The sequence below is a fragment of the Helicobacter ganmani genome, assembly GCF_003364315.1.
Classification (GTDB): Bacteria; Campylobacterota; Campylobacteria; order Campylobacterales; family Helicobacteraceae; genus Helicobacter_D; species Helicobacter_D ganmani.
On record NZ_NXLS01000003.1, the window covers coordinates 114,845 to 219,928 of the forward strand.

Here is a 105,084-nt window from a genome sequence, read left to right on the forward strand (position 1 = left end):
GGCGTGGCTGCCATCTTGCGCTTGCTACCAAAGAGGACGCTAGAATCTTACCCAAAGCAAAAGAATATGGTTTTACCACCTTTACCCTACCCTTTAGGCGCAAAACCGACATAGAGAGCATCTACAAACTCCATAAAATCGCAAGAAACTTTGATATTATCAACACGCATAGTGGCATAGATACTTGGTTGGGTGGATTAGCTAGTATCGGGAGTGGAGCGAAGTTTATCCGCACAAGACATTTATCTAACAAAATTCACCCCTCGCGCTTAAACTTTATTAACTCCCTAGCAGATTTCATCATTACCACAGGAGAAAGTATTCGTGAAGCAATGATACGAGAAAATCGTATCAAACCAGAGAGGATTCTCTCTATACCCACAGGCATTGATACAGAAACTTTTTACAAAGAAAAATATAACAAAGAAGCAATGAAAACAAAATACAATCTCCCACAAAATAAATTGATTATAGGCAATTTAGGCGTTTTGCGCGCAATGAAAAGACAAGATGTTTTTATTGAAGTCGCACGTGGAATTTGCCAAAAATATCCCGATGTATTTTTTGTGATTGCAGGTAGCGGAGATGGACAAGTGTGTTTAGAAAATCTTGCAAAGGAAGTCAATCAGGCGGCAAATCAAGAAATCGTGCGCTTGCTTGGACACATTGAAAATCCTGCGGAATTTTTGGCAACTTTGGATATATTTATGCTTACTAGCGATAGAAATGAGGGTGTGCCACAAAGCCTAATGCAAGCTCTCGCTATGGAAATTCCAAGTATTGCAGGCAATATAGGGTCTATCACGGATTTGCACTTTTATTCTCAAGGTAAGCCAAATTTCATTCTCACGCAAAATCCAAACTTAGAGGAGTTTATAGAAGCATTAGAATTGCTAATTAGAAAAGAGAGAAGAATCCTACCATCTCGTGATTTTATTTGTAAAAATTTCTCTCTCGTCGCAATGGGAGAGAAAACTATGCAAGTATATCAAAATCTGCTATCCTAACTCCTTGCAAGATTCCACTTGACGGGGGAGGAAATTGTTATCACAAGAATTACAACACAATTTGTAGCAATCTATAATATAAAACCTTGCTTTTAACACTTAGTTTAAAAGATTATGGGGGATTACTTCGTCCGCTTGCTTCCTTATACAAGAAAAAATCGCAAGAATGAAGTTACGCTTTTGTGCTTAGAATCAAGCTTTCGCTAGAACCCATTTGCTCCACAAAATCGCGGATTTTACTATCCAAATGCTGATTTATCATATCAGCATCTTGGCTTTGCTGCTTGATTTGCTCCACCTCTCCTGCAAAATACTGCCTCACCAATGCCTGCTCCTCCGGTGAAAGCGCATTGAGATTGCCACTCTGCTTGATTTTTGCAAGAAGTCTCATCGCCTCTTCCATTGCAGAGACATCTAACTCCTCTTTGTTTGGGGTTGTGAGACTTGCTTCTTGGGATTGTGCAACCATTTCTGCTAAAGGATTTTCTTGCGATTCCAAAATCCCCTTCAACGCGCTATATAAGCTGCCACGCGTTACTTCAAAATGTTCTTGAACGCTGATTTTGCCATTTAAATCTTTGTCTTGAGAGATGAAATTATCTAGTAAATCCTCTATGGTGCGCACTTCTGTATCATCACTTTTAGTATTGCCCTCTACCAAAAGTACAGAAATTGGATTGCCAAACGATTGGCTTTGGCTCAACTCAAAACTATAACCATCTCTCAGAAGCTCTCTTTCTTTTTCTGAAAACTTCCCATCTTGATTCAAATCCGCTTTTGCTCCCCCCACATTGCCCATTATCTCCGCATACCAGCCACTAACATACGCTTCTGCCTTGCCACTTAAGCGCATATTGCCATCTTCTCTAGCAAAAAAGTCTTTTTTGTTGAACTTTTCTTGCAATCGTTCCATATTTTCTTTAGAGATTAAAGCACTCACGCGCTCTCCACTTGTAGGGTCATCAAAAAGCACGAGTTGGTAGTTAGAATCCCCAACTAACTTTGATTTTATGGATTCTTTGATTTCTCTTTCTTGTGGTTTTAGTTGCAAATCTTGGCTTTCTTCATTCATTAATGTCGCCTGTGTGCGAGCATTTGCTGCTAGATAAACCTTAGAAGAAACAATGCTTCCTGCGCCATTTACAAACATTATTACTCCTTATTTTATACCGCTACAATAAAACAATGGTAGTTTCCATATCTATCAGGAACGCATTTTCTGATAAGTTTTGCCATTATATCTTTAGAATCATCAGATTTTAATGCAACTTTTTTTTCAAACACATCTGCCTCATTGTTTATCTTTGGACTCGCATACGCACACAATCCAAAAACCAATACCACACCCAAAACTATTTTACGCACAAAAAACCCTTTGTTAAAAAATATTTAATCATTATAGAAATTTATTCTTAAAAATATCGGTTAATTTTAGAAAAAACTTTATATGTTTTGCTATTTTGTTACAAATCGTTGCATAAGCTCTATTGTCTCTGCGTCCCGCTTCTCTTTGCGATTCTTTAAATCCTGCATAATTTGCTCCCATTCCGCACTTTTAAGATTCTGACCAAATTTTGCTTTCGCACTTAAAGATTCCACTAAAATTTTTCCTACAAAAGTGCCTTTTTCCTTACCGACAAACTGCCCACTCTCCATACTCATTTGAGAATTTTTAGGCTCATATTTGCGCACAAGACGCGTTAAAATATGCTTTTTCTCCTCCAAATCCTCCACGACACAAAACTGCCCCTCTAAAAAGACAGAAAAGAAAAATTGTGTCGGAATCATCGTTCCTTTCAAAAAACTTGAGGGAATATAAGCATAAGGTTTTGCCACACTAAAGGAGACTTTTGGATTATGTTTTAGAAGCTCATATTTGCGCCCCGCCTTTGCGCCGTGTAGATAAATCTTAGAATCCTCATAGCAAAAGCTAAGTGGCACAGCATAGGGAATGCTATCAGGAATCACGAGCGTACCAAATTCTATTTTGTTTAAAAACTCTTGTATGAATCCCAAATCTTTGCAATCAAAATCACTGCGCCGCATTTTCCCTCCATTATCGCAGAATCTGCACTTCATTTTCTAGTGCGATTCCACGTTCCTTTTGCACTTTTTCTTTTGCAATCTCTATCAGTTCTAACGCTTCCTCAAAGGTAGAATCCCCAAGATTAACAAGAAAATTCGCGTGTTTCTCGCTAAAACATAGGCTTTTGTTTTTACCAAATCGCACACCCTTTAGCCCCACTGCTTCAATCAATCTCCCTGCAAAATCCCCTTTAGGATTCTTAAAACAACTCCCAAAACTAGGCTCTGTGGGCTGATTTTGGCGCATTTTTATACATTCCTCCACCAAATCAGCTCTAAAACCACTTTGTTTTTTAAAAATCCCAGCAAAAATTAGCCCCTCAATCTGACTGCTACGATAGCTTAACCCTAAGTTCTCTACACCCTTAAAATCAAGCTTACCCAAAGAGTCTAATTGCAAGATTCCGAGTGTTACTTTTTGAATCTCATAGCTTTTTAGTCCCGCATTCATCTTGAGGATTCCGCCCATACTTCCGGGCAATCCACAAAGAATCTCAAACCCTCCCAAATTCTTGCGTTTAGCATAGGAAAATAGCTTGCCGCTAGGTGTAGCCGCACCAACTTCCAAACTATCTCCTAAGTCCTTAATATAATCAAATGCTTTGCTTAAAACGCAGAGATTCTTAGCATTTGGAGCAATCAATAGATTGTTTGCCTTGCCGATGATTTGCGGGGAAGCCTGCTCCAAGAGAGCAATATAATCTTGGGGCGATTCTATATAATTTAATGCAAGCCGTGTGCCAATCCGCACGCTCGTATAACACGAAAAATCTACAATTTTTTGAAACATTGGAATCTAAAAAAGAAAGCTTGGCATTAGATTAAAGATTCTTGTCGTAAAGTCCATTAGCATATTCAACATCCAAGGCATTGTAAAGATAATCACAACAATCACCGCTAGAATCTTTGGCACAAAAGTAAGCGTCATCTCATTAATTTGCGTCGTGGCTTGAAAAATACTAATCATCAAGCCCACTACCAACCCGACAAGCAACATCGGGAGAGAAAGGGTAAGCGTAATTTTATAAGTCTCAATCGCCAAAGCCATTAATTGCGATTCCACAATTCTCTCCTAAAAATAATCCAATTAAAAATTGCCAAAGGGAACTCACACCCTCAAACACCAACGCAAAAAACTTCGCAAGATGGACGCCAATAACTTCAAACACTATTTTTGTTGCATTGTAAATTTGCAAAATCTCTTCTTTGGCAAAAATGCCATATAGTTTTTCGTTTTTAAAATACATCGGGCAGAGATAAAAGAATAAACACAGCGCAAAATATCCACAAAGGGATTTTACTAATAATAAATTACGATGGCGAGGGCAAAAAACTAGAATCCAAGAATGAAATATTTTACCGCCGATAAACTTCCAATAAAGCTTATTACAGCCTATGCCTATGCCAACGATACATATAAAGATAAAAATAATGGCAACAAAGGGCATAAAAGTGATTAAATCCCAAAAATTACCAAAGTCAAACAAACCCTTTGCATTGTAAATAGATGGATTCAAATAAAGAATATTGCCATCTTTAAAAGTAAAAGATTTTTGACTTGAATAAAAGATTCCAACCCTATTAAGAATAACCATAAAAACAGAAACAAAAAATGCTAAAACAAACCAATTTACTTGCGAGATACGATTAATGCGAGAAATAGCCTTTGGCAATGTTTGTAATGTAGTTTGAATATAGTCTTTGCTAAATGTGCGACCCAACAGCTCATAAGCTTTATTAACGCGATTATCCACCGTATCGTGAGAATTATTTGATGGTTCTAGGTTATCTAATGCCTCTTGCAATGTTTTGCCTTGATGCAACGCATCGTTTGCGATAAGTTCTATATTTTTTTCTGATTTTAAAAATATTCTTAGAGGAATCGCAAATACAAAAGGTGCAAAAGGATTTGCAAAAGTAAATTGCGCACTTTTTACAAGTTTATTCAAATCTGCTTGCAAAATCTTATCTAAGATTCCGCCCGCATCAAATATTTCTGCATCTCTACCATAAAGGATAAAATTATTCTCGCTATCATTTAAGCGAATACTAAAGGTTGCAAATGGCACAGCGGATTCATAGACTTCTTTAATTTGTTTTGTTCTTTCATCGCTTGTTAGTGTAAGTCGCTTGATTGAGCCAAATGAATCCATATTATAAATAAGCGTTTTCTGCAGAGCTTCTTTAATGAAATCTTGCGTGTTTTCTTGCAAGATTAGAGTATAATCCGGCTTTGCATAAAGAAAAATCGTATAAACATCAGTAAGATGACCTTCCCCATCGCAAATCTCGCAAATTACATCACCGCTTCCACGACAAACATTACAAATGTTTTTTCCGCTACCTTGGCAGTCAGAACATCTATTTTTACCACTGCCGCCACAAGCATTACAAGATACTATGCGAGATTCCCCATTAAAGACAAATCGTGTTCGACCGCTTCCATTACAAGAATTACAAGTTTTTTTACCGCTTCCACTGCAACTATGACAACTAACCTTGCCAGCTCCCCCGCAATGATGACAAACTACTTCGCCATCTCCATCGCATTCTTTACAAATATGACTATAATAAAACTTCGGCTCAATTTCTCTAATGTTTTTATCTTTTTTAAAGGTGGCAAATCCGCCATCTTGTATAAGGCTCTTTAGCAAATCAAGGTTTTTACTATCGTTAATTTCAGCCTTTAAATAAATACTCATTTTATTTCTTAAAGACTCTTCGTCTGTAAAGAAAAAATCTCCACTATTACCTTTATGCAAACCTGTGAGTATTTTATATTTAGACTCTATGTCTAATTCATTAATAACTTTAATTTTAAAAAAATACAAAAACTCATTATAGTCCAAAATTTCGTATTCGCTAAAGTCAAATCTAGTTGCGTTTTTTAAAAATTCATCTACAACGCTCTTACAACTTTGTTTATAATCTTGCGTCATTTATAAGAATCCCAAACCATAGTAGCCTTGCCGTCCTTTTCCTCCACAGCTGCCATTCCCATAATATTATAACCGCAATCCACATAATGAATCTCGCCTGTAACCGCGCTTGCAAGAGGGGATAGGAGATACATTGCAGAGTTGCCTACTTCCTCTATTGTTACATTTCTATGCAATGGTGAATTTGCCTCATTCCATTTTAAGATGAAGCGAAAATCTCCGATTCCACTTGCGGCAAGCGTGCGAATTGGTCCCGCTGAAATCGCATTGACACGGATTCCTTCTTTCCCTAAATCGTGCGCTAGATAACGCACACTAGATTCCAAAGCAGCCTTAGCAACGCCCATTACATTATAATGCGCAACATGCTTGACACTTCCTAGATAGCTTAGTGTAAGAATTGAAGCATTGGGGCTTAGTACAGGTTTAAGTTCGCGGCAAAGCTCAATAAGCGAATAAACTGAAACTTCCATTGCAACATTAAAGGCTTCTTTGCTTGTATCCAAAAAGCTCCCATCTAACGCTTCTTTAGGAGCAAAAGCAACGCTATGCACCAAGAAGTCCAATGTTCCAAAATCTCGCTTGATACTTTCACGCAAAAGCGCAAAATGCTCCTTTTTGCTTACATCTAGCTCATAAACAAACTTGGAATTCCCGATTTCTTCCGCAATGGGAAACACGCGTTTTTGAATTTGTTCATTCATATAGGTTAAGCCGATTGTCGCACCTTGCTCTTTGAGTGCCTTTGTGATTCCATACGCAATAGATTTATTGTTTGCCACACCGACAATCAAGCCCTTTTTTCCTTGCATAATCATTCTTTACTCCTTAAATCAATGGAATTATCTAAAATTTGACAAAAGCTTGAAATCTCCCAACTCGCACTTCCAATAAGCACACCATCTACACCATTTAGGGAGAGAATTTCACGCACATTTTGGGGTTTCACGCTTCCGCCGTACAAAAGCGGAATTTTACCTAATTTTTGCTTTAAGCGTGTGTGAATTTGTGTGATTTCCTCCAAACTTGCACTTACCCCACTGCCAATCGCCCAAATCGGCTCATAGGCAACAATTAAATCAGGTGAATTTAAATTAATCCCTTCAAATTCGGATTCCAAAAACTCCAAAACCGCTTCAATACCTTGTTGTTTGATTTCTTGCGACTCCCCAATACAATAACAAATTCTAAATCCCAACTGACTAAAAAACCTAAATTTCTCTGCGCAAAATTCTTGCGATTCCTTTAATATCTCACGCCTCTCACTATGCCCAATCAAAAGTGTTTGAATCCCAAACTCCTCTAATTGCTCCAAACCAATTTCTCCTGTGTAAGAGCCGTTTTTTGTAGGGTAGGCGTTTTGCGCTCCAACCTGAAAACTCTTAAAGCGATTTTCTAAGAGTGCGCTTTGTGGGGGAAAAATCATAATTTGATGTGGAAAGGATTGATTTTGTGTTTGATTTTTTGCAATAAACTTTTCTAAATTCTCGCAAAATTGTAAAGTGCTTTTGCGTGTGTGGTTTGTCTTAAAATTACTTGCAATAATTTTCATAAGATTCCTTTAGTTTTTGGTATTATAGCAAATCTTAAAAACTTTACAATTCTTGTTGAATGCTATAATTTTAACGACAACTTTAAGGAGTTTGAATGAATTTTTTACAAAAAATTCAAGAGAATATTAAGCTCATTTTCACTTGGAATCCTAGCGATAGATTATGGCAAATGCCATTTTTTGCAGGATTAAGTGTTGCAATCGTGCTTTTTATTGCAGCTTTTTTTAATCGTCCTGATTTGGGACTTGTGGCAATCATCGGCACCAATATTTTTCTTTATGTTCCTGACACTCCAATTCACCATAAAATGATTTTATGTATGGCGAGTGCTTTTGGAATTGTTGCTTCCTTTACGCTTGGACTGATTGGACAAGCCTTTCCTGCGCTAATTCCATTCATCGTTTTTCTTGTTACGATGATAGGCGCGCAAGTCGTGCGCTATTTTAGCATTGGCGCGCCAGGATTCTTTTTCTTTACCTTTGCGATGATTCTTGGCACTTATATTCCTTTTGAAGTCAAAGACTATCCTTTTGCTATTGGGCTTGTCGCACTTGGAACAATGGTAGCCAATGTGATGGTTTTGCTGTATTCTTTAAGTGTAATTTACCTCTTCAAACATCCTCCAAAACCAACTCCAAAAATCGGAGAATTTGGCTTTGGCGTGATTATTATTGACCCTATTATCATTGCGTTTTTTGTCAGTGCCTCTATGATTTTCCAAAACTTTTTGGAATTAGAAAGAGGCTATTGGGTGGGGGTAAGTTGTGCTGCTATCTTAACAGCAGTTACTTTTAAACAGATTTGGATTAAACAGACACAAAGAATCTTGGGCACGATTCTAGGCGTAAGCTTCGCTTATTTCTTATTGCACTTTAGTTTCAGCCCAATTCAATTTGCGCTTTTGATGATGACATTAATGTTTTTTGCGGAATTAACAACAGTTAGGAATTATGCTTTAGCAATGGTATTTTTAACCCCTTATTCCACTTATTTGGCAGAAGTTGCAAGCTTTATGAATTATGACCCAGATTTGATTATCAAGGCAAGAATCCTAGATATTACAATTGGTAGTTTATTTGGGCTTTTGGGCGGTGCAGTAATGCATTGGAGACCTTTGCGAAAAATGCTAGAAAGAATCTTACGCAAAATCGTTTTTCGGTGGGCAGGAGAAGATTAAAAACATAAAGCAATTTGCACTTCAAACCAATTGCTACGAATCCTTAAGGATTCCATCAAAAGCAATCATTAACATTAGGGAATTGCGTGAAGCTGCTGATAAACTTCCGCGCTTTTAGCTTCAAATTTTTGACAATATGTTTGTAATTGTTCTTGATTCTCTGTAAAATTACCGAGTTTAATAAACTCTAAAAACTCTTGGATACTTTCATCAAAATCAAAGATTTTTTGGCAAATGCTCTTATCTATCAAAGATTTTTCTCCAATATCACATTGTGAAGCCATCTGTGGAATCTCATTTGTAATCACAGCGGAATAGGAGGCAAATTTTTTCAAAATACAATCCAACTCTAGCAATGCAATATAAGAAGTCTTATTGGTATGTGAAATAGAATCTAGTAAAGAAGCCGCTTGTTTATCCATTGCGCCAAAAGTCTCATTGAATGAAATCATCAATTCATTGGAATCATTTGTAATGGTATCAATCTCTTTAACATAGCCTGAAATCTCGTCCATTTCTTGGTTGATTACCTGTGTGGTAGAGGAGATTTCTGACGCGGTTTTCGTGGCGCGCTCTGCTAGTTTTCGGACTTCATCAGCAACGACTGCAAATCCTCTTCCGTGTTCTCCTGCTCTTGCTGCTTCAATTGCGGCATTAAGGGCGAGTAAATTAGTTTGGTCAGTAATCTCCTTAATCAAAGAAACAAATGCATCAATTTCTTTAATTCGTTTTGTGAAACACTCAAAGGATTGTGAAGTTTGCGACATCATAGAGGAGAGGTTGGAAAAATTATTCACAATCACTTGGACATTCTGCATTCCTTGATTGGAAGATTGAGAAATCGTTTTCGCCTCTTCAGAAGTTTCATTCATTACCGAAATTACAACATTTAGATTTGTAGAAATTGAATTTAAATCTTTCTTCAAACTCACTGCGCTTTGTTTAGAAATCTGATTCACGATTAAACCTCTTGCGCCCAATTTATCTGCTTCTTCAACCGCATAAGAGGCTTTATTAATCAGCTGTCCCACATAAGAAAAAGCTCCTTTTAGGCTTGCAGAATTTAATTTTCTGTAATATTGTTTTTTGCTTGCGGCAGTAATAACGGAAGACCCCCCTCTAACAAAGGCTTCCACTTGGTCAGCCAAATCATTAAATGCCCACGACAGATTGCCCAAAGCACCATTATCTTGAATATTTGTAATTCTTGCTTCTAGGTTTCCATTGGCAAGCTGTGAAACACAATGGGTAATTTCTTGAATATACTTATCTCGTCTATTTCCAGCTATTAGCGTCAATGAGCAAGTCAAAATACCTAGACAAAAAGCTCCAAATTCTAGCAAAATATGAATATCTAAAATTTCAATAATAAATAAACAAACAAAAATGGCAATAAAACAATAATTAAAAACCCTAGAATATCTATAAAGTTGATACGAATTCTTCATAATTGACTCCTTTTTGTGCTAGAATCTGCTCCAATCTCTCTTGGCTTTTTTCAATCCCTTCTCTTTGTTCAACTTCCAATAATTCCTTATAGAGTGCATTAATGGTTTTTTTTGCCTGTTCTGTTGGCTTTAGCCGAATAGAATGATAACCGACAATCTCTCCTTTGCCATTAAAAGAGGGAGTTACATAAGCTTTCACCCAATAATATGAACCATCTTTAGAAAGATTCTTTACATAAGCTATGATTTCTTTTCTTTGTTGTATAAAACTCCATAGAAATTTAAAAATAACTTTTGGCATATCGGGGTGGCGCACGATATTATGTGGTTTGCCCAAAAGCTCTTTCTCTGCATAACCTGAAAGTTCAATAAAGATTCTATTGCCATAAAGGATTCGTCCCTTTAAATCTGTTTTGGAAACAATAATTTCATTCTCATTGAACTGTCTCTCTTTCTGAATGGGTTTTGGTTTGCTCATTGCTTATCCTTAAAAATAAGAAAAATAATTAAAACTTTCACTCTATGTCATAAATTTATCTTTTCCTAATCGTCCTAGCCACATAAGACTCTTGAGATAATGTTAAGAATAGTATTATATATTTAGTTAATGAATGGTTAATAAAGCGTTAAGATGAGTAGCAAACCCTAAAAATAGGTTTTTAACACTTTAATATTAGAAATGTTGAATAATTCTTGATAAGAATAAAAAGGGAAGAGAAAATAAAATAATCTCTCCCTCACAATAGATAGAATCCCAAAAAGGGAAAAATCAAAAACTATTTTCTAATTTCTTTGATTCTTGCAGATTTACCACTTCTTGCGCGAAGATAATAAAGTTTTGCGCGTCTAACACGACCAATTTTAAGCACTTTAATGCTTTCAATACTTTCAGAATAGATAGGAAAGATTCTTTCTACTCCTACACCATTTGCACCGATTTTGCGAATCGTAAAAGTCTTGCCTGTCCCTGTGCCACGAAGTGAGATACAAACTCCTTCAAAATTTTGGATTCTTGTTTTATCTCCTTCAGAAATTTTAATCCCAACTCTTAATGTATCGCCTGCCTTAAATTGCGGAATCTCTTTTCCTGCAATTTGCGCGTCTTCAAAATGCTGAATATATTTATTTCTCATCTTTTAGCCTTTGTTTGTAGCGAATATAGAGGTCTAACCTATGGAATCTAGTTTTTGCCTCTGACGCTTTTAATTTTAAGCTGTGGATTCTAGCGTGATTTCCCTTTGAATACTCTGAAGGAATCAATAAATTTTTAAAATTATGTGGTTTGGTAAAATTTGGGGATTCTAACAAAAACTCCTCATAGCTTTCTCCTTGCAAGGAATCGCTATTGCCAAGCACTCCCTCTACCTGTCTTGAAATGCTATCGCACAAACAAAGTGCGGCAATCTCTCCACCGGTTAAAATAAAATCTCCAATACTAAAAACCTCATCGGCATACAATTCAATCAAGCGTTCATCAAAACCCTCATATCGCCCACAAACTAAGGTAATATGAGACTTTTTGCTCAAACATTTTGCGTCATTTTGTGAAAAGAGTTTCGCACAAGGTGTAAGAAAAATAATGTGCGTTTTGGGATTCTTTTTTTTTACAAAATCTAGCGCATTACTTAAAGCCAATGGCTCTAGTACAAGCCCAGCACCACCACCTACTTGATAATCGTCGGTCTTTGCAAAACGATGAGGGCTGAAATCTCTAGGATTAACAAAATCTACGCCAATTAACCCTTGCTCTATCGCCCGATGAAGAATAGAATCACTAAAATAGGATTCTATCAAATGGGGAAATAAAGTAACGATAGAGAATCGCATTAACTATTTTCTAATATTTCTTTGCAAAATTGTGTGCAAATGATTTTTGGGTCAGTGCTGGTGCTTTTCTTGTATTCCTTTTTGGAATGGATTGTGGAATCTTTTTTGGATTCCACTCCCAAAATATAGCGCGCATTATAAGGAATCAAAAAATTCTTAGGAAAATTCTGTGCAATAAGTGCAAAATCAGTTTTCACAAACAAATAATCCTGCCCACAAAAGCGTTCAATCTCACTTACTATACCCAAAATCTCGCCATTTTCTACAATTTCACCCCCTACAAGCTCAAACCAAAAAAATTCGTTTTCTTTGAGTTTGCACTGCTGCTTGCATTGCTCTTGCGTAGTATAAAGCACAAGATTGACAATTTGCTTCGCCGCTTCTTTAGAATCAATTTCAGTAAATTTTGCTATGGAACGTTTTGCTTGATAAGATTCAAGCGTTAAATTGCCAAATTGCGATAAATAGACATTGCCACTCTGTAGGGATTCGGGAAAATCACTTAGCAAATGCAAAAACACCTCACCTTTGAATCCTATGGAGCGACCGATTTTCGCGACACTTACCCAATCTTTTTGGACGCTCTTACCAAACATTCCTAAGCTTCAGTAGTTTGTGGTTTCACGATAATGCGATAAGAATTGCCATCTTTTGCTTTAATGCCAGAAACAAAAGTTTTAATTGCGCCAATCATTTTACCATCTTTGCCAATCAAGCGTCCTGCATCTTGTGAGGAAGAGAGAATTTCAATTTCATAAAAATTCGTATCAAGCTCTGTTTTGATAATACGAATTTTGTTGGGTTCTGTAACAATTTTTTTTACATAGGCTTCTATAAAATCTTCTACCATATGCTGCCTGCGTTTGATTATTTGGTAATCGCTTTTACTCTTTCGCTCATTTTTGCGCCAACGCCTGTCCAATATTTCAATCTTTCTGCATCATATTTCACCACAGAAGGCTCCGCAAGAGGATTATAATATCCGATAGATTCAATCCAACCTCCATCGCGTCTTTTTCTGCTATCAGTTACAATGATTCTATAAAAAGGCTTTTTCTTTCGTCCCATTTTTGTTAAGCGGATAACGGTTGCCAAAATATGCTCCTTAAATAATCTTAAATTCAACAGACAAATCTGCATAAAGGCGGAATTTTATCTAAAAGCAAGTAATGTTTTCCTTAAAGTGCTATGTATTCTCGCAAGGACGATGTGGCACACTCTATTTTTGTTGTTGCAAGAGGTTCACTAGAATCTCGTGGCAATCTATTCATCTTAACATAAGCCTACCACTAGACAAAGTTCAAACGCCGACAAAATGCAGATTATCTCCTAAGTTGCCCCATTTTTGCGTCTTTCATTAGGCTCATCAAATCTCCCATTCCACCTTTATTAGAAAATTTCTTTGCCATTTTTGCTGCATTTTCAAACTGCTTCAAAAAGCGATTCACATCACTAACATCAATCCCTGCGCCCATTGCAATGCGCTTCTTGCGACTGCCATTGAGCAAATCCGGATTCTCGCGCTCTTTTGGCGTCATTGAAAAAACCATTGCGCGGATTTGTTTCATCTCTTTAGAATTGTCTAAATCCACATCTTTAAGCGCACTTGCCATATTACCTAAACCGGGCAACATTGAGAGAATCGACTGCATAGAACCAATTTTTTTGATATTATCCAACTGCGCAATGAAGTCATTAAAATTAAATTTGCCCTTTTTAATTTTCTTAGAAATGTCTTTTGCCTCTTTCTCGCTAATTACGGCAGCAGTTTTTTCAGCCAAAGAGTGAATATCCCCTGCCCCCATTAACCGCCCTACAATGCGTTCAGGAATAAAAACCTCTAAATCCGCAACTTTCTCACCCACACCAATAAAGCGCAATGGAATCCCAAGCTGATGCGCAATAGAAAGTGCAATTCCACCTTTGCTATCTCCATCAAATTTGCTTAAAACTACTCCGCTTAAGTTCATTTTCTGATGAAAGATTCCAGCACTCTTGACACCATCTTGCCCGCTTAAACTATCCACCACATAAAAGACTTCATTAGGATTAATCGCAGCTTTAATACCTTGCAACTCCTGCATTAAGGCTTCATCAACCGCCAATCGCCCGGCAGTATCCACAAGCAACACATCATAAAGCCCCTCAACTGCCTTTTGCTTAGCTTGTATTGCAATTTCTATGGGGGTTTTCCCCTCCAAATGAAAAAAATCCACTTCCACTTGCAAGGCTAATTGTCGCAACTGCTCCACCGCGGCTAGTCTCTGCAAATCACAAGCTGCAAGCAAAACTTTCTTTTGTTTGCCCTTGAGATAATTAGCAAGTTTTGCGGTTGTTGTTGTTTTCCCGCTTCCTTGTAAGCCCGCCATTAATACGATTGTTGGGGGCTTGGGCGCAAAAATAAACCCATAATTACCCGGTGCAGTAAGAATCGTATTTAGTGATTCTTTTAATGCGCTTAAAAAATTCTCTTTTCCTATTCCTGCAAGCTTTGTTTTCTTCTCAATTTCACCCAAAAGTTCTTTTAAAACCTTATAATGCACATCGGATTTTAACAAAGACTTTTTGAGCTCATCTAATGCGCGCTTTAACGCCTTTTCATCATCTTGGAATCGGATTTTATTAATTGCACTTTGGAAACTTTCTGTAATAACACCAAACAACTTAATAGCCTTGTATTTGTAATTTTAAAGATAAAAAGCGTGATTCTACATTAGATTTGCTTAAAATATTCATATCTTTAAACATTGTCAAATCAAGCGGATTTGCCTAAAATCTAAAACTTCTTTCGCTCCATATCTTGAGTGATTTCATTTGCGATTTCATCTATGTATTGTGCAACCATTTCTGTTTTATTCGCTATTTCTTGATTATTCTCTGCTATGCTATTGAGATGTGAAATTGTCTCATTGATTTGCTCTACGCCCTTTGTCTGCTCCTTTACCGATTCGCCCATATCGTTAATGCCCTGCACTAGCACATTGACATTTGCGCCAATCTCTCCTAAGCTCTTTTGCGTCCGTTCGGCTAGTTTGCGCACCTCATCAGCCACGACCGCAAAACCTCTTCCGTGTTCTCCTGCTCTTGCTGCTTCAATCGCGGCATTGAGTGCTAAGAGATTCGTCTGCTCGGCTATCTCATTAATGATGCTTACGACATTTTTTATATCCTCTACTTGTCGCGTAATTTCTGAAGTCTTATCATTAATAGACTGCATAGAAATTGTGATATTCTCGGTATTTTCTGAAGAGCGACTTAGACTATTTACTTGATTTTCATTCGCACTCATTAGATGCTGGACACAATCATTTAGAGATTGACTCTGTTCCTTTAAAGAAAGGGACAATTTAGAGGAAACTTCTAGCATATTTTTAACCTCCTCTCCAATGGCATTTAAAGAAACTTCCATATCTCCTTTAGGATTCTCCACATTTGCAGTGAAGTTTAAATTCCTATAATCACTAAAGACTGCTTGTAGCTGATTTAAACTAGAGCCTACTTTGACTTGCAAGACTTGTAGCATTTCATTTAAAGTTTCTTGCAACTCTAACAGCTTTGGATTATTAGGAATCGCATTTAATTTTAGATTCAAATTTCCCTCTTTCATCTCTTTTACCGCAGCAATGACTTGTTGCACCATTGATTCATCTTTTTGCAAGCTTTCATTTGTGCTTTGTATGTTTTTATTAATTAAATTTCCCATACTACCAATCTCATCTTTTGCTAAGATTTTTGCAAAATGTGGAGCCTTGTCTGTCTTGTGGTTTATAAAATCAAAGAAATCCGATAAAAGCTCGCTGAGATTCGCCATTCTATTTGTGATATATTGCTTTGTATAAAGCCAAATCGTTAGAGAAATCACTAGCAACGCTACAATCGCAGAGAAAACAATAATCGTCTCAATCTTGTTTAATGGCTCATAGATAACTTCCTTAGGTGCAACCGTAACAAGTGTCCAAGTCGTGTCAATATCCTCCCAAAGTTGAAAATGCGAGACTCCTGCGTAATTTTCTGTCGCATTTGGTCCAACATATTCTATTGCGGTAGTTCTGCCAGAGTTTAGGAGATTTAGGAGCATATCCACACTACTATGATTGTTTTTCTCTATGAGTTTTTTCCCTACCAGCGAGGAATCAGGGTGGATTAGGATAATGCCATTTTGAGAGAGTAGAAACTTCCTATCTCCCTTAAAAGCTGAACGTTTAGGGTCTAGGACGACTTTAGAGATTTGTTGCAAGTCCATTATGATTCCAATTACACCAATAACCTTATTATTTTTATCAAAAATAGGCGCGGAGATATTAGAACCAAACACAACCAGATTATCAATGTCAAACTTTCTAGGATCATCAAAAGAGATTTTTTTTGTCTCTAGCGCGTTTTTAACCGAAGGCAAATGGATAATGTCCTCATCGGCTGAAAGTATATTTACCCCATCGTTGCGCTCTCTATCAATATCCATTAATATCATAAATTCACCATTTGGCAACAAAAAGTCTGTCGTGGATTCCGCAACCGACTTCTTACTATAAATAGACTGCCCGGGAATATAAAGATAAGCAAAAGATGCCCATTCATTATCTAAAATCATATGCATAACGACATCTTTTAGCAAATCCCGACTTACGATTCCATCACTATCGTTTGCAATGATAGATGAGGTAATACCCTCTGCGGTCTCTAATGCCATAAAAGATTGTTGAATCGCACCCTCTAAGCGATTGATTGCCCTTGAGTTTGCGCTCACTAGTAGCTTGTGGGCTTCGCTTTGCAAAACTTTAGCAGATTCATAACTAATAACAAAAGTCAATGTCCCCATAACAAGCAAAACAATAAAACTCGTAATCAATGTGATTTTCGTCCCTAGTCTTAGACTCTTAAACATAAGAATATCCTTTTAAAAATTTAGTTATGCAAATTTTACTCGTGCTTTATTAAGTTTATTTCAAAAATATGTGAAGTTTTTGTTAAGATAATTTTAACTTTTTCTTAAAGTTAAGTTTAATTTTAGAATTTTATATTTTATAAAATATTTGTCATTATTTACCATTGATTATTTTTTATGGACTATAATTTCAGAGTTTAAATTTTAATTTCAAAAGGATTTTCAATGAAAAAATTTCTCTGTTCTCTTAGTTTAGCAGCGGCTCTTAGTCTCCCAGCACTTGCAGCTCCCTATGCACTTGATTCTGCAAACTCAAAAATAGATTTTCAAGTCTCCCACCTTAAACTAACACAAGTAGATGGTAAATTCAACAAATTTAGTGCAACAATTGATTACGACCAAGCTTCTAGCACTTTAAAAATCTTAGAGGGTGTTGTAGATATAACTTCAGTGGATACTGCAAACCCCAAAAGAGACGCGCATTTGCAAGCAGAGGATATGTTTGATGCCAAAAAATATCCTAATATGACTTTCAAAATGACAAAATTTGAAGCAGGCAAGATTTATGGCGATTTAACCATTCGCTCCACAACAAAACCCATTGTGCTTGATGCAACAATCCAGCCCAATGGCAAAGAGCTAACAATCAATGCCACAACCAAGATTCTAAGAAGTGATTTTGATGTCTCTTGGCACAATATTTTCAAAGATAATGCTGTGGGTGATGAAGTAAAAATTACTTTAAACCTTAAAGCAAACGCAAAATAACCACACAACTACCCTAATAAAACACAATGACAAAACCTCTTGTCATTGTGAGATTCTACAAGAATCAACAATCCCCACAAATACTTAATGTGTCTTTAAAAAAAATATTGTAAGATTAGCTTTTATCTTTGAATATAAGGATTTTCAATGAAAAAGACTTTTGTAACCCTCTATTTGGCGTGCGGAATCTTTGCTAGCAATCTTTTAGCAGGAGAAGTAAAAATCGGTGTCGTTTTGCCTGCAAGTGGTGCAGTAGGTGGATTTGGAGAGCTTGGAAAACGCGGAATTGACTTAGCTTACAAGGCACAAAGCAAAACTAAAAATGGTGAAGAGATTAAAATTATTTTTATTGACAATAAGAGCGATAAAATAGAATCCGCAAATGCAATGCAAAAACTCGTTTCAAGCGACAAAGTCAGCGTTGTTATTGGTCCTATGATTTCCACCAATGCACTTGCAATGACAAAAATTGCAGACGATAGCAAAACGCCTTTAATTGCTCCTGTGGCGACTAATGACCGCGTAACTAAGGGCAAAAACTTCGTTTCTCGCGTCTCTTTTGCAGATAGCTTTCAAGGGTTAATTGCAGCAAACTTGGCTTTCAAAGATTTAGGTGCAAAAAAGGCAGCTATTTTGTTTGATAATAGCAGTGATTACTCTATCGGACTTACACGTGCTTTTAGAAATCAATTTAAAACTTTAGGCGGCGAAATCATCATTGAAGCCAACGCTCAAGCAGGGACTAAAGACTTCAAAGCGCAAATTTCAAGCATTAAGGCAAAGAATCCCGATGTTCTTTATTTGCCAATCTATTATAACGAGGGCGCACTGATTGCGGTTCAAGCCAAGCAATTAGGATTAAATGTCCCGACTATTGGGGGAGATGGCTTAGTTTCAAACAAAATTTTCTTTGATGTTGCCAAAGAAGCAGGGGAAGGCTATATGGTAACGGATTATTATTCTACAAACTCCAAACAAACCCCCAAAGGCGAGAAATTCATCAAGGATTACAAAAAAACCTACAATGAACCTGTAAGCTCTTTTAGTATTATGCTTGCGGATGCTTATGGGATTGCTGTAGCTGCGATTGAACAATGCGGTGCGGAGAATCGCGAATGTATTAATGATAAAATCCGCAATGTCGAAGATTATGATGGCATAAGTGGTAAATTCTCTTTGAAAAATGGCGAATCTATCCGCAGTGCGGTGATTAATCAAGTGCAAGGTGGTAACTTAGTTTATAAAACCACGATTGAACCATAAAAACTTTTAAGATTCTGTAAATTTTAAGGTTTAGAGTTTGGACTTTTTGACTTTTTTTCAGCAATGTATTAATGGCTTAAGCTTGGGCAGTATGTATGCACTCATCGCGATTGGCTATACAATGGTTTATGGCTGTTTGCGCCTCATTAACTTCGCCCACGCAGATATTATGATGGTGGGAGCATTTCTCGTTTTTTTTGCCATTAGCTCCTTTGATTTACCTTTTTATGCTGCTGCGATTCTATCTATTGCCTTGTGTGGAATCCTAGGTGTAATGATTGACAAGATTGCCTACACACCTTTACGCAATGCGCCTAGAATCTCTATGCTGATTACCGCCATTGGCGTGAGTTTTTTTTTGGAAAATCTTTTTAATGTCCTCTTTGGCTCTACACCTAGATTCTTTAATGCTCCAGCATTTTTCTCGCAATCTTTGGATATTTTTGGTATCAGTTTAACCATTATTACATTAATAATTCCATTGGTTACGCTTTTACTTTTGGGAGGACTTTTGCGTTTTCTCTATCACACAAAGCAAGGAATGGCGATTCGCGCAAGTGCATTTGATATTAACACCGTGCGCTTAATGGGAATCAATGTAAATCACATCATCGCCATTGTTTTTGCGATTGGTAGCACTTTAGCAGGAATCGGGGGGATTTTTTATGCAATTTCTTATCCCACGATTGACCCGCTTATGGGCGTGTTAATTGGCTTAAAAGCCTTTGCTGCTGCGGTTTTAGGTGGAATCGGAAGTGTAGGCGGCGCAGTGCTTGGAGGCTTTATCTTGGGCTTTACAGAAGTTATGGCGGTAGCACTTTTCCCAGACCTTGGAGGATACAAGGACGCTTTCGCATTTCTTTTCCTCATTCTTGTATTGCTATTTCGTCCCGTCGGCATTATGGGCGATTGGCGTTTAGAAAAAAGTCGTTTTTAGGTTGCAAAATGTTTAAGAAACTTTACACAAATAGCCCAACAACTGCGACTTTGGGATTCCATTGCAGCATTTATGTGTTAGTTATTTGCGTGCTTTTTGCTTCACAAAGCTTGTTGGGAGATTATGCCTTAAGAATCTTTAACAATATTCTTATTTTTATAATTCTAGCGGTGAGTTACAATCTGATTAATGGCGTAACAGGGCAGCTTTCTTTAGAGCCAAATGGGTTTGTTGCGATTGGTGCATATATCACCGCATTAATGTTGTTAGATTCGGATTTAAAATGGGAAATGTTTCAGTTAGCAGACCCTCACCCTTTTATCTTGAGTATGTATAGTGAGTTATTGCCCGCTCTGTTTTGCAGTGGAATCGTAGCAGCTATCCTTGCGGTTCTGCTTTCTTTTCCTGTATTTCGTGTGCGTGGGGATTATTTAGCGATTGTAACACTTGGCTTTGGTTTTATTATCAAAATCCTAGCAATCAATAATCCAGAATGGACAAACGGCGCAATTGGCTTAAATGAGATTCCAAACAATCACGATTCCATTGTCGGTGCGATAGAAAAACTACTTTTAAGCCTTAGCACAAACGATTCACCCTTGCAGGAATTCTTTAATTTCCTTTATATCCACGCCTTTGGTAATGGAGCAAACATCACAGTCTTTTTTTGGAGTGGAATCTTTGCCACCGCTTCAGTAATTTTAATCCTGCAAATCGTCTATTCTAAATATGGACGCGCAATGAAAGCAGTCCGAGACGATGAAGATGCTGCAATTGCAATGGGAATTAACACTTTCAAAATCAAAACTTTTGCTTTCTCCACAAGTGCATTTCTAGAAGGCATTGGAGGCGGATTAATGGCGGTTTGGCTCACTACGATTGACCCAAAAATCTTTGGGTTTGAGCTTACATTTCAGCTTTTAATCATCATTGTGCTTGGGGGTTTAGGAAGCACGAGTGGAGCGATTTTGGGAGCGATTTTGGTTATCGGTGGGGGAGAATGGCTTAGATTTCTAGACCAGCCTTTAGTCTTTTTTGGAAATGATTTTGGTTCTTATCCGGGACTTAGAATGGTGTTTTTCTCACTCATCTTGCTTGTGATTATGCTTTTTGCTAGAGAGGGCATTATGGGCAAACGCGAAGTTTGGGATTTGAATCCTACCAAACTAAGATTGTTTAAAAAGGCGCAATAATGGCAATTTTGGAACTAGAAAATGTCAGTATTGCCTTTGGGGGATTAAAGGCGATTGATAATGTAAGCTTTAGTGTGCAACAAGGACAAATTTTTGGATTAATTGGTCCAAATGGAGCAGGCAAAACAACAATGTTTAACATTATTACTGCAAATTATAAGCCAAATAGCGGAAAAGTTCATTTTTTGGGCAAAAATATCTCTAAATATAAGCCAAATACAATTGTGCATTTAGGAATTGCGCGCACTTTTCAAAACATTCGGCTCTTTAATTCTATGAGTGTGTTAGATAATGTCCTCATTGGTTTGCACAATGAAGCAAAATATAGCTTTCTTGAAGCTGCTTTTCGCATAGGAAGATATTTTAAAGAGGAAAAACGCATTAAGGAAAAAGCTCGGTGGATTTTGGATTATATTGGATTAGGCAACCAATGGAATACCAATGCAAACGCGTTGAGCTATGGAAATAGTCGTAAAGTAGAAATCGCAAGAGCTTTAGCAACCAATCCAAAACTTTTGTTATTAGATGAACCAGCCGCGGGAATGAATCCCAAAGAGACGCAAGAGCTTTGCGAATTGATTTTAAAAATGCAAAAAGACTTTGATTTAAGCATTTTGTTAATTGAGCACGATATGCCCTTTGTCAATCAACTTTGTGAGCAAGTTTTGGTGCTAGACTATGGCAAAAAACTCTTCAGCGGCACGCCCAACGAAGCCATTAACAACCCCGAAGTGATTGCAGCTTATCTAGGAGACTTCTATGCTTCAAATTGAGAATCTACAAGTGCATTATGGCTTGATTTCGGGCTTAAAGGGCATTAACTTCCATATTGAAGAACACGAGATTATTACTTTAATCGGAAGTAATGGCGCAGGTAAAACCTCAACCCTTAATGGAATCGTGCATAGTGTCAAAACAAAAGGCAAAGTCCGATTCTTTGGCGCAAATATCTCCAAGATTCCAACACACAAAATTATCCAACGCGGAATCGCGCTTGTGCCAGAGGGAAGGCGCGTTTTTACCAATCTTAGCGTAGATGAAAATTTGCGTATGGGAGCGTATCATAATGATGAAAACTTTGAAGTAATGCGCGAAAAAATGTATCGGCTTTTCCCTCGCCTAAAGGAGCGTTACAAACAAATGGCAGGCACAATGAGCGGGGGTGAGCAACAAATGCTCGCCATTGCAAGAGCTTTAATGAGTGAGCCAAAGTTACTTATGCTTGATGAACCAAGTCTCGGGCTTGCACCCAAAGTCGTAGGAGAGCTTTTTGAGATTCTTTTAAACTTGCGCGAAAATGGCATTACGATTCTGCTTGTAGAACAAAATGCCTTTGCTGCACTCAAAGTCGCCAATCGTGCGTATGTGCTAGAAAATGGCAAAATTGTAATGGAGGATTTTGCAAAGAATCTTTTAGAAAATCAAGAGATTAAAAAACGATATTTAGGCGGATAATAAGGAATTACAATCAAAAATCTTGCGATTCCACTAGACTAGAATTAAACCTTGAGATTTTGCAACATTGCGCTTAAAGATTCTGCCGCTTGTGTTTTGCGCTTTTCAAAATGCGCTGGGCTTTCTGTCTCTCCCATATATAAGCCTCTTTGAATAGCAGTTTCAGATTCCAAAACTCCTAGCACATTTTCTAACATTTCTTTTTGTTCAGTCCTAGAAGCATTTGCAAAATTTTGATTCCAACTTACATTTGCCCTCTGCCAATTCACTTTAAGCGGGTCTGTGTTATGCTCTTTTGCATATTGTTGAATCGCAGAGACAATCTGCGCTGTGCGTACCATTCGCCCCTCCTCACTATCCCAACTCACACCAAATTCACTTAAAAAATCATCAAAATTCGTAAGGCTAGATTTTTGCGATTCTTGATTTTTCTCTGTGCTTTGATTGCTTTGCATAGATAAAAGCACTTCAAAGGAAGTTGCGCTCTCTTGTTGGTTTTGTGTTGTTTGGTAGAAAAGAGGATTTTCTCGCACATAAGAATTTGTATTAACTTGCATAGGAATCCTTATTTAATGTAAATAGAAGTAGATTTAGATACTGCTGCGTAATTTTCTCTTTACCCTCTGTGGTATATTAGAGTTTGTGGGGTTTGCAGTAGAATCTAACTTTACCGCAAACTTTCTATCCGCTCCTTATAATCTCCACCAAAAATATAGCTACCGGCTACAACAATATCTGCCCCAGCTTTTTTAAGAGATTCTATATTTCTATCACATACCCCGCCATCTACTTCAATGAGGCAATTCGGATTGCGCAACTCTATTTTGTCTTTTAAATTTTTAATTTTATCCAACACATTGGGTATAAACTTCTGTCCGCCAAAGCCGGGATTCACACTCATCAACAAAACCATATCTACAAATTCCAACAAATATTCTATGGAATCCAAATTGGTATGAGGATTCAAAACAATTGCAGGTTTAATGCCATATTCGCGGATTTTCTGTGCCAAGCGATTCGCGTGCTTTTCCTCCTCAATATGAAAGGATAGAAATTCGGGCTTAAAGGGTGCAAAAAGTTCTACAAAAAAACTATTATTTTGCACCATTAAATGAATGTCTAGCGGCTTGCTTGCTGCTTTTGCGACAGAATGCACCACTACAGGACCAAGCGTCAGATTTGGCACAAAATGCCCATCCATTACATCAATATGTATAAAATCACAACCTGCTTCACAGATAGCTTTGATTTCGGATTCTAATTTTCCAAAATCTGCAGAAAGGATACTTGGCGCAACAAGCATTAAATCTCCTTAAATCAAAATAAGCTAAAATTGTAGCAAAAAACTATAAATATTGCCCTAAAATAGCCACCAACATAATAAAATTAGGCTATAATATACAAATTTGTTATTTCGGAGATACAAATGAGGACAAACGCAGAATTAATGCGTGATTTAGAATTGATTTTTGCACGAATTCAAAGTGCGAGTTTGCCGATTTATGAAACCCTCAAACAAAGTTTAGGGGAATATGCACAAAGCACCAATGCAACAGGAGATACACAGCTAAAAGCAGACATTCAAGCCGACACGATTCTGCAAAATACTTTCAAAGACTTAAGAATTGTGCATCAGGTTTGCAGTGAAGAGCAAGAACAAGCAATCAAGCTTCACGATAAAGGCATTTATAGTATTGCCTATGACCCTTTAGATGGCTCTTCCTTAATGGGAGCAAATTTGAGCGTGGGAAGTATTTTTGGAATCTACCATGGAGATTTCCTGCCCCAAAATCTCGTTGCAAGTGCATATATTCTCTATGGTATGGTAGTTGGAATCGGATTTGCCTCTATCCTCAAAGAAGGCGTAGATTACTTTGTCTATAATGGAAAAACATTTGATTTACAAAAATGCTTCAAACTTTCACACAAAGGCAAATTAAATGCAACAGGTGGCACACAGAAAAATTGGAGTCTTTCACATAAGGCAAAGATAGAATCTCTCTTTAACGCTGGTTATCGTTTGCGGTATAGTGGCGGAATGGTTCCTGATTTGCATCATATTTTGGTTAAAGGTGGCGGGATTTTCTCTTATCCTAGCACGAGTGATGCACCACAAGGCAAACTTAGAATGCTTTTTGAAGTTTTTCCCTTCGCCTTTATCTTTGAAAGAGCGGGTGGTGGAGCGGTTTGCATAAGTGAAAATGCGCACAACATAACAGAGGTAAAACGACTTTTGGAATTAACACCAAAACATTTACACGATACAACACCTTGCTTTTTTGGTAGCTTGGAGGAAATAGAATTTGTCAGCAAATGAAATAGAATCTGCACTCAAAGAAATAAAAGACTGCCAAGCAAGCCACAATACGGCAAGCTGTATGTTTTGCAAAAGTGTGGCAGATTGTGCTAAAAAAAATAATTTTGACCAAAAAATGCAAAATAATCTCACGCAACAACTTACTGCGCTTCAATCCTGCCAAGAAAACAAGGGATTCTCTAGTTGTTTAAATTGCGCAGAATTATTAGAATGCTCCGTGCGAAATGGATATGTAGCTGCAGTTTATTTGAGTATGAATAAAGGAAATGGAGGCAGTTTTGAGTTCTAAATTTTATATCACATCGCCAATTTATTATGTCAATGATATTCCCCACATTGGACACGCTTATACAACCATCATTGTGGATACACTTGCGCGTTTTGCTAGACTTAAAGGCAAAGAAGTTTATTGCCTCACAGGCACAGATGAACACGGACAAAAGATTGAACAATCTGCTCAAAAAAAAGGGAAAAGTCCGAAAGAATATGTAGATGAGATTTCGCGAAACTTCAAAAATCTTTGGGACGAATTTGGAATCAGTTACGACCATTTTATCCGTACAACAGATGATTACCACATCAAAACTGCCCAAATGGCTTTTTTAAAAATGTTTGAAAAAGGGGATATTTATAAAGGCAAATATGAGGGACATTATTGCATTTCTTGTGAATCCTTTTTTACAAAATTTCAGCTTATAGGCGAAAATTACTGCCCAGATTGTGGTAAAGAAACGACTTTGTTGCAAGAGGAAAGCTATTTCTTCAGGCTTAGTGCGTATCAAGAGAGACTTTTAAAGTTTTATGAACACAATCCAAACTTTATCTTGCCAAAATTTCGTCGCAATGAGGTAATTAACTTTGTAAAAGATGGACTAGAGGATTTGTCCATTACGCGCACAACTTTTGATTGGGGCATTAAACTCCCTCAAAACCTCATTCATCAAGACCACAACAATGCAAAACATGTGATGTATGTATGGCTAGATGCACTGATAAACTATCTAAGCGCACTCGGATTCTATAATGATTTGGAGGATAGAAGAGATTTCTGGGCGGCAAATTATCACATCGTAGGAAAAGACATTTTGCGATTCCACGCAATTTATTGGATTGCGTTTTTAATGAGCCTAGATTTACCTCTACCACACCATATCGCAGCACATGGCTGGTGGACTAAAGAGGGTGCAAAGATGAGCAAAAGTGTCGGCAATGTTGTCAATCCAAAAGAAGTGGTAGAGGCTTATGGATTGGATTGTTTCCGATATTTTGTCTTGCGCGAAGTGCCTTTTGGACAAGATGGGGATTTTTCGCAAAAATCTCTAATGGAGCGAATCAACTCGGATTTAAGCAATGATTTAGGCAATCTACTCAATCGCCTTTTGGGAATGAGTGCAAAATACTTTAATAATGCTTTACAAGTAGATTTGGAAAATCTCAAAAAGCATTATAGCACAGAGTTTTCTCAAATCAATAAAGTCTTAAAAAGCCTAGAAACCTATATGGAAGAAGTGCAGACCAATCGTTACCTAGAAGAAATCTGGACACTCTTTAGTTTAGGAAATGGAATCATCGCAAAAAAAGAGCCATGGAATCTCATTAAAGAGGGCAAAAACGAGGAAGTAGCGGAGTTGCTCATATTCCTTGCTAATCTGTTAATCAAATCCGCACTTTGTCTTTCTCCTTTTATACCAAAGAGTGCCGAATCTATCCTTAGTGTCTTTGGGCTAAAAGCAGAATCACGAAATTATAAGAAGTTTGTCCTTGAGAATGGATTGTTACCACAAATCCAACTTTGTGCGATTCCTGCATTATTCCCAAAAGTAGAAAATATCTTACTAGAAGAAAAAGAAACTAAAAACTCGCAGAATCCCACTACAAATACTCCATTAGAAATCACCAATCCGATTTTAAAAGAGGATTTTTTCAAAATAGAAATCAAAGTAGGCACAATTTTGAGCGCAGAGGAGCTGCCCAAAAGCGAAAAACTTTTAAAACTTCAAGTGGATTTAGGCGAAGCAAGAGCGCGTCAGATTCTAGCAGGCATCAAAGCCCATTATACACCACAAAGCCTCATAGGCAAACAAGTATGCGTGCTTGCCAATCTTAAACCTGCAAAATTAATGGGTGAATTAAGTGAGGGAATGATTCTTGCTGCCAAAGATGAGAAAGGATTAACACTGATTACTCCGCAAAATCTTAAGAAAAATGGGAGTTCAATCAGCTAATAGGAGTGCGCAATGAAAAGAAAGGAAATGCAAATTAGTGTCAATGAAATAGTAGAAATTGCCTTTGGAACTTTATTGAATCAACCAAGCATTTCTTTTTTTAATCAAATCTGTGATGAAGTCAATGAAATCAAACAAGGAGATTTATTCGTAGCAAATCATCTTAAAAAATCTCCTCAAGAAGTCCAAAAAGAGATTGAAGAAGCTGTGCAAAGAGGTGCATTTGGGATTCTCTTTAGTGGTAATATTGCAATGAGCGACCCTGAGGTTGCTTGGATTAGTGTGGAAGATTTAGAACAATCCCTAATCCGAATTGCACGCCATTATTTGATTGTTGGAAACAAGATTTTATTTCTACTCAATCCTGATGAATATCAAATCGCCTCACAAATCATTATGCCTAAGAAAAATTTAGATTGTTATTGTGGCTCACTTGTCCAACTTGTGCGTTATATTCTGACAAGTGAAGTAGCCTACATTCTGTATTGCAATGCACGCTTAAATTTGGATTCTCTACCCAAAAACCAACAAGAAATCAAACTCCTATCCCAAGACAAAATGGAAGATTCCAATTTACCTTTTGCGATTAACTCCTACTCCCTTTTTGGCATTAAAATCTTTTATAAAACTTTAGATTATGAGATTCCTTTACCAAAACTTTTTATCCAGCCTCTTGCACGTGTAGCGCGATTCTGCGAGGAATATTCCTTAGAAGTACAAATGGGCAATCTAAATGGAATCACAAGCTTCAAACCTTTATATTTAGACGAGCGTGGATTTATTTCCAAACCCGGAGCTACCAATAAAGTCTTACTTGCTTGTATGGACATCAATCTTTACGAACAATATTTAGCATACTTTACTATGTATGCCAAATGGGCGCATTTAATGCTTTTTGTCCCACAAATTTATCAAGAAATTTATGCTCCTTATGCAGAAGTGCGTTGCTTTGAAAATCATCAAGAATTGTTTGAGCAATTAATGCACGAAAAATATAATTTTGCGCTTACTTTGGGTGTCCCAACAGAAAAGTTTGAGGAGCGATTCTCCTATCGCCCCAACGAACAAAACCTCTTTGAATACGCTCATTTGGAGGATATAAAATCGCAAAATCTTGAGGATAAAGGAAACCAATGAGAATTGCTGTACCCGTCTATGATGAAAGCTTAAAAATCTTTGGCAACACAGGACATACCCCCTTTTTTGCTATCTTTGAGCAAAAAGGCGCAGGAATGTTCAAAAAAATTGATTTATTAGAGTTGCGTGAAAATCCACGTGGTAACAAAGAGGCAAGTGAGGGTTGCTCACATAAAGATGAGGAAATGAGCGCAGAGGAACAAATGGCGCACAAACAAGAACACAATATACTCGGTGAAATCATCAAAGATTGTGCAGTGGTGCTTGTCAAAAAAGCTTGTCCCAATACTGCGCGCGTTTTCAACGAAAGAGGAATCAAAGTCTGCAAAGTAGATTCGAATTGCCAAAGTGCGCAAGATTCCTTTAAATTTATCAAACTCTAGCTGCAATAAAAAAGGATATGGAATCTCGCTACTTCGGGATTCCATATAATTGAACTTAATAAAATCTTGCGAACATCACACCACTAAGCTAAAACTTACACGAAAAGTGGTTTGTTGGGATTCTATCTCCACAGGAATTTGAGAGGCTTCCGCTTGTGCGCTCTTTTTGCTTTCTTCTTCCGTGTTTTCCTCTTCACTCTCTGCAAGTTTTTCTTGCATTTCAAGCAGAGGTTTAGTTTGATATTCTAAGGTAATGTCTATTACCCTACCGCACGCGTCAGAATAGATTGTCATTTAATTTTTCCAACTGCAAATACCAAGATATTTACAAGCAGCATTTTGATAAATAGATTGATGATTTGTCTGACAACTATTTGTCCAAGAACAATTTGCAAATAAACTTATAGCTCCCAAACTCACAACAAATAAACTTCCTAAAACAATTTTTTTCATATTCTACTCCTTATTTATGATTCTAGGATTCTTCAATTATAAAAAAAGTAAAATTAATTTTAACTTAATAGATAAAGAGAATCTTAAATGAATACTATTTAAGCTTATCTTTAGCCTATTCGTAACACCTCTCTTGTTTGGATTGCTGCAAGGATTTTCTCACTAGGCTTAGAATAATCCTGACAATAATCACAGGACTTATAAAAGTCTTGCGCATAAAATTCCAAAAATCTATCCGTTTCGTCCATTAAATCAATATAATCCCCCTCAAATTCCTCTAAACCTTTCAAGACAGAGAGGGAGCTTGCTGCTGCACAGACAAATATTGCCCCTTTAGGAGCTAATTCCCCCCCCCCGCCGCCGATGAGAGAAACACAAGAAGCCCTACAAGATAAATAATTTGCAATGATTTGTTCCTTGCTTCTACCCCTTTTGTGGATTCTTTCTAATCTATGCCAAGTGCCTCCTTTTAAAAAAGAAAAAGGAATGCGATATTTTTTAAGATTTTTAAAAATACTTTCTTGTTTAAGGCGAATGTTTGGAACATGCGAATAATCTGAAATAGAAACCTTGCGAATCTTTTTTGATTTTTTCATTCTTTGCAAGATAGGTTCTTTTATATCAATGCTTCCATTGCTTAAGATATCGTAAGTCAAAATTTTCTTTTGGGATTCTATATAATCTAATAATTGCGGCAAATCTTTAAACAAAAAAGGCTCTCCCCCGATTAATCTTAAGCGATTAATGCTAGAAACTTTGGAACACAACTGCTCTAAACTTTCAATAATATTTTCCAAAGTGCCTACATATTGCGCCTTTGGAGTAAAATACTGCATTAAATTACAGCAATGCTCACAACGCAAAGTGCATTTGGTTGTCAAAACAATCTCCACATAAGGAATATCCACGATTCCACGCAACACGCGCTTTTGAAAGTAACTTCTTAAGAAAAACTTACGCATTAAACTTGCATAGGGATAGCTAAACAACCTCTTAATTCCCCTTTTGCCATTTAGATAAGAATGTCTCCAATTAATATTTGGTTCAATATAGCGCGAGACAAACAAGGGATTTTCTAGTAGCTTTTGATAATTTAATGTTTTCATATTTTCTCCTAAATCAAAATATTAATTATACGATATTTTAAGAAAGCGCATTTTTTGCTTCTTTGATAATTCCCTCATCTTTACCCAAATCCACCCAAGCAAACTGCCTACCGCTTTGCATTTCTCCGCTTAACAAATCTCCACTATTGCGATATTCTAAATCCATTTGTGCGATTTCAAAGCCATTTTGCGTTTGGGAGAATCTTGCTAGTCGCTCAGTTTGCTGTTGTTTGGTAAATAAAAAACAATACCCTTTTAAGCCGTTACGACTCACTCTCCCACGCAATTGGTGCAAAGTTGCCAATCCTAACCGCTCCGCCCCTACAATCACAATCGTGCTTAAACTCGGCAAAGAGATTCCAACCTCGACCACCGTCGTAGCAAGCAGAATCTTTCCCCTTTCACGAAACTCCTCCAAAACCTGCTCTTTATTTTTGTCCTTGCCATATGTGCTATAAACACCCTCAAAATTCTTTTTCCAAAACTCTTCACCCTCTTTTAATGCCGTATAATTGGAATTTTTGCTCTCCTCTACCAAAGGATAAACAATAATAATTTGATGTTTTTGCGCAATTTCTTGTCTGATATGCTCCAACAAATCTTTAAAATCGTTTTTATAGATAATACGCGTCGTAATGTCTTTTTTGAAAGGCAAATCTTTGATAAAACTAAAATCCACAAAATTAGATTCTATCATCGCTTGCGTGCGCGGAATCGGCGTCGCAGAAAACTGCAAAATATGTGCGCGTTTGGAATCGCATTCAAACATTCTTTCTAGTGTATTCCTTTGTGCCGTGCCAAAACGATGTTGCTCATCTATCATCACAAGCGCACAATTGCTCAAATCTTGATAAAGCAAGGCGTGTGTCCCGATGATAAAATCGCTTTGCGATAAATCACCCTTTTTGTCGCTTTGCGTTAAGAGCGCAATTTTTAAATGATTTGGCAAAAATTTTTGTGCTTCATCAAAAAGTTGCTTTGCCAAAATGGAAGTGGGTGCCATCAATACGCTGCGATGAGGATAAGCCATCATCACACTTGCTAGAATAACGATTGTTTTACCACAGCCCACATCACCAACAATCACGCGTCTTGCAGATTGATTACTTTGGAGTGAAGCTTGAATCTCACAAATCGCATTTTCTTGTCCTTTGGTAAGCTCAAAAGGCAAAGATTCAATCCAAGATTGTATAGGATTATTTAGCGAAATAAGGCTTAGAAAATGACGTTTTTTTGAGCGCAAAAGACGCATATATTCGTAAATTTCAACAAACTTGATTGCCTCCAAAAATTTACCAAAAAAACTATGGTTTTTTGCAAAATCTTGCACAAATTTTTCGTTCGGGTGATAAATTTTTACAAGAGATTCCAAAACCCACAAAGGCACTTTAGGATAAAATTCTTGTAAGAATCCTAAAGTAATCCCATTTGCAAAATCCCTTGCGCTCTTTTCTTTCATACCTTTAAAGCCAAAATTCAATACGATTTCACCTGTATTTTTTAATACTTTGGGTTGCAATAAGGTATAAAATCCCGCGTTTTTTTGGAGTTTTCCACTGACAATTAACACAGAATCAGGTTTAAAAATGCTCTTATGATAAGGTTTTGGGTGAAAGATTAACAGCTCTATCTCACATTCAAATTTTGGAGCAAAACACAAAATATGCGCTACTTTGAGATTCTTATAATTTCGGACTTCCACTTCCAAAACTATATTTTGATTCACTTCCAAAGATTCGCTCAAAAAAGTGTTTGTATAACCCTTTGGTAAAGAATATAAAACTGCTTCAAAAGGCGTCTTACCAAACTTACTAAAGCCCAAACCTAAGCCCAATCTTAACTATAGCTAATTTTCTGCACTAACAATGGCAAAACTAAGATTCTTAATCTCTTGATGTGATTGAATGTAATCATTGACTTCTTTTAAAGTGAGCTTGGAAATCTCCTCTAACACTTGCTTATTAAAATCCAATGGCAAACCATTATAATAATAAGTAAATGCTGTGCCTAATCTTTGGGAAAGCGTCTCGTTGCGTAAAGGCTCACTTCCTAGTAAATAATCCTTTGCTTCTTGTAATTCTTTGCTTGTGATTCCTTTTTCAACAAATTCCTCTACTACCTGCTGCACGAGACTTTGAGCTTCTTTTTCATTTTTGAGGCTTGTTTGCAAATATCCTTGTGCCGATGCTTGCGTATGTGTTGCGTTTAGTCGCATAACCGCAGAGTAAGCAAGCCCTCTTTTCACGCGCACTTCCTCCAACATACGACTGCCAAACCCACTGCCTCCAAGCACAAATGAAGCAACTTTAATCAATGCAGATTCCTTTTGCAAATTATCAACATTCAAAGGTGCGCCAAAATAAATATAAGCCTGCTGCGTGTCTTTAAGCAGACGTTTGGTTTGCCTTAAATCATTCGCAAAGATAGGCTTAAGTGCCACTGCCTTACCTTGTGGTAATGATTCAAGCGCATTTTCTAATTCTTTTGCAACACTTTCAAATTCCAATTCCCCACCCACAATAAGAATCAGAGAATTTAAATTGATATGCTGCCGATAAAAATTTTCTATTTCCCTTAGAGTAATCTTAGCAATAGAATCCTGCGTACCACTTAGAGGAAACTCCAATGCGCTTCCTTTGAAAAGCATAGATTTCAATATTTTACTTGCCTGATAATCATAATCACTCTCCCGCTCTAAAATTGCTACTAAGGAGTTTTCTTTGACTTTATCCAATGCTTTTTGTGTAAAATTTGGGCTTTGGAGCAGTTCTTTTAAAAGTGCGATTCCATCTTTTTGCATTGCAGTCATTCCACTTAATGTAAAACTCAATGTTTCCAATCCACTTCCCACACTCAACGCAAGGGCTTTTTCCTCTAGTTTTTTAGAAAACTTTGTAACACCTAGCTCCTTTGTCCCCTCATTAAGCAAAGAGCTTACAATATCAGATAGCCCTAAACTTTTGCCATTACTCACTCCGCCTGCACCCTTAAAAACAAGCTGAATATAAAACAAAGGTAGCTGCGTATTTTTTTCATAAATTATAGGAATCTCTACACCTTTTATATGTAACTTTTTCATCTCAAGTGCCATCAAACTTCCTTTCATTATCCAAAGACTAAAAAAAATTATAAAAAACTTTTTCACCTTAAAATTGCTCCAAAATGTTATAAGCCGTGTTGCGCTTGGCTGGAATCTCGCCGATATCACGAATCAAAGAAATCATCTCTGCTTGATTCATAGAATTACTAGCTCCTGCGGCTGCAACAACATTTTCTTCCATCATCGTGCTACCCAAATCGTTTGCCCCAAACAGCAATGCAAGTTGTCCAATATAAGAACCTTGCGTAACCCAACTGCTTTGAATATTTTGAAAATTATCCAAAAAGATTCTGCTACACGCAAGCAATCTCAAATAGCGGTTTGAAGAGGCTTTGTGCAGATGCGGAAATTCCTTTTGCAATGGCGTAAAAGCAGGTTGAAAACTCCATAAAATAAACGCCCTAAAGCCATTGGTTAAATCTTGTAAATCTCGGATTCTTGTCCAATGCTCTATAATATCCTCATCTTTTTCTACACTTCCAAACATCATTGTTGCCGTGCTTTTTATTCCTAGCTTATGGGCTTCCCTATGCACTGCTATCCATTCTTCACTATCTAGTTTCTTAGGAGCAATCACATCACGCACCCTATCACTTAAAATTTCTGCGCCCGCACCGGGTATAGAAGACAAACCGCACTTTTGCAAGCGTGCTAAAACTTCAGTGATTGAGATTTTAGAAATCTTTGCGATATAATTAATCTCAATCGCAGAGAATCCATGCAAGGTGATTTGAGGATATTTTTGCGCAATATGTCGCACCAAATCCTCATACCATTCAATTTTTAGACTCGGATGCACTCCTCCTTGAAAAAGAATCTGTGTGCCACCAATTTCTAACAATTCGTCTATTTTTTTATCAATCTCCTCAAAGCTTAAAATATAGGTTTCGCTCTCATTAATTCTGCGTTTAAAGGCACAAAACTTGCAATCTACCCAACAGATATTGGTATAATTAATGTTTCTATCCACAACAAAAGTCGTGATATTGTCAGAATGCAACTGCTTTTTGATAGCAAACGCACGCTCACCCAATTCCTTAAGAGAGGCATTCTGCATTAAATCCAAAATCTCCTCCTTGCTGATTCGGGGCAATTTAACTTTCACGACAGCATTTACCTCTTGCGAATTCTTAGCAAAAACCTCTCGCATACCTTCAAGATTCTCCATTAGAATCTCTGTCCCATTGTAAATTCAAAAGAGGAAGTATCATCACCCGGCTTATCGTCTAGTGCATGTGGGAAGAGGAAGTTGATTGCCCCAATAGGAGAAATCCATTCAATTCCAACACCAACAGAGCTACGCTTAATATCGTTAATATTTTTTTGCCCTATCATTCCATAATCATAAAAAATAAGGAATCGCATTTGAACGGTTTCAAACATACCATAGCTTAATTCTGCTGTGTTATAAAACATTTGTTTTCCACCGATTCTCAATCCATCTTTATCTCGTGGTGTAATAGAGCGATTCTGGAATCCTCGCACGCTATTAACGCCTCCTAGATAAAATTTCTCATTGATAGGCAAAAAGCCCTCATCTTGAGCATATCCAGCCTTTGCGCGGTATCTGAAAATCAAATCTAAATCCGTCCAATCCTCAATGGAATGGTAAAGGTTGAAAGTTCCATAATACTTGATAAACTCCGCGTCTCCTCCAATGCCTGCAAACTCCGTGCTACCTGTCGCTTTTATTCCGCTTTTTGGGAAAAAATAAGCATCCGTGCTATCATAGCTAAGTCCCGGAATCACGGAGGATTTTATATATTTATCCCCTCCATAATACCTAGTATAAAGGTTGCGAAGATAGGCGTTATCAAAGTTAGAAAGCTTGGTTTCTTGATAAGTATAGCCCAAAGTCAAGTCTAGTTGGTCCCAAATTCTGCGTCCGCCTACGATATTAAAACCTGTCATCGTCTCGGTATAATCATAGTCATCGTATTCCATACGATACACTTCAGTGGCTAAAGAGTAATCACTATCTAGCACAGCGGGATTGTAGAGATTCACACGATAGGAATCTGAAACTTCGCTTTTATCCAAATAAACCCCTGCAGTTAAGCCTGTTCCAAAAATATTGCGGTCTTTAACAGATATACTTCCCATTAACCCATCATAGCTTCCATAACCGATTCCAAAAGTAAATTCCCCTGTTTTACCCTCTTTGACATTCACAAGTAAATTAACGCGCTCCTCATCTATCCGCTCTTCCTCTATCTCTACGCTTTCAAATCCTCCTGTTCGCATAATTGCATTTTTGGATAAAGTAATCTTGCTCATTTCATATTCATCGCCCGGCGCAAGTAAAACATTCCGACGAATCACGCGGTCAAGCGTTCTATTATTTCCCGAAATCAATACATCATTAATATGCACCTTTTTACCCGGCTGCACATAATAAACAATTCTCACTTCACTATTTTCTTTATCTTTATCTAAATCTGGTGTTATCCTTGTAAAGGCATAACCTAAATCTCCTATTTTATAGCGAATTGCCTCTGTGTCCTTACGCATTGTGTCAATATTAAATTTTTTGCCTTTTTTGATTTTAATCACATCGTATAACTCTTCTACTGCAATCACATCTTCCTCTAAAACAATTTCTACTTCTGAAACCTTATAGAGTTCTCCCTCATTAATATAAAAATCAAGCTCTGCCTTGTAAGTTGTAAAATCTGTTTTCAAAAAAGGTGTGCTTACTTCCGCATCTAAATAGCCTTTTTGCATATACAAATCACGGATTCTATGTCCATCAGTTTCCACTTCATTAACACGCAATTTACCACTATTAAATCCCCACATCCAACCAAGAAATTCTCTTTCTTTATTTGCAGTTGCCGCCTCAATGCGTGAGATTTTTAAATTTTCTCTACCATAATAATTTGCTTTTTGAATAATAATTTCTTCACCTTTGTTAATTTCTAAGGTAACTTTCAAAGCATTAGTAGAAATCTCCTCTGTTTTTACTTCAACAATCGTGTCATAATACCCTTGTGCTTCCATTAAATCAATGATTTTTTTGCGCACATTAGCAATTTTTGCCTCATCATAAACATCGCCCTTTTTTAATCCAATTTCTTTATCAATGACATCTTGTTCTTTTCCTGCTCCATAACCGCTGACAATCAGACTTGCGATGACGGGTTTTTCCAAAAAATGAAAAGTTAAGATTCCGTTTTCTTCTGTTACCCAAATGTCTTTAAAGTAACCTTGCGAATAAAAGCTATGGATAGAGGTATCCACCAAATTGATATCTAGTGGCTCATTGAGCCGAACCTTGGTAATTTCATTGGCAATCAGAGGGGAAATGTAATTTAACCCCTCATAGCGCACTTCTTTGATAATTGGCAAAGCAGCAAAAAGATTTGTTGAAAAAATCAATAGAATTGCGGGAAACAAAAAAGTTTTAGAAGAGAAACGCATTATTAAAAACCTTAAAAATAATTTTTTACCTGATTTTAAAAGCTATAATTATACCTTTTAGTAGATTAAATAACACAACTAAAGCTAAAAAAATATATAATTTTATAAATTTTACACAACGGACAGATTATGCAGGCAGGAATTATTGGACTTGGACTTATTGGCGGCTCATTAGGGCTTGCACTGAAAGAAACAGGAATGTTTAAACGAATTATTGGATTGGATAATAATCCCCTGCATCTTCAACAAGCACTTTCTTTGGGACTTGTAGATGAGGGGGCAGAGCTAGAGGAGATTAAGCTTTGTGATGTTATTTTTCTTGCAACCCCCGTAGAAGCAATTTTACAACTTCTGCCTAGTCTTGTTGGTATCGCACCTCATTGCACGATTATTGATTTAGGAAGCACCAAACATCTGATTTCTAAAAGTGTACCTTTAGAGATTCGTAAAAACTTTGTCTGCGCCCACCCAATGAGTGGAACAGAAAATTTCGGTCCCAAAGCCGCTTTTAAAGAACTTTTACCACATCATATTTTAGTTTTGACTGATTTAGAACAAAGTGGAGAATTACAAGTTGCGATGGCAAAAGAAATTTTTGTCGCACTCAAAATGAATATTATCAAAATGGATTCCAAATCTCACGACAACCACGCAGCCTTTATCAGCCATTTACCCCACATCATCAGTTATGCGCTTGCCAATACCGTGCTATCGCAACAAAACCCAAACGATATTTTAGCTCTTGCTGGTGGTGGATTTAAAAGTATGGTTAGAATCGCGAAGAGCTCCTCAAGAATGTGGTGCGACATTTCTAAACAGAATCGCGAAGAGCTCCTAAAATCTCTTGACTTTTTCCAAAAAGAAATTCATTTTGCACAAACACTCATTCAAGAAGAAAAATGGGACGAACTTGAAAAATGGATGGCAAAAGCAAACTCTTTGTATGAAATTTTTTAATGGCATTAGATTCCCAAAAAGGAATCCAAAATTTATTTTTTAAAAAACTTATAAAGTGGGCAGTAGCCATACACTGCACTAAGCAATGGCAATAGCGAGAGAAGCCACCACCAACTTTGACATACAAAGCCAAATACAAAATACAATAACATTGCTACGATTAATCGGATTGTTTTATCTAAATTGCTCATTTTTCCTCCTTATGCTCTTGCGTGAATCATTCCGCTCATTACCATTGGTTTCATCAAATATACTTTTACAAACCAATTCAACCAACTCTCTCTTGTCGCTCCAAAACATGGCATACTTGGTGCTGTGCCTTCATAATCAAATTCCACCATTACCGCCTTGCCATAATGCGTAAGCAAAGGACAAGCAGTATATCCGTTAAACTTCGCCTTGAGTGGCTGATTATTTAAATGAGCAATGAGATTCTCTGCAATCACAGGATATTGTTTGCGGATACTTGCCCCTGTCTTTCCTTTTGGAACACCAGCACAATCCCCAATCGCAAAGATATTTGAATATTTTTTATGCTGCAAGGTATAAGAATCTACATCTACCCAATTCCCGTCAGTATGCCCTTTTGTGATTGCAAGACCTGCTTCTGTAATAAAATCAGCAGTTTTCATAGGAGGAATCACAAATAAATAGTCATAGGGCTTTTCAAAACGTTCTTTTGAAACCTTTTGCTCACCATTTTCTGTGTAAGGCATTAATTTTTCAAAAGTAGCAATATTGCGTGCTGTATCTACTTCTACAAGTTGATGGCGCATTAAATAAGGCATTTTACGTTCAATGTAAAATTGCTCAATCATTTTCGCGTGTGTTGGACTTGAAAGCATTGCTCCACCACCTGTGTATAGGCACATATCTATCTTTTCTTTTGTGTGATTTGTTACGCTCAAATCCTCTAATAAAAAATTAATTTTCTTATTTGCTCCGCCGCATTTAAAGGGTGTATTTGGCTCTGCAAAGATAACTTTTCCTCCCTCTTTAGCTGCCTTTTTCATCATGCTTTGCGCCTTGACTGCTCCATCGGGAGTATAAATGCTTGTAACATTTGTATTTGGGTCATTGACAAACTCTTCTGTCAATCCTTGATACTTCTCAAACTGATTCATCGTTCCTGTGCCAATTATCAGATAATCGTAGGGATAAACTTGTCCGCTTGTTGTTGTTAGATTGTCAGTATTTGGATTTACCGCACTTACATTTTCTTGAATCCACTCTACCTTACTATCAATCAAGTCTTTTTTATTGTATTGTGTATCTTGTTTGTTATAGATTCCAGCAGCGATTAATGTAAATCCAGGCTGATAATACAGAATCGGGTCTGCATCAAAAAGCTTGATTTTAGCATTTGGCAACTCTTGTACTAATTTCGCAGATAAAGAGATTCCTCCGAGCCCCGCCCCAATAATCGCGATATTTGGGGCTTTATCAGATTTTGCCTCTGCCTTTGTCGGTGTTGCTAAACCAACACCTCCTAGTGCAATACCACTTGCACCTAGAATTTTTAATAAGTCTCTTCTGCTCAAGTTTTCTTTATCTTGTTGCATACTCGCTCCTTCTGTTGAATGTAACAAAATTATAGTGCAAACCTCACATAAAATGCGTAACAAAATCACGATATAAAATGCACAATAAAATCACAAGATTCGCTTGAATGAATTCATCATTTTTAAAGATTTTTAAAGTTAAAATAAGACAAACATTAATAAATAGGATTTTTTATGCAATTAAATGGTTCAGAAATGATAATTCACGCACTCAAAAATGAGGGTGTGCAAATTGTCTTTGGCTATCCCGGAGGGGCTGCTTTGAATATTTATGATGAGATTTATAAGCAGAAATTTTTTAAGCATATTTTAACTCGCCACGAACAAGCAGCAGTGCATGCTGCAGACGGCTACGCAAGAGCAAGTGGCAAGGTGGGAGTTGCCATTGTAACAAGTGGTCCGGGCTTTACAAACACTATTACAGGCATTGCGACTGCCTATGCGGATTCTGTGCCTTTAGTCATCATTAGCGCGCAAGTGCCTACAAGCCTGATTGGCACAGACGCATTTCAAGAAATTGACGCCGTAGGTATTTCGCGTCCATGCACAAAACACAATTTCTTGGTAAAAACGATTGACGAACTACCCCGTATCTTAAAAGAAGCATTTTATATCGCAAGTAGCGGGCGTCCCGGTCCTGTGCATATTGATGTTCCAAAAGACATCACTGCAACAATAGGCGAATTTAATTATCCAGACAATATCAAATTACAAACCTATAAGCCAACCTATAATGGTAATCCGCGTCAAATCAAAAAAGTTGCCCTTGCAATCAAAGAGGCAAAAAAGCCTCTCTTGTATTTAGGTGGTGGCTGTATTGCATCAAAATCCGCAAAGCTGATTCGGGAACTTTGTGAAATTACGCATATTCCTGCTGTTAATACCTTTATGGCTTGTGGAATTTTAAGCACAAACAATCCAGATTCTTTGGGTATGGTAGGAATGCACGGAAGCTATGTTGCAAATATGGCAATGAGTGAAGCAGACCTTATCGTTGCACTTGGAGCGCGTTTTGACGATAGGGTAACAGGCAAATTAAGCGAATTTGGTAAATACGCACAAATCGTGCATATAGATATTGATCCTAGTAGTATTAGTAAAATCGTAGAAGCAAATTTCCCTATTGTAGGCGATGTTAGCAATGTTTTAGAGGAACTCTTGCCGCTTTTGCGCGAAGATTATGCGACACAAAATATCCTAGCGTGGCGTGAGCGTTTGGCACAATACAACAAATTGCACCCTCTAAGTTATCAAGATTCCACGACACAACTTAAACCCCAATGGGTTATTGAAAAGCTTGGAGATATTGTAGGTGAAAATGCTTTAATAAGCACAGATGTTGGGCAGCATCAAATGTGGGCGGCACAATTTTATCCCTTTAGCTTTCCTCGCCAATTCATCAGTAGCGGAGGACTTGGAACAATGGGATTCGGCTTGCCTGCTGCAATGGGTGTAAAATGCGCATTTCCTGATAAAGTCTCCATTAACATTAGTGGAGATGGTTCTATTTTGATGAATATTCAAGAACTAATGACTTGCGCAGTGTATGGAATCCCTGTAATTAATATTGTTTTAAATAATAATTATTTGGGTATGGTGCGTCAATGGCAAACTTTCTTTTATGACAAACATTATTCAGAAACGGACTTAGAAAAGCAACCAGATTTTGTCAAATTGGTAGAATCTTTCGGTGGGGTAGGCTATGTTTGCAAAACAAAAGAGGAATTTATCAGTGCATTAAATGCAGCAATCAATTCCCAAAAGCCTGCTCTTTTAGATGTGCGCATTGACAGAATGGAGAATGTCTTGCCTATGGTGCCAACAGGTGGCGCATTGTTTAATATGATGTTAGAATACAAGGAGTAAGCAATGGAAATCAGACGCACAATTGCTGTTACCGTTTTAAACGAACATGGTGTTTTATCACGCATTAGCGGATTATTTTCAGGCAGAGGATACAATATAGAATCTCTCACCGTTGCACCGATTTTGGATTCTAATCTTTCTCGCATTACAATCGCCACAAAGGGCGATAACAAAGTGCTTGAACAAATCATCAAGCAGTTGCACAAACTCATTCCCGTGCTGAAAGTCTTAGAAAACGAACAAATGATTGAGCAAGAATCTCTGCTAGTAAAATTTGGATTGGAAAGCAATTTAAGCGAAATCAGTGCGATTTTTGGCGCTTTTAATGGAAGGCTTTTAGAAGTCAATGACAAATGTGCTATTTTTGTAGCGTGTGATACACATACGCGTATTAATACACTTCTTAATGCACTGAAAACTCATAAGCCAAAAGACATTACGCGTAGTGGGATTTTAGCAATTGAGACTAATAATTAAGGCAGGATATGGAATTTAAAAAAATTATTGAAATCCTAAACCAAGAAGATGCTTTAGAATGCGTAATGTATCACAATGGCACAGAATGGTTGAAGCATTCTAGTTTTTTGGATTCTTTCCCTATCCACAATTTAGAATCTCCACAAGAAGCCATAGAGGATTCTATTACTTTTTTAGAAAAAGAGCAGTATTTTGAACAAATCTCACAAACCAAAGCTAAAGTCGTTTTAGTGCGCAAAACACACTTACATGCGATTCCACATTCAGCTTTTGCAATTATCTGCGAAAATCCTTACCTTTCAATGGCGTATCTGACAAAATACTTTGCCAAACCTCTCTTTGCCTCCAAAGAATCTCCAAAGATTCAAGATTCTGCTTACATTGCCCCCAACGCAGTGATTGGAAATGGAAGCAAAATCGGTGCGAACTGCACAATTATGTCAAGTGTAACGATTGGGGAAAATGTCAAAATCGGCGCAAACTGCGTTCTATTTCCGGGTGTATGTATTTATAACGATTGTGAAATCGGAGACAATGTCAGAATCCACGCAAATAGTGTTGTTGGCAGTGATGGATTTGGTTATGCACATACAAAAGAGGGGAAACATATCAAAATTTATCATAATGGCAAAGTTGTACTAGAAAATGATGTAGAAGTCGGCGCAAATACAACAATTGACCGCGCAGTTTTTGGACAAACAAGAATCAAACGAGGAACAAAAATAGATAATCTCGTGCAAATTGGGCATAATTGTAACATCGGGGAATATTCTATCATTGTTTCACAAGCTGGAATCTCTGGCTCCACAACTACAGGGCGCAATGTAGTGCTAGGAGGGCAAAGTGGAAGTGCAGGACATCTACATATTGGTGATTTTACACAAATAGGCGCAAGAGGCGCGATTAGCAAAAGTTTGCCAGCATTTGGGAAATTTTCAGGACACCCACTTTTGCCAATTCAAGATTGGCTTAAACTGCAAGCTTTACTTAAAAAAATGCTAAAAAAGAAATAAAATATATTAAGGATATTCTAAGTTACTGGGTTATATTATTTAATATTTTAATTTTAAATGGAGGTCATTTATGAAAGAAGCGGTGATTTATAAAACAATTCCTTTGGAAGATAGCGAAGGTGGAACTCTTGAGTTTGCAGTAATTGAAAAACCATATGGAGAAGGTAGCAAAGCAGTTGTAAGCATCTGTGCTTCATTGGGTGGAGGAAAAGAAAGCTGGAAAGTTCATATCCCCTTAACACAGATTAAAGAATCTTGCAAAGCTTTAAAAGGAGCAAAAAAAGCACGTAAAAAATGTAAAGACGCAAAGAAAAAAGAAGCTAAAGCAAAAGAAGTAAAAAAAGATAAAAAGACAAAAGTAGAGACAACAAAAGAAACAAAAACTCCAAAGAAGTAGCTTAAATGAAGCAAAGAATCAAAAAAGTAACTTATACGATTCCATTGCGAGGAGACTTGGCAAAAAATGGAAATATCATTGTTTCGTCTTTTGATGTCCCTAGCAAAAAGGACAAAAAACATCAAGCAGTCTCTATTATGGTTGAATTAGAGGATACTAGTGATTCTCCAGCACAATGGGAAGTTATTATTCCTAGAAAACAGGTAAAAAAACTTCGCAAAGCCCTTAAAAAAGTCTGCAAATAAACTCTTAATAATTTTTGAAGTTGTTAAGAGTCATTGCAAATCTTAAATTACAAAGGGTGCAGTGCAGCACTTAAATCAATATGACAATAGCCATAAGGATTTTTGGCAAGATATTTTTGATGGTAAGATTCTGCGGGATAGAAATTTTTTAAAACTCCAATCTCTGTAACAATCTTGTTTGGTAATTTTTGTTGATAAGATTCTACAAATTGTTGAATTCTTTCTAACATTTGAGAATCTTGCGCATAAATGCCACTTCGGTATTGCGTGCCAACATCATTGCCTTGATAATTCAATGCAAAAGGGTCAATAATACTAAAAAATCGCGCCAAAACTTCTTCTCAAGTCAATTTTACTTCATCAAATACAAATCTTATAGCCTCCACAGCACCTGTCGTGCCACTACAAACTTGCTCATAAGTTGGAAATTCTACTTCAGAATTTGCATAACCCACTTGCGATTCTACTGCGCCATTTAATCTATCAAAATAGCCCTGCACACCCCAAAAACAACCACCTGCTAAATAAATAATTTGTTGCACTGCATTTCCTTAAACTAAAAAGAATAAAAAATCACTTTTTTGTCGCATAAATCACAAGAGATTATATCCAAAACTTCAACTTTTGTTTGAGATTTTGACGCTATAATTCTATTTTTCACGAATATCACTCTTAAATAAGGATTCTAAATGTTTATTTTCAATCCACTTTTTACTATTTTTGTTTTACTTATGGGTGGCTATATTGCAAAACTTGTTGGAGTCTTAAAACAAAAGCAATCCCGCACTCTTTTGGATTTTGCAATCACCTTTACAATTCCCTGTCTTATCTTTGATGGAATTTATCATTTAAATCTTGATTGGACTTTAACTCTGCTAATCTTAACAGGACTTACTTGCAGCTTACTTGGGGGATTCATTGCAATGGTGATTGGCTATTTTTTTCGATTTTCACGCGCAACAATCATTAGTATGTTCTTACTCTCGTCTTTTGGAAACACACTTTTTATCGGGATTCCTATTGTTGTAGGGATTTATGACACAAGTTTCATTGGCAAAGTCGTATTTTATGATGCTTTGGCCACAGCTCTGCCCTTTTCACTTCTTGCACCCTTTATTTTATCTCTTGGAGGAAATCAGCCCATTAGTTTTTTACAAAATATCAAACGCATTTTGATTTTTCCTCCCTTTATCGCGCTGACATTAGGATTTTTGTGCAAATTTGTTGAGCTACCAGATTTTATCTTTGGTCCCATTCGCGCATTAGGTGGTGCAACTACCGCGGTTGCACTCTTTGCTATCGGACTTGGACTTGGATTTGGCGCAATCAAGAGTGCTTACAAAAGCGCAACGATTGTAATTTTATGCAAAACACTCGTTACACCTTTATTATTTATTGGAATCTTAAAACTTCTCAATGTAGAATTTGGTCCAAATAGCATTCTTGCAATTTTGGAATCCTCTATGCCGACAATGGCACTTGCTGGAGCAATGATTATCAAGGCGAAACTAGATTCCAATCTTGCAGTTAGCTCCATTGCTTTTGGAATCCTCTTTTCTTTCGTTTCTGTTCCGTTTTTGTGCTACCTCTTGCTTTAAATAAGCAAAAATTTAAACTATTTTTAAATGATAATTTGGGTATAATCTTAAGAATATCTATAAAAAGGCTTGTATTATGAAAAATAGAATTGTCGTAGCAACCGATTTTTCACAAAGTAGTTTGACAGCACTTACAAAAGCTATGTTTTTAGCTAAAAAGCAAAAATATACGCTAGATGTTGTGCATGTTGTAGAGTATTCCATTTTCCACGACCCCAAAAAAGACAAGAAGGTAGGCAAGGAAGCACTTGCAAAATTTATTGCAGATAATTTTCCCACACCAGAAGTAGAAATCTCACAATTTTGCTATGTTGGCACAATCCACCAAGAAATCAACAAACACGCAAAAGAGCGCGAATGTCGCTTACTGCTTGTAGGAGCAACAGGTGAAACACAATATTTAACAGAAGTTTTACTAGGTTCAGTAACAAAAAAAATCATCAGAAAATCTGAAATTCCCGTGCTTGTAACCAAAAATGAGGCGCTTCCAGATTATGTTAATATTTTCTCACCAACTGATTTTTCGGATAATTCTCTTAAGCTTGCCAAAACAACAAGAAAATTTTTCCCAGAAGCAAATTTAGTCTTTTACCATATGATTTCTCGCCCATTTGAATTGCGTTTAGGACGTTATGGCGCAGATGAAGAGCAAATCTCTAAATTCAATAAAAGCGCAGAAGAAGAAGCGAGAAAATACTCCAAGAAGTTTTTGGAAAATTTCTCTGGCAAAAATGAAATGGTGCTTGATAGTGGTATTCTTTCTTATACCCGTCTTTTGAGCGTAGCAGAATCCAAAAATGTCTCACTCATTGCATTGCCAACAAGTGGAAAAATTAGCTTTTTTGCCTTAGATGTGCTACAAAATGCACATGTAGATGTGCTAATTTGGAAATTTTAATCCATTCTTAATGCTTTCTCACAACTTTATCTTACCTGACAAGCTAGAATCGTAATCCAATGCGATTCTAGCAATCCACAGCAAAGGCAATCTATGCATAATCTCTCACCGCCTTTGTTTTTTACTCTCAAAGAGCGTTTGATTTTCTTTGTTTTTTTGTGCCTTATTCTGTGTCTCACGCTTGGTTTTAAATTCTATCAATTCCATATTTTAAAGTCTCAAAACAATCCTCAAATTACTGCACAAGTTCTTTTGCAATACACCAAAAGCAAACAAAACAAAACCTATTTTGTACTCAAGCTCAAAAGCAATTTTGGCACTTTTTACACCACATCACGAGAGGATTTGCGGGATTTGAAGTATCGTTTCTTGAGCTTACGCGTTATCTTAGATAAAGTTTCTTTTTGGGAATTTTTGCGCGGATTCTATGCGCCGAGCTTTAACCTCATCTTACTTCCTTTTGAGGATTTTAGGAAGCCCTTAAGAGAGACAATTCTAAACCAACACGCAACAAAGCTTATGGGCGAATATTACTTGACACTCTTTCTGTCTGATAGCTTACCGCAGGAGTGGAGAACTTTAGCCCAAAGCTATGGAATCTCACATATTTTCGCCATTTCTGGATTCCATACAGGAATCTTAAGTGCAATTGGATTTCTAATTTTAGGATTCTTTTATAAGCCCTTACATCAACGATTTTTCCCTTATCGCAATATTCTTTTTGATTTGGGATTCCTTGTTGTTTTGGGACTGATTGCCTATTATTTTTTACTCACACAATCTCCCTCTTATTTGCGCGCTTTGGCGATGAGTTGTGTAGCATTTTTTCTACTTTGGCGTGGCTTTAATGTCTTGCGCATGGAGTCTCTCTTGTGGTGCATTTTTGTTTTGGTTGCCTTTTTTCCGCAGCTTATTTTTTCTATTGGATTTTATTTTTCTAGTTTGGGTGTTTTATATATTTCCTTATTTTTCAAATACTTTAAGATTCCACAAAATATCAAAGGCAAGATTCTATATAGCCTCGCCTTAAACGCTTCAACCTTTTTTCTAATGGGAATCGTGGTTTATTATTTCTTTCCTTATTTTTCACCCCTGTCTCTTTTTTCGCTTTTGCTTACGCCACTTTTTATTTTCTATTATCCTTTAGAGTTATTGCTTCATCTATTTGGCTTTGGTGGGTTTTTGGATTCTCTTTTGCTTGCTTGGGTAGGCTTCAAGACACATACTATCACATTGCAACCAAACCTCATTGCGTTTATTTTGTGTAATGCACTTAGTCTTTTAGCTATTTTTTACTACCACGCTTTTTGGATTCTTTTAACCATTAATTTAGTCTATTATAGCTATGGAATCTATTTGTATTTTTATGGAATTTAAGCTAAAATGCAAAGATTATTTAAATTTTAAGGCTTAGATTGTGAATCCTATCCTCTCCAAAATCGGCAAGGGTCTCTTTGCGATTCTCCCCTTTTTGTTACTTTTTTGGATTTTTTCTTTCGTTTATGAATTTTGTGCCAAAATTTTTTACTCTATCTTTGGAATCACAAACGCGAATCTTTTTGTAACCCTCCTCATTTGTTTCTTGAGCCTTGCTCTGCTCTATTATATTGGACTTTTAGTAGAAAAAAACAAAGAAGTTTTGTTTATCAAAATTACAGAAATGCTAATTACCAAGATTCCACTTGTCAAAGGCGTTTATTCTGGAATCAAAGAGGTTTTAAAAATCTTTTTGGGTAAAAATGAAGAGGGATATTTGGGCGTTGCTTCTATCCATATTGGAGAAATGGAATTGATAGGGTTCATCACCAAAGAGGAAGGGGAAAGTTTTTGGATTTTTGTTCCTACAACTCCCAATCCCACTTCAGGTTTTCTCCTAAAACTTCCCAAAACGCAAGTCCAAATTTCGGATTTATCTGTTAGTGATGGATTTAAGAAAATTATTTCTTTGGGTGTAAGATAAATTATGCAAATCCAACAGAAACTAAAAGATTTAAGCGAATTGGTAATGCTTCAGCATAGTTTTTTTTCTATGCCTTTTATGTTTATTGCCTTACTAACTAGTGCAAAGGGCTGGTTTGGCTGGAAATTATTTATTTTTGGTGTGATTGCGACCATTAGTGCGCGCAATTTTGCTATGGCATTCAATCGCTATGCAGACCGCAAGTTTGATAGCACAAATCCGCGCACTCAAAACCGCCCAAGCGTAGATGGCAGAATTGCGCCCAATGCAATTTTATTCTTTATCTTTGTTAATGCAGTCATTTTTGTTTGCATTAGCTATTTTATTAATGCTTTGTGTTTTTATCTTTCTATCCCTATTCTTGCGATTCTTGCAAGTTATTCGCTGTTTAAACGTTTCTCTAGCTTAGCGCATATTGTGCTAGGGCTTTCTTTGGGGTTAGCTCCTATTGCAGGGGCGATTGCAGCAAGCGGCGAGATTCCATTATGGAGCATTTATCTATGTATTGGGGTGCTTTTTTGGGTCGCCGGATTTGACTTACTCTATGCCTTGCAAGACATTGAGCACGACAAAAAAGAGGGTCTGCATTCTATTCCTAGTGTCTTTGGTGTTACCAAAACCCTATGGCTTTCAAGGCTTTTTCACTTGCTCACGCTTGTTTTTTGGGGATTATTCATTTTTGAAGCAAATCTTGGCTTATGGATGTGGATTGGACTTGGAATCTCAATCCTTGCGCTCTTTTTTGAACAATATTTAGTTTCTAAAAATTTTCATCATATCCCGCGCGCATTTTTCACAGTTAATGCCTATCTCGGAATTGCGCTTTTAGGATTTTGCATTTTAGACTTAATGGCTGGGCTTTAAATAATGGAAAATTTCGTTAAAAGTCGCCTGATTCACACAGCCTTAAAAATAGAATTTGACCAAGTACATACTAATGCAGAATCCTATGCACTAGAATTTAATAAACTCACACAAAGCGACGAAGATCCTATTGGAGAATGGTTGCGCCTTATGCGTGCAAAGAAAGGAAATTTAGAGGGCGAAAATGCCGTGATTTTGGAGCTTTTAGTAGAAATTTACCGCAAGATAGAATCACTAGAATCTCGCATAGAGGGAAATACAAAAGCCTATGTTCCGCTAGAAAACAAAGCAACCATTAGCACAATCGGGCATAGTTGCTTTGCGCTTTTGGATACGAATCTTTTAGAAAATACACTTTATTATGGTAGAATAGAGCTTCCAACTTTTCCAACGCGTATCGTGCCTGTATATTTTATTTATCATTCAGAGCTTGCTTGGATTGAACAAATCCACGCAAGAGATGAGATTGAATGGGACGGCTATGTAGCAGGAAAAGAGCGTGCGCTGATTCGCTCACTTAAAACTCAACAAAAAGGCAAATAATGTTCAATGATGCAAATTTATTACTTTGGGGTGGAATCGGAATCGCCATCGTTTTTATTTTACTCATTGTGTATTTATATCTCAAAGAGGGTGAAAACGCCAAGCGCGCGCGTCGTTATGAAAAATCCATTGAGGAGCTTAACAAAGAAGTTTATCGCTTGCAGAAAAGAATCAAAGAGCAAGAAAATGAATTGGAGCATTTCAAAACCCATATCAAAGCACAAATCTATCAAGACATGCGCTTGGAAATGAAAAATCTGTTAGATTCCAATTTACACACACAAATAATGCCCATCAAAGTGGAAATGGAATCCCTCAAAACACAATGGAATGACTGCAAAAACAATCTTCGTGATTTAGGGGATTTAGAAAACAAAATCTTTCATTTAGAGGAAAGATTGAAAGAATTTGTTTATACTCCAAGCAATCCTACAAATATTGATGAGGGGAGGATTATTTCAATGTTCAAAGATGGCTGGAGCGTGGATTCTATCGCCAAAGAATTACGCATTGGTAAGGGTGAAGTAGAATTTACACTGAAATTTGCCAACTTAAATTAAGGGAAAAGAATGGAATTTCGCGTGCCTGCAACGAGTGCAAACTTAGGACCGGGCTTTGATAGTTTAGGACTCGCCTTAAATCTTTATAATCATTTTAGCCTCAAACCCTCCAAATTCACCTCCATTCAAATCCATGGAGAAGGCGCAAAAAATCCTAAATTACGCATAGATAATGTGTTTGTTAGAATCTTTAACGAGCAACTTAAAAAGCTAACAGGCAAAACTCTGCATTTTAAATTTACTTTTGACAATTCAATACCTATTTCGCGCGGTTTGGGGAGTAGTTCAGCAGTTATTATCGGAGCAATTAGTGCGGCTTTTAAAGTCGCTGGGATTCCGTTCCAAAAGCAAGAAATTCTAAATCTCGCACTTAATTACGAATCCCACCCCGACAATATTACTCCTGCCTGTATGGGAGGATTTAATGTCTGTATGCTCACGCAACGTAAAAATGAAGTGCGTTTTATCCATTCGCCTTTGCCCGATTCCATTCAAGCGGTTGTAGTGATTCCAAATCAATCCATTTCAACCCACCTCTCACGGCAAACTTTACCCAAAAAATATAGCCAAAAAGATGCTGTGTTTAATCTTTCTCACGCAAGTGTGTTGGCAGGTGCTTTTATCACGCAACATTTTGAATTATTGCGCGAAGCAAGTATGGATAGATTCCATCAATATTATCGTATGAAACAGATTCCATTGCTTTTTGAAGTGCAAAAATGCGCCCTCTCCTCTGGTGCATTAATGAGCACACTCTCTGGCAGTGGTTCAACTTTTTTTAATTTATGTTACAAAGACGATAGTGTGCGATTGCATAAAATCTTAAGCCAAAAATTTCCAAAACTCAAAATCTTAATATTAAATTTTGATAATTTTGGCGTCGTCTTTGATGATGAATTTAAGCTTTAGCTTGTTATAATTAGAGCTTTATGTCTAATCCAATTAGAATGTGTATCGTATGTCGGAATCGCTTTCCACAAGCACAATTAATCCGTTTGCAATACAAAGATTCTGTGTTGAAATGCCATCAAGGTGCAGGTAGAAGCTTCTATCTCTGCTCTAGTTGCAAAGAAACACCCAAAGCAAGTGATTCTATCGCAAAGATTTGTAAATTGGATAAAAAACACAAAGAAAATATTAAGTTTGCATTAAAGGAGATTTTTCTGTATGGATAAAATCCGTATTAGTGAGATTGCTAAAGAACTAAGCAAAACAAGCAAAGAAGTTTTACAAAAAGCCCAAGAGTTAGGTTTTGAATCCAAAACTGCTTCTAGTAGCGTTACAACCGAGCAAGCGGATATATTATATAATTATATTTTATCTGGTGTAAATCCTGTTGCGCAATCTCAAGCAAAAGATTCTAAAGAAAGCAAAAAAACTGCAAAAACCAAAAAATCTACCGAAGAGACAAAAAGCAAAACACAGAAGAAAAACCAAGAAAAACCAAAAGCTACGGCAACCAAAACAACAGGCAAAACCTCTAAAACGCAAAAAGATTCCAAAACAGACACACCAAAAGCTAAAAAAGATTCCGCTAAAGCACTAGAATCAGACTTACAAATCCAAGAAGATGTTCAAAAAGTTATTCAGGAATTTCAAGATATTTTAGAAGTGCCAGCCGAGGAATCTTTCCAAGAAATAGAAGAAGCCAAACCCACAGAATCCAACGCAAGCGAAAGCAAACTTCCTCCGCAAATCTCTCAAGAAAATCCTGCCATTAAACGCACCGGATTAAGAATCATCAAAAAACGCGATGTGCGCGAAAGTCAAGAAGAAACACCAAAACTAGAATCCTACAAAGAATCTCCACGCACCTTGCAAGATTTGCTTGGCAACCTAGAGGACAATCAGGGACGCAACAAAGACAAAAAAAAGAAAAAAGACAAACCAAGTGTGCATACAAGCAAAAATTTGGGACAACAAAAAATAGATTTACTAGACAATAGAGAATTTTATAGCTCCCACGACGATGACGAAGAAGATATTATTTTGTTTGACTTAAGCGTGCAAGATGAACGCAATATGGAAGAAGAAGATAATGAACGCAAAGCCACAACCGAGCGCATTAAGATTCAAAGACATAATCCCTTTATGGAGCAAGGTAGCACACGAAGGTCTAGTCGCAAAAAAGCTCCCAAAGCGCAAAAAACACAAGAAACAATTAGCGGTATTGTAAAGATTCCAGAGGAAATTCGCGCCTATGAATTTGCTGAAAAAGTTGGTAGAAGCACAAGTGAAGTCATCAAAGTGCTTTTTGGTCTTGGAATGATGGTAACCAAAAATGACTTTTTAGAAAAAGATGCAATTGAGATTCTAGCTGAAGAGTTTGGAATCCAAATAGAATTAATCAACAATGCAGAAGAGCTAGATTACACACAACTAGAAGAGAACAATGACAATGAAAAAGACTTGATTACGCGTGCGCCAGTTGTTACAATTATGGGGCATGTTGATCACGGCAAAACTTCCTTGTTAGATTACATCAGAAATACCAAAATAGCCCACGGAGAAGCGGGCGGAATCACACAGCATATTGGTGCTTATACGATTAACAAAAATGGCAAACAAATCACTTTTATTGATACTCCCGGACACGAAGCATTCAGTGAAATGCGTGCAAGAGGGGCGCAGGCAACTGATATTGCAATCATTGTAATTGCCGCAGACGACGGTGTGAAACCCCAAACAATTGAAGCCTTAAACCACGCTAAAGCTGCCAATGCTCCTATTATCATTGCAGTAAATAAAATTGATAAACCAGAAGCAAACCCAGACAAGCTCAAAGCAGAAGCTGCGGAACTCGGTTTTACTCCGCTAGAATGGGGAGGAAATTATGAGTTTGTCCATATTTCCGCTAAAAGTGGAGAAGGAATTGATGACTTGCTAGAAACGATTTTATTACAAGCAGAAATTTTAGAACTTAAAGCCAATCCTAACAAATCTGCGCGTGCAGTTGTGATTGAAAGTAGCCTTGAAAAAGGCAAAGGACCTGTTGCCACATTGATTGTCCAAAATGGAACTTTGCATATAGGGGATAGTATTATCGCTGACACTGCTTTTGGGCGCGTTCGAGCTATTAGTGATGATTTGGGCAAATCCATTCACAGCATTCCTCCTTCAGGCGTGGGAGTAATCACGGGCTTAAATGAAGTGCCACCTGCTGGCTCTATCCTCCTTGCGGTAGAAAATGACAATATTGCACGAGATTATGCACAAAAACGTGCGGCACACTTGCGTCAAAAAGAACTTTCGCATTCTACAAAAGTTTCTTTTGATGAGCTTAGCTCTATGGTAGCACAAGGGCAGCTCAAAAACCTGCCCGCCATTATCAAAGCAGACACACAAGGAAGCTTAGAGGCAATTCGCGGAAGCTTAGAAAAACTACAAAACGAGGAAGTGAAAGTCAATATTATTCATAAGGGTGTGGGCGGAATCACAGAAAGCGACTTGGCTCTTGCGGGGGCAAGTGCGAATTGTGTGATTTTAGGATTCAATGTGCGTCCAACAGGAAGCGTAAAAAATAAGGCGAAAGAACTTGGAATCCAAATCAAAACCTATTCCATTATTTATTCGCTTTTAGACGATATTAAAGCCTTGCTTGGCGGCTTGCTCTCACCTGTTTTAGAAGAAGAAAACACCGGACAAGCGGAAGTGCGCGAGACTTTCAATATTGCCAAAGTCGGAACGATTGCCGGTTGCTTCGTAACTGATGGCGTAATTCAAAGAGGAATCAAGGTGCGCTTAATCCGCAATGGTGTCGTGATTCATAATGGCAACATTACTTCACTCAAACGTTTTAAAGATGATGCACGCGAAGTGGCAAAAGGCTTTGAATGTGGAATTATGCTAGAAGATTACAACGACATTCAAGTCGGCGATGTCTTTGAAACCTATAAAGAAGTGGAAAAACAAAGGACGCTTTAATGCAAGACATTAAGCTTGCTCGCACACAATCTTTACTGAAAGAGATTCTACCAAGTGCATTAGCAAACCTCAATGACACGCGCCTAAATTCTCTCAATGTAATAGAGGTTAAATGTTCGCGTGGTAAATATTTTGCCGAAGTTTTCCTAAACGCTCCTTTTGCAACCCAACAAGAAAAAGCAGAGATTCTAACCCAACTCAAAAAAGCACGCGGAATTATCAAGGAATATTGCTTAGAAGAAACGGGCTGGTTTCGTTGTCCAGACTTCAAATTTAGCTTTGACACAACCTTAGAACAAGAAAATCGTTTGGATAAAATCTTTGATACACTCCAAAAAGAGCGCGAAAGCAAACAAAAGGGGAAAAATGACACTTGCTCCTGATTTAGAAATCAAAATCAAAATATTAATAGAAAGTCTAGGTTTTACTCTTTATGATATTTTTAATATTAAAGAAAATGAGAATCAGATTTTGCGTATTTGTATCACAAAGTCAAATAGAGAGGATTCCGCTAGTGTAACACTTGAAGATTGCCAAGAAGTAAGCCTTGCTCTTTCGCCTTTGCTAGATGTTGAAATGCCAAATTCTGAAAAGTATTTTTTAGAAGTTAGTTCACCCGGAATTGAACGCACGCTTAGAACCCTTGCACATTATCAAAACGCCATAGGAGAACTTGTCAAAATCAAAACCATAAACAAAAAAGAATTCAAAGGCAAACTTTTACAAGTGAATCAAAACACTCTTACCCTAGAAGATACTCAAGCAAATATGCAAATAATCCCACTAGAGTCTATCAAAAAAGCTCAAACCTACTTTGAATGGTAGTCTCTCACGTGCAAAATATAGGCACAGATGAATTTTATTTGAATCTTTGCTTGCAAAGTGCGTGGCAAAACCAACTCATCACACTGCCAAATCCCGCTGTAAGCGCACTCATATTAGACCAATATGGCACAATTTTAAGCCTAGAATCGCACCAAGAATGTGGCAAACCACACGCAGAAGTGCTTGCTCTTCAAAAAGCCTATGCAAAACTAAGCGGCGATTGTGAAATCTTGCGACTAAGCGATTCTGCGCAAATCCATCAGTATTTGCTCAAATGCTCCCAAAATCTTTTTAATAAGACTACGATTTATGTCAGCCTAGAACCTTGCGGTAGTCATAAATGCGGTAGAACTCCCTCTTGCACAAGTCTTTTAAAAGCACTAAAACCAAAACGCATTATTATTGCCACACAAGATAGAAGCCAAAACGCTAAAGGCGGGGCGGAGGAACTAGAACAATGCGGAATCCCTGTAACAAAAGCTTGGGAAACAAAAAACTTAACTTCCATTCATCAATGCGCAAACTCTCTCTTGTATCCCTTCAATGCCCTGCAAACAAAAGGGCGATTCTTACTCTACAAATATGCTTGCAGGCTAGATGGTAGCATTAATGGCGGACAAATCAGCTCAAAAGCAGCCCAAAGCAAAATGCACGATTATCGCGCAAAAGCAGATTTTTTGCTCCTTTCTGGCAAAACAATAAGAGAAGATAAGCCGACACTTGATGCAAGATTTGCAAGTTTGGAATCCAAACGCCCTCCAAATATCTTAATATTAACGCGTGATAATAATTTCTCTACTGATGCACCACTTTTTGATATACCAAACAGAGAGGTAAAAATATTAAATCAAATAAACCCTACATTACAAAATATTAATGGGTTTATAATGTGTGAGGGCGGAGCAGAACTCCTAAGTGCATTACAGCCACATATAGATATGCTTCTTGTGATTTTACAACCAAGCTTTAATGCAGATTTTACTCTCACAATGCACCTAAGACTCTCCTTTCATCTTGTCCATAGTATGCAAATAGGAGAAGATTTGTTTTTATGGCTTTTACCCAAAAATCAACCAATGCTTTAATTCTTTGCATTTGTATCCCTAATGAGCAAAACAATCCGCTGCGTCCTTTGCAAGATTCCATTTATTGCTTGCTTTGCTCCAAAACATATTCCTCAAATTTTAACAAAATTGGATTATGAAGCTGACTTCGACGCTTAAGCGAATAAAAAGATTGCTCTAGGGGTAAATTTTTAATTTTAATGGGGAATAAGACTTTATTTTCTAACTCTTTTCTAATAGCAATTTCAGAAAAGACAGACAATGCGCCCTCACAAATCACCAAATCCTTAATTGCTGTTGTGCAATTTAGCTCAATAAAAATTGGAATCTCAACCCCGAGTTTTGCCAAAGCACCCACAAATTGTTCCCTCTGCCCCGAACCATATTCTCTCAAAATCCACATCTTGTCTAGTAAATCCTTAATGTCCCTTGTGCGCGAGGCGAGAATAAAATCATTGCTCGCCACAATCAAAGAATCCGTATGCAACATTTCACTCACCAACCCTTCGGTGCTCGCATATTGCGAAGAAATATCTCCCTCTACAAGTGCCAAATCCACCGCACCTTTTTTGATTTGTTCAAAACATTCCTTAAAATGGGCAACCTGTAATTTCAGCCTAACTTTTCTGTGTGTTTTGGCAAACTCAAAAACAATTTTAGGCAAAAAATATTCACTAATTGTATGCGTTGCAACAATACTTAATTCTCCTGTAATCTCTTGAGAATCTGTGCGCTCCAAACTCTCAAGACTTGCATAATATCCTTGCACTACCTCTAGCCACATTCCGCCTAGAAATAATGCTCTTGAAGTTGGCACTAGCTTCTTTCCAATGCGTTCAAAAAGCGGAAAACCCGCAAGTTTTTCTAATCGCTTCACCACTATGGATACATTAGGTTGTGAGATAGAGAATCGTTCGGCTGTTTGTGTAGGACTTTTACTCTTTAACAAATCTAAAAATATCTCTAAATCCTTAATTTTCATTTTGCACCCCTGATTCAAAATAGCTCAAAGAACTCCTACCAAATTTCTTCGTTTTTATGAGCGTAAAACTACCAATATGCGTTGGAATCTCCAAAGAGGAAATATGCTCCAACACAAGCAAATCAAAAAGATTTTTATCCAAATCCTCTATCATTTGATAACATCTTTCGTAAATATCTTGCATTGTGTTGCGCACATTAAAAGGTGGGTCAATATATCCAATACTAGGGGATTTCAATATTTTCAAAGCAAGCTTATAATGATTAAAAGTATCGCCCAAGAAGACACGATAGTTTTCATTGTTTTGACAAGTACTTTGCAAATTTGCTTTTAAAATCTCGCAAGCCTTTTTATCACTCTCAAAAAACAATGCAAATCTTGCTCCACGACTAAGTGCTTCTATCCCGATACTTCCGCTCCCGGCAAAAAATTCTACAAAACTTGCTCCCACAATGCCACTATTTAAAGTATTAAAAAACGATTCCTTTAGAATTGCTTTAGAAGAGCGCGTCGTATCCAAAGAAGCCATTTGCAACTTGCGTCCCTTATAGATTCCACCTAAAATTCTCAAGGTAGATTTGGGAGGATTTTTAAGCATTTTTGCCCTTATAATGCTCCAAAACAATCGTTTGAATTTCTTTTGCAAAACTGCGTAAAACTTCCTCAATTTTCGTATTCAAATCAGAATCCTCAAAAAGAGGCGGAATCTCTTGCTTTAAATTATCCAAACGATTAAAATCACCAAAACCACTAGAGCTTGACTTAATAAAATCCTCTCCTTGCAAATCCTGATAACTCCTAGATTCCTCATTTTGCGATTCTTGCATTGCTCTGCCTCTGATTTTTCTATCAAAAGCCTCTAGTTCTTGTAGTAGAATTTCTCGCGTAAAAGGAATCTTAAGGTTTGCCTCCTCAAAATCTCCGATTAAGAATACAGGTTTTTGGGATTCTACAAGTTGTGTCGCGACGACAAAATCACAAAGCTTATAACTTGTAAGATATTCCTTTAAATACATCTCCAAACTGCGGTCTAACAACAAAGAATCGCAAATCAGCGCAATTTTCATAATAGAATCCTTACAAAATATTTTATCAATTATAGCGGAATCTTTACAAAAATTTTAGAATTTTTATCAAGCTTAAGCGCAAAATTCTTGCATTTAGAATCTTTTTTGCTATAATTTAAAAATTTTAAAAGGAGCAAAAATGAAAGCAATGGTAATCCAAGGTCCCAATCTCAATATGCTAGGGATTCGCGACCCGCGTATCTATGGACCAGCAAAGCTTGAAACAATCCACCAAAACATCAAACAACACGCTGAACAAATCGGCTTAGAGGTGGATTTTTTTCAAAGCAATTTTGAAGGCGAAATCGTAGATAAAATCCAAGAATGCTTAGGACAATACGATGGAATTATTATCAATCCCGCCGCTTACTCACACACTTCTGTTGCGATTCGGGACGCAATTTCTGCTGTCAATTTACCAACGATTGAAGTGCATATTAGCAATATTCACTCAAGAGAAGATTTCCGACACAAAAGCTTAACTGCTGCGGTATGCGCTGGCGTTATTGCGGGCTTTGGTCCAATGGGTTATCATCTTGCTTTACAAGGACTTGTTCAGATTCTCACTGAATTAAACGCAATCAAAGAAGCGCGCAAGCAAGCGGCTGCACAAAACGCACAACCCCAACAATAACACCCTAGGAGGGCAAATTGGAAAACTTTATCATCAAAGACGAAAATGCCCTTTATTTTGAAGTGGGTTATAGTTGCGATAACGCTCTTTTTATCGCTTATGGCAAGCAGGGCTATTTCATTACCGATGGACGTTATCAAACCGAGGCGCAAGAGTCTATCAAGCAAGACAAATATGCTGTGGAGATTCTTATTTCTCGTAATCTTATTCGCACTGCACGTGCAATTTTCAAAAAATACGAAAAATCCACCTTTTACTTCAATCCACAAGAATTTTCAGTATTTGCATTTGAAAAGCTAAAAAATAATCTTAAAATTAACTTTATTCCTAAACTAAACTTTCACCAAGAAAAACGAATCCTCAAAACTGCACAAGAAATAGAGCTTTTACACCATTCTCAAAAGCTCAACTTCAAAGCTTTTGCCAAGTTTGCGCAATTCCTTAGCGAAAAGGGTGTAGATTGCGAAGAATCTTACCTTCATTTCAAAACGCAAGAATTTTTGAGTAAGCAAGGTAAATTTGATTTAAGCTTCAATCCCATTGTAGGAATCAACAAAAATGCTGCAAAACCGCACGCCCTGCCCTCAAACGACAAATTGCAAAAAGGTGATTTATTGCTTTTTGATGCGGGATTGAAATACAAACGTTATTGCTCTGATATGACACGTACAGGGTATTTTGGCAAAAATGGAATCTGTTTTTCTAAAGAACAAAAATTCAAAAACAAAGAGTTGCAAAAAATCTATGACATTGTGCTAAAAGCCCAAGAATGTGCAATCAAAGGCGCAAAAGTAGGAATGCTTGCCTGCGAAGTAGATGCTCTTGCGCGTAATGTGATTGAAAAAGCGGGATATGGCAAATATTTCGTGCATTCCACAGGACACGGAATCGGACTAGATATCCACGAGTTGCCTGTCATTTCGGCACGCTCTCAAACGATTCTGCAAGAAAGTATGGTATTTTCTATTGAGCCGGGCATTTATATTCCCCATCATTATGGCGTGCGCATTGAAGATTTAGTCGTATTACAAAGAGATGGTGCGCGTGTGCTTGGAATCTAAAATGCAATCATTTTCGCCCCATAAAACCAATTGTTTAACTTCCAAAAAGCAGAAATTCTACTGCACCAAATCACAAAATTTGCATTACTTTGGAATCAAAACCTACCGACAAATCAAAATAAACCCTAAAATGACGCGTCTAATTTATGCACTTCCTCCCCTACAAGGTAAATTTTTTGCATTGCAATCCAAGACTCCGCGATTCACTCTTGTGCGCCCACCCAATCCCTATCGTTCTTTTAAGGCATACCAACAACTTAAACAATACGCAATTTTAGGAATCGGGGCAAATTGTGGCGAATGTTTAATTACATTTTGGAAGCTTTTTAAGAGGTTCAAAAAGAAAAATGTTATAATTTCTTTTTCATCTATTTTAAAAAATCCAGCTTTTGGCTGGGAAGCACAAGCAGATTTTTATAATGCAGTTTTATGGGTAAAAACTAAGCTTGGCTATGTAGAATTTTGGAGTTTTTGTGCGTATTTAGAACGTATGTTTGGGCGGAATCGCAAACGACCTTTTAAAAATGCTCCGCGCACTTTGGATATTGATATTATTGGTTTTAAAAATCAATTCTTACGTTTTAAACATTTACAGATTCCACATATTGCGTGGTCTCTTAGAGAAAGCGTGAGGATTCCATTACTAGAGAGGAAGGTATGAAACTATTTACTTATACGGGAGAAAGTTCAGCTGCAGCCTTAGCGCAAGCCAAAGCCGAGCTTGGCGATGAATTTTCAATCATCTCACAAAAAAAATTAAGTGAGGGAGGATATGAAATTTCTGTCGCCATTAGCGAAGAAGACTTAAAAGAAGCTAAGGTTAAAGCTGAACGAGAAAAGCAAAAAAATGAAACCTTGGCAGCAAAAAGCAATAGTATTGCTGATAGATTGGAATTGATTGCACAAAAGGAGTTAGAAAAAAAACGTATGGCACAAACTCTATCTAGCACGCTCCCCGAAGATGTTTCTTTACAACTTTCCGATGCAGTGCGCCAAATCTCGCAGATTGCTGGCGTTGCCTCTAAAATTCCTCCAAAATCTCCTTATCCAACACCTCTAGCGCAGATTCCAAAAGAATCTTCCTCTCAACCCCAAAACAAAGAGAAAGAAGAAAGACCAAAGCAGGCGCAAAACAACAAAGAATCGCAAATAGAAAACAAAAAGAAAGAATCCTCACTTGAAAATAATGATTTGCGCTTGATTCGGGGTGAAATTGATAGACTAAACGACAAACTCAAACTTATCCAAAATATGTTTTGGGAGGAGCGAGGACCCAAACGTGATGGGCTAATTATCCCGCACGAATTTGCAGAAATTTACAGAATCACCAAAGCAAGTGGTATGGCAAAAGAGCATTTAGAAAAGATTATGCAGCTGACTTTGGAATTAATGCCCATTAAAATGCGCGAAAACTCTGTGCTTATCAAGCGATATTTTAGAGAAGTTTTGCGCAAAATGGTATATGCAAGAGCAGAGAATCTAAGCAGCAATGCCAAAAACATTATGATGTTAGTTGGACCCACAGGAGTGGGCAAAACAACGACTTTAGCAAAACTTGCCGCACGTTATTCAAGACTTTTAAACAAAAACTACAAAGTAGGAATCATTACTTTGGATACTTACCGAATCGGTGCAGTGGATCAATTAATGTTTTATGCTAAAAAGATGAAATTAAGTATAGATACCGTAGTAGATACAGAGGAGTTTGTTAATGCGCTAGATTCCTTGAAATATTGCGATTATATTTTGATTGATACGGTGGGCAGCTCACAGCACGATAGGGCGAAGCTAGAATCCCTCAAAAGCTTTGTCAATGCCGACCCAAATACCAAAATTGATGTGAGCTTAGTGATGAGTGCAACCACAAAATACGAAGACTTAAAGGATATTTATCATACTTTTTCTACTTTAGGAATTGACACCTTGCTTTTTACGAAACTAGACGAAACGCATAGCTATGGCAATATTTTTTCTTTGATTTACGAGACTAAAAAACCGGTAAGCTATTTTTCTATTGGTCAAGAAGTGCCAAACGATTTGAATGTTGCGACAAGCGATTTCTTGATTGATTGCTTGCTAGATGGGCTTATTAAAGGCTAAAAATGAAAAACCAAGCGGCAAATTTAGAATTGCTTTTAGAATCTCCAAAAATCTCTAATACAAAATTTATTACCATCACAAGTGGTAAAGGTGGCGTGGGCAAATCTACTTTTAGCGCGAATCTTGCTTATAAACTTTGGCAGCTAGGCTTCAAAGTCGGAATCTTTGACGCAGACATTGGACTAGCAAATTTGGATATTATGTTTGGTGTGCGCTGTGAAAAAAATCTTTTGCATGTGCTAAAAAATCAAGCAAAACTCAAAGATATTATCATACCTATTGAGCGGAATCTCTATCTTATCCCGGGCGATTCTGGCACAGATATTTTTCGCTATAAGAGCGAATTTATGTTTGAAGCCTTGATTGAGGATTCTGCATTTTTAGACAACTTAGATTTTGTTATCATTGATACAGGTGCAGGGATTGGCGAATACACGCAGACTTTTTTAAAAAATAGTGATGAGGTAATCGTTATTACGATTCCAGACCCTGCGGCAATCACAGATGCTTATGCAACGATTAAACTAGCAGCAAATTTCAAAGAACGTATTTTTATGCTAATTAATATGACAAAAAATAATGCAGAAGCACAAATGATTTTTCAAAAAGTGCAAAAAATCGCACAAGCAAACATTAACAATATCAAATTGGAATTTATTGGTGAATTGACCAAAACATCATTGATTAATCATTACAGCAAAAATCGCGGAATCTTTGTTAAGTTGGAGCCAAATTCCTCCTCTTCAATGGAAATTGAAGAGATTGCACGCAATCTTGCCAAAAAAATGGAACGAAATGTGCTAGTACAAGAAGATAAAAGATTTGGTAAATTCTTAAAAAAGATTTTGGGTCATTTTTAGGAAATGTAAGGAAACAAAATGTCTTTAAAAATGGATAATTTTCTAAGTTTTGCGATTGTGAATGGATTTTTTATCGGACTCTTATTATCCTTTTTGAAATTTGATGAACCAGAAATGATTGTAGCAGGAACGCTTATCTCAACGATTGGATTCTATTTGATTACTTTAGTAAGCGTTTCATTGTTTGTGCGATTTTTGGGCAATCAAGAGCATATTATCAGGAGACCTGCATATAATGATTTGCTAGAAGAATACATTGAAGAGTTTGATAAACGCGAAAAAGTAACCAACAAGATTCGTGGATTCTTGCGCACAATGGAAAAAACAATGCGCGAAGATGAGGAGGAAGAAGCACGGACAAACAAAAATAAAAAACACGAAGTAGAAAAGAATAACTATGCTGACGACTTCTAATGGGTACCAAACAGCATTAAAACAATCGCAAGATTCTCTAGCATTAGACTATCTTCCTGCGCTCAAAGCAATGGCTTTTCGCCTAAAGGAACGATTGCCTGCAAGTGTAGATTTTGCGGATTTGGTATCTATTGGCACAGAAGAGCTTATCAAGCTAGCACGCAAATATGATAGTAAGGTGAGCGAATCTTTTTGGGGTTATGCAAAGCCCCGTGTGCATGGAGCTATGCTTGATTATTTACGCAGTCTAGACAATGTTTCGCGTCAAACGCGCACATTGATTAAACGCGTAGATAAAGCGATTGCAACTTACTATAATACACATCAAGAAGAGCCAGACAATGCTTATCTAAGCGAGATTCTAGGCGAAGAAGAAGAAAAAATCAAAGAGGCAAGAATTGCGAGCGAAATTTATGGTGTAATGCCTTTAGAAGACCAATTAGGTGGGGAGAGCGAAGAGACATTAGAACGTATAGAAAAAGAGGAATTGGTTGAAATCATAGAGCAGATTTTAGAACAAGCAACACAAAACGAACAGCTTGTGATTCAACTTTATTATTTTGAAGAATTAAACTTCAAAGAAATTAGTGAAGTAATGGAAATTACAGAATCAAGAGTTTCTCAACTGCATAAGGCAGTGATTCGTAAAATTCGTCAATACCTTGAACAAAGGGGGCTAAATGGCTGATATATTAAGTCAAGAAGAAATTGATGCGCTATTAGAAGTCGTAGATGATGATGGTGCGGAAGCCGAAATCGCAGAAAAACCAACGACTGTTGTCCAACAACACCAAATTACTCTTTATGATTTCAAGCGTCCAAACCGCGTTAGCAAGGAACAACTAAGAGCTTTTCGTGGAATCCACGACAAAATGGCAAGGGCACTTTCTAGTCAAATTTCGGCAATTATGCGCTCTATTGTAGAAATTCAGCTCCACAGCGTGGATCAAATGACCTATGGTGAATTTTTGATGAGCTTGCCAAGTCCTACAAGCTTCAATGTTTTTTCTATGAAGCCTCTTGATGGCACAGGGGTTTTGGAGATTAACCCCAGCATTGCCTTTCCAATGATTGATAGATTGCTTGGAGGCAAAGGCGACCCTTACGAATCCACGCGTGAATTTAGCGATATTGAACTAAATTTGCTAGATACAATCCTGCGTCAAATGATGCAGAATCTCAAGGACGCTTGGGCACCTGTTACAGAGATTTTTCCCACCGTAGATGTGAAAGAATCTAGCCCCAATGTCGTGCAAATTGTTGCACAAAACGAAATTGTTATTATGGTTGTTATGGAAATCATCATTGGACATAGTAGCGGAATGATGAACCTTTGCTATCCTGTTATTTCTCTAGAATCCGTGCTTTCGCGTCTCGCGAGTCGCGATATCATGTTAAGCGAAACAAGCTCCAAAAAATCGCGCAACAAAGAATTGCAAGCCCTTTTAGGTGGAGCAAAAGTCAATGTCGCAGCAATGCTTGGAGAAACCAAACTCAATATGCACGAAATCTTGGATTTGGAAGTGGGCGATATCGTGCGACTTGACCGCCCAGCAGATGACACGGTAATTATCAATGTAGATGGACGTGAAAAATTCCTTGCTAGCATTGGTTTGCACCGCTATCGTAAGACGATTGAAGTCAAAGAAATGATAAAAACAGAAAAAGACCAAGTCAAAGAAATCCTTGAAATGCTTGAAACTCAACGCAAATCTAGAGCAAACGAAATTGAAGAAGATTAGGAGTAAAGTATGCTAAATGATTTTTTAAAACTCATTATTCAAGAAACGGGTGCGACAATAGAGGGTTTGCTTGGAAGCGCACCGGAAGTTAGCCACATTGAAGCACAAAATGGTAAAAGCGATTCCATCAAACCCCCAATGGCAAAAATTGACATTAGCACAGACGATGGAGCAACGCTTGCGCTTTTTATTTCTCCCAAAGTCGCCACCGCACTTGCAGATATGATGTTAGGTGGAGAAGGGGAGAGTCAAGAAGCAATGAGTGCAGATGATTTGGACGCCACAAAGGAAATTGCTTCTAACATCTTTGGAGCAATCTCTACTTCACTTGGAGGGCAAAAAGAGCTACCCAAACTTAGTTTCACCCTGAACAATATCAATTTCCTGCCCGACGGAGATTTGGGACTTTCTAATTATAGTGGATTCTATACTTTTTCTTTCCATATTGGCTCTATCCAAGATTATTTATATTTTGCTTTCTCTAGTGCATTTGAACAACATTTCAACCCAAGCCCACCAGCTGAAGCTGCTCCAAGCGAGGAATCTAGCGGAGGTGGAGGCACACAAGCCAAAGTAGAACTCAATAATTCTGAAATGAAAAATATGGCGATGCTTTTAGATGTACGCTTGCAAGTCAAGGTTAGAATCGGGCAGAAAAAAATGCTTCTTAAAGATGTAATTGCTATGGACATTGGAAGCGTTGTGGAACTCAATCAACTTGCAAATGACCCCTTGGAAGTCTTGGTAGATGACAAAGTCATCGCAAAGGGTGAAGTCGTTATTGTAGATGGAAACTTTGGGATTCAAATCACTGAAATTGCTCCCAAAAAAGATAGAATAGAGCAGCTTTTATAACAAAAAGTGGAATCGCAAATCAAACTTTTTGAAATCTCTCTTTATTTGCACATTCCTTTTTGTGATAGCAAATGCGGATATTGTGCTTTTAATTCCCAAATCAACAAAAATCACTTAAAAACAATTTATATGGAAACTCTCGCCCGATATGTTTCCTATAAGATTCACAACCTTTTAGAAGAAAACCAAAATTTACAAATTACTTCAGTTTATATTGGCGGGGGCACTCCAAATAGTGTAAAATCCCGTGCTTATTCATCTCTTTTTGCGGAGTTTTCTCCCTATCTTGCACCACAAGCAGAAATTAGTATTGAAGCAAATCCTAACTCCCTAAGCTTAGAATGGTTGCAGACGCTTCAAAGTTTGGGTGTCAATCGCTTAAGCTTAGGAGCGCAAAGCTTTGAGGATTCTAAACTTATCTTTTTGGAGAGACACCACAGGAAAGATTCTATCTTTTACGCCATTGAAATGGCACTAAAGGCTGGTTTGAAGAATCTTAGCATTGACTTAATCTATGGCACACCCTTGTGTAATGCTTCATTACTCACACAAGAATTAGAAACCGCCTGTGCTTTACCCTTAAGTCATCTTTCCGCCTATCAGTTAAGCATTGATGAGGGAAGTAGATTCTATGCAAACAAGGAATCATTAGGAAATTTGAGGGATTTTGAGGGGGAATTTGAGGGATTTTTGAGTATGGGACATTTTATTAAATCCTATTTACAAACCAAAGGATTTAAGCAATATGAAGTCAGCAATTATGCCAAAACTAGTCCCTCTTATCATAATCTCCGCTATTGGGAGGGCAAGGAATACTTAGGCATTGGTGCGGGAGCTGTTGGATTTCAAGGAGGCGTGCGCACAAGTATGCCAAAAAGTATTGAAAAATTTTTGTCGGGATTCTATGAAGAAAAAGAAATTTTAAGTACGCACAATCAACTCTTGGAACATTTGTTTTTGGGATTCCGCTCTTGTGTTGGCGTAGAGAGGAAAAGAATCCCCAACACGCGCAATCTTAAAATTTTGTTAGAAGAAAATAAAGTGAAGCAAGACGGGGAAAGAATTTATGCAAAAGATTATTTTTTGGGTGATGAAATCGCCTTGTTTGTAGGATAAGCCAATGGAAGTGCAAACACCAAAAATCGTGCTAGCCCTTGACATAGGACTTAAAAGAATCGGGGTAGCAAAGGCGATTCAAAATATTGCCCTACCCCTCCCACCAATTCTGCGCAAAAACCGCAATCAAGCAGCCAAAGAAATCAGTCAGCTCCTCTTAGACTCCAAAGCGAATGTATTAGTGGTTGGAATCCCTATGCAAAAGAGGGATTCTGCTTTGACAGACGAGGATTCTCTTGCAACAATGCAAAAAAGAATCCGACATTTTGTCAGCTTACTTACGATTCCACCTCATCTTGAAATCATCTTCTTGGACGAAAGCTTCAGCTCCTTTGAGGCATTGCAAAAACTAGAGGACAAAAAATCACGTAAAAAGGCACACAGCAAAGATGGCAGCCTAGATTCTCTTGCAGCTCTTGTGATTTTAGAAAGATATTTGATAAACTTTGATAGAATTCCGCAATCCAATTCAAAAGACGAAAATAATGACAAGCAATCCACTCGCAATTAAAGAATACTAACAAAAACAAATGCATACTCTTTTGCAAGAAATCAAGCAATTTGGTGAATTTAGTAGTCAATTTTATGCTTTGGAATCTTTTAGGCAAGAATTAAAACCCTTTTATCAGTGGAAATTATTGGATAGATTTGTAGGATTTAGAGGCAAAAAATCAACGGAGATTTCATAGACCACCATATCACTACTTATTTTGCTCCTTTGGCTTTTAAGCGCAAAAGTTGGGAGCAAATAGCCCCCTCTTAAGCAAAGCACTTCAAGCCTCCCAAACGCACTTTATTTATGTCTCTCTCCCTTTGAAGCTTAGGATTTATCCTAAATTGGTTGCGAAGGATTCTACATTTTTACAAGGTGCTTCCACTTTGCTACAATTTAGACAAATGACTTTAAAACTCGTGCAAAACGGGGTAGAAGTCTTGGATATTTCTCCTCTTTTTATGCAACACAAAAAAGGACAATACACATCTTTTTACCAAAGGGCATCATATTTCTTATAAGGGCGCAAGCTTGGTCGCGCAAATAATTGCACGGATTATATCCAACAAACGACAGATTTCGTGCCTGATAATGTGCATTTCAAAGCATAAAACCTCTTTGGATTCCTATCAAAAACGATAATTTACAGAGAGGGGAAAACTTATATTGCAGATAAAAAAGATTCTCCCTTTTGTATTTTTGGTAATTGCAACTTACAAGCTTATCACAAAGAAGGTGCAGGGATTGCCTCCAATCTTGCTTTTACTTTAAAAAAGAAATAGATTATTTGGGGAGGAAATTAATCTTTTAGGATAGGGAATTGGTTTCCTTAGTGGCTCTTTCGTGCGCACCTCTGCTGTAAGTGGTATAACCAAAAAGAGTAATAAAGAAAAAATATGGAAAGCACTAAGAGGAAAAAAATTTATAGAGAATCAATGGAACACTCTTGCACTCAAATCACGATAAGATAACTACTCTTATCATAAATTTAAGATTCTTAAAAGCAATGGAAGAAAATTCTTAATGAGCTAAAAATAAAATCAGAGATTTATCATTCAAAAGCAGGTTAATTTGCACACCTTGTTTGTCTGTTAAAACTTGATAAATCTCATCTTCATTTTTGAAGGCTTTTGGTAACGAGATTCCAATTGAAATGCTATTTTCAGCCAATACCGCTTTGGAGCGACCTGCGATGATGTTAGTAAATTCCGAAATAACATCTAACAACTCTTCATCGCTTTGGGATTCCTCTCCCAAAAGCATCATAGAAGCTTCCTTGACTAGCACCTTGCTAAAGCACAATGCCACGATTCCGCTTACATCGCCTTCAAAAGTAATCATCGCCCCCATTATATCTACTTCGTTAGTTTTGTTGTATTTGGTTACTTTGTAATCTGTACGTTTTGCCTCGCCACCCGTCAAAGAAGAAAGCGTTTCAATTGCCGCATTGACAAATACAGGCAACTGCGCTACCAAATTCTTAGTTAATCCCTTGCTTTTTTGTTGTGAAGTTTGATGCACTTTAGCAAGTTCTCTAATTTTCGCGTCATTTCTGCATTTATCTATATTATCAAAAAACAAAATATTACTACGCATACAAAGCTCTTGTCTGCTGTGATCTAAAGGAGTCTTTAGCCCACAAATTGCAATACAAGCCCCAAATTTTGTATTATTGAGTGCCAAAGACATAATAAAATCCAATGCAGCTAAATTAAAATCTTTGGTATCACTCGCATCAAAAATAAAAACTCTATAACCCTCTCTTAAGCGCGAATTGTGTGCTTGGATATTAAAAGAAAGCGAGATATTTTTATCTACTTTTTTATAAAGCGTATAAATCACGATTCCATTATTAATCGTAATGGGAATGAAATTGCTTGTAATATCAAAATAAATATCATACAGATAAATAGCTTTATCAAGATATTGACGCCGCTTATCCATAAACTCTTCACCGCTATTGACACAGATTACCTCATATCCCTTAGCAGTCAGCTCTTGAGAAATCAACGTCTGCATCATACCATCTGCATCATAATAAATCACACTTTGATTTAGCGGAGGAATTTTAAGTCCAAGCAAGAGATTTGCCATATGTTCTGTGCGAAAAAGTGGTAAGCTTTTGTTGGGAAAAAGAGATTTCAACTTAGGGAATTGCGCATCATTATAGCCTACGAATGCTACTGCAATGCTCACTTTATTTTGCATAGCAAGCAAAGCTTTAGCGATAAGAATCGTCGCACCCTCATCAAATTGCGCAATATGCTCAAACGAAAAATACACTGCTTTGAGTGCGAGAGAACGAATTGTCGCGCTATTGGAGATAAGCACACCACAAATTTCTTTTGCTTCTTTCATCTCCAAGCGCACATCTGGCGCATAAATCGCAATATCGTGTTTAATGATAGGTCTCAATTCCTCAAACCTTTAAAAGTCTTATTTGGTATAAACTTCTGCCTCTACTCTTCTATTTTGTTTTCTGCCCTCTTTTGTGGCATTATCTGCAATCGGTCTTGTTTCGCCATAACCTTTTGCTTCCAATCTCTCTGGAGAGATTCCTTCTTCTATAATTTTATCTTTTACCGCTGTTGCGCGACGTTCAGATAGTTGTTGATTGTAAGCTGAATTTCCTGTGGAATCTGTATGCCCATTAATGATTGCAGTTTGATTTGGATTTTGTTTCATATATTCTGCAAAATCAGTGATTTCTACATTATATTCTGGTGCAATGGTTGTAGAATCAAATGGGAATTGCACAGAGAATGTATGAATATGAGACAATGTCTCTGTTGGTTGTGGCTCTGGTTGTGCGTAAGTTCCAAATGGAATACTAAAACCAACCATTGCAATCACATCACTACGTCCATCAAAACTTGCCAAATGTCGGAGTTCTGTTTTTAGGTGGAGGTATTCTGCAATTTCATGACGCAATCCCACACCATATTGTCCAAAGAAATCACTATCCATATTTTGGAAATTATGGCTTAAATCCTCATAACCAAGACCTCCTAAAATATAAACAGAAGTTTTATCCCATACTTCAAATTCTTTTACAAGGTTCATATAATAGCGATTGATATCCGTAGATTGTCCTTGCTCACTACCTTTTGCGCTATCTGCGCGGTCATAACCAAGTTCTACAAGCACACTTGGTGCAACACGACTAGCAAACTTCAAACCATAACTTAAATCCGCGCTATTTTTGTAACGATCATTGTCGATATGGAAAGTTCCACCAACTTGCGGAGTAACCTCAAATAGGTTGTTAGCCGCAAAAAGCGAGCCACTTAATGCGAGTGAAAGCGCAAGAATTTTTTTCATAATTTTCTCCTTTAAACAATATAAAATTTATATTATAACTAATTTTTTGGCTATAATACTAGGTTTTATTGAAATTTTGTGTTTAATTTTAATTTCAAGGTAACATTTATTCAAATATTAAAAGGTAATTCCCAATGAAAGATTTTGAACAAATCCGACAAAATCTTGTCCAATTTATTGCAACCGAAGTTCAAGCAAGAGGATTTCAATTCGTTGTTTTTGGGTTAAGCGGTGGCGTTGATTCTGCAGTCGTTGCACGTCTTTGTCAGCTTGCTTTTCCAAACAATCATCAAGCCCTTTTAATGCCCTCCAAACAATCCTCCCAAACAAGCCTAACCCACGCATTAGAACTCTGTAAAAAATTTAATATTTCCTATCAGATTCTACAACTCCACCAACCACAAAGTGCTTTTGAAGCAACTTTGCAAGGATTAGATTCTACGCCCTTGCGATTAGGGAATCTTTGTGCGAGATTGCGTATGATTTGTCTCTACGACTACGCTTTTACACATAATGCTTTAGTGATTGGCACAAGCAATAAAAGTGAGATTTTGCTTGGCTATGGCACAATCTTTGGTGACTTAGCCTGCGCAATAAATCCTATCGGCAATCTCTATAAAACAGAAATTTATGAACTTGCGCGTGTTTTAGGGGTTCCGCAAACTATCCTAGAAAAAGCACCAAGTGCGGATTTGTATGAGGGACAGAGTGATGAGAAGGAATTGGGTTTTCCTTATGCAATCTTAGACAGAATTATGCTACTATTAGACAAAGGCGCAAAAGACGATGAAATCTTGCAACAAAATCTACCACGAGAGGCGTTAAGATTGGTCAAAGAGAGAATTTCTCACTTTGATTTTAAGCGCAAAATGCCAGAAATTGCAAATATTTAAAGGAAAATTTATGCGAAGTATTCCCTATTTTATCCCTGATATTACAGAGGCAGAAAGAGATGCAATTCTCAATGTATTAGAAAATCCAAGTCATAATATTGTGTTAGAGCTTGAAGAAGAATTTAAAAAATACATTGGTATCAAACACGCAATTTCAGCTGTTAGCGGAACAGCTGCTTTTCATTTGTGTCTTTTTGCTATGGATTTAAAACGAGGGGATAAAATCTTATGTTCCGTGAATTGTCACCCTAGTTTTCCAGAAATGATTCGGCATTTTGATGCAGAACCGATTTTTGTGGATATTGAAGAGGATACCTTTCTCATTTCTTTACAAAAATGTAAAGAAACATTAGAAAGAATCGGAAACAAAAAATTACGTGCAATTATCATTAGCCATGTTGCAGGGCAAGCTTGCGATATAGAGCCTTTTTACGATTTAGCCGAACATTACAATATTAAAGTCATTGAAGACGCAACGATGGCATTAGGATTGACGCACAATGGTTTAAAAATCGGCTCTCATCATAGCTTTGCAAGCATTTTTAGCGTTGTGCTAGATTCTGCAAATCCTGTTGCACAAGCCGGTATGCTCACAACACAAGACGATGAACTTGCTGCACAGGCAATGCTTTTGCGCTACCACGGAGTTGTGAGTGAAAAAACTACTAGCACGCGTCCGCAATATCTCTATGATGTCGTAGGGATTGGCAACAAATACAATATTAGTTACCTTGATACCGCACTTTGTCTAAGTCAGCTTAAGCGCATTGATTATATTATCAAAAAGCGTCAAGAAATTGCAAAATATTATATTCACGCATTACAAAACGCCCCCCATCTTGTAATGCCAAGCGCCAAAAGCGAACACATTTTTTTTCATTTTATCATCAAGGTAGATAAGAATCGCGACCATTTTGCACGTGAGCTAAAGGAATGCGGTATAGAAAGTGCGCTTCATTTTGTGCCATTGCATTTATTGAGTTATTACAAAAACAAATACAAATACAAAATCAGTGATTTTCCCGTCTCTCTTAAAAACTACCAGCAGATTTTAAGTTTGCCTATTTATAGCGCAATGCAAAAAGAAGACATAGACTATGTTTGCAAGCAAGTTTTGCGCCTTGCAAGCGAGCGTGTTTAATGCGTAAAATTGAAAAATATTTTTTTGCACCTAGCCCATTGCAAAAACTCCTTGCCTTTTGCCTTTTGCCTTTTAGCCTCATTTACTGCATTATTGCCACTCTCAAGCGAAAATTCGCACGCTTTTATGATTTTGGGATTCCAATTATTAGTGTGGGGAATCTTGTTTTAGGCGGTAGTGGTAAATCGCCTTTTATTATAGAAATTGCGAAAAATTATCCAAATTCTTGCGTGATTTTGCGTGGATTTGGGCGCAAAAGCAAAGGCTTAAAAGTTGTCAGTATTCAAGGCAATCTACAAACAAATGTGCAAATTGCCGGTGATGAGGCGATTATGCTCGCCAAAAACCTGCCTTATTGTAGTGTAATTGTCAGCGAAAATCGCAAAAATGCGATTCTAAAAGCCAAAGAATTAGGAGCCAAGATTGTCTTTTTAGACGATGGATTCCGCTTTAATTTCAAAAAATTAAACATCATCTTAAAACCTAAGCTAGAACCTTACTTTGACTTTTGTATCCCAAGCGGCGGGTATCGCGAACACAAAAGATCCTATCAAAAAGCTGATATTCTAGCACAAGAGGGCAGAGATTATGAGCGCAAAGTCCAACTCCTCTACCCCACCAAAAGAATGCTACTTCTTACGGCGATTGCAAATCCCTCACGATTGGATTCTTACTTGCCTGATGTAGTAGGAAAAATCATCTTGAAAGACCATTCTTTTTTTGATAAAACCAAAATACTAGAAGAATATGCGCGTCTTAGTGCCACTTCTCTCCTTGTTACGCAAAAAGATGCAACAAAACTTGAGGAATTTGGCTTGCCACTTTCTCTTTTGCATTTAGAAATGCACATTAATCCCGTAATCCAACAAAGCATTCAAGAATATATTGCAAAAGAATCGTAATTACCATTGCGAAAATGCGTAACTTCAAATCTTTTTTTCAAGTTTGAATCCTCATAGAAATTGCTTCGCTATGCTTAAATGAGACTCTTAAGATGAATGCTTGAATAAGCTTAGAAATTCGCGCTTGTAGCGTCTAATCTCTCTTACATTAAGAGAAAAATAGATTCCACAAGCCAAAAGCAAACAACAAGCAATAATCAACGCTAAAGGAAAGGGTGTATTCGCTTCTACCGCTCCTACGACAAAAGAAATCACCCCCGCAAAGATAAATTGCACCATTCCCAAAATGGCTGAAGCACTTCCAGACATTTGTTTGAAACGCGCCATTGCAAGCGTTGTGGTGTTTGGCACAATAAAACCATTCATTCCAAGCATTAAGAACAAAAGAATCTCAAAAGGCAAGAATCCCAAATCCAACCACCCGACTACAAGCAATACTAATGCAACCCCAAACATCATCACAAACGCATAAGGCAACACTGCATAAGGAGAATATTTACGCACGATTCTTGCATTAATATTGGCAAAAATCATAAAACTAAGTGCATTCACTCCAAAAAGGATTCCATAGGTTTTTTCGCTTAAACCAAAGTATTCGCGAAAAATAAACGATGAGCCGGTAATATAGGCAAAAATTGTTGCCATTACAAGACTAGAGGATAGAATATAAATGCGGAATCTGCGGTCTTGCAAAATATGAAAATAATTCACTAAAACAACTTTAAACTCTGGCTTGACTCTCTGCACAGATTCTTTCTCTTGGATTCCAAAGATAATCAAAACAAAAAGTAGAATCCCAAGCGCAAAAAGTGTCGCAAAAATACTTTTCCACGAAAAGAAATCCAACAAAAATCCCCCAAACACAGGGGCAAGCATAGGAGCTAAACTAGAAACAACCATCATTAAAGCAAACGCACTTGCCGCTTCTTTTAACGCAAAATTATCATTGATAATTGCACGCGCAATCACCACTCCAGCACAGCCACCAAGTGCTTGCAAAAAACGCCAAAAAATAAAACTATCCACAGAATCAAAGCTAATGCACGCAAAGCTTGCGACAATAAAAAGTGCGATTCCAATATACAGGGGCTTTTTCCTGCCATAAACATCACTCAAAGGTCCATAGATTAACTGCCCAAACGCAAAAGCGATGAAAAAAATAGCCAAAGAAAGTTGCGCATAAAAAGGTGTAGTCGCGAAACTTCTCTGAACCTCTCCAAGTGCGGGCAAATACATATCCGTAGAAAGAGGAGCAAGGCTAGACATAAAAGCCAAAATAACAATCAACCTTGCTTTTGCAAAACCTTGATAAGCAGTAGCTTTTTGCATAGAAAATCCTCAAGTTTTTGATTTTGAAAAACGATTATAACACATTAGAATTTTAGAAAAAAATTAATTAACTTTTTGTGCGTTTGGATTCTGTAAGATTCCACAAAAAATCAAAACCCGCAAAGAGTCTTGCAAAATATCAGGCTAAAAACCCGCTTGGAATAAAAGAGTGAGTGCGTCAAATGCACTTAAAAATTCGCGCTTAAAATGCAACATAATCGCCGGAACAATCACAACCAACACCGCAAAAGCGACTGCAATTTTGACAGGAAATCCGATTGCTAGCAAATTGAATTGCGGATGGGCTTTCATAATCATACCAAAAATAATATCTGATAGCAAAATCAAAGCAATAATCGGAAAGGACATTGTAAGCCCTACAACAAAAAGACTTGCAAAAGACTTCACAATATATTCAATATAATTTTGAGTAAAAAGAAAACCACCCAATGGAATCTCTTGAATGCTCTGCGCAACAAAATAAAAGAACAAATGATGATAATCAAGCCCTAGTGCAATCAGCAAAGCAAGAAGTGTAAGCAGTTGCCCTACAATTGGTTTTTGCGCTCCCGTAATAGGGTCATAAGCATTTGCAATCGTCAATCCCATTGCAAACGAAATCAATTCTCCACCAAAAGAAATCATACCGAAAACAATTTGCAATGCCATAGATGCGAGAAATCCCAACATAATTTCAGAAAGTCCCGCAACGATGAAGCGCAAAATCGTCCAATTTGCTGGTGGCACAACATCTAAAAGAGGGACAAAAAGAATCGTAAGCCAAAAAATCAATGCGCCTTTAATGGAATTATTAATCATTTGATTTTCAAAAAAAGGAAAAAAGGCGATAATCCCGGCAAATCGTAACAGCAAGAGTAGAAAGTTTGCGACATTCCCTTCAGTAAGATAGGCTAGGAGTTCCATAACTTAAAACTTTTTCAACTCTTAAATAGGAAAAGGAGATTTTATTCAAGAGATTTAAGAGAAGCGTGTTCCAAACGATAAGAATGTAAAGCTTTCCTTGCAAGAATTGGGTCGTGCGTAACAAATACAAGCAACGATTGTGTCAATCTCACATAATCAAACAAAAGCTCCATTACGCCAAAAGCCGTTTCCCTATCCAAATTTCCGGTTGGTTCATCAGCAAAGATGATTTTAGGTCTTTTAGTCAAAATCCTAGCAATGGATAGCCTCTGCTGCTGCCCTCCGCTCAATGCGCTGACATTTAATGGCAAAGTTTCTAAAATTCCAAACAAACTTAAAAGCTCGTGGTCAATCTTTTGATTACTCAACAAAGAAGCAACTTCCAAGTTTTCTTCTGCGCTGAATCCCAAAAATAAATAATGCGATTGAAAAATGATTCCAATTTCATTACGTCTTAGGGCAAGTAATTTACTTTGGGGAAGTTGATAAATATCCTTGCCCAAAAGCTTCACAACACCACTTTGAGGCTTTAAAAAACTAGAAAGAATGTGCAAGAGCGTGCTTTTGCCACTCCCACTTACACCCATAATAGAGAGTGTTTCACCTGCATTTAAGCTGAAAGTTACATTTTCTAAAATAGGAGAATCATAGCCAAAAGAAAGGTTTTCAGCTACAAGAGAAGCCAAACAGAGCTCCCCAAATTAGCCTAATTGTGCTGCAACTTCATCTGCGAAGCTACAAGCTTGTTTTGTGATTCCCTCGCCAAGCTCAAAACGCACATATTCCACGACTTCAATAGAATCCCCGAGTTCTTTAGATTTATCCCCCAATACTTGTGCAATTGTTTTCTTATCGTCCATTACAAAGAACTGCCCCAATAGTGTAAGCCTTTGGTCTAAAATCGTAGAATCTGCCTTGAATCTTTCTAATTGTCCGGGCAAAATTTTATCCCAAATTTGCTCTGGTTTGCCTTGTGCTTTTAATTCTGCCTTTAATTTTTCCTCTTGTTGTTTTAAGATTTCATCAGTTAATTCTAGCTGACTAATATATTCTGGAATCTTATGCAAAGGCTTGCCAAGTCTTTTTAGCTCTTCATTTTCTTTTTCTAGCTCCGCAATAATCGCTGTTTTCTCGCTTTTAATAAAGTCCAAATCAAAAGAATGGTAAGAAATCACTTGTGGTTTCATTGCCGCAGCGTGCATACAAAGACTCTTCGTAAAATCCGACAATTTAGCCGCATTTGCTTCATTTTGGCATTTTAATGCAATAATAACGCCCACGCGCCCATTAGAATGCACATATGCATTGACGATTCCACCTCCTTTTGCTTCAACTTTCGCGATTCTGCGCACAACGATATTTTCACCGATTTTTGCAATTTGAGACTTTAGGTATTCTTCAAATTTCGCTCCCTCAAAGTTAAGCGTGTGAAGTTCCTCTACATTGGAGACATCAGAATCTTGCACCATTGCGATTGTTTTTGCGCTCAATTCTTTGAAGCCGTCATTCTTAGCCACAAAGTCTGTTTCAGAGTTAATCTCTGCCATACTTACCTTTTTGAAATCAGGAGATACTTTAATAGCAATACTTCCCTCTGCCGCTACTCTGTCAGCTTTTTTTGCTGCTTTACTAAGCCCTTTTTCCCTCAAATATTCTACGGCTTTTTCTAAATCACCGCCCACTTCTACAAGAGCTTTTTTACAATCCATCATTCCCGCGTCTGTCCTATCGCGAAGTTGTTTTACAAGCTGCGCACTAATCTCTGCCATTGCCTCTCCTTATTCTGCTTCTACACTCTTGGCGAAATCTTCTTCGCTCATTGCTTCCTCAATCACCTCTTGTTTTTCCTCCTCACTTGCTGGCTCTGCTACTTCTTGTGTCGGTGCTTCACCACCAGCAATTGCACGCCCTTCTGTAATAGCCTCTGCCATTTCTTTACAGAATAGCTGAATAGAACGAATTGCATCATCATTACCCGGGATTGGATAATCCACCATATCGGGGTCGCAGTTTGTATCTAGTGGCGCAACGACAGGAATCCCTAATCTTCTTGCTTCTGCGACTGCAATTTTTTCTTTTGCCGCGTCAATCACAAAAATCATATCAGGAGCTTTTTTAAGATGTCTCACACCGCCCAAATAACGCGCTAATTTCTCTTTTTTGCGCTGAATCATCAGTTTTTCTTTTTTCGTTAGCAAGTCAATTTGCCCGCTAGCTTCCATTTCCTCAATAATTTCAAGCTTACGGATAGACTTTTTAATGGTAGAGAAGTTTGTAAGCATTCCACCTAGCCAACGATAATTCACATAAGGAGCATTGATGCTATCCGCATATTGTTTGAGTGTTTCGCTTGCTTGTTTTTTCGTTCCAACAAACATTACCACTTTGCCCTCCGCTGCCGCGTCGCGCACAATATTGTAAGTGTAGCGAAAATAACGCAAAGTTTTTTGCAAATCAATAATATGAATATTTTTGCGCACACCAAAAATGTATTTTTTCATCTTCGGATTCCAACGTCTTGTTTGGTGTCCAAAATGCACACCACATTCTAAAAGGTCTTTCATTGTTACCATAGTGTTCTCCTATTTGTTGTTTTGGTTTTCCCTCCACGCTCCTTCAACGCTATCAAGCGCAACCTAAACTTAGGATTAGCGTGTGTGAAATTTGATAAATAAAAGGTTAGCATTTTATTAAAATTTTCTTTAATTTTAGCTTTTATTAAAGTTATTGCTTTCCTAAACTATCTTAAAATTCTTTGCTTTCTATTAATGTTTGCTCTTTCATTGCTTGAGCAATCTCTTCATAACCCTTCAGTGCATCTTGATTGCATAAAACCCATTCATTAAGTCCCTCTAAACTCATCATATGTGCAATTTTTGGGTCATTTTTAAGGGCATTTTGTGATTTCATCATTTCTACAAAGCTTCTTTTTAAGTAAGAATCAAAACTTTTTAGGGTTGTAAAATTACAATGACAATAAGCAGGGCTTGTGTAAAAATTCACCATTTGAGGATAATTTCCCTCTTGCATAACCCTCACCCAAGTAGTAGAGCCAATCGCTCCTGCATCTAGTTCTCCACTTTTTATTTTATCCAGCACATCAAATTCACTTCGCCCTGTATCGCCGTGTTTGCCCACATCGCTATTAAAGCGAAATATCCCCACACTCCCACTTTCTATCTGTGCGCTACCAAGCAAAGCAGGAGAAATTTCTTGCAGTTTAAATCCATTTTTTTGCAAATAAAATAAAGGCATAATCGCCGCTTGAGCAGAATCTAAACTCCCTAAACCAAATTTTTTACCCTTCAAATCCTCTAAACCCTTCATTGTATCTCTTTTGGCTACAAATACACTTTTAAAGCCAATATCAGTATCGCGCATTAAAATTGCCTCTGCACCATTATTTGTGCAATGCCTAGAACGGATAAAAGCCACATTTGTATTCCAAGCAATATCTATTTTTCCCTCTTTAAGCCACTGCACTTGCCGCTCATAGTTGCTAAATAACACATAATCTAGCCTTATATCTTTAAAATAATCATTAGCATATTCCCTAATCGTATCCCAGATAGGGACAATTTGTGGCGCATACGCCACTGCACCTACTAAAATTGACTTCATATTTACTCCTTTGGTAAAAGTGCATCAGAGAGCCATACTTGTAAAATATCAAGACTTGGCGCCATTACTTGTGAAGCGAACGCGTCTCGCAAATATCGCTCTAGTGGCAAGAGCTTACTATAAGCTTTTCCTCCACCAAGTCGCATTGCAAGAGCACAAATGTCCATAACAAGCTGTGTGGCGTTAATCCTACACGCAAAGATTTTGCACATTGCATTAGATTCTTGATTATCAAATGCCCTTGCAGCCTCATAAACAAGTGCAATTTGGCTTTGCGTTTTGGTATAGAGTTCTGCGATATGGATTCTCACTAACTCTTTATCTGCCAAAGAGGAGCCATCAGTATATTTTCTACTCTTACAATGAGCAAGCGCGCATTCATAAGCAGCCTTTCCCACACCGCTATACACCGCTCCAAGCCCCACGACAAAATACATTGCTACAACTCCAGCTTGCGCTTCACCCTCTCCGTCAATGCCAAGCAAATATTGTTTTGTATGAAGCTTCACATCATTATATTGCACAGGTTTTGAGACATTTCCGCGCATACCTAACCCATTCCACACGCCCTCTTCGTGATAAATACCCTCCGCATTATTGGGTGTAATCCAATTATTTTTACCACCATTTACTTTGCAAGAATTTGTATAGGTAAGATAATAGTTTGCTTGTTGTGCGGAAGTTACAAAGCTTTTGCGCCCTTTTAAGATTCTATATTCTCCCGCTTCTGTCTCTGTTATATCAGGCAACCCAAAATGTGTCCCAGAGCCACTTTCACTATAAGCAAGAGCAAAAGAAATCTCCCCTTTTGCTATTTTTGGCAAAAATTCCTCTTTTTGCTCTTTTGTCCCAAAAGTCGCAATACAAGCCGTTGCAACATTATGCATCATATAGCAAAGTGCAGTAGAAGCGTCAAATTGCGCTAAAGTATAACACACCTGTGCGTGATTAAGACAATTTCCACCGCTTCCGCCATACTCTTTAGGCACTAATAATCCCATAAACCCTTGCTTTTTGAGCTCATCGTAGGCTTCTTTTGGGAATCTTGCTTCTTTATCAATAGATTCTGTATGAGGGGCAACAAATGCCTTGCCAAACTCCGCTGCTTTTTGTTCTAAGTTTTCCAAACTTAACATATTTTCTCCTTACATAAAATTAGGTGTATGAGCCCTGCTTAAATCAAGGGCAAGTTCCTCATCAATGCCACATTCCACAAGCCGCTTTGTGCGATTTTTCTCCATTTTTTTCTTTAATTCCTGCACCTCCTCAAATCCATTTGAAATTAACACTCTATCCTCACCTCCTCCACGCAATAGAGCCATAGATTCTAAAAGCAGGGAGGATTCGCCACTTTGCGCATCTAAATAATTTTTACGCGCAAAAACGACTTCCTTTAAGGCAGCAATTTTGGCAGGATTTTGTGCTATTGCTTGTTTCACATTATTGATTCCATAGGCAACGTGGCGACTTTCATCTTTTCTTGCTAAAGCAAGTAAATATGCACTCGCCTCATCTCCTAATGCCCTAAAGCTCTCCTCTAAGAATTTCAACAAATCAATAAAAGTCCCTTCCCCCATAATATGCAGCAAAAAGCTAGATTTGAAATAATCTTTCTCATTCCACAGGCTAAAAAGGCTTTGTTGCGTTGTAAGTGTGGAGTATTGCACACCAAGCCCTGTAATATTTGCCCTTTTGATAAAAGATTCTATATGTCGGCTCTCATCACCGATAATAGAGGAGAGTAAAAGCGGAATAGGCGTGAAAAAGGGTGAAATCTGCCCTAAAAATCGTGCGGGGATATACAGAGCTGAAAACTCATTTTCAGTTAAATAAGTCATAATCTGTGCGATTGCAAATTGCAGGGCTGGGCTAAACTCTGGTATTTCTTGCCATTTTATATCTGTAGTGGCATTCCATTGCGACTTTTTAGAATCCTCATAAATTTGCAAAGCATTACTGCTCCAAATATTATTATTAGATTCTATACCAAAATGATAATTTGGACTTGCCAATTCCACTTGCACACCATTTGGAGCTAAACCCTGTGTAGGTGGTGCAATATGGGAAGTGCAATCAAATTTTTGGAATCTTGTGGGGGATTTTTTGCGCAAGATATATATAAAATTCCCTTTAGAATCTGTATTTTGGCTTATTGCGCGCTTTTGTATGAATTCCTCACCCTTAAAAGCACACCACATACTAAGGTCATTTTCTAAATTATCCCAATCACTCACAACTTCTATAATGTCGCCTTTGGAGACAAGTAAAAAAGCATTTTCAAGTCGCATAAAAAAGAGTGTGCTTGCAGGCAATGCGCCCATAAAAATGCAAGATTTCTGGGAATAGTTAGGATTCATAAATAAAACTTTAGTATTGAATTACAACAAGATTTAAGAAGATTTGTTGCCTCTCACACGGAAAGATTGACAATTAAGAAATATAATCATATTTCACTTAAATTTAAATGAAACAAACCATAAAATTGTTCAATAATCAAGATTAAAATCAAATCTTTTACTAGAAATGGATTACTTCGTCGTTTCACTCCTCGCAAGGACGCAAAATCAAAGTGCCGATAGTGTCTAGCAGGCAAATTCTAAAGCCTTTGACGCAAAAAGCTAAAAGGCGGGAGCGCAAAAGGCAAGATAAAGGCATTTTCATTGCCACTATGGATAGATTCTAATTCCTTGCCATTAACTAATAGAATCTTAAAAAGACGCAGGTATTTTTTGCCATTCTTTTCAAAAATCTCTCCGATGTCATTTTTACCCAAACAAACAGAATCCAAATGCGCACTTACAATTTCCTTAGGTTCATTGGGGCGAATCGTATGCCGACAAAGCGCGCTCTTGCCCTCTTCGCTCACCTCTGCATTGACTTGATAGCTCCCCTCGCTAATTGCACTCCAATGATTCTGCGTATTAAGTCGCTCAAAAGGACGATGAATTAAATAACCCTCACTAAAACCGCGATTTTTTAAGGTTCCTAGCTCCTCTTTATAGCGCGATTCCACAAAGTCGCCTTGCGCATAATCCTCCAAAGCACGCCGATAAGCTAGTGTTGTAATGCCCGCATAATAACTTGACTTCGTGCGTCCCTCAATTTTAAGCGAATCTATCACACCGCTTTCTAAAATCATCGGGATATGTGCAATTAAATTCAAATCTTTTGCGTTAAAAATATGCGTCCCCACGCCCTCTTCTTCCTCCAAGCGCATTGTGATTCCATTGTCAGGATTCCGCGCATAAATCTCTTTGCCACTAAATCGCACCAACTCATCGGTTTTTTCATTGCGCACATAATATTCATAATCAAACCGACAATCATTCGCGCAACTCCCACGATTTGGCACGCGACCATTTTGCAAAGCCGAGATTAGACAACGTCCCGAAAACGCAAAACACATAGAACCATGCACAAAAATTTCTAATTCTAAATCAGGCAGGGCTTTTTTAATCCCTATTGCGTCTTTTAGGCTTAATTCTCTTGCTGCAATAATACGCTTCACACCCAATTCATAAAACACTTCCGCGTCTAACACATTTAAAACATTCGCTTGCGTAGAAAGATGAATCGGAATCTCTGGCGCAATTTGATGAGACAATTTAACTACTCCGGGTGTTGCAACGATGAAGCCATCAGGCTTTAAAGAAGCCATTTTTTGAATATGTGATTCCAATAATTTTAATTGAGAATTAAAGGGAAATCCATTAATTGTTACATAAATCTTTTTGCCTCGTGCGTGCGTGTATTCTACTCCCTCGCGGAAAGATTCAAAGTCAAATTCCTTTCCTGAACGATTCCGCAAGGAAAAATGGCTCACGCCACCATAAACAGCATCTGCCCCATATTCCAAAGCAATTTTCAGTTTTTTAAGATTCCCAGCAGGAGAGAGAAGTTCTGGAATCTTTGGAGGTTTAAAAGTAGAATCTTGCATTCATTACTTGCCAAAATTTGCAATCAGAGCTTCAATATCATTTTCATTGACAACATTTTCTGTTTTATCCCCTTGAATATGCACTGCGGAGCTTACGCGTTTGCTATCGTCAATTTTACCCTCAAAGAGTGAGCTCATATATCTTGCAAGCGCACGCATAATGTTAATAACGCGTTCAATTTTTTGACGATGAATATCTTGATACTGCATAGCTTCCATTGCTTCTAGTGAAATATTTGAGATTTCCTGCAAACAATCAGATACCTTTTGCACATCTGTTTTGACTTTGGTTACTGCTTCTAACTGCTCATTAAAGGTATGAAAATCCGGAAATTTGACATGAAGCTTTTGTAAAAGTTCCTCTTGAGAAGTGATAAATTGTTGAATCTCACCAAATGCGTCCTCAATGTCTGCGTCTAAGTTATTAATTTTCTCTAGCTTATCAAACATCTCTGTAGCTTTGATTTCCGAATCTCGCGTTACATCATCTAATTGATGCACTACCTTATGCTCTGCTGTTGGTGGAGGTGGAGGCCAACTTACATCTTGCTCAATAGAAAAATCATCTGCTTTTGCTTCGCTTTTAATTGTTGGGTCTTCCAAAGTAGAATTTTCTAAAGATTCCTCTTGATTCTCTTGCTCTTGACTTCCTTGCGCAATATCGTCCATATCACTACCCAATAGTGAATCCAATTCCTCTTGTGTCATTCTAAAACCTTGAAGTAAGTTAAAATATTGCTTGTAATTATACGATTAATTTTTATAATTTTGTTTAAACGCAAGCAATTCCTTTAAAAAAGTGGCTTATCCATTTCCTTTGGAATCGCAATTTCCATAAGTTTTAAAATACTTGGCGCAATATTGTTTAATCCACCATTTTGCACAGATTCTACTCCTTTTGCCATTACAAAGCACCACACATCACCAATCGTGTGGTTTGTCAAAGGTTCGCCCTTTTCATCTTTCATTTCTTCACAATTTCCATGGTCGCTCGTAATAATTAATCCATAATCCTTTTCCTTTGCTTTTGAGCAGATTCTACCCAATTCATTATCTACCGCTTCTACTGCGGCAATCGCCGCTTCATAATTCCCTGTATGTCCTACCATATCGCCATTGGCAAAATTCACTACAACAAAATCATATCCCTCTTCCATTGCCATTAAAACGGCATCACCTACTTCCTTGGCACTCATTTGAGGCTGTAAATCATAAGTCGCAACCTTTGGAGAGGGCACAAGCAGACGCGTTTCATTGGGATAAGGCTCTTCAATCCCCCCATTAAAAAAGAAAGTTACGTGGGCGTATTTTTCTGTTTCTGCAGTATGAAATTGTCGCAAATGATGATTGGAAATCACTTCGGCTAGAGTATTTTGAACATTTTCTTTGGGAAAAAGAATCGGAAAGGAAAAAGATTTATCATAAGGAGTCATCGTAACAAGTGGAATCTCTACAAAACTTTTGCGCACAAATGCGTTAAAGCTTGCATTTCCTAGTGCATTGACAATTTCTCGCGCCCTATCACTACGAAAATTTACAAAAATCAAGCCATCGCTTGCTTGGATTTTATTTGGAGAATCTTCTGTGAAATCCTTACAAAAACTTGCAGGCAAGATAAATTCGTCAAAAATACCCTCCTTAAATTGTGATTGCAAATATTCTTGCGGGGTAAGCGTCTGCGTATTTTCGCCTAGTGCGATAACATTATAAGCCTTTTCTACGCGCTCCCAACGATTGTCCCTATCCATTGCATAATAGCGTCCGCTAAGGCTTGCAATTCGAATCCTTTTACCTTCAATTTGCGATTCTACCTCACGCACAAACTTTGGTGCGCTTTTGGGTGGCACATCACGTCCATCAGTAATCAAATGCAACAACACTTCATATTGCGATTCTAAGCCTAACGCAAGAGCTAAAATATGCTGAATATGTGAATGCACACCACCATCACTTAACAATCCCACCAAATGCACACGTTTGCAATTTTTAAGACAATTTAGAGCAGGATTTTGCATTAAAGTATTTTCGTGGATTGCCTTGTTGATTTTGACTAAATCTTGATAGAGAATCCTCCCACTACCCAAGCTCATATGCCCTACTTCAGAATTTCCCATTTGCCCCTCTGGCAAGCCAACAGACAATCCATAAGTGTGAATCATTCCAAAGGGAACTTCTTGAAACAATTTGTCATAAGTTGGCTTTTTTGCCGCAAAAAATGCGTTATATTCTTGCTTTTTACTATACCCGATTCCATCTGTGATAACCAAAACAGCTTTCATTATAGATTTTCCCAAATTTTAAAGTTATTTTAGGTAGAATCCTATCTAATTTTTCTTAAAATTTCATCTAGTTAAGTTTGGGCTTATGTTATATTATCTTTATTCTTTGTTTGACATCAATCTTTTTCAATATATTACCGTGCGTTCTGCAATTGCGTTTTTTATAGCTCTTTTGCTCACAATCTTTGCAATGCCCTATTATATTTTATGGGCAAATCAACACGCATTCCAACCGATTTCGCAATTTGCCCCCAAAAACCACCAACAAAAAATCCATACTCCCACAATGGGTGGAATCGTATTTGTCTGCACAACTTTGCTTTCAACTCTGCTTTGTGCCAAACTCAATCATATCTATATCTTGCTTGGAATCGCAACTTTGCTTTGCTTTGCAATGCTTGGAATCAGCGACGATTATTCTAAAATAACACAACGCAAAAACGCCGGAATGAGTGCAAAAACTAAGTTTTTGTTGCAGATTGTCATTAGTCTTATCCTCTCGTGCGGATTGTATCTAGTTGGCTTAAATTCGGAATTTTATTTACCCTTTTTCAAGAATCCTTTGTTTGATTGGAATCTTCTTGGAATCTTGTTTTGGACACTTGTTTTTATTGCTACAAGCAATGCAGTCAATCTTACGGACGGACTAGATGGACTTGTTGCGATTCCATCTATTTATGCGCTGACTTCTCTTAGCGTGTTTGTCTATGTCGCAGGACATTCGGGCTTAAGTGCTTATTTGCTTTATCCCAAAGTCTTAGATAGCAGTGAGCTTGTGATTCTCTCCTCTGCACTAATTGGCGCACTGATTGGATTCCTTTGGTATAACTGCCACCCTGCGCAAGTCTTTATGGGAGATAGTGGCTCTCTAAGCTTGGGTGGTTTTATCGCTTATATGGCGATTGTGTCCAAGAATGAGATTCTACTTTTCCTTATTGGATTTATTTTCGTTGTGGAAGCACTATCGGTAATTTTACAGATTGGAAGCTATAAAACGCGTGGTAAAAAGATTTTTTTAATGGCACCCTTACATCATCACTTTGAGGAAAAAGGCTTGAATGAGAGCAAAATCATCGTGCGATTCTGGATTGTCGCTCTGATGAGTAATCTCATTGCTCTTTTAACTTTGAAAATAAGGTAAATTTATGTTAATACTTTTAGGATTTGGGGGAACGAATCGCGCAATTGCAGAATCTTTTTCGCCTTGTATTGCACTAGATGATAGTTTCACGCAAAAAAGTCAAGATGCTTTGGGCAATCTCTTGCTTCCAAGCGAAAGTCTAAGCGAAGTCTTGGTGCAGAATCCTGAAGCTTCCATTATCACAAGCCCCGGGATTCCACCTAGTAATGCGATGATTGTAACCGCATTGGATTTTGTTGCGACACACCCTAAAGCACGACTTTTAAGCGAATATGACTTTTTTGCGCCCACAATGCCTCCCTCTGTGTGGATTAGCGGCACAAATGGCAAAACCACTACCACGCAAATGCTTACACATTTGCTACAATCTTTTGGTGCGCAAAGCGGAGGTAATATCGGCACACCTTTAGCAAAACTTGATACAAATGCACCCTTTTGGATACTTGAGACTAGCTCTTTTACCCTCCATTATACGCAGATTGCCAAACCTATTTTATATTTGCTTTTGCCGATTACGCAAGACCATATTAGCTGGCACGGAAGCTATGAAAACTATATTACAGACAAACTCAAACCCATTTTATTTTTGAGAGAAAAAGAAGTTGCGATTCTACCCAAAAGTTTGGAATCGCATTCTTTTTGCAAGCAATCCCTTGCAAATCTTATCTTTTATCAAGATTCACAGGATTTAGCAAATATTTTTCGCCTAAATTTAAGTGCGATTGCCTTTAAAGAACCCTTCTTGTTGGACGCTACGCTTGCGATGAGCGCAAGTGAGATTTTGTTTTCTACTCAAGACTATACACTTTTAAACTCCTTTAAAATTGGTGCGCATAAAATAGAGGAATTTTACGACAAGGCAGGGAATCTTTGGGTAGATGATAGCAAAGGAACGAATCTGGACGCGACAATGGAAGCCATTAAATACTATCAGGGGTTAAAAATATTATTGATTCTCGGGGGAGATGACAAAGGGGTGGATTTAACCCCACTTTTTGGACTTATTTCGCAATGCCAAATTGAAATTTTTGCGATTGGTAGCAATACGGATAAACTCTGCGCACTCGCAAAATCCGCAAATACCCCCTGCTACGCCTGTCATACTTTAGAAGTTGCTGTGCGCCAAATCAAAGAAATTTTTGCGACACAAAGCCTTAAAGCACGAAATTATGTCGCATTACTCTCTCCTGCTGCGGCAAGTTTAGACCAATTTAGCTCCTATAAAGAACGAGGAGAAAAATTCAAAGCTTACGCATTAGAATAATAATTGCGTGTTGCGTTATCTATAGCTTTGCAAAATAAAATCTTGCGATGGAATCTTTTTTGATTGCCTACATAAGGTAGAATCTGCGAGCAATTTTGACACGCTTTTGCTTGCCAACCCCACAGAATCACAAACTTCCCCTCAAGAAGAATCTTTTATCCCGCTAAATGAAATTGCTTTGAATCCCAAACTCCAACACAAGATTTAAAGTTTTTTGCCTTCTCGCACTCTAGCGAGTTTTTAAAATCCCCAGACAAAGCAAAGCTCGCTTCAGAGGAACTCAATCCCCTCTCCTATCCGCGCAGTATCTCTGTCATCAGCGAACTAATGAACGAGAAGTTAGAGGAATTGTATGCGACAACAAAAGACCCAAATGACCCAAAATTGCATTTGCTCTTAGACCGCGCTCAAGCAGTATGGGAAAGTGCAAGTAACTTTAGAACAGCAGCACGAAAGGAGTGGCTTGGATTAATGCGTTTTTCTCTACATTTGAAGCGGATTTAAGCACGAGAGAGAAAAATCCGATTTTTGAACACGCAAATATTATCGAAACCTATTGGCACATTCAAAGCGGCGGAGAGGACGGCAAAATCATTCTAGAAAATGAAATGGTTTATCAAGAATATTTTGATGAGGAGACGCCTAATATTTTGGCTTTACTCTGATAACGCAAAATTTTGTTTATGCTTATAGAGAGGAAGTGCTAAAATATGGCACGACACAAGCTGTTTTGCAGGTTTATGAAAAATCTGCAAATGCAGATTCTGGCATACAAAGCAACATAATTGCACATTGTAGCTATCAAATGCAAAAATCATTGGATTTCCACGAACAAAATCTCAAGCTCATTGGTGAAGCAAGTCGTATAGAAAAAAGGGCTTAAGGACTTTAGGATTTAAATTTATTTTGGAATCTCGTAGGAAACACGATTAACACTTGAAATTCAATCTTTATTTCCGCATTTTCTGTGCTTTTAAGCAATGAGGGAAGCAAATCATAATCCAAAATATTTGGTTGTGGAGGTTGCCAAGAGATTTTGTAACCGCCCTTTTCCATAGAATTTGGTTGCAAATAAAACGACAATACCTTTGCGATAGAATCCACTATTGTTTCTTGCTCTTTTTGTGAAAATTTTTCCACAAGAGGAACAAAAAAGCCAAATCCTATAAGCTCTACTTGATGAATCCTAAAAGCATTAATGTTTTGTTCTATTTCTTTTAAGCATTTCGTTTCTATTTCACCATTTTTAGTGGAATCCTTGATGATTTTTGGCAAAGTAGATAAATAATTTATAAAGAGATTTTCCAAATCCTTAGATTCTGCTTGAATGCCGTATTCTGATAGAATCTCTATAATCCTTGATTCGTTAGAATCCAAAAACAAGGGATTATTGAAGCTCTCTTTTTTTGTGTAGAATTGATAGACTTTGTCCATCGTTTCTTTTAAAAGTTTTGGATTCTCTTTGTGGAGTTGCAACATTTGTTTATTCATTTGCAAATAAATAAAATCTTGCGCCTCTTGTGCTTCTTGCTGTGTGATAGACAAATACGCATAATGCTTTATTTTTCTCTCTATTTGTCTTAGAAATTCGCTTTGCTCCATTAGGAATTTTGAATGATTTATGCGTTGAATGCGCCGATAAAATTGGCTAAATTTAAAAATTTCTAGCAAAATATTTTCTTCGCTTAAACTAGATTCTTGACTTTTAGAATGCGAAAAAGTGCTTGAAATTGTAAGATTTGCATTGTGGATAGAGGGCGAGTGAAAAAGCAAAGTTTGCAAAATCCAATCCATTGTGTTTTTATTCACAAGGACATTGGGAGATTTTTCTATTTTAAGTTTTGGAGAGAGATTCTGATAATGTTGGGGATTGCAACTTGCAAAAGAATCAAAAGTCAGCATAATTATCCTTCTATTTGTTTCCTACAAATTTTCCACTCCATTACTTTTGACATAAGCAAATATCATACCAAAATCTTCATTCTATTGGCACAATTATTCTTGTGGATTTGATTTTTTACCCACAGATTTACTTTATTCCTGCTAATAAGGATTCTAAAATTAGGCAGCATAAACCTTATAGAGCAAGTAAATCAACTAAATATAAGCGCACAAATTTTACAATGGAATCTTAAGGGACGAGTTCTTTTATTTGGATTGCTCCACTGCGTTCGTGAGGACGCAATGGCTAGATTAATCAACAAACACTCCATTATAACCCGTCGTTGCAACAGCTTCTAGGAGTTTTTCTTTTGGAATATTGTCCCTGCATTCTACTTTGGCAATTTTATCTTTCAAGGAGGCTTTTGCACTTGTAACTCCCTCCACTTTTAAGAGTGCTTTTCTCACCATTGCCGTGCAAAGCGGGCAGTGCATACCCTCCACATAAATTTTATATTCTCCTCCAAACATCAATCCGCCACATAATAACAATAAAAACAAAGCTTTATTCATAAAACCAACCTAAAATTTCTGGATAAAACAAAATGCAGAACAAAACCAACAGCCAAAAAAAGCCACTCACGCTCTTTTTTCTTTTGCAAGTTTTTGCACAATCGCATTTCAAAATTCCAAAATAAAAATACAAGACAAAACACAAGCAAGATAACACACTCAAAATCAAACGATAAGGAGCAAGAAACTCCACGCCTGCGATTCCAAACGAGAATCCAAACAACAGAAAAAGGAGTGCGGGTAAGCAACAAATGCTCGCCAACACCCCTAGGCTAAACGAAACAATTAAGCCAATCTTTGCTTTCATTGGTTATTTTTCAACAGAAATGTAAGAATAAGAAAAACCTTTTGCGTCATAATAATCCAACACATTTTCCTCTACTTCGCCATAAGGATAACCAAAGTTATTTAGCGGTGTTTCCGCAGGTATAGGTGTCAGGATAAAATCTCTTGCGGTATTGTAACCCAACCAACACATTTCCCAACTTCCAAAGAGATATTCGCGCAATTTTTTGATTTTTTGGTCTTCATTGCTCAAGTTTTCACTCAACCTTACTTTTGCAACATCACCTGGGTCGCAAGGAATCCAACCATAACCTCTGACATAAAATTCTGCGCGGCAGTGTTGCCCACTAGTGATATTTGCAACTTTATCTTTCGCGCTTCCCATTGCGTTAGAAAAACTTGATTGCCCAAGCCGAATCCCAAAAATTTCCCTTGCAGGAATCCCAATGCTTCTACAAAGCGCAACAAAAACCGAGCTAATATCCGTGCATTTGCCATATAGCTTTTTAGATTCTAAAATTGCCTTTGCATCGCCCACACCGCAACCCAAAATACTTTCGTCGCGTTGCATATTTGTCGCAACCCATTCAAAAATTGCTTTTGCTTTTTGGCAATCATTTGCATTTTGTGCTTTGGCATTTTTTAAGATTTCTTTTGCGGTTGTTTTTACGATTCCATCAGTTTGGATATGTTCAGTTGCCACCAAATAAGGCTTAACCTCTTGTGGAATCTTAGCGTTTTTGTTGAATTTTGCCTGCACTTCTTCAAAGTCTGTCGTGCGCTCATAAGTCGTAATATCAAACTTGATTTCCAAATTTGGACTTTTGACTTTGTCAAATTCTGCAAAAAGCGTTGGAATCTGCGTATTGCTAATATACGCATTGGTGTAATTCCCGCTCAACGCAAGATTACTAGTCAAAAATTGATAGGGCGTTGATGAAGGAAGCGGAATCCAAAGCTTACATTTTCCAGATTCCAAAATATTATGCTTGAAAGTTACAGAAAATTCTCTTTTTCTCTGATGTTTTTGACTTTGCTTGGTGTTTTGGGATTTATTTTCTGCTAGAAGCGGGAAGCAACCCAAAGCACCTATTCCTGCCAACTTAAAAAGAGTTCGTCTTTCCATTTTTATCCTTTGAATTAAAAGTGTAAGCTTATATTTTATCCAATCCCATTACAATAGAATCTTAAAGGCGAGATTTTAGACTATGGATTGCTTCCGCTCTCACTATATTTGTTTCTAGCAAAAATGATATGGGGAGTTTCCTTGCGGAACTCTAAACTTTGAAGCAAATCTTTGATAAAACTTTCATCGCAATGAATAAGGCAAGAAATTGATTCAAGATTTGAAGCGCAAAGTAAGAATTATCAAAGAAAAACCACCCCAAAACTGCCCTAGCACTCCAACAAAAACCCATAAAAAATGAAAGAAATCTTTTCATTTTGCTTTCAAACCGAATGAAGGATTTGCTTCAACGCCTCTAAAAGCCGATTGATTTCCTCTTGCGTATGCGTATAATGCACATTTAGGCGCACCCAACCGGGCTTTTGGATAAAAAAGGCATTATCCTCCAATCCCAACAAATCGTGTCCATAAGGTCCAGCACAAGCACAACCTGCGCGAGTGAGAATCCCATATTCTTTGGACAATTGAAGTGAGACTTCAAAGGGTGAGATTCCGCGAATATTAAACGAAAAAATTCCCAAAGCATTATGTTCTAAATTACCATAAGTTATTATCTTGGGTTCATTTTCTAAAAATTCCCGCAATGTGCGGATATAAGGAATCTTTGCTTGTTGTATCCATTCTTGCCCAATCTCCTCCCGCAAAGCATAGCCAAAATAGCTTCGTAAAAACTCTAAAATACCGGGCGTTCCTGCCTCCTCTCTTCTTTGCTCTTGTGCATAATATTGTGCGCTTGTGCGAGAAACATAACCAACAATACCCCCACCACAAAAAGTTGGTGGCAAAGTTTTATCAATCAAGGCACGAGAAATGATTAAGATTCCACTTCCACCAATACCCCCCAAAAGTTTATGAGGAGAAAGAAAAGCTACATCATAAAAACTTGGTGGAATATCCAAATAAGGTGAGGTAGTCGCACAATCAAAACATACGATTCCGCCAAAGGAACGAATCAAATGAGAAATTTCCGCAAAGGGTGCTAAGATTCCACTTACATTGGAACCCAAAGCAAAAGAACCGATGATTTTACGCCCGACATTTGCACTTAAAATATTCTTTAAAGCCTCCAAATCCACCAATCCTTGCGTATTCAATCCTATACGCACAACTTCGCACAATCCCTCTCTGAAACTTAACTCATTGCTGTGGTGTTCATAAGGTCCAACAATCACGAGCGGAAAAGAAGATTTATCACGCAAGGAATCCACTCCCAAAATTTGCTTTGTTCTGGGTGGAATATAAATCCCTAAGAGTTCTTGAAACTTTTTGATTGCAGCAGTTGAACCAAAGCCACAAGAGATTAAAGCAAAATTAGAATCAAGTTTAAAGATTTGCTTTAATCTTTCCCTCGCCTCCTCATATAAGGAGCTGATTAATTCTGCGTGGGAATTACTCTCGGAATGCGTATTGGCATAAAAGGGCAAAATCTTGTTCATTCGCGATTCTACGCATTTCGCTGCTAGCCCGCTCGCAGTCCAATCAAAATGATGGAATCCACTTTGCAAAATACACTCTTGTGATAAAATCTCACATTTGCGCCCTCTATCACTAGGCAAAGATTCCAAAAGCGGGGCGAAAAAATCTTGAATCATTGTTTAAGATTCCTAAATAAAATTGTTTTGGAGCGCATTTTACCACAGATTTATGGCAATTTACCCTAAAGTAAGTTATACTTTTAATTTTGGAGTTTAAGCCCTATTATGGAAAACATTATTACTTTTGGTATTATTGCAGTTTTGATTGTCATCGCACCTTTTCTTAGCTCGCTTTTACGCTTGCCTCTTGTGGTTACAGAGATTCTACTTGGTGCGCTTGCTTTTCATTTTGGACTTTTTTCACATTCCGAATCCCTAAGCTTTATTGCACACATTGGCTTTTTATTTTTGATGTTTCTATGTGGCTTAGAAGTGGATTTGAAAACCTTTACAAAACTCGGAATAGACTTCCTAAAATCTGCTTTTTTATATTTCTTAATTCTCTATGGTGTCGCTTGCTTGTATGTGCTTAATGCTGGGCTATCTAAGTTTTATATTGCTGCCTTGCCTGTAATGAGTTTGGGTATGATTATGGCATTACTCAAAGAATACCCCAAAAATACATCTTGGCTACAACTTGCTTTAAATGTTGGAATCTTGGGTGAGCTGATTAGCATTGTTGTGCTTGTAGTGCTCAATGGTGCATATTCCTATGGATTAAATTGGGAATTATATCGGACATTGCTCGTTTTGTTTATTTTTTTAAGCGTCATTGTGGGTATGTTCAAGGTTGCAGACATTATGTTTTGGTGGTTTCCTACTTTGAAATTTTTTCTGATTCCAAAAAATGCAAGCAAAAATCAAGACATTCGCTTTAGCGCAATGCTGTTTTTAATTCTAATTGGAATCTCACAGATTCTAGGGCTAGAACGCGTGCTTGGGGCATTTTTAGCAGGTATGATTTTAGCGACTTATTTTCATCATCACAAAGGCTTGATAGACAAATTAAACGATTTTGGTTTTGGATTCTTTATTCCTTTATTTTTTATTTTCGTTGGCTCTACATTGGATTTGAATCTGATTACACAAAACCGACAACTCTTGTCGCTGACATTGAGCATTATTCTTGTTATGGTTATTTTACGCTTATTGGGGGCTTTCGTTGCATATAGAAAATACTTTGGGGATATAAAACAAACAATCTTATTTGCCTTTAGCCACTCTATGCCTTTAACCTTCCTCGTCGCAACAGCGCAACTTGGTTTGCAATTCAATGCAATTGATACACACGAATATTATGCTTTTATTCTTGCGGCTCTTTTGGAGGGAATCTTTTTGACGATTTGTATCAAGCTTTTGGATAACTATCAAGCTAAACCACATTTGTAAAATTCTAAAATTTATGCTTTTGCTTCAAGCCTTTTTCAAATTTTTTGCGCTTGACGATAGAGAGTTTATCAATAAATAAAACACCATTTAAGTGGTCAATCTCGTGCTGAAAAGCAACGGCTAAATAATCTTGTGCAACAATTTCTTGCGGTTTGCCAAATCTATCTTGATAAACAACTTTAATTGTATTGGCGCGTTTAATGTCTTCATAAAACTCTGGTACACTCAAACAACCTTCACTAAATACAATTTCTCCATCTTTTTCTACAATTTCGGGATTGATGACTTCTAGCAAATCTTCTTTATGTTGATTTCCTTCTTCATCAGGAATACAAATCAACAAAGCGCGAATAGGTTTAGCAACCTGAATCGCAGAGATTCCAACGCCGTTTTTAGCGAGCATAATTTCATACATTTCATCTAAAAGCAAATGGAGTTTTGAATCGAAAGATTCCACAGGTTTTGAAATCTGTCGTAAAATTGAATTAGGGTAAGTGATAACCTCAAGCATTAATGCTTTTTCTCCTTCCCTTCTCCCGCCACGACAAAGGAAACATTACTACTAGAAGCCTTTTTTAGAGCCTCTAAGGCATTTTTGAAAACATCTTTTCCCCTAGAACTTCCATTAATTTCAGCGATTCCAGTGCAAACACTAAGAGAGATTTCCTCTTCTCCTAAAAAAATATTCGTAGTAGAGACTTTTTCAATCAAACGATTTGCAAATCGCTTCGCAGCTTCTCTATCACTATGGCTAAGTAGGATTCCAAAAATATCTGAACCGCAATAAGCAAGTACATCACTTTTGTTTGCGATTTTTTGCAAAATTTTAGAAATCGCACGACTGATAAGTGTGGAATTTTTATCTGAAGTAATGCGTCGGGCAAGACTTTTGGTAATCTGAATCAAAATTAATGAGGATTTATGATTTTCTGTGTGGATAGATTCCAATTCAGCAAGCAGTCTAATATCCAAAAAATTACGATTATAAAGCCCATATTTCTCATCGCAAATAATATTGTTTGCAATACTTTCAATCGCCTGCATACTTCTATCATAAGAGACTTTAATATTCTGAAGCTGCACTTTTGTTGTCTCACCTAACGATTTCAATTCTTTTTCAAAAACGGTGATAATATTTTGCAAAGCAATCGCATTATTGGTTGCGCCTATTTCGCTTTCATGTTTTTTAAGGATATTTTGTAAAAATTGAAGATTTTTATAAGCTGTGCCAACCTGTTGTAGAGTATTAACCATATGGTTTTTAGCTCTTAAAACCTTATCTTCTAACAAAGCTTGTCTCTCCGTAGGCGTCAAATCAAGACTAATAAATTGTGTTGCATTATCTTTAAATTGCTGTGTTTTATCTTCAAGTAGTTTTTCAAAATAGATTCTATAATTATAGGGTGTTGGGGCAATACCATTTGCGCTCAATGTGCGGATAATCTGCGCCCCATAATCCTCTAATGTATTGGATTCCGTTGAACCCGTATTTACAGATTCTCCGGGCGTGGAATCAGAATCTAATCCAAATGATGAAAAAGATGATGCGTTATTAGCTGGAGCCTCCTCTATACCCTCTGTTTCAAAACTTTGCAAACCTTCAAACGAATCAAAATCGTCTTTCATGGACTACCCCCTTTACTTTAAACTTTTGGTTAAAACATTATCAATCAATCCATATTCTTGCGCTTCGTGAGCACTTAAATAAAAGTCTCTATCCGTATCTTTGGCAATTTTTTCTAATGGTTGATTAGTATTAGCTGCCAAGATTTCGTTTAAACTAGCCTTTAAACGCAAAATCTCTTTCGCTTGAATTTCAATTTCTGTGGCTTGTCCTTGCGCTCCTCCCAAAGGCTGATGAATCATAATGCGAGAATTAGGGAGAGAATAACGTTTGCCTTTTGTCCCACAACTTAGCAAAAATGCTCCCATACTTGCTGCTTGACCGATACAAATCGTGCTAATGTCGGGTTTAACATAATTCATTGTATCATAAATACTCAAACCACTCGTTACCACTCCACCTGGTGAATTAATATACAGATAAATATCTTTTTCTGGATCTTCAGCCTCCAAAAATAAGAGTTGCGCAACAATAGAAGAGGCTACACCATCATCAATTTGCCCGCTTAACAAAATGATTCTATCTTTTAAAAGCCTAGAATAAATATCATACGCACGCTCCCCGCGCCCTGATTTTTCTATAACTGTCGGCACATAATAACTCATTACGCCCTCTTGTCTAATAAAGCAGTAAGCACTCTATCCTCTAGCATTGCCATTTTCACTGCTGGGATTAAATTATTATTTTTGTAATATTCAAAAATTGCTTTTGGGTCTTGGCGCATTGCCATTGCTTCATAATAAATAGTATTAATCACTTCATTGTCTGGAATCTCTATTTTATCTCGTTTTGCAATTGCATCAATGATAAAGGTTACACGAACGCTTTTTTCCGCATTCTCTCTTTGCTCTTCGCGTTTAGCTTTGAGTGTTTCAGGCTCTTTTGCAAGCTTTTGCTGTTCCTCTTGAGATAAAGACATCAAGCTATTTCTAAAAAGCAAATCTATTTCTTGATGCACAATAGATTTTGGTAAATCAAACACAATGTTTTTATTAAGATTCTCAATCAGAATTTCCTTTAATTTATTGTTATAAAGCTCCTGTTTTTTTTCATTTTGGAGCTGCGTTTTGATTTTTTCTTTCAATGTTTCAACATTTGCGTCTTTGTCGTCTGGCAAAAGTGTCTTAGCAAAATTGTCATCAATTTCAATCTTTCCTTTTGTTTGAATCTCTAGCAATTTTACTTTAAAAACCGCTGGTTTTCCCGCTAAGTGTTTAGCTTGATAATTTTCTGGAAAAGCTACATTAATCTCTTTTTCTTCGCCTTTTTTCATACCAATTAATTGCTCCTCAAAGCCCTCAATAAAAGACTTGCTACCAATTTGCAATAAGTAATTCTCTGCTTTACCACCCTCAAAAGCCTTACCCTCTATAAAGCCCTCAAAGTTGATTTTTGCATATTCTCCATCTTTTAACTTGCGTCTTCCATCTTCAATTCCCACAAGAGGTGCCCTAGCATTCGCAATTTCTTCAAGCCGTTTCGCAATGTCTTCTGATGTAACTTCTGGAATCTTGACTTCCGGAATACATTCCTCTAATTTATCAAGCGAAATGCTTGGTGTTAGGCTAACTTCTATCTCAAGCTCAATGCCTTCCTCTTTTTGATCAAATTTCGTAATACGCGGGTCGCCAATTAGCGCATTTGCCTCTACTTGTAATTCCTTTAAAATATCTTGCAAAAGGTCTTGTACACATTCTCTTTGTGCATCTTCTTCTAGTTGTTTGCCATAACGTTGCTTCACTGCACTTGCTGGCACATGCCCCTTACGAAATCCATCAATTTTGAGATTTTTACTAGCAGCTTTTGTTATTTTGTCTAATTTTTGATTTAATCTATCCACAGGAATCGTGGCTTGTGCAACTGCATTTGCACTATCAATACTTTGGACTTTTAGAGTTGAATTCATTTCTTTGTATGCTCCGAATTTAATGTGTAGTTTTTAATTTTATCAAAACTTGTCTTAAACTACAACTTTAAATTATAAAATCTACACGAAATTAATTACCCAAGATTTCACGCACCCCTTTTGAATTAGGTTCGCTCAAAAATCCTCGTGCCTGCATTTGCTCAATAATATTTGCTGCCTTATTATACCCAATCCCAAGTCTTCGTTGAATATAACTAATAGAAGTTTTGCCATCACTTAAAATAATGCGTTTGGCTTCCTCATAAAGCTCATCTGTCTCGCCCTCTACGCGTAAGCCCAAGATTTCATCTTCATTGGGCATAAAGTTTTCATCGTATTGCGGAGGACATTGGGATTTGATAAATTCTACGATTTTTTCAATCTCTGTTTCTGTGCTCCAAGGAGCGTGCAAACGCACGATTCCACCGCCCGGTGGCGTGAAAAGCATATCTCCTCGTCCAAGCAAAGATTCTGCGCCAAAACTATCCAAAATCACTTTAGAATCAATTTTTTGTCCCACTTTGTAACTAATGCGTGAGGGCAAATTGGCTTTAATTAATCCTGTTACAACATCAACACTCGGACGTTGTGTTGCAACAATCAAATGGATTCCGCTTGCTCTTGCCATTTGAGCCAAACGCGAAATAGAAACCTCTGCTTCCTTGCCTCCGCTCATCATCAAATCCGCTAATTCATCAATAATTACCACAATATAAGGAAAAGGCTCAAAGCCTTCAATTTCAGCTTTTTGGTTGTAACCCTCAATGTTTTTAATCCTTGCTTCACTCATCAGCGTATATCTTCGTTCCATTTCTTTTACGGTGTTATCCAAAGCAATAATTGCCTTTTTGGGTTGCGTGATGACGGGAGTTAGCAAATGTGGAATGTCATTATAAATGCTAAACTCTAACATTTTTGGGTCTATCATAATAAGCTTCAGTTGCGCAGGAGAGTTTTTATAAAGCAAGGATAAAATCATCGCATTAATCCCCACACTTTTACCGCTTCCTGTCGTCCCTGCAATCAACAAATGAGGAAGTTTTTTAAGGTCTGTTACAAAAGGGTTTCCTACAATGTCTTTACCCAAAGCAAGAGTTAAAGGCGAGGTAGAGTTTGCAAACAAATCATTTTCTAAAATCTCTCGCAAATAAATTGTTTCAATCTGATTGTTTGGAATCTCAATTCCCACAACATCTTTTCCCGGCACAGGTGCTTGAATCCGAATCGTTTTCGCACGCAATGCCATTGCTAAATCATCTTGCAAAGTCAAAATGCGCGAAACTTTGACATTTGGACTTGGACGAAACTCAAAAGTTGTAACAATGGGTCCAGAATAAGTCCTAACAATATCCCCTTCAATCTTAAACATTCGCAATTTGCTTAACAAATCATTGATTTTTCGGTCAATCTCTCCCTCATCAATCTCAATGCGCTCCTCTTTTGGAGCTTGCAAAAATTCTAATTTAGGCAAGACAAAATCTTGCGATTCTACAATCTGTGGTATATCTGCAACTCCTAATATGCTTAAAGTCTCCTTGTTTTCTAAAACCAACTTCCTTGATAATTCAGAATCCTTTGTTTGCTGTGGAGATTCTTGTGTTGTAGCCTGCACAAAGGGCGCACAAGATTCTGCTTGAGAGGATTGTGTTTCAAAAGATTCCTTTTGTTCTTCTTTGTTTTGCATTTCTTTGTTGGTTTTAGGGGCATTAAACAAGCTAATCACTTCGGAAGTGGAAGATTCTACTTTGGGTGGCACTGCTTGCAAAGTCGGATTCGCCCTTGCTTGCGATTCTACCTCTAAATCTTTTCCTGCTTCATTATCAAAACGATAGCCATAAGTCGGGAGGGGATTTGCCGTAAAGGTTGGCGTATAATTCAACACTTCCTTGGCGTCTTGCATTTTTTCAACTACCTCATAGATTCCTTGCGATTTCTCCAAATCTCCTAGAGATTCTGTCGGTTGTTTCTGTCTTGCTGAATCCAAGATGCCATTATGTTCTTGGTTTTCTTGAAATTGTGGCTTGGGAGATTCCGCATTTTCTTTTGTTGTTTCCCGTGCGGATTCCTCCAAACCCCGATTAGAAACAAGCGCATTGGGGGAATTTTGAGATTCCATAAATTCCTGAATCACTTGCTTAATAATATGATTGAGTGCAGCGGGTTCTGTTTGTGGAGGTATTGCATTTTCATGCGTGCTTGGTGAATTTTTGCCTGATTGCAACTCTTGAGAAATCTGTTGGATTTCTTCGGGCTTGATTGGGTGTGTGCTTTTGATTTTGTCATAATAAAAAATTGTGCTAGGCTCATCGTCGGATTGCGATTCTTTACTATGTGACAAATCCCGAAAAGAATCTCCATTGTGGAAGCTCTTTTGCACAAGATAATCCTGTGTACCAACTGGGTCTTTATCATAATATGCACTAAAGGGCGTCGCGGCATAAAGATTTTTGGGATAAGCCTTAATTGGCTTTGGCTTAGTTGCTTCCGCAGGTATAGAATCCTGCGAAATTGGATTGCCTTGCGGTGTAGAAAAATCTCGTGATTCCTCCATAAAATCTAGTGTTGTTTCTCTTTGGGCAAAAGTCGGCGTGGGTGTTTGTAAAACCTGATTTTGCGTGTTTGTGCATTCCTCTTTTTTGATAAGCCTTATCACTTCTTCTTTGGGTTCTTCCTCTGGATATAAATGGCTTTTCTCAAAACGTTTGAAGTTTTCTAAACTTGCCATAGATTCCAACTGAAACTGCATTGCATTAAAGCCTTGCTGTTCAGCTTCTTTTGAACTCACAATGCGAATTTGTGGAATCTCATTTTGTTCTTTAGAGTAATTTTCTAAAGGATTGTCTTCTCTTGTTGGCAACTCTACATTCTGTCTTAACTCATCAATTTCAGCCTCAAAAGATTGCTCTTTGCTGAAATTCTCGTGCGATTCACTTTCTGATGTCTCTTGCATTTCTTGAGATTCTTCTTCAGTATCATCTTGAAAGTTGAAAGCTGCACTTGTAGGAGGAGGCGGATTGTTTTTACTCTGCTCAATCAATTCTTCTAAAGTTAATGCGCGAGGGGTAGAAGGGGCTTTTGTAAAAAACAAAGAAGAATGCTTAGAGGTTTCTTGTGCTGGATTATTTTGCGTATTTTGAGTGTCCTTCTCCTGCGGAGAAAGGGAAAAAATAGAATGTTTAGAATCCTTTTTGTCCATTTGGCTTGGCGGCGTAAAAAATGCTTTGATTTTTGAAGCAAGATTTTTGAGATTCTTTTTGCTTTTAATGATTTTTTCTGTTGGCACTTGACTTTGCCTTAAATCCTCTTTCAAATCTTGCACAAATATTTTTCCCAATTCTTTAGGAGACTTGCCGCTATACAAAACAACGCTAAAGGCAAAGCAAAGTAAAACCAACACAAAAACACCCAAATGTGTAATAAGTGGCGAAAGCACACTATTAAACGCAACGCCCAAAATCCCAGCGTGCGCAAAAAACAAGCCTTGCAACACAAGAAGTGCAAAAACTCCGATGATAACACCAAGCGTTTTTTCTAAAAATCGGTTGTTTTTAAAATCAAAAGAATCTTTTACTTGATAGACAAAAAATGCAGCAACAAAAAGCCAAATATAGCCCAAATACCCAAAAAGCCAAAATTGAATTTGAGCAAGTGGCTTTAAAAATCCAAAAGGCTCTAAAATACCTAGAACTGTCAAGATTCCAAATATTAGCAAGAGGGAAGCAATGCGTATTTGGTAGGAAGTTTTATTCTTTAAAAATTGTGCCAATGGGGTTTTAAAAAAATTCGTTTTGATAGTAATTCCTTAAAATATCTTAAAAAGTGGCGAGAGGGTGAGAGAATCGAACTCCCCAGCAAATAGACACCTATCCACTCAAATGGGTTTGAAGCCCACGATGCCCACCAGCGACATATACCCTCCAAAGTCTCCAAACTTAAAGCTATTATTAAAGTAAAAAGAGATGAGAATTTAGCGCAATTTTACTTAATTTTTATTGAGTTTCTTAAATTTTCAAACTAAAATTCTACCAACTCTCGCTCTCTGTTGCGATAGAGGGCGCACTTTGTGTAACCTACTTGCTTGGCAAGTGATACCAACTCTGAATGTTTGAAGCCAATTTGCTCTACCGCGTGGGCGTCGCTCCCAAAACAAATTGGAATCTCTAAGGAATAAGCAATTTGCAAAATCTCTTCGCTTGGGTATTGCTCTTGAACTTGTTTGCGGAATCCTGCTGCGTTAATCTCTATACACATATTGGCTTCTTTCACAGCCTTGAGCGCAGATTCTATTTGTGGGCGCAAATCCTTTGTTGGGCGATAATTAAAGACTTTTAACAAATCCATATGCGCCAAAATGTCAAACTTTCCGCTTTTTGCTAGCATTTCTGTGGCTTTATAATATTCACTCCAACAATCATTAATATCGCGTCTTGCATATTCGCGGATAAACTCGGGGTTATCAAACCCCCAATCGCCCAGAAAATGCACCGCTCCGATTCTATAATCTAGTGGAAAATCAAACAATCTTTCCTCTGCAAAAGAGGGCAAAAAATCAATCTCTAGCGCAGTTAAGATTTCAATTTGCCCTTTGTATTTTTCTTTTAATCGCGCAATTTCATCAAAATAAAAGGGTAAATCCTTAAAATCCATTCTATATTGTTCATCAAAAGCCATCGGATTGTGGCAAGAAAATCCAAAAACATCAATTTTTTCTTCTATTGCTCGGAGGACATATTCCTCCATTGTGCCTGTCGCGTGGTTACAAAGGCTTGTGTGATTGTGCAAATCTACCCGCATAAACTCCCTTTATTTACGATTCTTTGTCGTGATTCTTTGGACTTAGCCCATTTTCTTTTCCATTTCTTTAGTAATATGCAAACTTAAAACATGCTTATCAAACACCGCAATATAAAACATCGCGTCAAAAATCTTAATATCTAACACAAATCCTTCTACCTTGACTTCGCGCTTTTTCGTATCTTCTTGCAAGGTTTCTCCGCGAAACAAGACTTCGTTGCCCAACTCAATAGGTGCTAGAAACTTCACTTCTGCACCAATCACGATTCCATTGGGATTATTCACCGCCAATAACGCACAATAAGCAGCACTAGAAAACAAATTTCCCGAATGGATTAATCCTTGCTTATCCACCACCATTTTGCTACTTGTCTCCAAAAGAACAGAGGATTTACCATATTTTTGCTCCTTGATTGTGCCATTATTCAAATCAATATTCAAGCAAGATTTTTGCAAGACCGCATCGGCGTCTGGTTTGTTTAAAAAATCTTCTTCTTCAGACTTTATAAAATCCTCGTCCATTGCACTCTCCTTAGAAAAATTCTCAAATTATAACATATCTAAGCATAATCAAGATACTTCAGACAATAAAGGCTTTTTGCTTCATTATTTGCCAAAAAACCTCTCATTAGGAAACTTTAAATCTTACAAAAATTGTTGTCGGATTACATTTTGATTGTGGAGTTCTTGGAGGGATTAAACGCGAAAGCCAAAAGTTAAATGAATGCAACAAAGCACAAGGATAAGAATACGCAAGAGAGTCCTTGAATAAGGGATTAAATATTTTTGTAGATTGTATCCTTATTCTCCTTGATTCTTCTTATTTTCTTTAGATTCTTTTAGCAGTGTTTGTATTATGGAATCGCTTGAAGAATCTGTTTGGATTGAAGTATTCTTGGAGATTCCATAAGCATTATAAGCTTGTTTGGTTTTTAATTCTTGATTTTCTTTTTCTAGTTTATCTCTTTGATTAAGTATATCAAAAATGCTTTGGGTGGCATCAAAGCTAGAGGCAAGGAAATCATTAGAGGAAAATTGCGAAGCAATAGAGATTTTAGAGCCGTTTAGATAAGCATTGAATAAGGTGCTATTGCCATCCCAAGAAATAGTGTAATTATCAACTTTAAAAGAGCTTCCAATATTGCCACTCTGTGAGCCTAGATAAATAACGCTAGTTTGCAAATCTTGATAAATCTTACTTTCTTTGTCTTTGGATATAAATTCAAAATCACTAGCCATAGTAAAAAAATCTCGCAAGTAATAAGATATTAAACTGGCTTCTACAGTATAATCTCTCAAAAAACCTTGCTCTTCATTAATTTTTGAAAGCTTATCAATTTCTTCTAAAGTTTGTGTTTGGGGACCATTATTTTTTGTAAAAAGTTTATGATAAAATTCCTCACTTGTAGCATATTCTTGGCTGTTTTGCCCTTGTTTTAAGAGGTTTAATAGTTTTTGTTTATTGTTGTTAAAATTATTAATAGAATCTTGTGCAAATGAAAAAATTCCAAGTAAATTTCTAAATTCCTCGCTATCTGGCTGTTTATTATAAGCAACACTTAAAACTTCCTCTGCTTCTTGCATAAGGGATTGTATTGATTGTTGAGCCTTTGCTTCTGAGGGAATTAGTCCATTATATGTTTCAAGAAATTCAAGATGATTTTGTGATAGATTCTGTAATTTTTCTATATTGTCAATATTTTGATGATAAGAATGGCTTATATAAGCTGGTAATTCCTCTTTGTTAGCAAGAATCTCATATATTGTTTGCTTGGTGTCTTTTTCTACATTATTTTGTTTGCTATGCGATAAATCTTCTATGGTATTGAAATCTTGATTTATGGATTGTGTAGAATCTTTGCAACTAGTATTATAATGGGAATTGGAATAAAGGCTTAGATAATTTGAGTTGTTAATTTGCATAGCTTACCTTTGTGATGATTGCTTTGCAGTTTGTTTGCAATTCTATATTCAATCATTTTTATAAAAAGGTAAGCAAAAACCATACCAAAATTATTTGAAATATTTGATATTAATTTTATCCTGTCTTATCCAGCTTCCAACTGCATTATAATTTTTAATCCTGTCTATTACATTATTTTGAAAATCTAAAGTTTTAACATTGCTAGAATTATATTTATTAATTTTTACTACCTCTGATGTAACCTTATTAGTTTTGAAATTATAGGTTGCGGCGATAGCTGCGTAATAATCTGAACCAAGATTAAAATAAGCAGAATCTCCAGCTTCCAATTCTACTTGGTAATACGCAGTATAATAAATATTGTTTCCAAAATTATCTACAACTCCATATTGTTTTTTAATTACTTGTTGCGCATACGCTCCCCCCACAACCTGCCTCATTTCCTCCTCATTTAAGACTTTCACACCTGCACTTTGTTCGTTAAATTCTCCATTAGTTGCAAGGGCAATGAAATCTACTTCAGCAAAGAGTGTGCTTGAG

General features: G+C 37.3%; 110 protein-coding genes, 1 tRNA gene and 1 pseudogene (1 of these 112 running past the window's edge). 52 read left to right on the forward strand and 60 right to left on the reverse strand.

Translation table 11 applies throughout. The features are described from left to right. Positions 1–1,007, forward strand: partial view of a glycosyltransferase family 4 protein gene (locus tag CQA43_RS04180; RefSeq protein WP_115551356.1) — the 3' portion only. Its footprint begins 82 nt before the window's first position; 1,007 of the gene's 1,089 nt are visible here — the last part of the coding sequence; the start codon falls outside the window, past its left edge; the stop codon is at positions 1,005–1,007. Positions 1,008–1,179: 172 nt separating this feature from the next. Here CQA43_RS04180 and CQA43_RS04185 read toward each other — a convergent pair whose 3' ends face one another. The 8 genes from CQA43_RS04185 to CQA43_RS04220 form a co-directional block, all read right to left on the reverse strand. Then, positions 1,180–2,157, reverse strand: a complete 978-nt coding sequence (locus tag CQA43_RS04185; protein WP_115551357.1) for a hypothetical protein — start codon at positions 2,155–2,157, stop codon at positions 1,180–1,182. A gap of 14 nt (positions 2,158–2,171) precedes the next feature. Then, a complete protein-coding gene (locus CQA43_RS04190) occupies positions 2,172–2,372 on the reverse strand; it encodes a hypothetical protein (RefSeq protein ID WP_115551358.1) in 201 nt (66 codons plus the stop codon). A 90-nt stretch (positions 2,373–2,462) separates the two neighbouring features. Further along, the gene (locus CQA43_RS04195) at positions 2,463–3,053 is read right to left on the reverse strand and encodes a pyridoxamine 5'-phosphate oxidase family protein (RefSeq protein ID WP_115551359.1); all 591 of its coding nucleotides are present in this window, start codon (positions 3,051–3,053) and stop codon (positions 2,463–2,465) included. Positions 3,054–3,063: 10 nt separating this feature from the next. Next, entirely contained in the window at positions 3,064–3,882 is an 819-nt protein-coding gene (locus CQA43_RS04200; protein ID WP_115551360.1) for a UDP-N-acetylmuramate dehydrogenase, read from the reverse strand. A gap of 6 nt (positions 3,883–3,888) precedes the next feature. Beyond that, positions 3,889–4,155 (reverse strand): flagellar biosynthesis protein FliQ, encoded by a 267-nt coding sequence (gene fliQ, locus CQA43_RS04205; RefSeq protein WP_026943775.1) that lies wholly within the window; start codon positions 4,153–4,155, stop codon positions 3,889–3,891. After that, the gene (locus CQA43_RS04210) at positions 4,124–6,031 is read right to left on the reverse strand and encodes a primase-helicase zinc-binding domain-containing protein (protein ID WP_115551361.1); all 1,908 of its coding nucleotides are present in this window, start codon (positions 6,029–6,031) and stop codon (positions 4,124–4,126) included. Before CQA43_RS04210 ends, fliQ begins: the two co-directional genes overlap by 32 nt. Further along, the gene (fabI, locus tag CQA43_RS04215) at positions 6,028–6,849 is read right to left on the reverse strand and encodes an enoyl-ACP reductase FabI (protein ID WP_115551362.1); all 822 of its coding nucleotides are present in this window, start codon (positions 6,847–6,849) and stop codon (positions 6,028–6,030) included. Before fabI ends, CQA43_RS04210 begins: the two co-directional genes overlap by 4 nt. Next, complete coding sequence (locus CQA43_RS04220; RefSeq protein WP_115551363.1) at positions 6,846–7,583, reverse strand: triose-phosphate isomerase; 738 nt, start codon at positions 7,581–7,583, stop codon at positions 6,846–6,848. The genes fabI and CQA43_RS04220 overlap by 4 nt, the downstream gene beginning before the upstream one ends. A 95-nt stretch (positions 7,584–7,678) precedes the next feature. On the opposite strand from CQA43_RS04220, the gene CQA43_RS04225 reads away from it, so the two are divergent. Further along, positions 7,679–8,761, forward strand: a complete 1,083-nt coding sequence (locus CQA43_RS04225; RefSeq protein WP_115551364.1) for an FUSC family protein — start codon at positions 7,679–7,681, stop codon at positions 8,759–8,761. A 74-nt stretch (positions 8,762–8,835) separates the two neighbouring features. On the opposite strand, the gene CQA43_RS09880 is transcribed toward CQA43_RS04225, so the two are convergent. The 9 genes from CQA43_RS09880 to CQA43_RS04270 all read right to left on the reverse strand — a co-directional run bounded on the left by CQA43_RS09880 (position 8,836) and on the right by CQA43_RS04270 (position 16,921). Continuing rightward, positions 8,836–10,209 carry a methyl-accepting chemotaxis protein gene (locus tag CQA43_RS09880; RefSeq protein ID WP_115551365.1) on the reverse strand — a complete coding sequence of 458 codons (1,374 nt, stop codon included), beginning with the start codon at positions 10,207–10,209 and terminating at the stop codon, positions 8,836–8,838. Beyond that, positions 10,184–10,687 (reverse strand): PAS domain-containing protein, encoded by a 504-nt coding sequence (locus CQA43_RS04235; protein WP_115551366.1) that lies wholly within the window; start codon positions 10,685–10,687, stop codon positions 10,184–10,186. Before CQA43_RS04235 ends, CQA43_RS09880 begins: the two co-directional genes overlap by 26 nt. Positions 10,688–10,985: 298 nt before the next feature. Continuing rightward, positions 10,986–11,342, reverse strand: coding sequence for a 50S ribosomal protein L19 (gene rplS, locus CQA43_RS04240; protein WP_115551367.1), 357 nt, complete (start codon positions 11,340–11,342; stop codon positions 10,986–10,988). After that, the gene (trmD, locus tag CQA43_RS04245; protein WP_115551368.1) at positions 11,332–12,036 is read right to left on the reverse strand and encodes a tRNA (guanosine(37)-N1)-methyltransferase TrmD; all 705 of its coding nucleotides are present in this window, start codon (positions 12,034–12,036) and stop codon (positions 11,332–11,334) included. Before trmD ends, rplS begins: the two co-directional genes overlap by 11 nt. After that, positions 12,036–12,632, reverse strand: a complete 597-nt coding sequence (gene rimM / locus CQA43_RS04250; protein ID WP_115551369.1) for a ribosome maturation factor RimM — start codon at positions 12,630–12,632, stop codon at positions 12,036–12,038. Before rimM ends, trmD begins: the two co-directional genes overlap by 1 nt. Before the next feature lie 2 nt (positions 12,633–12,634). Further along, a complete protein-coding gene (locus tag CQA43_RS04255) occupies positions 12,635–12,886 on the reverse strand; it encodes a KH domain-containing protein (RefSeq protein WP_115551370.1) in 252 nt (83 codons plus the stop codon). Positions 12,887–12,903: 17 nt separating this feature from the next. After that, positions 12,904–13,131 (reverse strand): 30S ribosomal protein S16, encoded by a 228-nt coding sequence (gene rpsP / locus CQA43_RS04260; protein ID WP_115551371.1) that lies wholly within the window; start codon positions 13,129–13,131, stop codon positions 12,904–12,906. A 227-nt stretch (positions 13,132–13,358) separates the two neighbouring features. Continuing rightward, positions 13,359–14,699: a signal recognition particle protein gene (ffh, locus tag CQA43_RS04265; protein WP_115551372.1), complete on the reverse strand. Its 1,341-nt coding sequence runs from the start codon at positions 14,697–14,699 to the stop codon at positions 13,359–13,361. A gap of 113 nt (positions 14,700–14,812) precedes the next feature. Continuing rightward, on the reverse strand, positions 14,813–16,921 hold the full coding sequence (locus CQA43_RS04270) for a methyl-accepting chemotaxis protein (protein WP_115551373.1): 2,109 nt from the start codon (positions 16,919–16,921) through the stop codon (positions 14,813–14,815). A gap of 225 nt (positions 16,922–17,146) precedes the next feature. Here CQA43_RS04270 and CQA43_RS04275 point away from each other — a divergent pair, with 225 nt between their 5' ends. The 6 genes from CQA43_RS04275 (at position 17,147) to CQA43_RS04300 (ending at position 22,537) form a co-directional block, all read left to right on the forward strand. Then, on the forward strand, positions 17,147–17,689 hold the full coding sequence (locus tag CQA43_RS04275) for a YceI family protein (protein WP_115551374.1): 543 nt from the start codon (positions 17,147–17,149) through the stop codon (positions 17,687–17,689). Positions 17,690–17,836: 147 nt separating this feature from the next. After that, the gene (locus tag CQA43_RS04280; RefSeq protein ID WP_115551375.1) at positions 17,837–18,952 is read left to right on the forward strand and encodes an ABC transporter substrate-binding protein; all 1,116 of its coding nucleotides are present in this window, start codon (positions 17,837–17,839) and stop codon (positions 18,950–18,952) included. A 91-nt stretch (positions 18,953–19,043) separates the two neighbouring features. Beyond that, positions 19,044–19,889, forward strand: a complete 846-nt coding sequence (locus tag CQA43_RS04285; protein WP_407918776.1) for a branched-chain amino acid ABC transporter permease — start codon at positions 19,044–19,046, stop codon at positions 19,887–19,889. 8 nt (positions 19,890–19,897) lie between these two features. After that, positions 19,898–21,082, forward strand: coding sequence for a branched-chain amino acid ABC transporter permease (locus CQA43_RS04290; RefSeq protein ID WP_115551377.1), 1,185 nt, complete (start codon positions 19,898–19,900; stop codon positions 21,080–21,082). After that, positions 21,082–21,855, forward strand: coding sequence for an ABC transporter ATP-binding protein (locus CQA43_RS04295; RefSeq protein ID WP_115551378.1), 774 nt, complete (start codon positions 21,082–21,084; stop codon positions 21,853–21,855). Before CQA43_RS04290 ends, CQA43_RS04295 begins: the two co-directional genes overlap by 1 nt. Beyond that, positions 21,842–22,537, forward strand: a complete 696-nt coding sequence (locus CQA43_RS04300) for an ABC transporter ATP-binding protein (RefSeq protein WP_115551379.1) — start codon at positions 21,842–21,844, stop codon at positions 22,535–22,537. Before CQA43_RS04295 ends, CQA43_RS04300 begins: the two co-directional genes overlap by 14 nt. Positions 22,538–22,581: 44 nt before the next feature. Here the strand turns inward: CQA43_RS04300 and CQA43_RS04305 are convergent, their stop codons facing one another. Further along, the gene (locus CQA43_RS04305) at positions 22,582–23,094 is read right to left on the reverse strand and encodes a hypothetical protein (protein ID WP_115551380.1); all 513 of its coding nucleotides are present in this window, start codon (positions 23,092–23,094) and stop codon (positions 22,582–22,584) included. Positions 23,095–23,204: 110 nt separating this feature from the next. Next, entirely contained in the window at positions 23,205–23,840 is a 636-nt protein-coding gene (rpe, locus tag CQA43_RS04310) for a ribulose-phosphate 3-epimerase (RefSeq protein ID WP_115551381.1), read from the reverse strand. 108 nt (positions 23,841–23,948) lie between these two features. Between rpe and CQA43_RS04315 the strand changes: the two genes are divergently transcribed. From CQA43_RS04315 to CQA43_RS04335, 5 genes are read left to right on the forward strand one after another with little or no spacing between them, the layout of a single operon-like run. After that, complete coding sequence (locus CQA43_RS04315) at positions 23,949–24,854, forward strand: class 1 fructose-bisphosphatase (protein ID WP_281270103.1); 906 nt, start codon at positions 23,949–23,951, stop codon at positions 24,852–24,854. Continuing rightward, on the forward strand, positions 24,841–25,143 hold the full coding sequence (locus CQA43_RS04320) for a hypothetical protein (RefSeq protein WP_115551383.1): 303 nt from the start codon (positions 24,841–24,843) through the stop codon (positions 25,141–25,143). Before CQA43_RS04315 ends, CQA43_RS04320 begins: the two co-directional genes overlap by 14 nt. Next, positions 25,121–27,079: a methionine--tRNA ligase gene (metG, locus tag CQA43_RS04325; protein WP_115551384.1), complete on the forward strand. Its 1,959-nt coding sequence runs from the start codon at positions 25,121–25,123 to the stop codon at positions 27,077–27,079. The genes CQA43_RS04320 and metG overlap by 23 nt, the downstream gene beginning before the upstream one ends. 12 nt (positions 27,080–27,091) lie before the next feature. Continuing rightward, positions 27,092–28,216 (forward strand): hypothetical protein, encoded by a 1,125-nt coding sequence (locus tag CQA43_RS04330; RefSeq protein ID WP_115551385.1) that lies wholly within the window; start codon positions 27,092–27,094, stop codon positions 28,214–28,216. Then, positions 28,213–28,599, forward strand: coding sequence for a NifB/NifX family molybdenum-iron cluster-binding protein (locus tag CQA43_RS04335; RefSeq protein WP_115551386.1), 387 nt, complete (start codon positions 28,213–28,215; stop codon positions 28,597–28,599). The genes CQA43_RS04330 and CQA43_RS04335 overlap by 4 nt, the downstream gene beginning before the upstream one ends. A gap of 75 nt (positions 28,600–28,674) precedes the next feature. Here the strand turns inward: CQA43_RS04335 and CQA43_RS04340 are convergent, their stop codons facing one another. The 7 genes from CQA43_RS04340 to bamA all read right to left on the reverse strand — a co-directional run bounded on the left by CQA43_RS04340 (position 28,675) and on the right by bamA (position 36,678). Then, positions 28,675–28,893, reverse strand: a complete 219-nt coding sequence (locus CQA43_RS04340; protein WP_115551387.1) for a hypothetical protein — start codon at positions 28,891–28,893, stop codon at positions 28,675–28,677. Further along, complete coding sequence (locus CQA43_RS09480; RefSeq protein WP_181881620.1) at positions 28,894–29,052, reverse strand: hypothetical protein; 159 nt, start codon at positions 29,050–29,052, stop codon at positions 28,894–28,896. It lies immediately after the preceding gene. 110 nt (positions 29,053–29,162) lie between these two features. Then, the gene (locus tag CQA43_RS04345; protein ID WP_115551388.1) at positions 29,163–30,158 is read right to left on the reverse strand and encodes a radical SAM protein; all 996 of its coding nucleotides are present in this window, start codon (positions 30,156–30,158) and stop codon (positions 29,163–29,165) included. Positions 30,159–30,195: 37 nt separating this feature from the next. Further along, the gene (gene recG, locus CQA43_RS04350; RefSeq protein ID WP_245944213.1) at positions 30,196–31,980 is read right to left on the reverse strand and encodes an ATP-dependent DNA helicase RecG; all 1,785 of its coding nucleotides are present in this window, start codon (positions 31,978–31,980) and stop codon (positions 30,196–30,198) included. Positions 31,981–32,004: 24 nt separating this feature from the next. Continuing rightward, a complete protein-coding gene (locus CQA43_RS04355; RefSeq protein WP_181881621.1) occupies positions 32,005–33,249 on the reverse strand; it encodes a M16 family metallopeptidase in 1,245 nt (414 codons plus the stop codon). 55 nt (positions 33,250–33,304) lie between these two features. Continuing rightward, on the reverse strand, positions 33,305–34,426 hold the full coding sequence (locus tag CQA43_RS04360; protein ID WP_407918774.1) for a dehypoxanthine futalosine cyclase: 1,122 nt from the start codon (positions 34,424–34,426) through the stop codon (positions 33,305–33,307). Next, positions 34,426–36,678, reverse strand: coding sequence for an outer membrane protein assembly factor BamA (gene bamA, locus CQA43_RS04365; protein ID WP_115551390.1), 2,253 nt, complete (start codon positions 36,676–36,678; stop codon positions 34,426–34,428). The genes CQA43_RS04360 and bamA overlap by 1 nt, the downstream gene beginning before the upstream one ends. Positions 36,679–36,807: 129 nt before the next feature. On the opposite strand from bamA, the gene CQA43_RS04370 reads away from it, so the two are divergent. Further along, on the forward strand, positions 36,808–37,635 hold the full coding sequence (locus tag CQA43_RS04370) for a prephenate dehydrogenase (RefSeq protein WP_115551391.1): 828 nt from the start codon (positions 36,808–36,810) through the stop codon (positions 37,633–37,635). Positions 37,636–37,667: 32 nt separating this feature from the next. Here the strand turns inward: CQA43_RS04370 and CQA43_RS04375 are convergent, their stop codons facing one another. Together CQA43_RS04375 and CQA43_RS04380 are read right to left on the reverse strand one after the other, a co-directional pair. Further along, positions 37,668–37,826: a YgaP-like transmembrane domain gene (locus CQA43_RS04375; protein ID WP_115551392.1), complete on the reverse strand. Its 159-nt coding sequence runs from the start codon at positions 37,824–37,826 to the stop codon at positions 37,668–37,670. A gap of 9 nt (positions 37,827–37,835) precedes the next feature. Beyond that, positions 37,836–39,197 carry an NAD(P)/FAD-dependent oxidoreductase gene (locus CQA43_RS04380; protein ID WP_115551393.1) on the reverse strand — a complete coding sequence of 454 codons (1,362 nt, stop codon included), beginning with the start codon at positions 39,195–39,197 and terminating at the stop codon, positions 37,836–37,838. 174 nt (positions 39,198–39,371) lie between these two features. Between CQA43_RS04380 and CQA43_RS04385 the strand changes: the two genes are divergently transcribed. The 5 genes from CQA43_RS04385 to CQA43_RS04405 all read left to right on the forward strand — a co-directional run bounded on the left by CQA43_RS04385 (position 39,372) and on the right by CQA43_RS04405 (position 43,195). Next, positions 39,372–41,063 (forward strand): acetolactate synthase large subunit, encoded by a 1,692-nt coding sequence (locus tag CQA43_RS04385; RefSeq protein ID WP_115551394.1) that lies wholly within the window; start codon positions 39,372–39,374, stop codon positions 41,061–41,063. A 3-nt stretch (positions 41,064–41,066) separates the two neighbouring features. Continuing rightward, the gene (gene ilvN, locus CQA43_RS04390; RefSeq protein WP_115551395.1) at positions 41,067–41,540 is read left to right on the forward strand and encodes an acetolactate synthase small subunit; all 474 of its coding nucleotides are present in this window, start codon (positions 41,067–41,069) and stop codon (positions 41,538–41,540) included. Between the two features lie 8 nt (positions 41,541–41,548). After that, complete coding sequence (gene lpxD, locus CQA43_RS04395; protein ID WP_115551396.1) at positions 41,549–42,553, forward strand: UDP-3-O-(3-hydroxymyristoyl)glucosamine N-acyltransferase; 1,005 nt, start codon at positions 41,549–41,551, stop codon at positions 42,551–42,553. A 70-nt stretch (positions 42,554–42,623) separates the two neighbouring features. Continuing rightward, positions 42,624–42,950: a hypothetical protein gene (locus tag CQA43_RS04400; RefSeq protein WP_115551397.1), complete on the forward strand. Its 327-nt coding sequence runs from the start codon at positions 42,624–42,626 to the stop codon at positions 42,948–42,950. A gap of 5 nt (positions 42,951–42,955) precedes the next feature. After that, on the forward strand, positions 42,956–43,195 hold the full coding sequence (locus CQA43_RS04405; RefSeq protein ID WP_115551398.1) for a hypothetical protein: 240 nt from the start codon (positions 42,956–42,958) through the stop codon (positions 43,193–43,195). A gap of 47 nt (positions 43,196–43,242) precedes the next feature. On the opposite strand, the pseudogene msrA reads toward CQA43_RS04405, so the two are convergent. Further along, positions 43,243–43,737, reverse strand: a pseudogene (gene msrA / locus CQA43_RS04410) (peptide-methionine (S)-S-oxide reductase MsrA). Between the two features lie 147 nt (positions 43,738–43,884). Here msrA and CQA43_RS04415 point away from each other — a divergent pair. From CQA43_RS04415 to CQA43_RS04475, 13 genes are all read left to right on the forward strand, one after another. Further along, positions 43,885–44,793 carry an AEC family transporter gene (locus tag CQA43_RS04415; RefSeq protein WP_115551399.1) on the forward strand — a complete coding sequence of 303 codons (909 nt, stop codon included), beginning with the start codon at positions 43,885–43,887 and terminating at the stop codon, positions 44,791–44,793. Positions 44,794–44,869: 76 nt separating this feature from the next. Next, entirely contained in the window at positions 44,870–45,691 is an 822-nt protein-coding gene (locus CQA43_RS04420; protein WP_115551400.1) for a universal stress protein, read from the forward strand. A gap of 93 nt (positions 45,692–45,784) precedes the next feature. Then, positions 45,785–47,068, forward strand: a complete 1,284-nt coding sequence (locus tag CQA43_RS04425) for a ComEC/Rec2 family competence protein (protein ID WP_115551401.1) — start codon at positions 45,785–45,787, stop codon at positions 47,066–47,068. 40 nt (positions 47,069–47,108) lie between these two features. Further along, positions 47,109–47,651, forward strand: a complete 543-nt coding sequence (locus CQA43_RS04430) for a DUF502 domain-containing protein (RefSeq protein WP_115551402.1) — start codon at positions 47,109–47,111, stop codon at positions 47,649–47,651. 3 nt (positions 47,652–47,654) lie between these two features. Then, positions 47,655–48,515 carry a menaquinone biosynthesis prenyltransferase MqnP gene (gene mqnP, locus CQA43_RS04435; RefSeq protein ID WP_181881622.1) on the forward strand — a complete coding sequence of 287 codons (861 nt, stop codon included), beginning with the start codon at positions 47,655–47,657 and terminating at the stop codon, positions 48,513–48,515. 3 nt (positions 48,516–48,518) lie between these two features. Continuing rightward, positions 48,519–49,058, forward strand: a complete 540-nt coding sequence (locus tag CQA43_RS04440) for a hypothetical protein (RefSeq protein ID WP_115551403.1) — start codon at positions 48,519–48,521, stop codon at positions 49,056–49,058. After that, complete coding sequence (locus CQA43_RS04445; protein WP_115551404.1) at positions 49,058–49,618, forward strand: hypothetical protein; 561 nt, start codon at positions 49,058–49,060, stop codon at positions 49,616–49,618. Before CQA43_RS04440 ends, CQA43_RS04445 begins: the two co-directional genes overlap by 1 nt. Before the next feature lie 9 nt (positions 49,619–49,627). Next, positions 49,628–50,527: a homoserine kinase gene (gene thrB / locus CQA43_RS04450; protein WP_115551405.1), complete on the forward strand. Its 900-nt coding sequence runs from the start codon at positions 49,628–49,630 to the stop codon at positions 50,525–50,527. Positions 50,528–50,547: 20 nt separating this feature from the next. Next, a complete protein-coding gene (locus CQA43_RS04455; protein ID WP_115551406.1) occupies positions 50,548–50,793 on the forward strand; it encodes a DUF448 domain-containing protein in 246 nt (81 codons plus the stop codon). Next, positions 50,786–53,542 carry a translation initiation factor IF-2 gene (gene infB, locus CQA43_RS04460; protein ID WP_115551407.1) on the forward strand — a complete coding sequence of 919 codons (2,757 nt, stop codon included), beginning with the start codon at positions 50,786–50,788 and terminating at the stop codon, positions 53,540–53,542. The genes CQA43_RS04455 and infB overlap by 8 nt, the downstream gene beginning before the upstream one ends. Continuing rightward, positions 53,542–53,925, forward strand: coding sequence for a 30S ribosome-binding factor RbfA (gene rbfA / locus CQA43_RS04465; RefSeq protein WP_115551408.1), 384 nt, complete (start codon positions 53,542–53,544; stop codon positions 53,923–53,925). Before infB ends, rbfA begins: the two co-directional genes overlap by 1 nt. Next, a complete protein-coding gene (gene rimP / locus CQA43_RS04470; protein ID WP_115551409.1) occupies positions 53,909–54,367 on the forward strand; it encodes a ribosome maturation factor RimP in 459 nt (152 codons plus the stop codon). Before rbfA ends, rimP begins: the two co-directional genes overlap by 17 nt. After that, the gene (locus CQA43_RS04475) at positions 54,361–55,452 is read left to right on the forward strand and encodes a dihydrofolate reductase family protein (RefSeq protein WP_181881623.1); all 1,092 of its coding nucleotides are present in this window, start codon (positions 54,361–54,363) and stop codon (positions 55,450–55,452) included. Before rimP ends, CQA43_RS04475 begins: the two co-directional genes overlap by 7 nt. 61 nt (positions 55,453–55,513) lie before the next feature. Here CQA43_RS04475 and CQA43_RS04480 read toward each other — a convergent pair whose 3' ends face one another. Genes CQA43_RS04480 through CQA43_RS04490 form a run of 3 tightly spaced genes read right to left on the reverse strand, consistent with a single transcriptional unit; the run spans position 55,514 to position 57,480 of the window. Further along, complete coding sequence (locus tag CQA43_RS04480; protein ID WP_115551410.1) at positions 55,514–56,413, reverse strand: LysR substrate-binding domain-containing protein; 900 nt, start codon at positions 56,411–56,413, stop codon at positions 55,514–55,516. Next, positions 56,403–57,011, reverse strand: a complete 609-nt coding sequence (gene rsmD / locus CQA43_RS04485; protein ID WP_115551411.1) for a 16S rRNA (guanine(966)-N(2))-methyltransferase RsmD — start codon at positions 57,009–57,011, stop codon at positions 56,403–56,405. Before rsmD ends, CQA43_RS04480 begins: the two co-directional genes overlap by 11 nt. After that, on the reverse strand, positions 57,004–57,480 hold the full coding sequence (locus CQA43_RS04490; protein WP_115551412.1) for a hypothetical protein: 477 nt from the start codon (positions 57,478–57,480) through the stop codon (positions 57,004–57,006). Before CQA43_RS04490 ends, rsmD begins: the two co-directional genes overlap by 8 nt. A 139-nt stretch (positions 57,481–57,619) precedes the next feature. On the opposite strand from CQA43_RS04490, the gene aroQ reads away from it, so the two are divergent. The 11 genes from aroQ to ruvX are packed head-to-tail and all read left to right on the forward strand — an operon-like array spanning position 57,620 to position 66,773. After that, positions 57,620–58,114 carry a type II 3-dehydroquinate dehydratase gene (gene aroQ / locus CQA43_RS04495; protein ID WP_115551413.1) on the forward strand — a complete coding sequence of 165 codons (495 nt, stop codon included), beginning with the start codon at positions 57,620–57,622 and terminating at the stop codon, positions 58,112–58,114. A 17-nt stretch (positions 58,115–58,131) separates the two neighbouring features. Further along, positions 58,132–59,175 (forward strand): M24 family metallopeptidase, encoded by a 1,044-nt coding sequence (locus CQA43_RS04500; RefSeq protein WP_115551414.1) that lies wholly within the window; start codon positions 58,132–58,134, stop codon positions 59,173–59,175. Position 59,176: 1 nt separating this feature from the next. After that, entirely contained in the window at positions 59,177–59,836 is a 660-nt protein-coding gene (folK, locus tag CQA43_RS04505; protein WP_245944214.1) for a 2-amino-4-hydroxy-6-hydroxymethyldihydropteridine diphosphokinase, read from the forward strand. Further along, the gene (gene flhF / locus CQA43_RS04510) at positions 59,833–61,275 is read left to right on the forward strand and encodes a flagellar biosynthesis protein FlhF (protein ID WP_115551415.1); all 1,443 of its coding nucleotides are present in this window, start codon (positions 59,833–59,835) and stop codon (positions 61,273–61,275) included. Before folK ends, flhF begins: the two co-directional genes overlap by 4 nt. 2 nt (positions 61,276–61,277) lie before the next feature. Continuing rightward, positions 61,278–62,135 (forward strand): P-loop NTPase, encoded by an 858-nt coding sequence (locus CQA43_RS04515; RefSeq protein ID WP_115551416.1) that lies wholly within the window; start codon positions 61,278–61,280, stop codon positions 62,133–62,135. Positions 62,136–62,153: 18 nt separating this feature from the next. Then, positions 62,154–62,549 (forward strand): hypothetical protein, encoded by a 396-nt coding sequence (locus tag CQA43_RS04520; RefSeq protein ID WP_115551417.1) that lies wholly within the window; start codon positions 62,154–62,156, stop codon positions 62,547–62,549. Next, a complete protein-coding gene (locus CQA43_RS04525; protein ID WP_115551418.1) occupies positions 62,533–63,237 on the forward strand; it encodes an RNA polymerase sigma factor FliA in 705 nt (234 codons plus the stop codon). The genes CQA43_RS04520 and CQA43_RS04525 overlap by 17 nt, the downstream gene beginning before the upstream one ends. Then, on the forward strand, positions 63,230–64,291 hold the full coding sequence (gene fliM / locus CQA43_RS04530; RefSeq protein WP_115551419.1) for a flagellar motor switch protein FliM: 1,062 nt from the start codon (positions 63,230–63,232) through the stop codon (positions 64,289–64,291). Before CQA43_RS04525 ends, fliM begins: the two co-directional genes overlap by 8 nt. 9 nt (positions 64,292–64,300) lie before the next feature. Continuing rightward, complete coding sequence (gene fliY / locus CQA43_RS04535; protein ID WP_115551420.1) at positions 64,301–65,146, forward strand: flagellar motor switch protein FliY; 846 nt, start codon at positions 64,301–64,303, stop codon at positions 65,144–65,146. A 6-nt stretch (positions 65,147–65,152) separates the two neighbouring features. Continuing rightward, positions 65,153–66,262, forward strand: coding sequence for a radical SAM family heme chaperone HemW (gene hemW, locus CQA43_RS04540; RefSeq protein WP_245944215.1), 1,110 nt, complete (start codon positions 65,153–65,155; stop codon positions 66,260–66,262). 4 nt (positions 66,263–66,266) lie between these two features. Continuing rightward, on the forward strand, positions 66,267–66,773 hold the full coding sequence (gene ruvX, locus CQA43_RS04545) for a Holliday junction resolvase RuvX (RefSeq protein WP_115551421.1): 507 nt from the start codon (positions 66,267–66,269) through the stop codon (positions 66,771–66,773). 1,002 nt (positions 66,774–67,775) lie between these two features. On the opposite strand, the gene CQA43_RS04555 is transcribed toward ruvX, so the two are convergent. After that, on the reverse strand, positions 67,776–69,170 hold the full coding sequence (locus CQA43_RS04555; RefSeq protein ID WP_115551423.1) for a chemotaxis protein CheX: 1,395 nt from the start codon (positions 69,168–69,170) through the stop codon (positions 67,776–67,778). Between the two features lie 21 nt (positions 69,171–69,191). Next, a complete protein-coding gene (locus CQA43_RS04560) occupies positions 69,192–70,076 on the reverse strand; it encodes an OmpA family protein (protein ID WP_115551424.1) in 885 nt (294 codons plus the stop codon). Between the two features lie 134 nt (positions 70,077–70,210). Between CQA43_RS04560 and CQA43_RS04565 the strand changes: the two genes are divergently transcribed. The 3 genes from CQA43_RS04565 to CQA43_RS04575 are packed head-to-tail and all read left to right on the forward strand — an operon-like array spanning position 70,211 to position 73,012. Then, positions 70,211–70,969, forward strand: coding sequence for an NAD+ synthase (locus CQA43_RS04565; RefSeq protein WP_115551425.1), 759 nt, complete (start codon positions 70,211–70,213; stop codon positions 70,967–70,969). A 10-nt stretch (positions 70,970–70,979) separates the two neighbouring features. Beyond that, positions 70,980–72,110 carry a DegT/DnrJ/EryC1/StrS family aminotransferase gene (locus tag CQA43_RS04570; protein ID WP_115551426.1) on the forward strand — a complete coding sequence of 377 codons (1,131 nt, stop codon included), beginning with the start codon at positions 70,980–70,982 and terminating at the stop codon, positions 72,108–72,110. After that, positions 72,110–73,012 carry a tetraacyldisaccharide 4'-kinase gene (locus CQA43_RS04575; RefSeq protein ID WP_115551427.1) on the forward strand — a complete coding sequence of 301 codons (903 nt, stop codon included), beginning with the start codon at positions 72,110–72,112 and terminating at the stop codon, positions 73,010–73,012. The genes CQA43_RS04570 and CQA43_RS04575 overlap by 1 nt, the downstream gene beginning before the upstream one ends. An 87-nt stretch (positions 73,013–73,099) precedes the next feature. Here the strand turns inward: CQA43_RS04575 and CQA43_RS04580 are convergent, their stop codons facing one another. The 11 genes from CQA43_RS04580 to gpmI form a co-directional block, all read right to left on the reverse strand. Continuing rightward, positions 73,100–74,341, reverse strand: a complete 1,242-nt coding sequence (locus tag CQA43_RS04580; protein ID WP_115551428.1) for a multidrug effflux MFS transporter — start codon at positions 74,339–74,341, stop codon at positions 73,100–73,102. 144 nt (positions 74,342–74,485) lie between these two features. Continuing rightward, positions 74,486–75,265, reverse strand: a complete 780-nt coding sequence (gene fliR, locus CQA43_RS04585) for a flagellar biosynthetic protein FliR (protein ID WP_115551429.1) — start codon at positions 75,263–75,265, stop codon at positions 74,486–74,488. A 41-nt stretch (positions 75,266–75,306) separates the two neighbouring features. Beyond that, complete coding sequence (locus CQA43_RS04590; RefSeq protein WP_115551430.1) at positions 75,307–75,951, reverse strand: ABC transporter ATP-binding protein; 645 nt, start codon at positions 75,949–75,951, stop codon at positions 75,307–75,309. Positions 75,952–75,966: 15 nt separating this feature from the next. Then, complete coding sequence (tsf, locus tag CQA43_RS04595) at positions 75,967–77,034, reverse strand: translation elongation factor Ts (protein ID WP_115551431.1); 1,068 nt, start codon at positions 77,032–77,034, stop codon at positions 75,967–75,969. A gap of 9 nt (positions 77,035–77,043) precedes the next feature. Further along, positions 77,044–77,838 (reverse strand): 30S ribosomal protein S2, encoded by a 795-nt coding sequence (rpsB, locus tag CQA43_RS04600; protein WP_115551432.1) that lies wholly within the window; start codon positions 77,836–77,838, stop codon positions 77,044–77,046. Positions 77,839–78,010: 172 nt separating this feature from the next. After that, a complete protein-coding gene (locus tag CQA43_RS04605; RefSeq protein ID WP_115551433.1) occupies positions 78,011–78,886 on the reverse strand; it encodes a phosphate/phosphite/phosphonate ABC transporter substrate-binding protein in 876 nt (291 codons plus the stop codon). A gap of 2 nt (positions 78,887–78,888) precedes the next feature. Then, positions 78,889–80,022, reverse strand: a complete 1,134-nt coding sequence (locus tag CQA43_RS04610; RefSeq protein WP_115551434.1) for an acyl-CoA dehydrogenase family protein — start codon at positions 80,020–80,022, stop codon at positions 78,889–78,891. 9 nt (positions 80,023–80,031) lie between these two features. After that, on the reverse strand, positions 80,032–81,243 hold the full coding sequence (locus CQA43_RS04615) for a ferritin-like domain-containing protein (RefSeq protein ID WP_115551435.1): 1,212 nt from the start codon (positions 81,241–81,243) through the stop codon (positions 80,032–80,034). Positions 81,244–81,482: 239 nt separating this feature from the next. Then, positions 81,483–82,823, reverse strand: a complete 1,341-nt coding sequence (locus CQA43_RS04620) for a peptidase U32 family protein (protein WP_115551436.1) — start codon at positions 82,821–82,823, stop codon at positions 81,483–81,485. Between the two features lie 3 nt (positions 82,824–82,826). Continuing rightward, positions 82,827–83,531, reverse strand: coding sequence for a chemotaxis protein (locus CQA43_RS04625; protein ID WP_115551437.1), 705 nt, complete (start codon positions 83,529–83,531; stop codon positions 82,827–82,829). Positions 83,532–83,614: 83 nt separating this feature from the next. Further along, on the reverse strand, positions 83,615–85,102 hold the full coding sequence (gene gpmI, locus CQA43_RS04630) for a 2,3-bisphosphoglycerate-independent phosphoglycerate mutase (RefSeq protein ID WP_115551438.1): 1,488 nt from the start codon (positions 85,100–85,102) through the stop codon (positions 83,615–83,617). Between the two features lie 85 nt (positions 85,103–85,187). On the opposite strand from gpmI, the gene mraY reads away from it, so the two are divergent. From mraY to CQA43_RS04650, 5 genes are all read left to right on the forward strand, one after another. Then, positions 85,188–86,243 (forward strand): phospho-N-acetylmuramoyl-pentapeptide-transferase, encoded by a 1,056-nt coding sequence (gene mraY / locus CQA43_RS04635; RefSeq protein WP_115551439.1) that lies wholly within the window; start codon positions 85,188–85,190, stop codon positions 86,241–86,243. Between the two features lie 4 nt (positions 86,244–86,247). After that, on the forward strand, positions 86,248–87,507 hold the full coding sequence (murD, locus tag CQA43_RS04640) for a UDP-N-acetylmuramoyl-L-alanine--D-glutamate ligase (RefSeq protein WP_115551440.1): 1,260 nt from the start codon (positions 86,248–86,250) through the stop codon (positions 87,505–87,507). Between the two features lie 327 nt (positions 87,508–87,834). Beyond that, a complete protein-coding gene (locus tag CQA43_RS09485) occupies positions 87,835–88,011 on the forward strand; it encodes a hypothetical protein (protein WP_181881624.1) in 177 nt (58 codons plus the stop codon). Further along, on the forward strand, positions 87,966–88,172 hold the full coding sequence (locus CQA43_RS04645; protein ID WP_115551441.1) for a hypothetical protein: 207 nt from the start codon (positions 87,966–87,968) through the stop codon (positions 88,170–88,172). Before CQA43_RS09485 ends, CQA43_RS04645 begins: the two co-directional genes overlap by 46 nt. Positions 88,173–88,207: 35 nt before the next feature. Beyond that, positions 88,208–88,390 (forward strand): hypothetical protein, encoded by a 183-nt coding sequence (locus CQA43_RS04650; RefSeq protein WP_115551442.1) that lies wholly within the window; start codon positions 88,208–88,210, stop codon positions 88,388–88,390. Positions 88,391–88,395: 5 nt separating this feature from the next. Here CQA43_RS04650 and CQA43_RS04655 read toward each other — a convergent pair whose 3' ends face one another. The 5 genes from CQA43_RS04655 to CQA43_RS04675 all read right to left on the reverse strand — a co-directional run bounded on the left by CQA43_RS04655 (position 88,396) and on the right by CQA43_RS04675 (position 93,024). Next, a complete protein-coding gene (locus CQA43_RS04655; RefSeq protein ID WP_115551443.1) occupies positions 88,396–89,409 on the reverse strand; it encodes a hypothetical protein in 1,014 nt (337 codons plus the stop codon). A gap of 291 nt (positions 89,410–89,700) precedes the next feature. After that, positions 89,701–89,961, reverse strand: coding sequence for a cation transporter (locus CQA43_RS04660; RefSeq protein ID WP_115551444.1), 261 nt, complete (start codon positions 89,959–89,961; stop codon positions 89,701–89,703). Then, positions 89,954–90,268, reverse strand: coding sequence for an aryl sulfotransferase (locus CQA43_RS04665; RefSeq protein WP_115551445.1), 315 nt, complete (start codon positions 90,266–90,268; stop codon positions 89,954–89,956). Before CQA43_RS04665 ends, CQA43_RS04660 begins: the two co-directional genes overlap by 8 nt. Before the next feature lie 3 nt (positions 90,269–90,271). Continuing rightward, positions 90,272–91,372 (reverse strand): transglutaminase-like domain-containing protein, encoded by a 1,101-nt coding sequence (locus tag CQA43_RS04670; RefSeq protein ID WP_115551446.1) that lies wholly within the window; start codon positions 91,370–91,372, stop codon positions 90,272–90,274. 323 nt (positions 91,373–91,695) lie between these two features. After that, positions 91,696–93,024, reverse strand: a complete 1,329-nt coding sequence (locus tag CQA43_RS04675; RefSeq protein ID WP_115551447.1) for an aminotransferase class V-fold PLP-dependent enzyme — start codon at positions 93,022–93,024, stop codon at positions 91,696–91,698. 108 nt (positions 93,025–93,132) lie between these two features. Between CQA43_RS04675 and CQA43_RS04680 the strand changes: the two genes are divergently transcribed. After that, positions 93,133–94,296 (forward strand): cation:proton antiporter, encoded by a 1,164-nt coding sequence (locus CQA43_RS04680; RefSeq protein WP_115551448.1) that lies wholly within the window; start codon positions 93,133–93,135, stop codon positions 94,294–94,296. Positions 94,297–94,300: 4 nt separating this feature from the next. Here the strand turns inward: CQA43_RS04680 and def are convergent, their stop codons facing one another. The 10 genes from def to CQA43_RS04725 form a co-directional block, all read right to left on the reverse strand. After that, complete coding sequence (gene def / locus CQA43_RS04685; RefSeq protein ID WP_115551449.1) at positions 94,301–94,807, reverse strand: peptide deformylase; 507 nt, start codon at positions 94,805–94,807, stop codon at positions 94,301–94,303. Then, entirely contained in the window at positions 94,807–95,922 is a 1,116-nt protein-coding gene (locus CQA43_RS04690; protein ID WP_115551450.1) for a GGDEF domain-containing protein, read from the reverse strand. The genes def and CQA43_RS04690 overlap by 1 nt, the downstream gene beginning before the upstream one ends. A 12-nt stretch (positions 95,923–95,934) precedes the next feature. Continuing rightward, positions 95,935–96,525, reverse strand: a complete 591-nt coding sequence (gene clpP, locus CQA43_RS04695; RefSeq protein WP_115551451.1) for an ATP-dependent Clp endopeptidase proteolytic subunit ClpP — start codon at positions 96,523–96,525, stop codon at positions 95,935–95,937. After that, positions 96,525–97,826, reverse strand: a complete 1,302-nt coding sequence (gene tig / locus CQA43_RS04700; RefSeq protein WP_115551452.1) for a trigger factor — start codon at positions 97,824–97,826, stop codon at positions 96,525–96,527. Before tig ends, clpP begins: the two co-directional genes overlap by 1 nt. Before the next feature lie 91 nt (positions 97,827–97,917). Continuing rightward, the gene (locus CQA43_RS04705) at positions 97,918–101,520 is read right to left on the reverse strand and encodes an FtsK/SpoIIIE family DNA translocase (protein ID WP_407918775.1); all 3,603 of its coding nucleotides are present in this window, start codon (positions 101,518–101,520) and stop codon (positions 97,918–97,920) included. A 126-nt stretch (positions 101,521–101,646) separates the two neighbouring features. After that, positions 101,647–101,745: transfer RNA gene (locus CQA43_RS09490), tRNA-Sec, on the reverse strand. Positions 101,746–101,840: 95 nt separating this feature from the next. Next, a complete protein-coding gene (locus tag CQA43_RS04710) occupies positions 101,841–102,620 on the reverse strand; it encodes a histidinol-phosphatase (RefSeq protein WP_115551453.1) in 780 nt (259 codons plus the stop codon). A gap of 42 nt (positions 102,621–102,662) precedes the next feature. Next, positions 102,663–103,142 carry a hotdog fold domain-containing protein gene (locus CQA43_RS04715; protein ID WP_115551454.1) on the reverse strand — a complete coding sequence of 160 codons (480 nt, stop codon included), beginning with the start codon at positions 103,140–103,142 and terminating at the stop codon, positions 102,663–102,665. 279 nt (positions 103,143–103,421) lie between these two features. After that, the gene (locus tag CQA43_RS04720; RefSeq protein ID WP_245944216.1) at positions 103,422–104,543 is read right to left on the reverse strand and encodes a hypothetical protein; all 1,122 of its coding nucleotides are present in this window, start codon (positions 104,541–104,543) and stop codon (positions 103,422–103,424) included. Positions 104,544–104,633: 90 nt separating this feature from the next. After that, positions 104,634–105,084, reverse strand: a 451-nt coding sequence (locus CQA43_RS04725) for a hypothetical protein (RefSeq protein WP_245944217.1), incomplete at its 5' end; no start/stop codon positions are given.

Bases quoted from the DNA above. Each gene is read 5' to 3' on its own strand.
- CQA43_RS04185 (WP_115551357.1), bottom strand. From the start codon at position 2,157: ATGTTTGTAAATGGCGCAGGAAGCATTGTTTCTTCTAAGGTTTATCTA.
- CQA43_RS04195 (WP_115551359.1), bottom strand. From the start codon at position 3,053: ATGCGGCGCAGTGATTTTGATTGCAAAGATTTGGGATTCATACAAGAG.
- CQA43_RS04200 (WP_115551360.1), bottom strand. From the start codon at position 3,882: ATGTTTCAAAAAATTGTAGATTTTTCGTGTTATACGAGCGTGCGGATT.
- CQA43_RS04210 (WP_115551361.1), bottom strand. From the start codon at position 6,031: ATGACGCAAGATTATAAACAAAGTTGTAAGAGCGTTGTAGATGAATTT.
- fabI (WP_115551362.1), bottom strand. From the start codon at position 6,849: ATGATTATGCAAGGAAAAAAGGGCTTGATTGTCGGTGTGGCAAACAAT.
- CQA43_RS04220 (WP_115551363.1), bottom strand. From the start codon at position 7,583: ATGAAAATTATTGCAAGTAATTTTAAGACAAACCACACACGCAAAAGC.
- CQA43_RS04225 (WP_115551364.1), top strand. From the start codon at position 7,679: ATGAATTTTTTACAAAAAATTCAAGAGAATATTAAGCTCATTTTCACT.
- CQA43_RS09880 (WP_115551365.1), bottom strand. From the start codon at position 10,209: ATGAAGAATTCGTATCAACTTTATAGATATTCTAGGGTTTTTAATTAT.
- CQA43_RS04235 (WP_115551366.1), bottom strand. From the start codon at position 10,687: ATGAGCAAACCAAAACCCATTCAGAAAGAGAGACAGTTCAATGAGAAT.
- rplS (WP_115551367.1), bottom strand. From the start codon at position 11,342: ATGAGAAATAAATATATTCAGCATTTTGAAGACGCGCAAATTGCAGGA.
- trmD (WP_115551368.1), bottom strand. From the start codon at position 12,036: ATGCGATTCTCTATCGTTACTTTATTTCCCCATTTGATAGAATCCTAT.
- rimM (WP_115551369.1), bottom strand. From the start codon at position 12,632: ATGTTTGGTAAGAGCGTCCAAAAAGATTGGGTAAGTGTCGCGAAAATC.
- CQA43_RS04255 (WP_115551370.1), bottom strand. From the start codon at position 12,886: ATGGTAGAAGATTTTATAGAAGCCTATGTAAAAAAAATTGTTACAGAA.
- CQA43_RS04270 (WP_115551373.1), bottom strand. From the start codon at position 16,921: ATGTTTAAGAGTCTAAGACTAGGGACGAAAATCACATTGATTACGAGT.
- CQA43_RS04275 (WP_115551374.1), top strand. From the start codon at position 17,147: ATGAAAAAATTTCTCTGTTCTCTTAGTTTAGCAGCGGCTCTTAGTCTC.
- CQA43_RS04280 (WP_115551375.1), top strand. From the start codon at position 17,837: ATGAAAAAGACTTTTGTAACCCTCTATTTGGCGTGCGGAATCTTTGCT.
- CQA43_RS04285 (WP_407918776.1), top strand. From the start codon at position 19,044: ATGTATGCACTCATCGCGATTGGCTATACAATGGTTTATGGCTGTTTG.
- CQA43_RS04290 (WP_115551377.1), top strand. From the start codon at position 19,898: ATGTTTAAGAAACTTTACACAAATAGCCCAACAACTGCGACTTTGGGA.
- CQA43_RS04295 (WP_115551378.1), top strand. From the start codon at position 21,082: ATGGCAATTTTGGAACTAGAAAATGTCAGTATTGCCTTTGGGGGATTA.
- CQA43_RS04300 (WP_115551379.1), top strand. From the start codon at position 21,842: ATGCTTCAAATTGAGAATCTACAAGTGCATTATGGCTTGATTTCGGGC.
- CQA43_RS04305 (WP_115551380.1), bottom strand. From the start codon at position 23,094: ATGCAAGTTAATACAAATTCTTATGTGCGAGAAAATCCTCTTTTCTAC.
- rpe (WP_115551381.1), bottom strand. From the start codon at position 23,840: ATGCTTGTTGCGCCAAGTATCCTTTCTGCAGATTTTGGAAAATTAGAA.
- metG (WP_115551384.1), top strand. From the start codon at position 25,121: ATGGAGGCAGTTTTGAGTTCTAAATTTTATATCACATCGCCAATTTAT.
- CQA43_RS04330 (WP_115551385.1), top strand. From the start codon at position 27,092: ATGAAAAGAAAGGAAATGCAAATTAGTGTCAATGAAATAGTAGAAATT.
- CQA43_RS04335 (WP_115551386.1), top strand. From the start codon at position 28,213: ATGAGAATTGCTGTACCCGTCTATGATGAAAGCTTAAAAATCTTTGGC.
- CQA43_RS04340 (WP_115551387.1), bottom strand. From the start codon at position 28,893: ATGACAATCTATTCTGACGCGTGCGGTAGGGTAATAGACATTACCTTA.
- CQA43_RS09480 (WP_181881620.1), bottom strand. From the start codon at position 29,052: ATGAAAAAAATTGTTTTAGGAAGTTTATTTGTTGTGAGTTTGGGAGCT.
- CQA43_RS04345 (WP_115551388.1), bottom strand. From the start codon at position 30,158: ATGAAAACATTAAATTATCAAAAGCTACTAGAAAATCCCTTGTTTGTC.
- CQA43_RS04355 (WP_181881621.1), bottom strand. From the start codon at position 33,249: ATGGCACTTGAGATGAAAAAGTTACATATAAAAGGTGTAGAGATTCCT.
- CQA43_RS04360 (WP_407918774.1), bottom strand. From the start codon at position 34,426: ATGGAGAATCTTGAAGGTATGCGAGAGGTTTTTGCTAAGAATTCGCAA.
- bamA (WP_115551390.1), bottom strand. From the start codon at position 36,678: ATGCGTTTCTCTTCTAAAACTTTTTTGTTTCCCGCAATTCTATTGATT.
- CQA43_RS04370 (WP_115551391.1), top strand. From the start codon at position 36,808: ATGCAGGCAGGAATTATTGGACTTGGACTTATTGGCGGCTCATTAGGG.
- CQA43_RS04375 (WP_115551392.1), bottom strand. From the start codon at position 37,826: ATGAGCAATTTAGATAAAACAATCCGATTAATCGTAGCAATGTTATTG.
- CQA43_RS04380 (WP_115551393.1), bottom strand. From the start codon at position 39,197: ATGCAACAAGATAAAGAAAACTTGAGCAGAAGAGACTTATTAAAAATT.
- CQA43_RS04385 (WP_115551394.1), top strand. From the start codon at position 39,372: ATGCAATTAAATGGTTCAGAAATGATAATTCACGCACTCAAAAATGAG.
- ilvN (WP_115551395.1), top strand. From the start codon at position 41,067: ATGGAAATCAGACGCACAATTGCTGTTACCGTTTTAAACGAACATGGT.
- lpxD (WP_115551396.1), top strand. From the start codon at position 41,549: ATGGAATTTAAAAAAATTATTGAAATCCTAAACCAAGAAGATGCTTTA.
- CQA43_RS04400 (WP_115551397.1), top strand. From the start codon at position 42,624: ATGAAAGAAGCGGTGATTTATAAAACAATTCCTTTGGAAGATAGCGAA.
- CQA43_RS04405 (WP_115551398.1), top strand. From the start codon at position 42,956: ATGAAGCAAAGAATCAAAAAAGTAACTTATACGATTCCATTGCGAGGA.
- CQA43_RS04415 (WP_115551399.1), top strand. From the start codon at position 43,885: ATGTTTATTTTCAATCCACTTTTTACTATTTTTGTTTTACTTATGGGT.
- CQA43_RS04420 (WP_115551400.1), top strand. From the start codon at position 44,870: ATGAAAAATAGAATTGTCGTAGCAACCGATTTTTCACAAAGTAGTTTG.
- CQA43_RS04425 (WP_115551401.1), top strand. From the start codon at position 45,785: ATGCATAATCTCTCACCGCCTTTGTTTTTTACTCTCAAAGAGCGTTTG.
- mqnP (WP_181881622.1), top strand. From the start codon at position 47,655: ATGCAAATCCAACAGAAACTAAAAGATTTAAGCGAATTGGTAATGCTT.
- CQA43_RS04440 (WP_115551403.1), top strand. From the start codon at position 48,519: ATGGAAAATTTCGTTAAAAGTCGCCTGATTCACACAGCCTTAAAAATA.
- CQA43_RS04445 (WP_115551404.1), top strand. From the start codon at position 49,058: ATGTTCAATGATGCAAATTTATTACTTTGGGGTGGAATCGGAATCGCC.
- thrB (WP_115551405.1), top strand. From the start codon at position 49,628: ATGGAATTTCGCGTGCCTGCAACGAGTGCAAACTTAGGACCGGGCTTT.
- CQA43_RS04455 (WP_115551406.1), top strand. From the start codon at position 50,548: ATGTCTAATCCAATTAGAATGTGTATCGTATGTCGGAATCGCTTTCCA.
- infB (WP_115551407.1), top strand. From the start codon at position 50,786: ATGGATAAAATCCGTATTAGTGAGATTGCTAAAGAACTAAGCAAAACA.
- rbfA (WP_115551408.1), top strand. From the start codon at position 53,542: ATGCAAGACATTAAGCTTGCTCGCACACAATCTTTACTGAAAGAGATT.
- rimP (WP_115551409.1), top strand. From the start codon at position 53,909: ATGACACTTGCTCCTGATTTAGAAATCAAAATCAAAATATTAATAGAA.
- CQA43_RS04475 (WP_181881623.1), top strand. From the start codon at position 54,361: ATGGTAGTCTCTCACGTGCAAAATATAGGCACAGATGAATTTTATTTG.
- CQA43_RS04480 (WP_115551410.1), bottom strand. From the start codon at position 56,413: ATGAAAATTAAGGATTTAGAGATATTTTTAGATTTGTTAAAGAGTAAA.
- rsmD (WP_115551411.1), bottom strand. From the start codon at position 57,011: ATGCTTAAAAATCCTCCCAAATCTACCTTGAGAATTTTAGGTGGAATC.
- CQA43_RS04490 (WP_115551412.1), bottom strand. From the start codon at position 57,480: ATGAAAATTGCGCTGATTTGCGATTCTTTGTTGTTAGACCGCAGTTTG.
- aroQ (WP_115551413.1), top strand. From the start codon at position 57,620: ATGAAAGCAATGGTAATCCAAGGTCCCAATCTCAATATGCTAGGGATT.
- folK (WP_245944214.1), top strand. From the start codon at position 59,177: ATGCAATCATTTTCGCCCCATAAAACCAATTGTTTAACTTCCAAAAAG.
- flhF (WP_115551415.1), top strand. From the start codon at position 59,833: ATGAAACTATTTACTTATACGGGAGAAAGTTCAGCTGCAGCCTTAGCG.
- CQA43_RS04515 (WP_115551416.1), top strand. From the start codon at position 61,278: ATGAAAAACCAAGCGGCAAATTTAGAATTGCTTTTAGAATCTCCAAAA.
- CQA43_RS04520 (WP_115551417.1), top strand. From the start codon at position 62,154: ATGTCTTTAAAAATGGATAATTTTCTAAGTTTTGCGATTGTGAATGGA.
- CQA43_RS04525 (WP_115551418.1), top strand. From the start codon at position 62,533: ATGCTGACGACTTCTAATGGGTACCAAACAGCATTAAAACAATCGCAA.
- fliM (WP_115551419.1), top strand. From the start codon at position 63,230: ATGGCTGATATATTAAGTCAAGAAGAAATTGATGCGCTATTAGAAGTC.
- fliY (WP_115551420.1), top strand. From the start codon at position 64,301: ATGCTAAATGATTTTTTAAAACTCATTATTCAAGAAACGGGTGCGACA.
- ruvX (WP_115551421.1), top strand. From the start codon at position 66,267: ATGGAAGTGCAAACACCAAAAATCGTGCTAGCCCTTGACATAGGACTT.
- CQA43_RS04560 (WP_115551424.1), bottom strand. From the start codon at position 70,076: ATGAAAAAAATTCTTGCGCTTTCACTCGCATTAAGTGGCTCGCTTTTT.
- CQA43_RS04565 (WP_115551425.1), top strand. From the start codon at position 70,211: ATGAAAGATTTTGAACAAATCCGACAAAATCTTGTCCAATTTATTGCA.
- CQA43_RS04570 (WP_115551426.1), top strand. From the start codon at position 70,980: ATGCGAAGTATTCCCTATTTTATCCCTGATATTACAGAGGCAGAAAGA.
- CQA43_RS04575 (WP_115551427.1), top strand. From the start codon at position 72,110: ATGCGTAAAATTGAAAAATATTTTTTTGCACCTAGCCCATTGCAAAAA.
- CQA43_RS04580 (WP_115551428.1), bottom strand. From the start codon at position 74,341: ATGCAAAAAGCTACTGCTTATCAAGGTTTTGCAAAAGCAAGGTTGATT.
- fliR (WP_115551429.1), bottom strand. From the start codon at position 75,265: ATGGAACTCCTAGCCTATCTTACTGAAGGGAATGTCGCAAACTTTCTA.
- tsf (WP_115551431.1), bottom strand. From the start codon at position 77,034: ATGGCAGAGATTAGTGCGCAGCTTGTAAAACAACTTCGCGATAGGACA.
- rpsB (WP_115551432.1), bottom strand. From the start codon at position 77,838: ATGGTAACAATGAAAGACCTTTTAGAATGTGGTGTGCATTTTGGACAC.
- CQA43_RS04605 (WP_115551433.1), bottom strand. From the start codon at position 78,886: ATGAAGTCAATTTTAGTAGGTGCAGTGGCGTATGCGCCACAAATTGTC.
- CQA43_RS04610 (WP_115551434.1), bottom strand. From the start codon at position 80,022: ATGTTAAGTTTGGAAAACTTAGAACAAAAAGCAGCGGAGTTTGGCAAG.
- CQA43_RS04615 (WP_115551435.1), bottom strand. From the start codon at position 81,243: ATGAATCCTAACTATTCCCAGAAATCTTGCATTTTTATGGGCGCATTG.
- CQA43_RS04620 (WP_115551436.1), bottom strand. From the start codon at position 82,823: ATGCAAGATTCTACTTTTAAACCTCCAAAGATTCCAGAACTTCTCTCT.
- CQA43_RS04625 (WP_115551437.1), bottom strand. From the start codon at position 83,531: ATGACACAAGAGGAATTGGATTCACTATTGGGTAGTGATATGGACGAT.
- gpmI (WP_115551438.1), bottom strand. From the start codon at position 85,102: ATGAAAGCTGTTTTGGTTATCACAGATGGAATCGGGTATAGTAAAAAG.
- mraY (WP_115551439.1), top strand. From the start codon at position 85,188: ATGTTATATTATCTTTATTCTTTGTTTGACATCAATCTTTTTCAATAT.
- murD (WP_115551440.1), top strand. From the start codon at position 86,248: ATGTTAATACTTTTAGGATTTGGGGGAACGAATCGCGCAATTGCAGAA.
- CQA43_RS09485 (WP_181881624.1), top strand. From the start codon at position 87,835: ATGAACGAGAAGTTAGAGGAATTGTATGCGACAACAAAAGACCCAAAT.
- CQA43_RS04655 (WP_115551443.1), bottom strand. From the start codon at position 89,409: ATGCTGACTTTTGATTCTTTTGCAAGTTGCAATCCCCAACATTATCAG.
- CQA43_RS04660 (WP_115551444.1), bottom strand. From the start codon at position 89,961: ATGAATAAAGCTTTGTTTTTATTGTTATTATGTGGCGGATTGATGTTT.
- CQA43_RS04665 (WP_115551445.1), bottom strand. From the start codon at position 90,268: ATGAAAGCAAAGATTGGCTTAATTGTTTCGTTTAGCCTAGGGGTGTTG.
- CQA43_RS04670 (WP_115551446.1), bottom strand. From the start codon at position 91,372: ATGGAAAGACGAACTCTTTTTAAGTTGGCAGGAATAGGTGCTTTGGGT.
- CQA43_RS04675 (WP_115551447.1), bottom strand. From the start codon at position 93,024: ATGATTCAAGATTTTTTCGCCCCGCTTTTGGAATCTTTGCCTAGTGAT.
- CQA43_RS04680 (WP_115551448.1), top strand. From the start codon at position 93,133: ATGGAAAACATTATTACTTTTGGTATTATTGCAGTTTTGATTGTCATC.
- def (WP_115551449.1), bottom strand. From the start codon at position 94,807: ATGCTTGAGGTTATCACTTACCCTAATTCAATTTTACGACAGATTTCA.
- CQA43_RS04690 (WP_115551450.1), bottom strand. From the start codon at position 95,922: ATGAAAGACGATTTTGATTCGTTTGAAGGTTTGCAAAGTTTTGAAACA.
- clpP (WP_115551451.1), bottom strand. From the start codon at position 96,525: ATGAGTTATTATGTGCCGACAGTTATAGAAAAATCAGGGCGCGGGGAG.
- tig (WP_115551452.1), bottom strand. From the start codon at position 97,826: ATGAATTCAACTCTAAAAGTCCAAAGTATTGATAGTGCAAATGCAGTT.
- CQA43_RS04710 (WP_115551453.1), bottom strand. From the start codon at position 102,620: ATGCGGGTAGATTTGCACAATCACACAAGCCTTTGTAACCACGCGACA.
- CQA43_RS04715 (WP_115551454.1), bottom strand. From the start codon at position 103,142: ATGGACGAGGATTTTATAAAGTCTGAAGAAGAAGATTTTTTAAACAAA.
- CQA43_RS04720 (WP_245944216.1), bottom strand. From the start codon at position 104,543: ATGCAAATTAACAACTCAAATTATCTAAGCCTTTATTCCAATTCCCAT.